The organism is Pseudomonas sp. 31-12, assembly GCF_003151075.1.
Classification (GTDB): domain Bacteria; phylum Pseudomonadota; class Gammaproteobacteria; order Pseudomonadales; family Pseudomonadaceae; genus Aquipseudomonas.
On the sequence record NZ_CP029482.1, the window covers coordinates 6,576,029 to 6,689,149 of the forward strand.

The 113,121-nt window shown below is 58.0% G+C and carries 109 protein-coding genes, 1 other RNA gene and 4 pseudogenes (1 of these 114 running past the window's edge); 61 read left to right on the forward strand and 53 right to left on the reverse strand.

Annotation, left to right across the window (positions count from 1 at the left end; translation table 11 throughout):
• Nucleotides 1–193: 193 nt before the first annotated feature.
• From DJ564_RS31170 to DJ564_RS31180, 3 genes are all read right to left on the reverse strand, one after another.
• A complete protein-coding gene (locus DJ564_RS31170; RefSeq protein WP_109635724.1) occupies nt 194–832 on the reverse strand; it encodes a peroxiredoxin in 639 nt (212 codons plus the stop codon).
• Nucleotides 833–1,126: 294 nt separating this feature from the next.
• Nucleotides 1,127–2,470 carry an OprD family porin gene (locus DJ564_RS31175; RefSeq protein ID WP_109635725.1) on the reverse strand — a complete coding sequence of 448 codons (1,344 nt, stop codon included), beginning with the start codon at nt 2,468–2,470 and terminating at the stop codon, nt 1,127–1,129.
• A gap of 388 nt (nt 2,471–2,858) precedes the next feature.
• The gene (locus tag DJ564_RS31180) at nt 2,859–4,187 is read right to left on the reverse strand and encodes an OprD family porin (RefSeq protein WP_109635727.1); all 1,329 of its coding nucleotides are present in this window, start codon (nt 4,185–4,187) and stop codon (nt 2,859–2,861) included.
• Between the two features lie 362 nt (nt 4,188–4,549).
• Between DJ564_RS31180 and DJ564_RS31185 the strand changes: the two are divergent.
• Nucleotides 4,550–5,206: pseudogene (locus tag DJ564_RS31185) on the forward strand (hypothetical protein).
• Nucleotides 5,207–5,258: 52 nt separating this feature from the next.
• On the opposite strand, the gene argA reads toward DJ564_RS31185, so the two are convergent.
• On the reverse strand, nt 5,259–6,557 hold the full coding sequence (gene argA, locus DJ564_RS31190; protein ID WP_109635728.1) for an amino-acid N-acetyltransferase: 1,299 nt from the start codon (nt 6,555–6,557) through the stop codon (nt 5,259–5,261).
• A 266-nt stretch (nt 6,558–6,823) separates the two neighbouring features.
• Nucleotides 6,824–7,993 (reverse strand): acetylornithine deacetylase, encoded by a 1,170-nt coding sequence (argE, locus tag DJ564_RS31195; protein ID WP_109635730.1) that lies wholly within the window; start codon nt 7,991–7,993, stop codon nt 6,824–6,826.
• A gap of 157 nt (nt 7,994–8,150) precedes the next feature.
• Between argE and DJ564_RS31200 the strand changes: the two genes are divergently transcribed.
• A complete protein-coding gene (locus tag DJ564_RS31200) occupies nt 8,151–9,518 on the forward strand; it encodes an inorganic triphosphatase (protein WP_109635732.1) in 1,368 nt (455 codons plus the stop codon).
• A 98-nt stretch (nt 9,519–9,616) separates the two neighbouring features.
• Here the strand turns inward: DJ564_RS31200 and DJ564_RS31205 are convergent, their stop codons facing one another.
• Nucleotides 9,617–10,081, reverse strand: a complete 465-nt coding sequence (locus tag DJ564_RS31205) for an Lrp/AsnC family transcriptional regulator (RefSeq protein WP_109635733.1) — start codon at nt 10,079–10,081, stop codon at nt 9,617–9,619.
• A gap of 125 nt (nt 10,082–10,206) precedes the next feature.
• Between DJ564_RS31205 and DJ564_RS31210 the strand changes: the two genes are divergently transcribed.
• From DJ564_RS31210 to DJ564_RS31220, 3 genes are all read left to right on the forward strand, one after another.
• A complete protein-coding gene (locus tag DJ564_RS31210) occupies nt 10,207–10,545 on the forward strand; it encodes a hypothetical protein (RefSeq protein ID WP_109635735.1) in 339 nt (112 codons plus the stop codon).
• 90 nt (nt 10,546–10,635) lie between these two features.
• Nucleotides 10,636–12,420 (forward strand): GspE/PulE family protein, encoded by a 1,785-nt coding sequence (locus DJ564_RS31215; RefSeq protein WP_109635737.1) that lies wholly within the window; start codon nt 10,636–10,638, stop codon nt 12,418–12,420.
• A 69-nt stretch (nt 12,421–12,489) separates the two neighbouring features.
• Nucleotides 12,490–12,810, forward strand: coding sequence for a DUF2388 domain-containing protein (locus tag DJ564_RS31220; RefSeq protein ID WP_169857239.1), 321 nt, complete (start codon nt 12,490–12,492; stop codon nt 12,808–12,810).
• Between the two features lie 174 nt (nt 12,811–12,984).
• Here DJ564_RS31220 and gcvP read toward each other — a convergent pair whose 3' ends face one another.
• From gcvP to DJ564_RS31270, 10 genes are all read right to left on the reverse strand, one after another.
• Entirely contained in the window at nt 12,985–15,858 is a 2,874-nt protein-coding gene (gene gcvP, locus DJ564_RS31225) for an aminomethyl-transferring glycine dehydrogenase (RefSeq protein WP_109635738.1), read from the reverse strand.
• Nucleotides 15,859–16,091: 233 nt separating this feature from the next.
• On the reverse strand, nt 16,092–16,475 hold the full coding sequence (gcvH, locus tag DJ564_RS31230) for a glycine cleavage system protein GcvH (RefSeq protein ID WP_109635740.1): 384 nt from the start codon (nt 16,473–16,475) through the stop codon (nt 16,092–16,094).
• Nucleotides 16,476–16,524: 49 nt separating this feature from the next.
• Nucleotides 16,525–17,607 carry a glycine cleavage system aminomethyltransferase GcvT gene (gene gcvT / locus DJ564_RS31235; protein ID WP_109635741.1) on the reverse strand — a complete coding sequence of 361 codons (1,083 nt, stop codon included), beginning with the start codon at nt 17,605–17,607 and terminating at the stop codon, nt 16,525–16,527.
• A gap of 155 nt (nt 17,608–17,762) precedes the next feature.
• Complete coding sequence (locus DJ564_RS31240; RefSeq protein WP_109635743.1) at nt 17,763–19,379, reverse strand: iron ABC transporter permease; 1,617 nt, start codon at nt 19,377–19,379, stop codon at nt 17,763–17,765.
• A 212-nt stretch (nt 19,380–19,591) separates the two neighbouring features.
• Nucleotides 19,592–20,596, reverse strand: a complete 1,005-nt coding sequence (locus DJ564_RS31245) for an extracellular solute-binding protein (RefSeq protein ID WP_109635745.1) — start codon at nt 20,594–20,596, stop codon at nt 19,592–19,594.
• Nucleotides 20,597–20,756: 160 nt separating this feature from the next.
• Nucleotides 20,757–21,974, reverse strand: coding sequence for a 2-octaprenyl-3-methyl-6-methoxy-1,4-benzoquinol hydroxylase (locus DJ564_RS31250; protein WP_178082365.1), 1,218 nt, complete (start codon nt 21,972–21,974; stop codon nt 20,757–20,759).
• A gap of 9 nt (nt 21,975–21,983) precedes the next feature.
• The gene (locus tag DJ564_RS31255) at nt 21,984–22,469 is read right to left on the reverse strand and encodes a DUF4442 domain-containing protein (RefSeq protein WP_109635748.1); all 486 of its coding nucleotides are present in this window, start codon (nt 22,467–22,469) and stop codon (nt 21,984–21,986) included.
• Nucleotides 22,462–23,649 carry a 2-octaprenyl-6-methoxyphenyl hydroxylase gene (ubiH, locus tag DJ564_RS31260; protein WP_109635750.1) on the reverse strand — a complete coding sequence of 396 codons (1,188 nt, stop codon included), beginning with the start codon at nt 23,647–23,649 and terminating at the stop codon, nt 22,462–22,464. Before ubiH ends, DJ564_RS31255 begins: the two co-directional genes overlap by 8 nt.
• Nucleotides 23,646–24,980: a Xaa-Pro aminopeptidase gene (gene pepP, locus DJ564_RS31265; RefSeq protein ID WP_109635752.1), complete on the reverse strand. Its 1,335-nt coding sequence runs from the start codon at nt 24,978–24,980 to the stop codon at nt 23,646–23,648. Before pepP ends, ubiH begins: the two co-directional genes overlap by 4 nt.
• Before the next feature lie 27 nt (nt 24,981–25,007).
• Complete coding sequence (locus DJ564_RS31270) at nt 25,008–25,568, reverse strand: YecA family protein (protein WP_109635753.1); 561 nt, start codon at nt 25,566–25,568, stop codon at nt 25,008–25,010.
• Nucleotides 25,569–25,692: 124 nt separating this feature from the next.
• Between DJ564_RS31270 and DJ564_RS31275 the strand changes: the two genes are divergently transcribed.
• The 4 genes from DJ564_RS31275 (at nt 25,693) to DJ564_RS31290 (ending at nt 27,117) form a co-directional block, all read left to right on the forward strand.
• Complete coding sequence (locus tag DJ564_RS31275; RefSeq protein WP_003213954.1) at nt 25,693–25,902, forward strand: TIGR02449 family protein; 210 nt, start codon at nt 25,693–25,695, stop codon at nt 25,900–25,902.
• Nucleotides 25,899–26,216 (forward strand): cell division protein ZapA, encoded by a 318-nt coding sequence (locus DJ564_RS31280; RefSeq protein WP_007942435.1) that lies wholly within the window; start codon nt 25,899–25,901, stop codon nt 26,214–26,216. Before DJ564_RS31275 ends, DJ564_RS31280 begins: the two co-directional genes overlap by 4 nt.
• 30 nt (nt 26,217–26,246) lie before the next feature.
• Nucleotides 26,247–26,425, forward strand: a non-coding RNA gene (ssrS, locus tag DJ564_RS31285) — 6S RNA.
• 86 nt (nt 26,426–26,511) lie between these two features.
• Nucleotides 26,512–27,117: a 5-formyltetrahydrofolate cyclo-ligase gene (locus tag DJ564_RS31290; protein WP_010465002.1), complete on the forward strand. Its 606-nt coding sequence runs from the start codon at nt 26,512–26,514 to the stop codon at nt 27,115–27,117.
• A 32-nt stretch (nt 27,118–27,149) separates the two neighbouring features.
• Here the strand turns inward: DJ564_RS31290 and DJ564_RS32235 are convergent, their stop codons facing one another.
• On the reverse strand, nt 27,150–27,302 hold the full coding sequence (locus tag DJ564_RS32235; protein ID WP_178082330.1) for a hypothetical protein: 153 nt from the start codon (nt 27,300–27,302) through the stop codon (nt 27,150–27,152).
• 201 nt (nt 27,303–27,503) lie between these two features.
• Between DJ564_RS32235 and DJ564_RS31295 the strand changes: the two genes are divergently transcribed.
• The 4 genes from DJ564_RS31295 to DJ564_RS31310 all read left to right on the forward strand — a co-directional run bounded on the left by DJ564_RS31295 (nt 27,504) and on the right by DJ564_RS31310 (nt 32,880).
• Nucleotides 27,504–27,953 (forward strand): EVE domain-containing protein, encoded by a 450-nt coding sequence (locus DJ564_RS31295; RefSeq protein WP_109635755.1) that lies wholly within the window; start codon nt 27,504–27,506, stop codon nt 27,951–27,953.
• A gap of 123 nt (nt 27,954–28,076) precedes the next feature.
• Complete coding sequence (locus tag DJ564_RS31300) at nt 28,077–29,042, forward strand: HlyD family secretion protein (protein WP_109635757.1); 966 nt, start codon at nt 28,077–28,079, stop codon at nt 29,040–29,042.
• Complete coding sequence (gene rbbA / locus DJ564_RS31305) at nt 29,039–31,762, forward strand: ribosome-associated ATPase/putative transporter RbbA (RefSeq protein WP_109635758.1); 2,724 nt, start codon at nt 29,039–29,041, stop codon at nt 31,760–31,762. The genes DJ564_RS31300 and rbbA overlap by 4 nt, the downstream gene beginning before the upstream one ends.
• Nucleotides 31,762–32,880, forward strand: a complete 1,119-nt coding sequence (locus tag DJ564_RS31310) for an ABC transporter permease (RefSeq protein ID WP_109635760.1) — start codon at nt 31,762–31,764, stop codon at nt 32,878–32,880. The genes rbbA and DJ564_RS31310 overlap by 1 nt, the downstream gene beginning before the upstream one ends.
• A 90-nt stretch (nt 32,881–32,970) precedes the next feature.
• Here the strand turns inward: DJ564_RS31310 and DJ564_RS31315 are convergent, their stop codons facing one another.
• Entirely contained in the window at nt 32,971–33,378 is a 408-nt protein-coding gene (locus DJ564_RS31315; RefSeq protein ID WP_109635761.1) for a flagellar basal body-associated protein FliL, read from the reverse strand.
• Nucleotides 33,379–33,528: 150 nt separating this feature from the next.
• Between DJ564_RS31315 and DJ564_RS31320 the strand changes: the two genes are divergently transcribed.
• The gene (locus DJ564_RS31320) at nt 33,529–34,506 is read left to right on the forward strand and encodes an NADPH:quinone oxidoreductase family protein (RefSeq protein ID WP_007899393.1); all 978 of its coding nucleotides are present in this window, start codon (nt 33,529–33,531) and stop codon (nt 34,504–34,506) included.
• Between the two features lie 52 nt (nt 34,507–34,558).
• On the opposite strand, the gene DJ564_RS31325 is transcribed toward DJ564_RS31320, so the two are convergent.
• Nucleotides 34,559–35,173: an energy transducer TonB gene (locus tag DJ564_RS31325; protein WP_109635763.1), complete on the reverse strand. Its 615-nt coding sequence runs from the start codon at nt 35,171–35,173 to the stop codon at nt 34,559–34,561.
• Between the two features lie 327 nt (nt 35,174–35,500).
• Here DJ564_RS31325 and glpT point away from each other — a divergent pair, with 327 nt between their 5' ends.
• On the forward strand, nt 35,501–36,850 hold the full coding sequence (gene glpT / locus DJ564_RS31330) for a glycerol-3-phosphate transporter (protein ID WP_109635765.1): 1,350 nt from the start codon (nt 35,501–35,503) through the stop codon (nt 36,848–36,850).
• Here the strand turns inward: glpT and DJ564_RS31335 are convergent.
• The 7 genes from DJ564_RS31335 to DJ564_RS31365 form a co-directional block, all read right to left on the reverse strand.
• A complete protein-coding gene (locus tag DJ564_RS31335; RefSeq protein WP_109635766.1) occupies nt 36,826–37,494 on the reverse strand; it encodes a gamma-glutamylcyclotransferase in 669 nt (222 codons plus the stop codon). The genes glpT and DJ564_RS31335 overlap by 25 nt on opposite strands.
• A 195-nt stretch (nt 37,495–37,689) precedes the next feature.
• Entirely contained in the window at nt 37,690–38,658 is a 969-nt protein-coding gene (locus tag DJ564_RS31340) for a CDP-6-deoxy-delta-3,4-glucoseen reductase (RefSeq protein WP_109635768.1), read from the reverse strand.
• Entirely contained in the window at nt 38,658–40,124 is a 1,467-nt protein-coding gene (gene ubiD, locus DJ564_RS31345) for a 4-hydroxy-3-polyprenylbenzoate decarboxylase (RefSeq protein ID WP_109635769.1), read from the reverse strand. Before ubiD ends, DJ564_RS31340 begins: the two co-directional genes overlap by 1 nt.
• A gap of 69 nt (nt 40,125–40,193) precedes the next feature.
• Nucleotides 40,194–42,194, reverse strand: coding sequence for an acyltransferase family protein (locus DJ564_RS31350; RefSeq protein ID WP_109635771.1), 2,001 nt, complete (start codon nt 42,192–42,194; stop codon nt 40,194–40,196).
• A 142-nt stretch (nt 42,195–42,336) separates the two neighbouring features.
• Nucleotides 42,337–43,596 carry a transcription termination factor Rho gene (gene rho, locus DJ564_RS31355; protein ID WP_007942421.1) on the reverse strand — a complete coding sequence of 420 codons (1,260 nt, stop codon included), beginning with the start codon at nt 43,594–43,596 and terminating at the stop codon, nt 42,337–42,339.
• A gap of 248 nt (nt 43,597–43,844) precedes the next feature.
• Complete coding sequence (gene trxA / locus DJ564_RS31360; RefSeq protein ID WP_007899382.1) at nt 43,845–44,174, reverse strand: thioredoxin TrxA; 330 nt, start codon at nt 44,172–44,174, stop codon at nt 43,845–43,847.
• Nucleotides 44,175–44,297: 123 nt separating this feature from the next.
• Nucleotides 44,298–45,005 (reverse strand): FadR/GntR family transcriptional regulator, encoded by a 708-nt coding sequence (locus tag DJ564_RS31365; RefSeq protein ID WP_109635773.1) that lies wholly within the window; start codon nt 45,003–45,005, stop codon nt 44,298–44,300.
• Between the two features lie 255 nt (nt 45,006–45,260).
• On the opposite strand from DJ564_RS31365, the gene DJ564_RS31370 reads away from it, so the two are divergent.
• The 5 genes from DJ564_RS31370 to ppx all read left to right on the forward strand — a co-directional run bounded on the left by DJ564_RS31370 (nt 45,261) and on the right by ppx (nt 49,819).
• The gene (locus DJ564_RS31370) at nt 45,261–46,046 is read left to right on the forward strand and encodes a transporter substrate-binding domain-containing protein (protein WP_109635774.1); all 786 of its coding nucleotides are present in this window, start codon (nt 45,261–45,263) and stop codon (nt 46,044–46,046) included.
• 21 nt (nt 46,047–46,067) lie between these two features.
• Complete coding sequence (locus DJ564_RS31375) at nt 46,068–46,736, forward strand: amino acid ABC transporter permease (protein ID WP_109635776.1); 669 nt, start codon at nt 46,068–46,070, stop codon at nt 46,734–46,736.
• On the forward strand, nt 46,733–47,383 hold the full coding sequence (locus DJ564_RS31380; RefSeq protein ID WP_109635777.1) for an amino acid ABC transporter permease: 651 nt from the start codon (nt 46,733–46,735) through the stop codon (nt 47,381–47,383). The genes DJ564_RS31375 and DJ564_RS31380 overlap by 4 nt, the downstream gene beginning before the upstream one ends.
• Nucleotides 47,370–48,107, forward strand: coding sequence for an amino acid ABC transporter ATP-binding protein (locus tag DJ564_RS31385; RefSeq protein WP_109635779.1), 738 nt, complete (start codon nt 47,370–47,372; stop codon nt 48,105–48,107). The genes DJ564_RS31380 and DJ564_RS31385 overlap by 14 nt, the downstream gene beginning before the upstream one ends.
• Before the next feature lie 209 nt (nt 48,108–48,316).
• Entirely contained in the window at nt 48,317–49,819 is a 1,503-nt protein-coding gene (gene ppx, locus DJ564_RS31390) for an exopolyphosphatase (protein ID WP_109636244.1), read from the forward strand.
• 193 nt (nt 49,820–50,012) lie between these two features.
• On the opposite strand, the gene ppk1 is transcribed toward ppx, so the two are convergent.
• Both ppk1 and hemB read right to left on the reverse strand, forming a co-directional pair.
• Complete coding sequence (ppk1, locus tag DJ564_RS31395; RefSeq protein WP_109635781.1) at nt 50,013–52,235, reverse strand: polyphosphate kinase 1; 2,223 nt, start codon at nt 52,233–52,235, stop codon at nt 50,013–50,015.
• An 18-nt stretch (nt 52,236–52,253) separates the two neighbouring features.
• Nucleotides 52,254–53,267, reverse strand: a complete 1,014-nt coding sequence (hemB, locus tag DJ564_RS31400) for a porphobilinogen synthase (protein ID WP_109635783.1) — start codon at nt 53,265–53,267, stop codon at nt 52,254–52,256.
• A gap of 207 nt (nt 53,268–53,474) precedes the next feature.
• Here hemB and DJ564_RS31405 point away from each other — a divergent pair, with 207 nt between their 5' ends.
• The gene (locus DJ564_RS31405) at nt 53,475–54,098 is read left to right on the forward strand and encodes a DedA family protein (RefSeq protein ID WP_109635785.1); all 624 of its coding nucleotides are present in this window, start codon (nt 53,475–53,477) and stop codon (nt 54,096–54,098) included.
• On the opposite strand, the gene DJ564_RS31410 is transcribed toward DJ564_RS31405, so the two are convergent.
• Nucleotides 54,079–55,314, reverse strand: coding sequence for a sterol desaturase family protein (locus DJ564_RS31410; protein ID WP_109635786.1), 1,236 nt, complete (start codon nt 55,312–55,314; stop codon nt 54,079–54,081). The genes DJ564_RS31405 and DJ564_RS31410 overlap by 20 nt on opposite strands.
• A 116-nt stretch (nt 55,315–55,430) precedes the next feature.
• Between DJ564_RS31410 and elbB the strand changes: the two genes are divergently transcribed.
• On the forward strand, nt 55,431–56,099 hold the full coding sequence (elbB, locus tag DJ564_RS31415; protein WP_109635787.1) for an isoprenoid biosynthesis glyoxalase ElbB: 669 nt from the start codon (nt 55,431–55,433) through the stop codon (nt 56,097–56,099).
• A gap of 117 nt (nt 56,100–56,216) precedes the next feature.
• Here elbB and DJ564_RS31420 read toward each other — a convergent pair whose 3' ends face one another.
• Nucleotides 56,217–56,672, reverse strand: a complete 456-nt coding sequence (locus tag DJ564_RS31420) for a YaiI/YqxD family protein (protein WP_109635789.1) — start codon at nt 56,670–56,672, stop codon at nt 56,217–56,219.
• 106 nt (nt 56,673–56,778) lie between these two features.
• The gene (locus DJ564_RS31425; protein ID WP_109635791.1) at nt 56,779–58,677 is read right to left on the reverse strand and encodes a cytochrome c/FTR1 family iron permease; all 1,899 of its coding nucleotides are present in this window, start codon (nt 58,675–58,677) and stop codon (nt 56,779–56,781) included.
• Nucleotides 58,678–58,843: 166 nt separating this feature from the next.
• Between DJ564_RS31425 and DJ564_RS31430 the strand changes: the two genes are divergently transcribed.
• From DJ564_RS31430 to DJ564_RS31445, 4 genes are read left to right on the forward strand one after another with little or no spacing between them, the layout of a single operon-like run.
• The gene (locus DJ564_RS31430) at nt 58,844–60,241 is read left to right on the forward strand and encodes a COG3014 family protein (RefSeq protein WP_109635793.1); all 1,398 of its coding nucleotides are present in this window, start codon (nt 58,844–58,846) and stop codon (nt 60,239–60,241) included.
• Between the two features lie 12 nt (nt 60,242–60,253).
• Nucleotides 60,254–60,628 carry a YcfL family protein gene (locus tag DJ564_RS31435; protein ID WP_109635794.1) on the forward strand — a complete coding sequence of 125 codons (375 nt, stop codon included), beginning with the start codon at nt 60,254–60,256 and terminating at the stop codon, nt 60,626–60,628.
• A gap of 23 nt (nt 60,629–60,651) precedes the next feature.
• On the forward strand, nt 60,652–61,242 hold the full coding sequence (gene lpoB, locus DJ564_RS31440; protein ID WP_109635796.1) for a penicillin-binding protein activator LpoB: 591 nt from the start codon (nt 60,652–60,654) through the stop codon (nt 61,240–61,242).
• A gap of 3 nt (nt 61,243–61,245) precedes the next feature.
• Nucleotides 61,246–61,989 carry a penicillin-binding protein activator LpoB gene (locus DJ564_RS31445; protein WP_109635797.1) on the forward strand — a complete coding sequence of 248 codons (744 nt, stop codon included), beginning with the start codon at nt 61,246–61,248 and terminating at the stop codon, nt 61,987–61,989.
• Nucleotides 61,990–62,127: 138 nt separating this feature from the next.
• Here DJ564_RS31445 and rhtB read toward each other — a convergent pair whose 3' ends face one another.
• From rhtB to DJ564_RS31460, 3 genes are all read right to left on the reverse strand, one after another.
• Nucleotides 62,128–62,760: a homoserine/homoserine lactone efflux protein gene (rhtB, locus tag DJ564_RS31450; protein ID WP_109635799.1), complete on the reverse strand. Its 633-nt coding sequence runs from the start codon at nt 62,758–62,760 to the stop codon at nt 62,128–62,130.
• 227 nt (nt 62,761–62,987) lie between these two features.
• Entirely contained in the window at nt 62,988–63,563 is a 576-nt protein-coding gene (locus DJ564_RS31455) for a mechanosensitive ion channel family protein (RefSeq protein ID WP_109635800.1), read from the reverse strand.
• The gene (locus tag DJ564_RS31460; RefSeq protein WP_109635802.1) at nt 63,563–65,473 is read right to left on the reverse strand and encodes an ATP-binding cassette domain-containing protein; all 1,911 of its coding nucleotides are present in this window, start codon (nt 65,471–65,473) and stop codon (nt 63,563–63,565) included. The genes DJ564_RS31455 and DJ564_RS31460 overlap by 1 nt, the downstream gene beginning before the upstream one ends.
• 50 nt (nt 65,474–65,523) lie before the next feature.
• Between DJ564_RS31460 and DJ564_RS31465 the strand changes: the two genes are divergently transcribed.
• The gene (locus tag DJ564_RS31465; RefSeq protein ID WP_109635804.1) at nt 65,524–65,988 is read left to right on the forward strand and encodes a TIGR02444 family protein; all 465 of its coding nucleotides are present in this window, start codon (nt 65,524–65,526) and stop codon (nt 65,986–65,988) included.
• Here DJ564_RS31465 and DJ564_RS31470 read toward each other — a convergent pair.
• Nucleotides 65,985–67,118: an AlgP family protein gene (locus DJ564_RS31470; RefSeq protein ID WP_109635805.1), complete on the reverse strand. Its 1,134-nt coding sequence runs from the start codon at nt 67,116–67,118 to the stop codon at nt 65,985–65,987. The genes DJ564_RS31465 and DJ564_RS31470 overlap by 4 nt on opposite strands.
• A gap of 192 nt (nt 67,119–67,310) precedes the next feature.
• Here DJ564_RS31470 and DJ564_RS31475 point away from each other — a divergent pair, with 192 nt between their 5' ends.
• Entirely contained in the window at nt 67,311–67,976 is a 666-nt protein-coding gene (locus tag DJ564_RS31475) for an FKBP-type peptidyl-prolyl cis-trans isomerase (protein ID WP_109635807.1), read from the forward strand.
• 59 nt (nt 67,977–68,035) lie between these two features.
• On the opposite strand, the gene rsd is transcribed toward DJ564_RS31475, so the two are convergent.
• The 8 genes and pseudogenes from rsd to DJ564_RS33015 all read right to left on the reverse strand — a co-directional run.
• Nucleotides 68,036–68,494, reverse strand: a complete 459-nt coding sequence (rsd, locus tag DJ564_RS31480) for a sigma D regulator (RefSeq protein WP_109635809.1) — start codon at nt 68,492–68,494, stop codon at nt 68,036–68,038.
• A 177-nt stretch (nt 68,495–68,671) separates the two neighbouring features.
• The gene (locus tag DJ564_RS31485; protein WP_109635810.1) at nt 68,672–69,223 is read right to left on the reverse strand and encodes a disulfide bond formation protein B; all 552 of its coding nucleotides are present in this window, start codon (nt 69,221–69,223) and stop codon (nt 68,672–68,674) included.
• A 255-nt stretch (nt 69,224–69,478) separates the two neighbouring features.
• Nucleotides 69,479–70,717 carry a heme biosynthesis protein HemY gene (locus DJ564_RS31490; RefSeq protein ID WP_109635812.1) on the reverse strand — a complete coding sequence of 413 codons (1,239 nt, stop codon included), beginning with the start codon at nt 70,715–70,717 and terminating at the stop codon, nt 69,479–69,481.
• Nucleotides 70,714–71,856 carry a uroporphyrinogen-III C-methyltransferase gene (locus tag DJ564_RS31495; RefSeq protein WP_109635813.1) on the reverse strand — a complete coding sequence of 381 codons (1,143 nt, stop codon included), beginning with the start codon at nt 71,854–71,856 and terminating at the stop codon, nt 70,714–70,716. Before DJ564_RS31495 ends, DJ564_RS31490 begins: the two co-directional genes overlap by 4 nt.
• A gap of 16 nt (nt 71,857–71,872) precedes the next feature.
• Entirely contained in the window at nt 71,873–72,640 is a 768-nt protein-coding gene (locus tag DJ564_RS31500; RefSeq protein ID WP_109635815.1) for a uroporphyrinogen-III synthase, read from the reverse strand.
• Nucleotides 72,637–73,578, reverse strand: a complete 942-nt coding sequence (gene hemC / locus DJ564_RS31505) for a hydroxymethylbilane synthase (RefSeq protein ID WP_109635816.1) — start codon at nt 73,576–73,578, stop codon at nt 72,637–72,639. Before hemC ends, DJ564_RS31500 begins: the two co-directional genes overlap by 4 nt.
• A gap of 138 nt (nt 73,579–73,716) precedes the next feature.
• Nucleotides 73,717–74,463: a LytTR family DNA-binding domain-containing protein gene (locus DJ564_RS31510; protein WP_109635818.1), complete on the reverse strand. Its 747-nt coding sequence runs from the start codon at nt 74,461–74,463 to the stop codon at nt 73,717–73,719.
• Nucleotides 74,460–74,582: pseudogene (locus DJ564_RS33015) on the reverse strand (sensor histidine kinase); the annotation flags it as partial. The pseudogene DJ564_RS33015 and the gene DJ564_RS31510, both read right to left, overlap by 4 nt.
• 342 nt (nt 74,583–74,924) lie before the next feature.
• On the opposite strand from DJ564_RS33015, the gene argH reads away from it, so the two are divergent.
• Entirely contained in the window at nt 74,925–76,319 is a 1,395-nt protein-coding gene (gene argH / locus DJ564_RS31515) for an argininosuccinate lyase (protein ID WP_109635820.1), read from the forward strand.
• 127 nt (nt 76,320–76,446) lie between these two features.
• On the opposite strand, the gene DJ564_RS31520 is transcribed toward argH, so the two are convergent.
• Nucleotides 76,447–77,106 carry a glutathione S-transferase family protein gene (locus DJ564_RS31520; RefSeq protein WP_109635821.1) on the reverse strand — a complete coding sequence of 220 codons (660 nt, stop codon included), beginning with the start codon at nt 77,104–77,106 and terminating at the stop codon, nt 76,447–76,449.
• 125 nt (nt 77,107–77,231) lie between these two features.
• Between DJ564_RS31520 and DJ564_RS31525 the strand changes: the two genes are divergently transcribed.
• The 3 genes from DJ564_RS31525 to DJ564_RS31535 all read left to right on the forward strand — a co-directional run bounded on the left by DJ564_RS31525 (nt 77,232) and on the right by DJ564_RS31535 (nt 81,161).
• On the forward strand, nt 77,232–77,516 hold the full coding sequence (locus tag DJ564_RS31525) for a hypothetical protein (protein ID WP_109635822.1): 285 nt from the start codon (nt 77,232–77,234) through the stop codon (nt 77,514–77,516).
• Nucleotides 77,517–77,879: 363 nt separating this feature from the next.
• On the forward strand, nt 77,880–78,125 hold the full coding sequence (locus tag DJ564_RS31530; RefSeq protein WP_094470036.1) for a TIGR02647 family protein: 246 nt from the start codon (nt 77,880–77,882) through the stop codon (nt 78,123–78,125).
• Between the two features lie 192 nt (nt 78,126–78,317).
• The gene (locus tag DJ564_RS31535; protein ID WP_109635823.1) at nt 78,318–81,161 is read left to right on the forward strand and encodes a class I adenylate cyclase; all 2,844 of its coding nucleotides are present in this window, start codon (nt 78,318–78,320) and stop codon (nt 81,159–81,161) included.
• Nucleotides 81,162–81,165: 4 nt separating this feature from the next.
• Here DJ564_RS31535 and rnk read toward each other — a convergent pair whose 3' ends face one another.
• The 3 genes from rnk to cyaY form a co-directional block, all read right to left on the reverse strand.
• Nucleotides 81,166–81,576 (reverse strand): nucleoside diphosphate kinase regulator, encoded by a 411-nt coding sequence (rnk, locus tag DJ564_RS31540; protein ID WP_046045088.1) that lies wholly within the window; start codon nt 81,574–81,576, stop codon nt 81,166–81,168.
• Nucleotides 81,577–81,852: 276 nt separating this feature from the next.
• The gene (locus DJ564_RS31550; protein ID WP_010465092.1) at nt 81,853–82,071 is read right to left on the reverse strand and encodes a DUF1289 domain-containing protein; all 219 of its coding nucleotides are present in this window, start codon (nt 82,069–82,071) and stop codon (nt 81,853–81,855) included.
• Nucleotides 82,072–82,075: 4 nt separating this feature from the next.
• Nucleotides 82,076–82,408, reverse strand: a complete 333-nt coding sequence (gene cyaY / locus DJ564_RS31555) for an iron donor protein CyaY (protein WP_109635825.1) — start codon at nt 82,406–82,408, stop codon at nt 82,076–82,078.
• A 330-nt stretch (nt 82,409–82,738) separates the two neighbouring features.
• On the opposite strand from cyaY, the gene DJ564_RS31565 reads away from it, so the two are divergent.
• The 6 genes from DJ564_RS31565 to DJ564_RS31590 are packed head-to-tail and all read left to right on the forward strand — an operon-like array spanning nt 82,739 to nt 87,346.
• On the forward strand, nt 82,739–82,912 hold the full coding sequence (locus DJ564_RS31565; protein ID WP_075946461.1) for a lipoprotein: 174 nt from the start codon (nt 82,739–82,741) through the stop codon (nt 82,910–82,912).
• A gap of 9 nt (nt 82,913–82,921) precedes the next feature.
• The gene (lysA, locus tag DJ564_RS31570; RefSeq protein ID WP_109635826.1) at nt 82,922–84,169 is read left to right on the forward strand and encodes a diaminopimelate decarboxylase; all 1,248 of its coding nucleotides are present in this window, start codon (nt 82,922–82,924) and stop codon (nt 84,167–84,169) included.
• Between the two features lie 4 nt (nt 84,170–84,173).
• Complete coding sequence (gene dapF / locus DJ564_RS31575; protein WP_109635827.1) at nt 84,174–85,004, forward strand: diaminopimelate epimerase; 831 nt, start codon at nt 84,174–84,176, stop codon at nt 85,002–85,004.
• Nucleotides 85,005–85,017: 13 nt separating this feature from the next.
• Nucleotides 85,018–85,743, forward strand: a complete 726-nt coding sequence (locus DJ564_RS31580) for a DUF484 family protein (RefSeq protein WP_109635829.1) — start codon at nt 85,018–85,020, stop codon at nt 85,741–85,743.
• A gap of 2 nt (nt 85,744–85,745) precedes the next feature.
• Nucleotides 85,746–86,645: a tyrosine recombinase XerC gene (gene xerC, locus DJ564_RS31585; RefSeq protein ID WP_090178141.1), complete on the forward strand. Its 900-nt coding sequence runs from the start codon at nt 85,746–85,748 to the stop codon at nt 86,643–86,645.
• The gene (locus tag DJ564_RS31590) at nt 86,642–87,346 is read left to right on the forward strand and encodes an HAD family hydrolase (RefSeq protein ID WP_109635830.1); all 705 of its coding nucleotides are present in this window, start codon (nt 86,642–86,644) and stop codon (nt 87,344–87,346) included. The genes xerC and DJ564_RS31590 overlap by 4 nt, the downstream gene beginning before the upstream one ends.
• A gap of 200 nt (nt 87,347–87,546) precedes the next feature.
• Here the strand turns inward: DJ564_RS31590 and sutA are convergent, their stop codons facing one another.
• The 4 genes from sutA to glnK form a co-directional block, all read right to left on the reverse strand.
• Nucleotides 87,547–87,870, reverse strand: coding sequence for a transcriptional regulator SutA (sutA, locus tag DJ564_RS31595; RefSeq protein ID WP_109635832.1), 324 nt, complete (start codon nt 87,868–87,870; stop codon nt 87,547–87,549).
• A 101-nt stretch (nt 87,871–87,971) separates the two neighbouring features.
• Nucleotides 87,972–88,397, reverse strand: a complete 426-nt coding sequence (locus DJ564_RS31600) for a secondary thiamine-phosphate synthase enzyme YjbQ (protein ID WP_008030499.1) — start codon at nt 88,395–88,397, stop codon at nt 87,972–87,974.
• Nucleotides 88,398–88,611: 214 nt separating this feature from the next.
• Nucleotides 88,612–89,949 (reverse strand): ammonium transporter, encoded by a 1,338-nt coding sequence (locus tag DJ564_RS31605; RefSeq protein ID WP_109635833.1) that lies wholly within the window; start codon nt 89,947–89,949, stop codon nt 88,612–88,614.
• Nucleotides 89,950–89,986: 37 nt separating this feature from the next.
• Nucleotides 89,987–90,325, reverse strand: coding sequence for a P-II family nitrogen regulator (gene glnK, locus DJ564_RS31610; RefSeq protein WP_002555808.1), 339 nt, complete (start codon nt 90,323–90,325; stop codon nt 89,987–89,989).
• A gap of 417 nt (nt 90,326–90,742) precedes the next feature.
• Here glnK and DJ564_RS31615 point away from each other — a divergent pair, with 417 nt between their 5' ends.
• Both DJ564_RS31615 and DJ564_RS31620 read left to right on the forward strand, forming a co-directional pair.
• Nucleotides 90,743–91,003 (forward strand): accessory factor UbiK family protein, encoded by a 261-nt coding sequence (locus DJ564_RS31615; protein ID WP_109635835.1) that lies wholly within the window; start codon nt 90,743–90,745, stop codon nt 91,001–91,003.
• A gap of 450 nt (nt 91,004–91,453) precedes the next feature.
• A complete protein-coding gene (locus DJ564_RS31620; RefSeq protein WP_109635837.1) occupies nt 91,454–91,975 on the forward strand; it encodes a Bro-N domain-containing protein in 522 nt (173 codons plus the stop codon).
• Here DJ564_RS31620 and DJ564_RS31625 read toward each other — a convergent pair.
• Nucleotides 91,972–92,250 (reverse strand): HigA family addiction module antitoxin, encoded by a 279-nt coding sequence (locus tag DJ564_RS31625; RefSeq protein ID WP_109635838.1) that lies wholly within the window; start codon nt 92,248–92,250, stop codon nt 91,972–91,974. The genes DJ564_RS31620 and DJ564_RS31625 overlap by 4 nt on opposite strands.
• 286 nt (nt 92,251–92,536) lie before the next feature.
• On the opposite strand from DJ564_RS31625, the pseudogene DJ564_RS31630 reads away from it, so the two are divergent.
• From DJ564_RS31630 to DJ564_RS31665, 8 genes and pseudogenes are all read left to right on the forward strand, one after another.
• Nucleotides 92,537–93,445, forward strand: a pseudogene (locus tag DJ564_RS31630) (YifB family Mg chelatase-like AAA ATPase); the annotation flags it as partial.
• A gap of 944 nt (nt 93,446–94,389) precedes the next feature.
• Entirely contained in the window at nt 94,390–96,453 is a 2,064-nt protein-coding gene (locus DJ564_RS31635) for a hypothetical protein (RefSeq protein WP_162556254.1), read from the forward strand.
• On the forward strand, nt 96,450–98,468 hold the full coding sequence (locus tag DJ564_RS32115; protein ID WP_162556255.1) for a site-specific integrase: 2,019 nt from the start codon (nt 96,450–96,452) through the stop codon (nt 98,466–98,468). The genes DJ564_RS31635 and DJ564_RS32115 overlap by 4 nt, the downstream gene beginning before the upstream one ends.
• Nucleotides 98,461–99,024 carry a hypothetical protein gene (locus tag DJ564_RS31645; protein ID WP_109635843.1) on the forward strand — a complete coding sequence of 188 codons (564 nt, stop codon included), beginning with the start codon at nt 98,461–98,463 and terminating at the stop codon, nt 99,022–99,024. Before DJ564_RS32115 ends, DJ564_RS31645 begins: the two co-directional genes overlap by 8 nt.
• Nucleotides 98,993–100,375, forward strand: coding sequence for a site-specific integrase (locus tag DJ564_RS31650; RefSeq protein ID WP_109635845.1), 1,383 nt, complete (start codon nt 98,993–98,995; stop codon nt 100,373–100,375). Before DJ564_RS31645 ends, DJ564_RS31650 begins: the two co-directional genes overlap by 32 nt.
• Nucleotides 100,376–100,432: 57 nt before the next feature.
• Nucleotides 100,433–101,492: pseudogene (locus tag DJ564_RS31655) on the forward strand (IS21 family transposase); the annotation flags it as partial.
• Nucleotides 101,493–101,805: 313 nt separating this feature from the next.
• Nucleotides 101,806–102,372 carry a tyrosine-type recombinase/integrase gene (locus DJ564_RS31660; protein ID WP_218277772.1) on the forward strand — a complete coding sequence of 189 codons (567 nt, stop codon included), beginning with the start codon at nt 101,806–101,808 and terminating at the stop codon, nt 102,370–102,372.
• Between the two features lie 81 nt (nt 102,373–102,453).
• Nucleotides 102,454–103,785 (forward strand): DNA cytosine methyltransferase, encoded by a 1,332-nt coding sequence (locus tag DJ564_RS31665; protein ID WP_218277773.1) that lies wholly within the window; start codon nt 102,454–102,456, stop codon nt 103,783–103,785.
• Between the two features lie 5 nt (nt 103,786–103,790).
• On the opposite strand, the gene DJ564_RS31670 is transcribed toward DJ564_RS31665, so the two are convergent.
• Nucleotides 103,791–104,882 carry a NotI family restriction endonuclease gene (locus DJ564_RS31670; protein ID WP_162556256.1) on the reverse strand — a complete coding sequence of 364 codons (1,092 nt, stop codon included), beginning with the start codon at nt 104,880–104,882 and terminating at the stop codon, nt 103,791–103,793.
• Between the two features lie 405 nt (nt 104,883–105,287).
• Here DJ564_RS31670 and DJ564_RS31675 point away from each other — a divergent pair, with 405 nt between their 5' ends.
• The 13 genes from DJ564_RS31675 to DJ564_RS31735 form a co-directional block, all read left to right on the forward strand.
• A complete protein-coding gene (locus tag DJ564_RS31675; protein ID WP_109635848.1) occupies nt 105,288–106,634 on the forward strand; it encodes a hypothetical protein in 1,347 nt (448 codons plus the stop codon).
• 472 nt (nt 106,635–107,106) lie between these two features.
• Complete coding sequence (locus DJ564_RS31680; protein WP_109635849.1) at nt 107,107–107,787, forward strand: site-specific integrase; 681 nt, start codon at nt 107,107–107,109, stop codon at nt 107,785–107,787.
• 94 nt (nt 107,788–107,881) lie between these two features.
• Complete coding sequence (locus DJ564_RS31685; protein WP_057402048.1) at nt 107,882–108,187, forward strand: hypothetical protein; 306 nt, start codon at nt 107,882–107,884, stop codon at nt 108,185–108,187.
• An 11-nt stretch (nt 108,188–108,198) separates the two neighbouring features.
• A complete protein-coding gene (locus DJ564_RS31690; RefSeq protein WP_109635851.1) occupies nt 108,199–108,669 on the forward strand; it encodes a hypothetical protein in 471 nt (156 codons plus the stop codon).
• A 94-nt stretch (nt 108,670–108,763) separates the two neighbouring features.
• Nucleotides 108,764–109,765: a hypothetical protein gene (locus DJ564_RS31695; RefSeq protein WP_109635852.1), complete on the forward strand. Its 1,002-nt coding sequence runs from the start codon at nt 108,764–108,766 to the stop codon at nt 109,763–109,765.
• 102 nt (nt 109,766–109,867) lie between these two features.
• Complete coding sequence (locus DJ564_RS31700; RefSeq protein WP_109635854.1) at nt 109,868–110,218, forward strand: nucleotidyltransferase family protein; 351 nt, start codon at nt 109,868–109,870, stop codon at nt 110,216–110,218.
• A gap of 16 nt (nt 110,219–110,234) precedes the next feature.
• Nucleotides 110,235–110,555 (forward strand): hypothetical protein, encoded by a 321-nt coding sequence (locus tag DJ564_RS31705; protein WP_109635856.1) that lies wholly within the window; start codon nt 110,235–110,237, stop codon nt 110,553–110,555.
• Nucleotides 110,556–110,613: 58 nt separating this feature from the next.
• A complete protein-coding gene (locus tag DJ564_RS31710; protein ID WP_109635858.1) occupies nt 110,614–110,889 on the forward strand; it encodes a hypothetical protein in 276 nt (91 codons plus the stop codon).
• A 56-nt stretch (nt 110,890–110,945) separates the two neighbouring features.
• On the forward strand, nt 110,946–111,164 hold the full coding sequence (locus DJ564_RS31715; RefSeq protein ID WP_109635860.1) for a hypothetical protein: 219 nt from the start codon (nt 110,946–110,948) through the stop codon (nt 111,162–111,164).
• Nucleotides 111,165–111,269: 105 nt separating this feature from the next.
• Entirely contained in the window at nt 111,270–111,569 is a 300-nt protein-coding gene (locus tag DJ564_RS31720) for a hypothetical protein (protein ID WP_109635861.1), read from the forward strand.
• Between the two features lie 99 nt (nt 111,570–111,668).
• Nucleotides 111,669–112,214: a hypothetical protein gene (locus DJ564_RS31725; protein ID WP_109635863.1), complete on the forward strand. Its 546-nt coding sequence runs from the start codon at nt 111,669–111,671 to the stop codon at nt 112,212–112,214.
• Nucleotides 112,215–112,286: 72 nt separating this feature from the next.
• Nucleotides 112,287–112,466, forward strand: coding sequence for a hypothetical protein (locus DJ564_RS32120; protein ID WP_162556257.1), 180 nt, complete (start codon nt 112,287–112,289; stop codon nt 112,464–112,466).
• A gap of 551 nt (nt 112,467–113,017) precedes the next feature.
• A protein-coding gene (locus DJ564_RS31735) for a hypothetical protein (protein ID WP_109635866.1) crosses the window boundary here: on the forward strand, nt 113,018–113,121 show its beginning. Its footprint extends 340 nt past the window's final position; the window shows 104 of its 444 coding nt (coding positions 1–104); the start codon lies at nt 113,018–113,020; its stop codon lies beyond the right edge, outside the window.

The following is a 113,121-nucleotide window of genomic DNA, read 5'->3' on the forward strand; positions in this document are numbered from 1 at the left end:
GGCCGTCGAAACGGCCTGAAATCCCCTGCTTTGTGGATGCGGTTCACTTTGAATTTGGCGGCGCCTGATAGTTCGTTATCGCGGGCAAGCCCGCTCCCACAGTGGATTCGAGAGGATCAAAGTTGTGTGGCAGACCCAAACCCTGTGGGAGCGGGCTTGCCCGCGATAGCTATTTCAGCCACACCGAAAACGCTTACCTGTTGGGTTGCGGCGTCAGGCGCAGGTAAGGCTTCACCGCACGATAACCCTTGGGAAAGCGTTTCTTGATTTCGTCTTCGTCCTTAAGCGACGGCACGATCACCACTTCATCACCGTCCTGCCAGTTGGCCGGGGTGGCCACTTTGTAGTTGTCGGTGAGTTGCAGCGAATCGATCACCCGCAGGATCTCGTGGAAATTACGCCCGGTACTCGCCGGGTAGGTGATGGTCAGCCGAACCTTTTTGTTCGGGTCGATCACGAACAGCGAGCGCACGGTCAGGGTGTCGTTGGCGTTGGGATGGATCAGGTCGTAGAGGTCCGAGACCTTGCGGTCCGCGTCGGCCAGGATCGGGAAATTGACGACCGTGTTCTGGGTTTCATTGATGTCTTCGATCCACCTGTGGTGCGAGTCCACCGGGTCCACGGACAGGGCGATGGCTTTCACACCGCGCCGGGCGAATTCATCCTTGAGTTTCGCAGTGAAACCCAGTTCGGTGGTGCACACCGGCGTGAAGTCCGCCGGATGGGAAAACAGCACGCCCCAGCTATCGCCCAGCCATTCGTGAAAACGGAGGGTGCCGGCGCTGGAATCCTGTTCGAAGTCGGGGGCGATATCGCCCAGTCTGAGGCTCATGGTGCTGCTCCTGATGAGTGCGTGTTGAGCTCAACTGTGCCTGCGTTCCTTATGGAATAAAAAGAATAAATATCGATTTGTTTAGAACGATAATGAATATTAAATATCTGTTCACTGGACCTGCGGGCACATCAGGACGAACATCGCCAACAAGGTTCGAGAAGGCCTTGAGTTGCTGCAAAGAGGGGCGTTTTTGAGGCGGGATTACGGGGGTGACCTCGCCTTGAAAACGCAAAAAGCCCCGCCCGGCGAGATGCCGGGCGGGGCTTTTTTACATCAGTTACGCGAGCGCTATTACAACAGCGGGATCGAGTAGCTGAGGATCAGGCGGTTTTCATCCTGGGAGCGAACGCCCGGGATGTTGGTGCGCCAGGTAGCGTTCTTCCACATGAAGCCAACGTTCTTCAACGGGCCTTCCGGTACGACGTAACCGACAGTCAGGTCGCGTTCCCACTCGGTGCTGTTGTTACCGGCTGCAGCAGTAGAGGTGCGGTTGGTGTCGATATCGTCGCCACGCAGGTAAACCATACCGGCGGTCAAGCCAGGCACGCCGACTTTGGCGAAGTCGAACGAGTAGCGAGCTTGCCAGGTACGTTCGCCGGCACGGCCGAACTTCTGGATCTGCATGTCGGTGATGGTGTAGTTCGACGAGCCGTCGCCCTGGTTCAACCAAGGGAAGTCGCTGCTGCCGTTGCTGACCTGATAGCCGCCACCGAAGGTGTGACCGGCAACGGTGTACAGGAACAGGCCGCTGTACAGGTTGTTGTCGACCTTGCCTTTACCACTGGACGTGCTGCTGTAGTTGCCGGAGCTGTAGTACAGCGGGTCGTGCCCGTTGGCACCGTCATCAGAGCTGTTGAAGTAGCGCAAGTCGGACTTCAACACGCCTGGACCGATTGCCCAGTTGTGCACCAGACCCAGGAAGTGTTGCTTGTAGAAGTCTTCCAGGTTGCCGTAGTAGTACTGCGCGGTCAGGTCTTTGGTGATTTTGTAATCACCACCGGCATAGATGAACTTATTGCTGTCGCGGCCACTCACGGTACGTGAGTTGGCACCGCCGATGCTCAGCTGTTCGTTGTTGCTGGAGTTACGCCCTTTCACGGATTCGATCTGGCCGCCGACCAGAGTCAGGTCCTTGATCTCGCCAGAAGTGATCTGGCCACCCTGCCAGGTTTGTGGCAACAGACGACCGTCGTTGGTCACGATAACCGGGTTTTTTGGCTGCAGCGTGCCCAGTTTCAGTTCGGTCTGGGAGATTTTGGCTTTTGCAGTCAGGCCCAGGCTGGAGAAGTTATCAACCGCTTCGCCGTTGGACTTGCTTGGAAAAACAGTGCCGCCATACGAGTTATTGCTCGCACCGTTAGTGCCACCGCCCGAATCCAGACGCACGCCCAGCAGGCCGATGGCATCGATACCGAAGCCGACGGTGCCTTGGGTGTAACCGGAGATGAAGCGCAGGTCGAAGCCTTGGCCCCATTCTTCGTTCTTGTTCGCGCCCGGACCATCACGGTTATCGGTGTTGATGTAGAAGTTACGCAGACCCAGAGTGGCTTTGCTGTCTTCGATGAAACCGGCGGCGCTTGCCTGCTGCGCCAAAACCCCTACGGCCACAGCCAGGGCCAAGGTGGACTTGTTCATTTGTTTCGCTCCTATCGTTTCTAATTTCTAATTTCTTATGTTTCTGGTCCTGGGTCGTTTGCCCTGGATCCTGAGATGCGCGGTTAGCGCCAGACCGCATGTGAACGTAACCATGCACGTCTACGGTCGTCGGCTACCCGCTGTGATTTGGGGCGCGCATGGTAAAACCGAAAAATATTTATTTCATTATTTTTCATGCCATTTCGCTATATAGCTTCGTGCTACTACTCGCGCCGGGACACAGGGTATCGGCGAGTAGGCGAGCCACTTTAGGCCTCCGGGTTAAAAACCAAAAAGAATAATAAATTACTATCTAAGATCTGATTGGAATATCAAAAAACGCGCAAAAAAAACCTCGCCAGCAGGCGAGGTTTTTTGGGTTTCTGGCTTACAGGAACTGGTAGGTGTAGTTGAAGATCAGACGGGTCTGATCTTGAGCAGAGATGTTGGTATCGCCACGGTAGGTACCGTGACGCAACGTCGTGCCGAAGCCTTTTAGCGCGCCCGTCTGGATCACGTAATCCACACGCAGGTCGCGTTCCCACTCGGTCTGGTCTTTACCCACGCCGTTGGTAGCTTTGATGTTATCGCCGCGCAAGTAGGCGGCCGAGGCTTTCAGGCCAGGAACACCAAGAGAGGCGAAGTCGTAGGTGTACTGACCGAAGGTGGTGTTCTCACCGGCACGGACGAAGCCGTTAACCATGGCGTCGGTGAACAGGTAGAAGCTCGTGCCCCCTGCGCCTTCGTTGCGACCGTTGCTGTCGACCACGTTGCCCTGGTTCAGATAGACGAAGCCACCGTCATCGCTGACACGCTGATGGCCGAGCAGGAAGGCGTTGGCACCCAGGGTATAGGTGAACATGGCGCTCCAGGTCTTGTTATCGACCTCGCCCGGGTTCTTGGCGAAACCACCGTTGTTATTGAACCGATAGCCCGCATCGCCGTTCTTGCCGTCGGAGCTGCTGTCGAAATAGCGCAGGTCAGTCTTGAAGGACTGGTTGGCGCTAATCGGGAAGACGTGTACCAGGCCAAGGAAGTTCTGCTTGTAGTAGTCTTCCAGGTTCGCGTAGTAGTACTGCAGGGTGAGGTCTTTGGTGACCTTCCAGTCCGCACCGGCGTAACGGAATTTGTTGCTTTCCTCGGTACCGCCCGCCACTGCCAGGCCGGTGGTGTTGGACGAGGCGCGACCCGCTGCGTGCTCGAACTGGCCCACGTTGAAGGTGAAGTTGTCGATTTCCTTCGAGGTGATGGTGCCACCTTCAAAGGTCTGTGGCAGCAGACGGCTGTCGTTCGCGACCAGAATCGGCATGTTCGGTTGCAGAGCGCCACCCAGGTGAGCCTCGGTCTTCGAGAAGCGCGCCTTGACGTTACCTGCCACGCGGCTCCACGGGTCCGATGCCGAACCATCGGAATCGCTTGGGAAGAATGTGTTGCTGTCCGGGTGATGACCGCGGCCACCGTCCAGATGGATGCCGACGAGTGCCTGGGCGTCGAAACCAAATCCAACAACACCTTGCGTGAAGCCAGACAGGAAATCGAACTTCAGGCCTTCAGCGGTTTCTCGCTGATCGTTTGCAGTCCCTTCACGGGTGTCCGCGTTGTAATACATGGTTCGGGAACTGACAGAAGCCTTGCTGTCTTCGATGAAACCCGCGGCGCCTGCCTGCTGCGCCAATACCCCTACGGCCACGGCCAGGGCCAAGGTGGACTTGTTCATTGTTTAGCTCCTCTCGTTTCTAATTCTTGTGTTCCTGGCCCTGGGTCGAATGCCCCGGATCCTAAGATTCGCGATTAGCGCCAGACCGTGACCCACAAGTCAATCGTAACTATGTGTGTCTACGACCATGGTCTAATCCCCGGTGTTGTGGTCCTTGCAGGGTCATGAGTTCGTCATAAACCCAAAAAGAATTGGTCTATTCTTTTTTCATACCTTTTAGGAATTTAGCTCACTGCCATTCGTCGTCCCGGGCCAGAGCGGTCGACTCACAAACTAATTCCTAAAAGGTATTTTTTTGCCTTTTTTTAGATCGATTAGCTTTGACGCAATTCGGAAACAATCCCCTACCGAAAGGCGATGCCATGACGACCAAACGCGCACTATCCAGACCAATTGTTACAGTTTGTGTATCGGCTTTATGTTCGCTCAGCGCGCAAGCGGCGAACCTCACGGTCGGCTATCAAACCGGCATCGATCCCAGCAAAATCCCCCAAGCCGATGGGGTCTACGAAAAGACCATAGGCAAGAAAATCGACTGGTGTCGTTTCAACAGCGGCGTGGAAGCGTGGCGACATTGATGGCGCGTTTGTCTGATCGCCGGCACTGGGGGAGATTCGCAAGACCGGCAAGACCGGCAAGACGCTGACCGACGCCGCACAAGTGGGTCAGTGGGGCGCGCCGACGTTCGAGGTGTGGGTGGCGCGTAAGGATTACGCCGAGAAGCATCCGGACGTTGTGACTCGTTCGCCGACTATGCGGCGCATAAAGACAGCTGGACGGCTGACTCGGTGCCGGTGCAGAAAATCGCAAAATTGACCGGTGCCATTGCCGACGTGCCCGAATTGCTGGCCGGTTCTGTTTTCCCGGATGCCAAGGCCCAACAGACCACCGCGCTGCTGGACGGTGGCACGGCCAAGGCGATTGGCGAGACGGCGAAGTTCTTGAAGGAGCAAGGGAAGATAGAGACGGTGCTGCCGGATTATTCGCCTTATGTCAGCGCGAAGTTCATACAGAAATAAACGCAAAATACTGTGGCGAGGGGATTTATCCCCTCGCCACAACAGCCCTCACTTACAGGGCTTTTTCGAAGATCTTCGAATTACGCTGATAGTTGTACAGCGACGCCCGCGCCGACGGCAGGCGCTCCACGCTGCTCGGCACAAACCCACGCTCGCGGAACCAGTGAGCGGTCCGGGTCGTCAGCACGAACAAGGTTTTCAGGCCCTGAGCCCGGGCGCGGGTCTCGATGCGCTCCAGCAACTCATCACCGCGACCGCCATGGCGGTATTCCGGGTTCACCGCCAGACAGGCCAGCTCGCCAGCGTCCGAATCGGCGATCTGATACAGCGCCGCACAGGCAATGATCATGCCTTCGCGTTCCACCACGCTGAACTGCTCGATCTCACGCTCCAGCACCTCGCGGGAACGACGCACCAGAATCCCCTGCTCTTCCAGCGGGCTGATCAGGTCCAGCAAACCACCGACATCTTCGATGGCCGCTTCGCGCACAATCTCGAATTGCTCCTGCGCCACCAGCGTACCGCCACCGTCGCGGGTGAACAGTTCGGTCAGCAGCGCGCCGTCTTCGGCGTAGCTGACGATATGGCTGCGCGCCACGCCGCCCCGGCACGCTTCAGCCGCCGCATCCAGCAGCTCCGCCTGATAGTTGCTGCCCAGGCGTTGCAAATGCGCCGGGACTTGTTGCGGACGCAGCTCGCGAACCAGCCGACCGTTTTCATCGATCAGGCCCAGGTCCGCGCCAAACAGCAGCAGTTTGTCCGCGCCCAGGTCAATGGCCGCGCGCGTGGCGACGTCTTCGCAGGCGAGATTGAAGATCTCACCGGTCGGCGAGTAACCCAATGGCGACAGCAGCACGATGGAGCGCTCGTCCAACAGGCGATTGATGCCCTTGCGGTCGACCCGGCGTACTTCGCCGGTGTGGTGATAGTCGACGCCTTCCAGCACGCCGATCGGCCGCGCCGTCACCAGGTTGCCGCCGGCTACCCGCAGGCGCGAGCCCTGCATCGGCGACGAGGCCATGTCCATCGACAGCCGCGCTTCAATGGCGATGCGCAGTTGGCCGACCGCATCGATCACACATTCCAGGGTCGCGGCATCGGTGATGCGCATCCCGTGGTGGTAATGCGGGGTCAGGCCACGCGCCGCGAGGCGGGTTTCGATTTGTGGGCGGGAACCATGAACCAGCACCAGCCGCACGCCGAGGCTGTGCAACAGCACCAGGTCGTGGACGATATTGCCGAAATTCGGATGCTCCACGCCGTCGCCGGGCAGCATGACGACGAAGGTGCAGTCGCGGTGGGCATTGATGTAAGGCGAAGCGTGACGAAGCCAATTAACGTATTCGGGCATGAACCTGGGCCTGTAATAAATAGCAGCCAAATAATGGGCGAAACTGAAAACGCACAGCGGGCTGATGGTTATCGTCGGAACAGGCTTGGCGACACGCGAGCTCTCCTCATGAATACGGGTTGGGACACTGGCAATTTAAACCGTTTAGTCAGTCAAGACATAGAACCTGTGGGAGCGGGCTTGCTCGCGAAAGCGGAGTGTCAGTCGCAATTGATGTGCCTGACACACTGCTTTCGCGAGCAAGCCCGCTCCCACATGAAGTTCGTTCAACCGACTGGCATGGGCGATTTGGCCGGTGTCAGGCAGTAATGTTCAATCAATTGTCGTAATAGATGCACGGTAGGCTGCAAACGTGACATTTCGAGGTATTCCCCCGGTTGGTGCGCACAGGCGATGTCGCCTGGGCCCAGCACCAGTGTTTCGCAGCCAAGACGCTGAAGATAAGGCGCTTCGGTGCCGAACGCCACTGCTTCGGCGAGATGGCCGGTCAGCTTTTCAGCCACCCGGACCAATTCCGCGTCTTCGTCTTGCTCGAACGGCGGCACTTCAGGGAACAGCGGCGCGTAGCTGATCTTCACCTGATGGCGTTCGGCAATCGGGTTGAGCCTCTGCAGAATGGCCGAACGCAGCGCTGCAGGGTCCATGCCTGGCAATGGCCGCAAGTCGAACTCCAGCGAGCATTGGCCACAGATTCGGTTGGGGTTGTCGCCGCCATGGATGCAGCCGAAATTCATGGTCGGCGTCGGCACACCAAACTGTGGATTACGGAATTCACGCTGCCACAACAGGCGCAGGCCACGTAGTTCGCCGATGGCATCGTGCATGGCTTCGAGGGCGCTGTGGCCCAGGCGCGGGTCCGAGGAATGACCGCTCTGACCGAGGATGTCGATGCGTTCCATCATGATGCCTTTGTGCATGCGGATCGGCTTCAGCCCGGTCGGCTCGCCTATTACCGCCGCACGCCCCAGCGGACGGCCGGCCTCAGCCAGGGCGCGAGCACCGGACATCGAGCTTTCTTCATCGCAGGTGGCGAGGATCAGCAGCGGCTGTTTGAACGGCTGATCGAGCAGCGGAATCACTGCTTCGATAGCCAGAGCAAAAAAGCCTTTCATGTCGCAACTGCCCAGGCCCACCCAACGGCCATCGACTTCGGTCAGCTTCAGCGGATCGGTCTGCCACAACGCGCCATCGAACGGCACCGTATCGCTATGCCCGGCGAGCACCAGGCCACCGGGGCCGGAACCGAAACTGGCGAGCAAGTTGAATTTGCCGGGGCTGACCTGCTGGATGTCGCAGGCAAAACCCAGGTCACCGAGCCACGTCGCCAGCAAGTCGATGACCGGTCGATTGGATTGATCAAGGCTGGGCTGGGTACAGCTGACCGACGGCGCGGCAATCAGCGCAGCGAACTGATCTTTCATGGACGGCAAAGGCATCGCTGACTCCCACTCGCGAATTGAAGACCATCATAGAACCATCTGGCGACAGGAATAAACCGCCGCGGCGCGCAGTGTCGGTCAGTCCTGTACACTGCACGGCCTTGGCAGCCACACATTTCCCCCGGCTGCGCTCCCGATCCTGGATTTTCCGGCCATGCAGAAAGAAACCGAAATCAAACTCCGCGTCAGCCGCGAAACCCTCGCTGCCCTGCGCGAGCACCCGCTCCTGAAAAAACGCAACAAAAGTGGCTGGGAACGCCGTGAGTTGATGAACCAGTACTTCGACACGCCTGAGCGCGACCTGGCCCGCGCCAAGGTTGCCCTGCGCTTGCGCAAGGATGGCGAAGAAGTGATTCAAACCCTCAAGACCCGCGGCCAGAGCGTCGCCGGTCTGTCAGAGCGTAACGAATACGACTGGAACCTGCCCAAAGCCAAGCTCGACGTGAAAAAACTCGACGGTGAATGCTGGCCAGAAGAATTGGCCGAGCTGGACAAGAAAACCCTGAAACCGATCTTCACCACCGATTTCGTTCGCGAACGTGCTGAAATCGCCTGGGGCCGTGGCAAGACCAAAGTGGTCATCGAAGCCGCGCTGGACCTGGGCCACGTGGTGGTCGGCAAGCAGAAAGAAGAAATCTGCGAGCTGGAACTGGAACTGCGCGAAGGCGAGCCGGCTGCCCTGCTGGAACTGGCCGCCGAACTGGCTGCGACCCTGGCCCTGATGCCGTGTGACATCAGCAAGGCCGAGCGGGGTTATCGCTTGTACGACGCCAACAGTTACTCATTGAGCCTGCCTGCGCCGCAAATCACCGCTGAAACGCCGCTGGATGATGCATTCGCCGCGCTGAGCTGGCACTTGCTGAGCAGCAGCCAGCGTCTGGCCGAACAGTATCGCTTCAACGGCCACTGGCGCCTGTTGCAGGACTGGGTCGAGAACCTCGCTGAGTTGCGCGCCTTGCTCAGCAGCCTGGGCCAGGCCGCACCGCGTCAGTCGACTCATGATCTACGCGTTGCTCTGGATGCCTTGCTTGAAGACTGGCGCCCGCTGGTTCAGGCAGGTATCGACGACGAAGACGTGCGCAAAGCCGCGCCGGAGCAGTTCCTCGAAGAACTGGAAGACCCGCGCTGGGGCCTGTTCTCCCTGAACACTTCACGTTGGTTGCTGGCCCGCACCTGGGCGGCTGATCGCAACGTCCGTGGCAATCGCCAGGGCGCTGCGCAGTTGGGTAGCTGGTTGCCGCGCTTGCTCGGTGAAGAAGCGACGTCCCTGCAATTGCAGCGTTATCAGCAACAGCCGGAAGATTTGGCCGAGCAACTGCCGCGTATCGAGCGCATCCAGGCCTGGCTGCATCACGCTCGCAATGTGTTGGACATCCCGGAAATGGATCGCCTGTACGGTGAGCTGAAGCAACTGGCGCAATTGGCTAACGAGCCGATCACCGATGAATCGCTGGATGCGCGCAAGCAGCAGGCGATTGCGGTTTATCAGAATCGTGCCTGGAAAATGTTGCTGCGCATGTAAGACCGCCATCGCCAGCAGGCTGGCTCCCACAGTTGGAATGCGTTCCCCTGTGGGAGCTAGCCTGCTAGCGATGAGGCCAGCACATTCACCGCAAAACTTCAGACCGGCAAACTCGTCGTCGACTTGATCTCCGACAACGCCACAATCGAGTTCACTTCCTGAATCCCCGGCACCATCGACAGCTTCTCAAAGAAAAACCGCTCATACGCCTCAATGTCCGCGGTGACAATGCGCAGCAAGAAATCCACCGACCCCATCAACACATAACATTCCAGCACTTCGGGAAAGCCGCGAATCGCCTCGGTGAACTCGGTGAAGTTCGAGCGCCCGTGCGCGTTGAGTTTGATCTCGGCAAATATCTGCGTGTTCAGGCCGATTTTCTTCCGGTCAAGCAACGTCACCTGCCCCCGAATGATCCCCTCCTCCTTCATCCGCTGAATCCGCCGCCAGCACGGCGACTGGGAAAGCCCCACCTGTTCGGCGATCTGCGCGCTGGAGAGCGAAGCGTCTTCCTGCAGCAACGCGAGAATCTTGCGATCGTAGCTATCCAGCTCGCTATGCATAAATAAACCCGTAATTGATAGCCAGCCGAATCAAACAATTCGAAAAATAGCCAATAGACTCAATCATAGATAAGAAATGCCCGGCAGCGAATGTAAAAATTTCTCCATTGATTTGGAGACCGACCATGCCGCACCTGGAAGCCCTGAACACCTCGCCCGCCCGCGCCGATGTCTGGAACGCCGGCAACGCGCACTGCCGCGTTCATTACCAACTGTTGGCCGAAGCCGAGCCGGACCTGCTGTGCCGGACGCTCAACCTGTTCGCCTTACAGTTACTGACGCCGCAGCAGGTCAGCGCGCAACGGATGGACGATCTGATGTCGATCGACATCGTCATGGACGGGCTGAGCTGGCATCGGGCCGAAGTGATTGCGGACAAATTACGTAACCTGATCAGCGTTTTTTCCGTAGAGCTGCAAGCCGCTGATTCGGCGTGGAATGAGCCGGCTCAGGCGGCAGGCTGACAAACCTCGACACGGCTTCGTCGGGTAGTGGCCCAACGGTCGGTGGGTCCGCGACTATCCTTTGCGAACTGTTGTTCATGAGGAGCCCGCATGTCCGTTCAACTTGCCATTCAGGACCGCTGGCTGGATCTCAATGATTTGCTGCGTGAACTGGTCGCCCAGGGCTTTATCAGCCAGGACTCGGCCGAACACGCGCTCAATGCCCGCCGCCGGCATGCCGCCAATGGCCAGATGCATCCCCTGGAATTCATCGCCAGCCAGCACCTGGACGACCTTAGTCGTCCCGGCAAACATCTGGATCTGGAAAGCCTGACCCTGTGGCTGTCGCAGCAGGCCGGCCAGCCGTACTTGCGCATCGATCCGCTGAAGATCAACGTCGCGGCCATCACGCCGCTGATGTCCTACGCCTTCGCCCAGCGCCACAAGATTCTGGCGGTGTCCATCGACCGAGACGCGGTGACCGTGGCCAGCGCCCAGCCTTACGTCAACGGCTGGGAAGCTGACCTGACCCACGTGTTGAAGCTGCCAATCAAACGCGTAGTGGCCAACCCGGTAGACATCCAGCGCTTCAGCGTCGAGTTTTTCCGGCTGGCCAAATCGGTCAGCGGGGCAACCAACAACGATCAGCAGGCCAGCAATCTGGGCAACTTCGAGCAACTGCTCAACCTCGGCGCCAGCGATCAGGAGCCAGATGCCAACGACGCGCACATCGTCAACATCGTCGACTGGTTGTTCCAGTACGCGTTTCAGCAGCGCGCCAGTGATATCCACATCGAACCCCGGCGCGAGCAAGGCACAGTGCGCTTTCGCATCGACGGTGTGCTGCACAACGTCTATCAATTCCCGCCGCAGGTGACGATGGCGATCGTCAGCCGCCTGAAAAGCCTCGGGCGGATGAACGTCGCGGAAAAGCGCAAACCCCAGGATGGTCGGGTAAAGACCAAGACCCCGGACGGCGGCGAAGTCGAGTTGCGGCTGTCGACCTTGCCGACGGCGTTCGGCGAAAAAATGGTCATGCGGATCTTCGACCCGGAGGTGCTGCTCAAGGATTTCGATCAGCTGGGCTTCTCCGCCGAAGACCTGCGGCGCTGGCAGGACATGACCCGCCAGCCCAACGGCATCATTCTGGTCACCGGGCCGACGGGTTCCGGGAAAACCACCACGCTGTACACCACGCTCAAGAAACTGGCGACGCCGGAGGTCAACCTCTGCACCATCGAAGACCCGATCGAGATGGTCGAACCGGCGTTCAACCAGATGCAGGTCCAGCACAACATCGACCTGACCTTCGCCGCTGGCGTGCGCGCGCTGATGCGGCAGGATCCAGACATCATCATGATCGGCGAGATCCGCGACCTCGAAACCGCGGAAATGGCCATTCAGGCCGCGCTCACCGGTCACTTGGTACTCTCGACCTTGCACACCAACGATGCGCCCAGCGCCATCAGCCGCCTGCTGGAACTCGGCGTGCCGCATTACCTGATCAAGGCCACGGTACTCGGTGTCATGGCCCAGCGCCTGGTCCGTACCTTGTGCCCTCACTGCAAGGCACCGCTGACGTTGAGCGAAGAAGATTGGCAAACCCTGACCAAACCCTGGCAAGCGCCGCTGCCGACCAACGCCCAACGCGCCATCGGCTGTCTGGAATGTCGCGACACCGGCTATCGCGGCCGCGCCGGGGTCTACGAAATCATGCAGCTGACCGATGGCGTAAAAGCGCTGATCAATCCCGACACTGATTTGCTGGCGGTGCGGCGTCAGGCGTTCAAGGAAGGCATGCGCAGTTTGCGATTATCGGGCGCGCAGAAAGTGGCCGCCGGGTTGACGACGATCGAGGAAGTATTGCGAGTGACGCCGCAGAGCGAACAAAAGTAGGCGCGGCCATCACGGAACTGGATTGGGGAAATGGCGATCCAACCCCGTAGTTAACCAGTGGAGTCACCCATTATGCGTCTCAAACTTGCTGTCGCTACCATCGCCTTGTTGTCCCTTCCAGTCGGTTCGGCGATGGCCGATAGCTTTTGGCGTAACGTCATTTCGTCCGGTGCCACCACCGGTTCGACTTACCTGACCTTCAAGGATCACAAGCTGATCGTTGCCGCGCAGGACGATGCCGGCAGCTTTGTCGCCAGTGACGGCGGCATTCGCGGTCCTTATCTGGAAGCCGCGATGCAGAAAGTCCGCGCCGACAACCCGGGTCTGCAGGCGACGGACATGGAACTGGCGAACGCGATCCTGGCGAAGAATGCCGTGGCTTCGGAATAAGCTTTACCTAAACAAAAATGCCGCTCTAACGAGCGGCATTTTTTTGCCCAATACAAAACCCTGTGGGAGCGAGCCTGCTCGCGATAACGGTGGATCAGTCGACATCTTCAGCGACTGTTACACCGTTATCGCGAGCAGGCTCGCTCCCACATTGGATTTGCGTAGTGCGGGAGATCAGCGGTAATCATCGACCGGTACGCACGCGCAGAACAAATTGCGGTCGCCATAGACGTTATCCACCCGATTCACCACCGGCCAGTATTTATGCGCCTTGGTGTGCGCATCCGGCGTCACCGCTTGCTCGATGCTGTAAGGCCGCTCCCAAATGCCGGTGATATCGGCCAGGGTATGCGGCGCTCGCTTCAGCGGATTGTCCTCGGCTGGCCAGTTACCGTTCTGTACCTCGGTGATTTCCGCACGAATGCTCAGCATCGCGCCGATAAACCGGTCCAGCTCGGCCTTTGACTCACTTTCGGTCGGCTCGACCATCAGCGTCCCCGGCACCGGGAATGACATGGTCGGCGCATGGAAACCGTAATCCATCAGGCGCTTGGCCACGTCCTCTTCGCTGATCCCGGTCAGCGCCTTCAGTGGTCGCAAATCCAGGATGCATTCGTGCGCCACACGCTCGTTGCGCCCGGTGTAGAGCACGGGGAACGCCCCGGACAAATGCTGCGCCAGGTAATTTGCGGCAAGGATCGCCACCTCGCTGGCATCCGCCAGTTGCGGCCCCATCATCGCGATGTACATCCAGCTGATCGGCAAAATGCTCGCGCTGCCCCAAGGCGCCGCGCTGACCGCGCCGTTCTGCGGCAGCGGCCCTTCAATCGGCACCACCGGGTGATTGGCGACGAACGGCGCCAGGTGCGCGCGCACACCAATCGGGCCCATGCCCGGCCCACCGCCGCCGTGGGGAATGCAGAAGGTCTTGTGCAGGTTCATGTGGGACACGTCGGCGCCAATGTCCGCCGGCCGCGCCAATCCCACCTGGGCGTTGAGGTTGGCGCCATCCATGTACACCTGGCCGCCGTGGCTGTGGATAACTTCACAGATTTCGCTGATGCCTTCTTCATACACGCCGTGAGTCGACGGATACGTCGCCATCAGGCAGGCAAGTTTGTCGCCAGCGTCCGCAGCCTTGCCTTTGAGGTCATCCAGATCGACGTTGCCCGCCTCGTCGCACTCGACGATCACCACGCGCATCCCGGCCATCTGCGCCGAGGCCGGGTTGGTGCCGTGGGCGGAGGACGGGATCAGGCAGATGTCTCGCGCCCCTTCATGACGGCTCTCGTGGTATTTGCGGATCGCCAGCAGCCCGGCGTACTCGCCTTGGGCGCCGGAGTTGGGTTGCATGCAGATCGCGTCGAAACCGGTGATCGCGCAGAGCCAGCGCTCCAGTTCCTCGATCATCAGCGAATAACCCACCGCCTGCTCTTTCGGCACAAACGGGTGCAGGTTGGCGAATTGCGGCCAGGTGATGGGGATCATCTCGCTGGTGGCATTGAGTTTCATGGTGCAGGAGCCCAGCGGAATCATCGACTGGTTGAGCGCCAGGTCTTTGTTTTCCAGTTGCTTGAGGTAGCGCAGCATCTCGGTTTCGCTGTGATGGGCGCTGAATACGGGATGGCGCAGATAAGGCGAGGTGCGCAGCAATCCTGCGGGAATGCCGGATGCAAGGGATTCACCGTCCAGTTCGTCGACGTTCAGCCCATGATCGGAACCGAGGAACACATCGAACAGTTTCGCCACCGTGGTTTCGTCTGAGGTTTCGTCAAGGCTCAGCCCCAGCTGCCCGCGCCCGAGAATGCGCAAATTGATCTGTGCGGCCTGGGCACTTTCGATGATTGCCGTCTGAGTGCCACCGACCTCCAGCGTCAGCGTGTCGAAAAAGTGGGTGTTGAGGCGGGTGATGCCGTGACGCTCCAGACCGGCAGCAAGGATGCAGGTCAGCCGGTGGACGCGCTGGGCAATCTGCTTCAACCCTTCCGGGCCGTGGTAAACCGCGTAGAAACTGGCGATGTTGGCCAGCAATACCTGAGCGGTGCAGATGTTCGAATTGGCCTTCTCCCGCCGAATATGTTGCTCGCGAGTTTGCAGGGCCATGCGCAACGCGGTATTGCCGCGAGCATCTTTCGAGACGCCGATGATCCGCCCGGGAATCGCTCGCTTGTACTCTTCGCGGCTGGCAAAAAATGCCGCGTGTGGTCCGCCGTACCCCATCGGTACACCGAAACGCTGGGACGAGCCGAACACCACGTCGGCGCCCAGCTCACCCGGCGGGGTCAGTAACAGCAGGCTCAGCAGATCCGTCGCCACACAGGCCAGCGCCTGCTGGGCATGCAGGTGATCGATCAATGGCCGCAGATCGCGGATCTCGCCATGGGTGTCCGGATACTGCAGCAGCGCGCCAAACACCTCGTACTGCTTCAAGTTATCCACAGCATCGATGATCAGCTCGAAACCGAAGCCTTCGGCGCGGGTTTGCACCACGGAGATGGTTTGTGGATGGCAGTTCTCATCGACGAAGAACAGATTGCTTTTGGACTTGGCGACCCGCTTGGCCAGCGCCATGGCTTCCGCCGCCGCGGTGGCTTCATCGAGCAGCGAGGCGTTGGCCAGTTCCAGGCCCGTGAGGTCGATGGTCAATTGCTGGAAGTTCAGCAGCGCTTCGAGTCGCCCTTGGGCGATCTCTGGTTGATACGGCGTGTACGCGGTGTACCAACCGGGATTTTCCAGCACGTTGCGCAGAATCACGGTGGGCGTGAGGGTGCCGTGGTAGCCCATGCCGATCAGGCTGGTCCAGACCTGGTTCTGCTCGGCGTACCCACGCAGCTTGGCCAGCGCGGCTTCTTCGTCGAGGGCGGGCGGTAAATCGAGCGCCCGATTCAGGCGGATTCCCGGCGGCACCGTTTGCTCGATCAGCTCGACCCGACTGCCGAGGCCGAGGCTGTCGAGCATCGCCTGTTGCTCGGCGGCATCGGGGCCGAGGTGGCGGCGAAGAAAAGCATTGGGGTCGCGTAACTGGCTCAAGGACGGCAATTGGGACATGACGGGCTCTCTCTTGACTGGCGCTCAACGTCGATGCAACACGGTCAAACCAGCATAGCAGCCAGTACAAACGGCGGACCTTGTGGGAGCGAGCTTGCTCGCGAAGGGCCGTGTCAGTCGATGTAGATGTCAGCTGAAAGACCGCCTTCGCGAGCAAGCCCGCTCCCACAGGGAAAATCCGTCAGGCGAAAAAAAGCCCCGACGGGTCGGGGCTTTGGGATGACGCTCAAGGCTTACTCGCCGATGGCGGCCTTGTAACCAGCTGCATCGAGCAGCTTGTCCAGCTCAGCCTTGTCGCTAGGCTTCAGTTTGAAGATCCACGCGCCGTACGGATCGGTGTTCAGCAGTTCAGGCGAACCGCTCAAGTCTTCGTTGATCGCGATCACTTCACCGGAAACCGGGGAGTAAATGTCGGAGGCGGCTTTAACCGACTCAACGACACCGGATTGATCACCGGCAGCGAAGACTTTTCCGACTTCGGTCAGCTCAACGAACACCACATCGCCCAAGGCTTCCTGAGCGTGATCGCTGATGCCCACGGTGACGGAGCCATCAGCTTCCAGGCGGGCCCATTCGTGACTTTCGGCAAAACGCAGGTCGGCAGGGATATCGCTCATGTTCTGTGTCCTCAAGAGAATTGTCAGCGGTCGTTGCCCGCCAAAAAGGTTAGATCAAGGTTTTGCCATGGCGTACGAAGGTCGGTTTGACCACTCGGACCGGGTACCACTTGCCACGGATTTCCACTTCTGCGCGGTCGGCAGTTGCCATCGGCACGCGCGCCAGTGCTATCGACTTGCTAAGCGTAGGAGAGAAACTACCACTGGTGATCTCTCCTTCGCCAACATTGGCGATACGGACCACTTGATGAGCGCGCAAAACCCCACGTTCCTCAAGGACCAGACCGACCAGTTTGTGCTGCACACCACCCGCCCGCTCGGCTTCCAGGGCGCTGCGACCGATGAACTGGCGAGTGGCCGGTTCCCAGGCAATGCTCCAGGCCATGTTCGAGGCCAGTGGTGAAACGTCCTGATGAATGTCCTGGCCGTACAGGTTCATGCCGGCTTCGACACGCAAGGTATCCCGGGCGCCCAGACCGATAGGAGAAATGCCCGCGCCCACCAGATCGTTGAAAAACCCTGGAGCCTGATTGGCCGGCAGCACGATCTCCAGACCGTCTTCACCGGTATAGCCGGTGCGCGCGATGAACCAGTCGCCATCAGGCTGGCCTTCGAAAGGCTTGAGCATCTGGATCAGGTTGCCGCGGGACTGGGTGACCAGTTCGGAGATCTTGTGCCGGGCATGGGGGCCTTGAATCGCCAGCATCGCCAGTTCGGAGCGCTCGTTGAGCTGCACGTCGAAACCATCGATGTGGGCCTGCATCCAGGCGAGGTCCTGATTGCGGGTGGAGGCATTGACCACCAGCCGATAACCGTCTTCGAGACGGTAGACGATCATGTCGTCGACGATGCCGCCGCGCTCGTTGAGCATGGTGCTGTACAAGGCACGGCCGGGGCTGTGCAGGCGCTCGACGTCATTGGCCAGCAAATGCTGGAGCCAGGCCTTGGCCTGAGGGCCGGCGACATCGATCACGGTCATGTGGGATACATCGAAAACCCCGCAATCGCGGCGCACCTGATGGTGTTCCTCGACCTGCGAGCCGTAATGCAGAGGCATATCCCAACCGCCAAAATCGACCATCTTCGCGCCGAGGGCGAGATGAAGGTCATACAGAGGCGTACGCTGTCCCATGGGTTTCTCCTTCCGGGCGTGGCGAAGGTGCGGGCAAGTGCTTAACGGGCGAAAGCCTTGAAATAGAAGGCTTTCAGCCGATATCAGCTACCGAGTCCGTAGGACGGACCGCACCGAATGCCGCGCATTGTAGCCTCAAGGTGTAGGACTGACACCTAGGCGTTTCGATGCGCCGAACGTCGAATCAATCCGATGACCGGTAACAGCCCGACCAAAACGAGAGTCAGGGCCGGCAACGAAGCCCTCGCCCACTCGCCTTCGCTGGTCATTTCAAAGATCCGTACGGCCAGCGTGTCCCAGCCAAACGGGCGCATCAGCAGGGTCGCGGGCATTTCCTTGAGCACATCGACGAACACCAGCAACGCGGCGCTCAACGTGCCGGGCAGCAATAACGGCAGATACACTTTGAAAAACAGTCGTGGCCCACTGACGCCAAGGCTACGTGCCGCTTCGGGCAAAGAAGGCCGTATTCGCGCCAGGCTGCTTTCCAGCGGCCCATAAGCCACCGCGATGAAACGCACCAGATAGGCCAGCAATAACGCCGACAGACTGCCCAGCAGCAATGGCTTGCCGGCCCCGCCGAGCCAGCCTGACAACGGGATGACCAGTTCGCGGTCCAGGTAACTGAACGCCAGCATGATCGACACCGCCAACACCGATCCCGGCAGGGCGTAGCCGAGATTGGCCAGGCTGACACCGGAACGGATCGCCCGGGTCGGCGCCAGTCTTCGGGCAAATGCCAGCACCAGCGCAACGCCGACGGTAATCAACGCTGCCATGCCGCCCAGGTACAGGGTGTGGACAATCAGCCCGGCGTAACGCTCATCCAGATCGAAACGTCCACGCTGCCAGAACCACACCACCAGTTGCAGCATTGGAATGACGAACGCACACGCGAACACCAGGCCACACCAACTCATGGCCGCCAACGCCTTGAAACCCCGCAGGTGGTACAGCGCCTTGACCCGGGGTCGCTCATTGCTCATGCGGCTGGCCCCGCGCGCACGACGTTCGCCGTACAACACAATCATCACCACCAGCAGCAACAGGCTGGCCAGTTGCGCGGCGGTGGAGAGGCTGAAGAATCCGTACCAGGTTTTGTAGATGGCCGTGGTGAACGTGTCGAAGTTGAACACCGACACCGCACCGAAGTCCGCCAGGGTTTCCATCAACGCCAACGCCACGCCGGCACCAATCGCCGGCCGCGCCATCGGCAGGGCCACACGCCAGAACGCCTGCCACGGCGATTGCCCGAGCACGCGTGCCGCTTCCATCAGGCCTTTGCCTTGGGCCAGGAACGCAGTACGCGCCAGCAGGTAAACGTAGGGGTAGAACACCAGCACCAGAACGAGGATGACGCCGCCGGTGGAGCGCACTCGCGGCAATCGCAGCCCGGTGCCGAACCATTCCCGCAGCAGGGTTTGCACGGGGCCGGCGAAATCCAGCAGGCCGACGAAGACGAAGGCCAGCACATAAGCCGGAATCGCAAACGGCAGCATCAGCGCCCAGTCCAGCCAGCGCCGGCCGGGGAATTCGCAGAGGCTGGTCAGCCAGGCGAGGCTGACGCCCAGGAGCGTGACACCGATTCCGACGCCGAGCACCAACGTCAGCGTATTGCCCAGCAGGCGCGGCATCTGGGTGTCCCAGAGGTGCGACCAGATTTGCTGATCGATGGTTTGCCAGGAGAAAAACAGCACGCTCAGGGGCAGCAGGACCAGCGCGGCGATGGCGAAGACCAGGGGATACCAACGGCGTTGGGCGGGGTGGGCCAAGGGAGTTCTCTAGAAAATATTCGTCCGACTCTAACTTGAAGCCGGCTCCATTTTGTGGCGAGGGAGCTTGCTCCCGCTCGGGTGCGAAGCAGCCGCAGGAGGTTATCAGATCATCTCGATCCTGACCTATAGACGCCAACGGGGCCGCTTCGCAGCCCAGCGGGAGCAAGCTCCCTCGCCACAGGTAGCCACACGCCACAATAACGGTGAGGTCAGTTCCAGCCCGCCCGATCCATCATCCGAATCGCTTCAGCCTGACGCTTGCCGGCAATTTCCACCGGCAGTGTATCGGCCACAAACTTGCCCCAGCTCGCTACTTCAGCAGATGGCTGAACCGCAGGGTTGGCCGGGAATTCCTGGTTCACGTCGGCGAAGATCTTTTGCGCTTCAGGGGTGGTCATCCATTCAACCAGGGCCTTGGCCGCTTCCGGGTGCGGTGCATGCTTGGTCAAGCCGATGCCCGACAGGTTCACATGAACGCCGCGATCACCCTGGTTGGGCCAGAACAGTTTTACCGGCAGGTCCGGCTTCTGCTTGTGCAGACGGCCGTAGTAGTACGTGTTAACGATGCCGACGTCGCACTGACCGGCGTTGATCGCCTCGAGCACGGCGATGTCGTCGGAGAACACGTCGGTGGACAGGTTGTTGACCCAGCCTTTGAGGATCTTCTCGGTTTTGTCGGCACCGTGCACTTCGATCATGGTGGCGGTCAGGGACTGGTTGTAGACCTTCTTCGCCGTGCGCAGGCACAGGCGACCTTCCCACTGTTTGTCAGCCAGTGCCTCGTAGGTGGTCAGCTCACCGGGTTTTACCCGATCGGTGGAGTAGGCAATGGTTCGCGCCCGCAGGCTCAGGCCGGTCCAGGCATGGGAGGACGCGCGGTACTGCAGCGGAATGTTGGCGTCGATCACCTTGGAGGTGAACGGTTGCAGGATGCCCATCTGCTCGGCCTGCCAGAGGTTGCCGGCATCGACTGTCAGCAGCAGGTCGGCGGTGGCGTTCTCGCCCTCGGCCTTGATCCGCTGCATCAACGGCGCTTCCTTGTCGGTGATGAACTTCACCTGCACGCCGGTTTTCGCGGTGTAGGCATCGAACACCGGCTTGATCAGCTCGTCGATACGCGAGGAGTAGACCACCACTTCGTCGGCGGCCTGTGCAGCAGTGCTGCCGATCAGGGTCAGGGCGAGTGCGGTCAGTAGACGCTTCGGTGCCAACATGGGAGCGGTCTCTCGATTGGAAAAGTGAGAGCAAATGATAAGGACTCACATTTAGCTTCTCAATCGAACAGTTTGCGGAGGAGTTACCAGATGTTGCATAGCCAGAGTGGCTGACCTGTGGCGAGAGGATTTATCCCCTCACCACAGGACTCTGTCCACTTCAGGCCTTGGCCAGCGCCGGCAAATCCCCGATCAGCCCCAGCGCTTCGCGCACGAACAACGCCTTGGCCTCGGGCATCTGGTCGACCATCTTCAACCCGGCATTACGCAACCAGCGAACCGGCAACGGATCGGCCTGGAACAAACGCTCGAAACCTTCCATCGCCGCCATCAACGCCAGATTGTGCGGCATGCGCCGACGCTCATAACGACTGAGCACCTTCACATCCGCCAACCGCTCACCGCGCCCCGCCGCTTGCAGCAGCACTTCGGCCAGCACGGCAGCATCGAGGAAACCCAGGTTCACGCCCTGCCCGGCCAGCGGGTGAATGGTGTGCGCCGCATCGCCGATCAGCGCCAGGCCTTCTGCTACATAACGCTTGGCATGCCGCTGACGCAGTGGCACGCACAGACGCGGATCGGCGCTGAGCACTGTGCCGAGCCGGCCTTCAAAGGCGCGCTCCAATTCGAGACAAAAACCCGCGTCGTCCAGCGCCATCAGCCGTTCGGCTTCACTGGGCGTGGTCGACCAGACGATCGAACACCAATCCTGCTGGCCGTCCCGTTCCAACGGCAAGAACGCCAGCGGACCATTGTCGGTGAAGCGCTGCCAAGCGGTCATTTGATGTGGTTTGGCGCTGCGCACGCTGGTGACGATCGCATGGTGCAGATAATCCCACTCACGCGTAGCCACGCCGGTCAGGCGGCGCACCGCCGAGTTGGCACCATCCGCCGCAATCACCAGCGGCGCGCGCAAGGTGCGGCCATCGGCCAGGGTCAGCAGCCAGTCATCGCCGGAGCGGCGCATCTGCTCCAGGCGCGCATTGGCCAGCATTCCGAGGTCGCAGTCGTGCAGACGATCGAGCAAAGCATCCTGAACCACGCGGTTCTCGACGATATGCCCCAGCACATCGGCATGCACGCTGGCGGCCGAGAAATGGATCTGCCCGGTGCCGCTGCCGTCCCAGACCTGCATTTCGGTGTAAGGGCTGCTGCGCCGATTGGCGATGCCGTCCCACACGCCGAGGCGCTCAAGAATCCGCTGGCTGGCGGCCGACAAGGCGCTCACCCGCGGTTCGAACGGCGCCTGGCCATCGAAGGGCTTGACGCTCATCGGGCTGCCGTCCAGCAGCAAAACTTCCAGCCCGCTGTCCTGCAACGCCAGCGCCAGGGCGCTGCCGACCATTCCGGCCCCGACAATCAGCAGATCTGCGCGCATTTCCATGCTTTAAGCCTGTCTCGCTTGCGGCTTGAGCCGCACGTAAAGGGTTTTCCGGACCCGCGCCACCAGGGCGCCGGCGCCGTCATGAATATCGACCTGCAATTGCGGCAGGTATTTTTCGCCATTCGCCGTCTGCCGGCGGATCTCGTCGAGCAAGGTCTCGTCGATCGTGAAACGGGCGAACACCGGGCCTTTGCCCGGCGCGATGAAATCGATGTCAGCAGCTTTGTCCCAGACGATGTATTGACGTCCGAGGTTTTCCATCAGCATCAGCATGTAGAACGGGTCGACCATCGAATACAGGCTGCCGCCAAACTGGGTGCCGACGTAATTGCGGTTGTACCAGCTCAGGCCCATGGACACCTGGATGTCCCGGAAGTCATCGCTGATGTGCCGCACCCGAACCCCGGCGCCGAAGTACGGCGGATAGAACGACATGAACCAACGCATCAACCGCGCTTTGCCGAACGAGCCAACCAGCCACTTAAGCATCAGGACGCGTACCCAGCCCCATGGCCTGGCGGGCGAACCAGCGCTTGGCCGGCGGCAGCAGGTCGAGGCCGAGCAGGCCGATGTTGCGGCCCAGCGAAACCAGTGGCTGGGTGCTGCCGAACAAACGGGTCACCTGATCGGAGAAGCCCACGGTCAGGTTCTGATCCATGCGCTGACGTTCGCGATACGCCTGCAAGGTCGCGAAATCGCCGGGCGATGTGTCACTCGCCAGCAGTGCATCGGCCAAGGCTTGAGCATCACGCAGCGACAGGTTGAAACCCTGCCCGGCAATCGGGTGAAGGCTGTGCGCGGCGTTGCCGAGGATCGCCAGATGCGGTCGCACCTGCTCTTCGGCTTCGATCAGCGTCAACGGGTAAAGATGCCGCGCGCCCACCTGCTTCAGGGTGCCAAGGCGATAACCGAACACGCCTTGCAACTCGCTGAGGAAGCTCTTTTCATCGAGGGCTGCCAGCCGTTGCGCGTCCATCCCCAATCGGGTCCAGACCAAAGCGCAGCGGTTTTCCGGTAGCGGCAACAACGCCATCGGGCCGTCATCGGTGAAGCGCTCGAAGGCCATGCCGTTGTGTGCTTCGCTCGGGGTGATGTTGGCGATCAAGGCACTCTGGTTGTACGGGCGCTTTTTGATGCCGATGCCCAATTGCTCGCGCAGGCCGGATCGGCCGCCATCAGCGAGCACCGCGAGGTCGCATTCCAGGGTGGTTTCATCGTTGAGGGTCAGGCGATAGCCATCGGTCAGCGGCTCCATGCGCGTGACTTCCGCCGGGCAACGCCACGTGACCACGTCCTTATCCAGACCTTGCCACAGGCATTGGCCAAGCCAGGCGTTTTCCACCACATAACCCAGCGCCGGAACGCCTTCTTCCATCGCTGACAATCGCGCGGTGGAGAAACGTCCACGGTCGGAGACATGAATCTGCTTGATCGGCTCGGCGCGGCGGGAGATTTCCTGCCACACGCCCAACCGTTGATAAATCTGTTTGGCCCCGTAGGACAACGCCGAAGAACGGGCGTCGTAACTCGGTTGATAGGTGTGGCCGGGGGCAAAGGGTTCAATCAGCACGATCTTCCAGCCGCGGGCCTTGGCCCCGGCCTGCAACGCCAACGCCAGGCTGGCACCGACCAGACCGCCACCGATGATTGCCAGATTGACTCGACTCATGCGGCTTGTGTCCGCGCGGCAGCCATCAAGGCCTCGATCTCGGCGACCGTTTTTGGCACGCCTTGGGTCAGGATTTCACAACCGTTTTTGGTGACCACCACGTCGTCCTCGATGCGCACGCCTATGCCGCGCCATTTCTTCGCTACGTTCTGGTTGTCCGGGGAAATGTAGATACCCGGCTCCACGGTCAGCGCCATGCCGACTTCCAGCACCCGCCATTCGCCGCCGACCTTGTACTCGCCGACATCATGCACATCCATGCCCAGCCAGTGGCCGGCGCGGTGCATGTAAAACGCTTTATAGGCTTCGCTGGCGATCAACTCGTCAACGTCGCCCTGCAACAGGCCCAACTTCACCAAACCGGCGGTAATCACCCGGACCGTGGCTTCGTGCGCCTGATTCCAGTGTTTGTTCGGGGCGATTTCGGCGAATGCAGCTTCTTGCGACGCCAGCACCAACTCGTAAATCGCTTTCTGCTCCGCTGAATACTTGCCGTTGACCGGCCAGGTGCGGGTGATGTCGCTGGCGTAGCAGTCGATCTCGCAACCGGCATCGATCAGGACCAGGTCGCCGTCCTTGAGCACTGCGTCATTCTGCTGGTAATGCAGGATGCAGCTGTTGCGCCCGGCGGCGACGATCGAACCGTAGGCCGGCATCTTCGCTCCACCCTTGCGGAACTCGTAGTCGAGCTCGGCTTCAAGGCTGAATTCGTGCAGTCCGGCCCGGCTCGCCTGCATCGCGCGGATGTGCGCCTGGGCGGAAATCCGTGCGGCTTCGCGCATCACCTTCACTTCTGCCGCCGATTTATACAGGCGCATGTCGTGCAGCAGATGATCCAGGGCAACGTATTCGTTCGGCGGCTGGGCGCCGAGGTGCGCTTTAGAGCGGATCACGTTGATCCACTCCATCAGGTGCCGGTCGAATTCCGGGTTGCTGCCCATGGCCGAATACACCCGGTCCCGACCTTCGATCAGGCCCGGCAGGATGTCGTCGATGTCGGTGATGGGAAACGCATCGTCGGCGCCGAAGTCGCGGATCGCGCCTTCCTGGCCGGCGCGCAGGCCGTCCCACAACTCGCGCTCGGCGTTGCGTTCTCGGCAGAACAGAATGTATTCGCCATGTTCGCGACCAGGCATCAGCACGATGACAGCCTGCGGCTCGGGGAAGCCGCTCAGGTACTGGAAATCGCTGTCCTGGCGGTAGACGTGCTCGACGTCGCGGTTGCGAATGGCCACCGCGGCGGCGGGCAGGATCGCGATACTGTTGGGTTCCATCTGCGCCATCAAGGCCTTGCGGCGACGGCTGTATTCCGATTTCGGGATATGAATCATGGGCAGATGGCTTTCCCTGGCAAACGATTAATGCAACGACGGCTTGGCGGCTGGCGGCACATCGGCTTTTTTGGTTTCCGAGAACAGCAGCAGCGGCGCAACGCGCAGGTATTCCATCACTTCCATGTAGTCGCTTTCGCCGTCTTCGGACTCTTCCAGGGCGTCTTGCACTTGGGAAATGGCGGCCAGATCCTGCAACACTTCAGTGGCTTCAGTGCTCAGCATGCTGCTGTCACGGCAGTTCAGGCCGAAACCGCTGAGGAAGCCCTGGCACCATTGGCCCAGTGCCGCGGCACGCTCAGCCAGCGGTTCGTCATCGGTCGGCAGCAGCAGAACGACCGTCACGTCGTCGCCGGTGAGCTCGCCCTTGACCATCTCCTGCAAGCCGATCAAGGCATTGCGGACATTATCCTGGGGCTCGGTTTCGAGCAGCTCGGCGGCATCGATCAACCACTCTTCTGCATTGAAGCCCGCACCGGCGCAGCTGCGGCCGAGCAGCAGGCCATGCAGTTCGGCAGGCGAGACGTTATGACCGCTGGAAGTCAGCAGTGTGGCGAAGGCTTGGTACGGGGAATTCTGAATGGGCATGGGCAGCTAGGCGCCAGACGGCGCTATGTCTAGAATGAAGGCCTTGTATCCTACATCGACAGACTCGCCAAGACTATTAAAGGCTGTCCGCCCGTTACCCCCATCAGACTATTCAGTGGACACAATGGAAGACACCGACCTGCAAGCGCTGATGGCCAGACTCGAACTGCTAATTAATCGGGTCGAGCAACTTAAGAGTCAAAACGGACTCCTATTAGCTCAGGAAAAAACCTGGCGCGAGGAACGCGCTCACCTCATTGAAAAGAACGAAATCGCCCGGCGTAAGGTCGAATCAATGATTTCGCGCCTCAAGGCCCTGGAGCAAGACTCATGAGTTCAAGCAATAGCGTTACCGTGCAGATCCTCGATAAAGAATATTCGATCATCTGCCCCCAGGAAGAGCGCAGCAACCTGGTGAGCGCCGCCCGTTACCTGGACGGCAAGATGCGCGAAATCCGCAGCAGCGGCAAAGTCATCGGTGCCGACCGCATCGCCGTGATGGCCGCGCTGAACATCACCCACGATCTTTTGCACAAGGAAGAGCGCCCGGATGTGCAGGCCAGCGGCTCGACGCGAGAGCAGGTTCGCGACCTGCTGGATCGCGTCGATCTGGTGCTCGCCACCGATCCGGACGTCACCAAGGGCTGAAACACGAAACCGCTTGGGGTATACTCGCAACACTCCCTGGGGTGCTTGCCAGTTGACCACGTCCCTGAGCCGATTCGCACTACCCTGGAGGCTGCACGTTGGGCTGGTGTGCATGTCCGCTAGACGGAAAGCCTTAAAGCCTACTGCATCTTCCACCTTGAACTTTCGGGTTCAAGGGCTAAGTCAGCAGCGGTTCATCCGGGGAGCCTGATTCCAGTCCGATGCCGGTTTAAATACCGGCATCGGCTTTTTTACGGGTACGCTTTATGTATCCGTCCTGTCGAAGCCTGAATCCATGACCGAACCTGCGCTGCTGCCCCGCCCGCAACTTCGACGCATGCTGCGCAAGGCCCGCCGCGCACTGACACCCAGTCAACAGCGCCAGGCTGCTCGCGGGCTGTACAAGCAATTAGCCCAGCAGCCGCTGTTTCGCCGGGCAAAACACATCTCCCTGTATCTGCCCACCGACGGTGAAATCGACCCGCGCTTGCTGCTGCGCGCTGCGCAACGTCGGGGCAAGGCGACTTATCTACCGGTGCTCAGTGCCTGGCCGCGAACCAAAATGGTGTTCCAGCGGATTCGTCCCGGTGAAAAGCTGAAGCCCAACCGCTTTCGCATTCTCGAACCCCGGCACAACCTCGCCCGTCAGCGCAAAGTCTGGGCGCTGGACCTGGTCCTATTGCCGTTGGTGGGATTTGACGACGTCGGCGGACGCCTGGGAATGGGCGGCGGTTTCTACGATCGAAGCCTCGCCTATCTGGCGCGCAGGAAAAACTGGCGCAAGCCGACACTGCTGGGGCTGGCCCATGAATGTCAGAAGGTAGAACGATTGGCTCAGGCGAGCTGGGATGTGCCGTTGCAAGGAACGGTAACCGACAAGGCGTGGTATTTCGCAGGTTAGACGCCAGGATCAGCGGCGTCCGAAAGACAGTCTCAGCGCTTGAAAGCCGACGATTGTTGTTGCTGCGCGATTTCGATCGGTGCGTCGGTCTTGTTATTCCACAGGCTTTGGGCATAGCCAGTGGTCACGACGCCGAGGCCGAACAAAATAACCAAAATCCATAGTAAATCCGGTTTGCGTTTCATCGATTGCCCCCCAAAGGCACATCAACACGATGACAGCAGCGGTTTCCGTTGTAGGTGTAGGCCGTGCAGCAGCGTCAAGCTTAGAAGGCCGGCATTTTGCGACAACGTGAACTGACACGCAAACGCTGGCGTCAACCGACCGTCGGTTTGTCATAAAATTGCCCGACAACTTGCCCACTCACCTCGCAAGGAGCAAAAACCATGGCCTATTGGCTGATGAAATCCGAGCCCGATGAACTCTCGATCAAAGATCTTGCGAAGCTTGGAAAAGCGCGCTGGGACGGGGTTCGCAACTATCAGGCGCGTAACTTTTTGCGGACGATGGCAGTGGGCGACGAGTTTTTCTTCTATCACTCCAGCTGCCCCGAGCCCGGGATTGCCGGGATCGGAAAGATTGTTGAAGCGGCGTATCCGGACCCGACGGCGCTGGAGCCGGAAAGTCATTACTACGATCCCAAGGCCACGGCAGAGAAAAACGCCTGGAGCGCGATTGATGTGGCGCATGTCGAGACGTTTGCCAAAGTGTTAAAGCTGGATTACTTGAAGCAGCAGACGGCGTTGGCGCAGATGCCGTTGGTGCAGAAAGGTTCGCGGCTTTCGGTGATGCCCGTCACCGCCGAGCAATGGGCAGCGGTGTTGGGCCTGCGCTGAAAAACGCTGCACTGCCCGCCGCTCTGATCTGGATCGATCAGGCGTGGCACCCAGTTGACAGATATCAAGTCACCCCCGCCGCTTGCCTGTCAGACTACGACGCTACAGACGCAGGATGCCGACATGTCGATTCACAGCCGCTCTTCACTCTTTTTCGCCTTTTTACTGGGCGCTTTGCTGCTGGCTGCCGGGGGGTTTGGTTATTGGAAGTCGACCCTTAACCGACTCCCCGAAGGGTTGTATGTCGGTAATGGTCGACTTGAAGCCACTGAAGTACAGATCGCCAGCAAAACACCCGGCCGGCTGGCCGAAGTCCTGGTCGATGAAGGCGACAAGGTGACCAAGGGTCAACTGCTGGCACGCATGGACACCCGGACCCTCGAAGCCCAGCGCAGGCAGGCTGAAGCCGAAGTGATACGCGCCCGGGAGAACCTCAATGCCGCCCAGGCTAATGTGCAACTGCGCCAGAGCGAGCAACGGCTTGCGCAGCAAGAGCTCAACCGCTCCCAGGAATTGTTCAAACGCGGTTTCGCCAGCGGCCAGATCATCGACCAACAGCAATCGCGCTTCGACACCGGCAACGCGGCCGTCGCCGCAGCCCGCGCTCAGGTGTCCGCTGTCGGCGCAGCCATTGGCGCGGCACAGGCACAAGTCGCTCAGTTGACCAGCGAAATTGACGACAGCAGCCTGCGGGCGCCCATTGACGGGGTGATTCAGCTGCGTATGGCCGAACCCGGTGAAGTCCTCGGTGCCGGCGGGCGGGTATTGCTGCTGATCGATCCGAATGACCAGTACATGAACCTCTATCTCGCCGCATCCGTCGTCGGACGCCTGGCGGTCGGTGATGAAGCGCGGGTCCTGCTGGACGCCCTGCCCGGCCAGCCGTTGCCGGCGAAAATCAGCTTCGTGGCGGCCAAGTCGCAGTTCACACCCAAAGAAGTCGAGACCCGCGACGAACGTCAGAAACTGGTGTTTCGGGTCAAGCTACGCCTGACCCAACCCAGCAGCGTGCCCCTAGCCAAACCGGGGATGCCCGGTAACGGCTACGTGCGCACGGCGCCCATTGCCTGGCCGGCCAATCTTCAATGACCGCCCTGGCGCTGCATGCCGCCGGCCTTCAGCACCGTTACGGCCAACAGCAAGTGCTAACCGACATCACGTTCAGCCTGCCCGCCGGTACCCGATGCGGCTTGATCGGTCCGGATGGCGCCGGAAAATCCAGTCTGTTGGGTTTGATCGCTGGCGTGAAGACGTTACAAGACGGCCAACTGGACGTGCTCAGTGGCTCGATCCAGGATCGACGGCACCGTAACAGCCTCTATTCGCGAATCGCGTTCATGCCTCAAGGCCTGGGCGGCAACCTGTATCCCGAACTGTCGATCAGCGAGAACATTCACTTCTTCGCCACCTTGTTCGGGCTGTCCGGAACCGAATGTGATCAGCGCATGCAAAGTCTGTTGCTGGCCACCGACCTGCTGCGGTTCGCCGAGCGCCCGGCGGGCAAGTTGTCGGGCGGAATGAAACAGAAGCTCGGCCTGTGCTGTGCGCTTATTCATGAGCCCGACCTGCTAATCCTCGACGAGCCGACCACCGGGGTCGATCCCTTGTCCCGGCGGCGCTTCTGGGAGTTGATTGATGACGTTCGGCGCCAGCGCCCGCAACTGACGCTGCTGGTCGCCACCGCGTACATGGAAGAGGCCGAGCAATTCGAACACTGCCTGATGCTCGATGGCGGCAAACTGATCGCCGCCGGTTTGAGCCGCGACCTCGGGGCGGTGACTCCCAGCGGCAAGCTCGATGAGGCCTTTACCCACTTTCAGGGCGACACCGGCCGTGACAACCAGCCGCTGGTGATCCCTGCCCGAACCAACGCCACCGCCGACATCGCCATCCAGGCCCATGACCTGACCCTGCGCTTCGGCGACTTCACGGCGGTGGACAAGGTCAGCTTCGCCATCGGCCGCGGCGAGATCTTCGGGTTTCTGGGCTCCAATGGCTGCGGCAAAACCACCACCATGAAAGTGCTCACCGGGCTGATCCCGGCCAGCGAAGGCAGCGCCACGCTGCTGGGCAATCCGGTGAATGCCAAGGATCTGGCGACCCGCAAACGCGTCGGCTTCATGTCCCAGAGCTTCTCGCTCTATGGCGAACTCAGCGTGCGGCAGAATCTGGATTTGCACGCCCGGTTGTTCGATTTGCCCAAGGCCGAGAGCGCGCAACGCATCGACGAGCTGATCCAGCGCTTCAATCTGGGCAGCGTCGCTCATCAACCGTCTGGAGCACTGCCCCTTGGCCTGCGCCAACGGTTATCCCTGGCGGTGGCGGTGCTGCATCGCCCGGAAGTGCTGATCCTCGATGAACCGACGTCCGGCGTCGATCCGGCTGCCCGGGATGATTTCTGGCGGTTGCTGATCGAACTGTCTCGTGAACAGGGCGTGACGATTTTCCTGTCCACGCACTTCATGAATGAAGCCCAGCGCTGCGACCGCATCTCGCTGATGCACGCCGGCAAGGTACTGGCCTGCGACACCCCGGCAGCCTTGCAACAGCAGTTCAATGGCCAGACACTGGAGGCGGCGTTCGTCACTTGCCTGGAACAGGCCCAAGGCCCGATCGCAACGTCGACGCCGCCAACGCCCGTCGACACGACGCCCGTACCAGCCACACCGATGCAAGATAGCCGCTTCAGCTTTGGACGGTTACGGGCGCTGGCGAGTCGTGAAGGCAAGGAATTGCTGCGCGATAAAGTGCGCATGGCTTTTGCACTGCTCGGGGCAATGTTCATGATGGTCATCTTCGGCTACGGCATTTCCCTGGACGTGGAAAAACTCGCCTTCGCGGTTTACGACCAGGACCAGACCCCACAAAGCCGGGCGTACCTGGAGGCTTTCCGCAGCTCCCGTTATTTCGACGAACAACCGCCCATCAGCGACGCGGCGCAATTGCATCGACGATTACAGCGCTCGGAAATCAAACTGGCCCTGGAGATCCCGTCGGGATTTGGCCGAGATCTGTTCGCTGGTCGCCAACCCGCGGTGGCAGCCTGGTTCGATGGCGGCATGCCGTTTCGCGCCGAAACCAGCCGCAATTACGTGGAAGCGGTACACCAGGCCAACCTGGTGCAATTGGCCGAGCAGTCCAGCCCCGCACTGAACCGGCAAACGGCAGCCAAACTGGAAACCCGCTTCCGTTACAACCAGGATGTCGTCAGCGTCAACGCCATCGGTCCCGGAGTGATGGCGCTGATCCTGGCGTTCATTCCGGCCATGCTGACGGCACTGGGCATCGTGCGGGAGAAAGAACTGGGCTCGATCACCAACTTCTACGCCACACCGCTGACACGACTGGAGTTCCTGTTAGGTAAACAAGCGCCGTATCTGGCCATCAGTCTGATCAACCTCGCCGTCCTGACAGCCATGAACCGCTGGCTGTTCGGCGTGCCCTTCAAGGGCAGCGCCCTGACCCTGGCCTTCGGCGGACTGCTCTACGTGCTGGCAACCACCAGCATGGGCCTGTTGATTTCGGCGTTCACCCGAACCCAGATCGCCGCCATTCTCGGCACCATGATCATTACCAGTCTGCCGACCATTCAGTTTTCCGGCTTGATCGTGCCGCGGTCGTCCCTTGATGGCGCGGCTGCTGTCATGGGGATGCTGTTTCCAGCGGGCTATTTCCTCGATATCGCCGTTGGCACATTTACCAAGGCACTGGATATCCGGCAGCTGTGGCCGCAATGCCTCGCACTGTTCGGGTTTTTTCTGGGTTTCACCGGCCTTAGCCTGGCCATGCTGAAAAAGCAGGAGGCCTGATGCACAAGCTTGCGCACATCCTGCGTCTTGGCCTCAAGGAACTCACCAGCCTGCGACACGACAGCGTGTTGCTGCTGTTCCTGTTCTATGCCTTCACCGTCGCGATCTACATGCCGGCTGCGGGCTCGGTGATCGGCGTGCACAACGCCAGCGTGGCCATCGTCGATGAAGATCACAGCCACCTGTCACGACAATTGGCGCAAGCCCTGCAACCGCCGGAATTCCAGCCTCCGGTGGCGCTGCCCTACGAACAACTGGACGAAGTACTCGACAGCGGGCGATTCACGTTCGTCATCAATGTCCCGGCCAATTTCCAGGCGGATCTGTTGGCTGGCCGCCAGCCAGCCGTGCAGGTCAACGTCGACGCCACCGCCATGAGCCAAGCGTTCATGGGCGCGGGGTACATCGGACGGATTTTCCAGCGCGAATTGCTGACCTACAGTGGCCAGGGCGATGCGGCGAGCAAAGCCCCCGTGCTGTTGACGACGAGAGCGCTGTTCAATACCAACCTGGAGGGTGGCTGGTTCCTGGCAGTGATTCAAATCGTCAACAACATAACCATTCTCGCCATCATCCTGACCGGCACAGCGCTACTGCGTGAACGCGAACACGGCACCCTCGACCATTTGCTGGTGCTGCCCCTGACGGCGCTTGAAATCATGCTGGCGAAAATCTGGAGCAACATGCTGGTGGTGGTGCTATGCACCTGGGTCTCGCTGGAGGTGATCGTCAAAGGTGCACTCGGCGTGCCTCTGGCCGGCTCCATGACCCTGTTCTTGCTGGTGACGGCCATTTATCTGTTCGCCAGCACAGCGCTGGGGATATTCCTCGCGACCCTCGCCCGCTCTACACCGCAATTCGGCCTGCTGGCCATTCCGGTGATCATCCCGATGTTGCTGCTCTCCGGGGGCAGTACGCCGCTCGACAGCATGCCGCAATGGCTGCAATGGGTGATGCAAGGCTCGCCCTCGACGCACTTCGTCAGCCTCAGTGCGGCGATACTGTTTCGCGATGCGGGCATCGGTGTGGTATGGCCGGACTTGCTGGCATTAAGCGCCATTGGCCTGCTGTTCTTCATCATTGCGCTGATGCGGTTTCGCAAAAGCCTGGCGTCCTGAATCGCGGCCAAGCCGGCGCCCACAGGGTTCTGCGCAGGTCCTGTGGGAGCGGGCTTGCTCGCGAAGAGGCCGGCCCGGGCAGCGAGAGACTTACTGAATGATGAGGTTGTTGAACAACAAATCCTCAACCACCGGCTTGCCGGTTTCGTCATTCATCACTTGCTGAGTCTGCTTCAAAGCTTCCTGACGCAGCTTTTCCTTGGCTTCAACGTTGCTCATCGCTTCGGTCGTCTGCTGCGCAAACAACGCCACCAGCTGATTGCGGATCAACGGCTCGTTGGCCTTCACCGCTTTTGTCGCCTCGTCACCGGTCACGCGCAAGGCCACATCGGCCTTGTAGACCTTGAGCTTCGGCGTACCGTCCAGCCCGTAGTTGCCCACGAACGGCGGGCTCAGGGTGATGTAATTGACCTTCGGAGCTTCACCTTCTTTGGCTTCTTCGGCCATCGCTGCCACGGGCAGAGACAGGGCCAGCAACAACATGATCCACGCTTTCACAATTCGCTCCTTATCCGGTTTGCGGCCTAGCATAACGACCCGCCGCTCAAGCACAAGCTTATGGCTGGCTATCAGGGTCGGGCATGCTCGTTGACCCATCGACTCACACACCTACACTTATCGGCCATCACTCCCAAAGGAATAGCCCTGATGAAAGCCGTGCTGTGCAAAGCCTTCGGCCCCGCCGAATCGCTGGTGCTGGAAGACGTCGCCAGTCCTGTCGCGAAGAAGAATGAAATCCTGCTGGACGTGCATGCCGCCGGGGTGAATTTCCCGGACACGCTGATCATCGAGGGCAAATACCAGTTCAAGCCGCCCTTCCCGTTTTCCCCGGGTGGCGAAGCGGCCGGAGTGGTCAGTGCGGTGGGTGAGAAGGTCAGCCACCTCAAGGTCGGTGACCGGGTCATGGCCCTGACCGGCTGGGGCAGCTTTGCCGAACAAGTCGCGGTGCCGGGCTACAACGTGCTGCCGATCCCGCCATCGATGGACTTCAACACCGCCGCCGCGTTCAGCATGACCTACGGCACATCGATGCATGCGCTCAAGCAACGGGGCAACCTGCAACCGGGTGAAACCCTGCTGGTGCTCGGCGCTTCCGGCGGTGTCGGCCTGGCCGCCGTGGAAATCGGCAAAGCCATGGGCGCCCGCGTGATCGCCGCTGCCAGCAGCGCCGAAAAACTTGCGGTGGCCAAGGCTGCCGGCGCCGATGAATTGATCAACTACAGCGAAACCAGCCTCAAGGACGAGATCAAACGCCTGACCGACGGCCAGGGTGCCGACGTGATCTACGATCCGGTCGGTGGTGACCTGTTCGACCAGGCCATCCGTGCAATCGCCTGGAACGGCCGGCTACTGGTCGTCGGATTCGCCAGCGGCCGCATTCCGGAACTGCCGGTGAACCTGGCGCTGCTCAAGGGTGCGGCGGTGGTCGGCGTGTTCTGGGGTTCGTTTGCCCAACGCCAGCCGCAGGACAACGCGGCAAACTTCCAGCAATTGTTTGGCTGGTTTGCCGAGGGCAAGTTGAAACCACTGGTGTCGCAGGTGTATCCGCTGAGCAATGCGGCGCAGGCGATCAATGATCTTGGCCAGCGCAAGGCGGTCGGGAAAGTGGTGGTTCAGGTTCGCTGAGCCTGAAAAAAAGCGGTCTGGATTATCCAGGCCGCTTTTTTATTGTCGGAGGCTAAAGCAACTTCCGGATATCTTCCGGCAGCAAGCTCATGTATTTGCGAACCGGGCTGTTCCGGCACTCCCGAACGATTTTCGGCACGCGCTTGTTCAACTTGGCAATCAATGCCAGGCGCTGCTCTTTTTCCAACTGTTCCGTATAAATCACATTCGACAGATAGGCCCGCGTGTAACCAAACAAGGCCGCATCAACCCATGCGTATTCCGGAATGTCGCCCATCGCCTCATTAACATCACGGCATCTCAACCGCTGGAGCCATTGGTTAGCGTGAATGGGCGTATCAAGATCCAGTCTGAAAACCATTGGGGCCGTCACTTCCTGCTCAGCAGGCAAGTCCCCTTCGACTGCCCACGGCTTGAAGCGCCATTGCGTGATTGCCTTCCTGGTCGCCTCTGCCAGATCGGGATGGTCGCTTTGTAAAATGCTAATTTTGTTGACCGAGCCGTCGGCATACACCGTGAATCTGACCCTGACCTCACCCGTCACACCGGCTCGGAATAGTTCTCTAGGGTAAATAGGCTTCGGATTGTTTTCAGGGAGCAAAAACACCTCCCCAGCCCAAACACCCACTGACCCAACCAACAAAAGCAAAAACACCAACCACCGCATAACCCCTCCCCTTCACCACTGAAATGCCAATCCCGGCACCAGCACAAAGGTTAAGACTCGGTGATCAGAAACAGAACGCCGCGACTTCCTGTTCAGTCGCAGGACATTTCCCAAAGCCCCGTCCTACCCCGGACCGAAATGCCTCATCAATGACCACTCGGGACGTTTCCCACAACGCCCTTCACTTATACCTGTGCGACATGTTCATAAAGGAACACGCGATCCCCCACATTTCCGCTGTTTGGTCGATGCGAACCGGTGCTATTTTCGGTAACGAAACTGTAACATTCGCATCCGCAGTCAAAACAAGAAATCTGGAGCTCTTGAATGTTTGCTTTCTTTCGTCCTGCCGCACATCAGGCTCCATTGCCTGAAGAAAAAATAGACGACACCTATAAACGCCTCCGCTGGCAGATCTTCGCCGGGATTTTCATTGGGTATGCGGGTTATTACCTGCTGCGCAAAAACTTCTCCCTGGCCATGCCCTACCTGATCGAAGAGGGCTATACCCGTGGCGAGCTGGGTCTGGCGTTGTCGGCGATTGCCATCGCCTACGGTTTGTCCAAGTTCCTGATGGGCATTGTTTCCGACCGCTCCAACCCGCGCTTCTTCCTGCCATTCGGCCTGCTGGTCTCGGCTGGCGTGATGTTCATTTTCGGATTTGCGCCTTGGGCGACGTCCAGCGTGACCATCATGTTCATCCTGCTGTTTATCAACGGCTGGGCCCAGGGCATGGGTTGGCCGCCAAGTGGGCGGACCATGGTTCACTGGTGGTCGCAAAAGGAACGCGGCGGCGTAGTGTCCCTGTGGAACGTCGCACATAACGTCGGCGGTGGCCTGATCGGCCCGCTGTTCCTGCTGGGCATGGGCTTGTTCAATGACTGGCACGCGGCGTTCTATGTGCCGGCGGCCGTTGCCATGGCGGTGGCGGTGTTTGCCTTCGTCACCATGCGCGACACACCGCAATCGGTTGGCCTGCCGCCGATCGAGAAGTACAAGAACGACTACCCGGAAGGCTATGACGCCAGTCACGAAGAAGAATTCAGCGCCAAGGAAATCTTCGTCAAATACGTGCTGCGCAACAAAATGCTCTGGTACATCGCAATGGCCAACGTCTTTGTCTACCTGCTGCGCTACGGCGTGCTGGACTGGGCACCGACCTACCTCAAAGAAGCCAAAGGCTTCAGCGTGGACAAAACGTCGTGGGCGTATTTCCTCTACGAGTGGGCAGGTATTCCCGGGACACTGTTGTGCGGCTGGATGTCGGACAAGATCTTCCGTGGCAACCGCGGCCTGACCGGCATGGTGTTCATGGCGTTGGTGACCGTGGCGACGCTGGTCTATTGGCTCAACCCGGCCGGCAACCCGACTGTCGACATGATCGCGCTGATCTCGATTGGCTTCCTGATCTACGGTCCGGTGATGCTGATCGGCCTGCAAGCGCTGGAACTGGCACCGAAAAAAGCCGCCGGTACGGCAGCGGGTTTCACGGGTCTGTTCGGGTATCTGGGTGGCTCGGTCGCAGCCAGTGCAGCGATGGGCTACACCGTGGACCACTTTGGCTGGGACGGCGGTTTTGTCCTACTGATCGGCGCGTGCCTGTTGGCGATGGCCTTCCTTGCACCGACGCTGTGGCACAAGCAAGTCGCCAGTCAGAGCCGCGAAGCGATCGCCTGATCGGCTTTTGATTTACAGCGCTTGAGCCGCGCCTCCAGATTCCGGTCTGGCATGGCGTGGCTGCGCAGGGCGTTGGCGGTCTGCTCGACATAATCGCGAGTGGTGCCGTAACGCCCGCAAGCGTTTTCGAACACGTGGCTCAGCACATGATCCGGCAAGTTGCCGGCATAGCTGGGCAAATGCCGCTCCAAGACAAATCCCAATGCCTGAACCTGGCTTCCGTCTTCGAGACGGCAGTTGAGCCAGTGTGGGCGATAGGACGGGAACGGCATTTCGCGCTGCCAAAGCGCATAAAGCGAGGCTTCCAGTTGTTCTTCGGGCAAACGATAAGCGAAGCCGCTGCAAGAACCGCCGCGATCCAGGCCAAAGACCAGACCGGGGACTTCCGGCGTACCGCGATGTTCGTGGGACCACAGGTACAAGCCGCGATGGTAGCCATGCACTCGGCCGCGCACTCGCTCCACCGCCGCGCACTCAGGGCGCCAGATCAGCGAACCATAAGCGAACAGCCAGACCGGCCCGCCCTTGTGACGCGCCATGGTCGACTGCATCGAGCTGAGCAATTGTTCGTGCGTAAGCTGCGGCCCCAGATCGAGCCGCGGAGGGTAAGCCAGATTCAAAAATGAAGATTCAATGGCGCTCATGGCGAATAGCGTTCAGCTCCCCGCGAGTGAAGAATTACTTAATAGAACGCACCGCCGTAACAATAAGGCACATATGTTTTAAGGCAATTTAAGTGCCATGGCACAATTTTTAAATAATTGCCTCGCTGAGATATAACCTACCGGCATTTATATAAATCCATAAATACCGATCGGCTATATGGGAAGTTATAACGCTTAAGACCGTGGCGCGTACGCAAACACATCCGCGCGCATCTGATGAGCATCCATCCCCGCTTCAACCAACGCATCCAGTGTGCCGTAGACCATGGCCGGTGAGCCGCTGGCATACACGTGCAAGGATTTCAGATCAGGGAAATCCTCACACACCGCCTCATGCAGCATCCCGCAACGCCCCTGCCAGCCGCATTGATCGCTGACGACTTTATGCAGAAACAGGTTCGGGAGTTTCAGCCATTCGTCCCAATGTTCGATTTCGTAAAAGTCTTCGGGACGACGCACACCCCAATACAGATGCACCGGATGTTTAAACCCCGCGGCCCGGCAATGTTCGATCAGGCTGTGGATCTGGCCCATGCCGGTGCCTGCGGCGATCAGCACCAGCGGACCGTCCGGCAATTCCGCCAGATGGGTATCGCCGAACGGCATCTCGATCCGCACCATCGGATTGCGCTGCAGTTGTTCGATCAGGTTTTGCGCACTGCTTTCGCGCGCCAGTACATGGATTTCCAGGTCTCGCCCGCCATGCGGGGCCGAGGCCAGGGAGAAGGCGGATTTCTCGCCGTTCTCACGCTCGATCATCAAATACTGGCCAGCGTGATAACGCGGCGGCTTGCCCGCCGGCGCTCGCAGATGCACGCGAAAGGTATCGCCACCCACGTCCCTGCACTCAATGACCTGACACGACAAGCTGCGCACCGGCAATTCTCCCAGCGCGAGCACGCCATCCCACAGCACGATGCAGTCTTCCAGCGGCTCTGCTATGCAAGTGTAGAACTCGCCATGGTCACGCACATCGCCGGCCTGTTCGACCCGCCCTTCCACCAGCAACGCCGCGCACACGTGGCAGTTACCGTTGCGGCAGCTTTGCGGGCATTCATAGCCCAGGCGCCGCGCGCCATCGAGAATCCGCTCGCCGGGCAGAATCTGTAGCACTGCTCCGGAGGGCTGCAAGGTTACACGCATCAATCTATTCCTAACTGATTCCAGATGGCATCGATCCGCTGGGTCACGGCGTCGTCCTTGACGATCACCCGGCCCCACTCGCGAGTGGTTTCGCCCGGCCATTTGTGCGTGGCATCGAGCCCCATCTTCGAGCCCAGGCCGGAGACCGGCGAGGCGAAGTCGAGGTAGTCGATCGGCGTGTTGTCGATCATCACCGTGTCGCGCTTGGGGTCCATGCGCGTGGTAATGGCCCAGATCACGTCGTTCCAGTCCCGCGCATTGATATCGTCGTCAGTGACGATAACGAACTTGGTGTACATGAACTGTCGCAAAAACGACCAGACACCGAGCATTACCCGCTTGGCGTGGCCCGGATACGACTTCTTCATGGTCACGATGGCCATGCGGTACGAGCAACCTTCCGGCGGCAGGTAGAAGTCGGTGATTTCCGGGAACTGCTTCTGCAGGATCGGCACGAACACTTCGTTCAGCGCTACACCGAGAATCGCCGGCTCATCCGGCGGACGGCCGGTGTAGGTGCTGTGGTAGATCGGTTTGATCCGGTGGGTGATGCGCTCGACGGTGAACACCGGGAAGCTGTCGACTTCGTTGTAGTAACCGGTGTGGTCGCCGTATGGGCCTTCGTCGGCCATTTCGCCCGGATGGATCACGCCTTCAAGGATGATTTCCGCAGTGGCCGGTACTTGCAGGTCATTGCCGCGGCATTTCACCAGTTCAGTACGGTTGCCGCGCAGCAGACCGGCGAAGGCGTATTCGGAGAGGCTGTCCGGTACCGGCGTCACGGCGCCGAGGATGGTCGCCGGATCAGCGCCCAACGCCACGGCGACCGGGAACGGCTGGCCGGGATGCTTCTCGCACCATTCGCGATAATCCAGTGCGCCGCCACGGTGGCTCAGCCAGCGCATGATGACTTTGTTGCGGCCAATGACCTGCTGACGGTAGATGCCGAGGTTCTGGCGGTCCTTGTTCGGACCTTTTGTGACGGTCAGGCCCCAAGTGATCAGCGGGCCGACATCGCCCGGCCAGCAGGTCTGCACCGGCAGCATCGCCAGGTCGACGTCGTCGCCTTCGATGACCACTTCCTGGCACACCGCATCCTTGACGACTTTCGGCGCCATCGCAATGATCTTGCGGAAGATCGGCAGCTTGGACCAGGCGTCTTTCAAGCCCTTCGGCGGCTCAGGCTCTTTGAGGAAGGCCAGCAGCTTGCCGATCTCGCGCAGTTCGCTGACCGCCTCGGCGCCCATGCCCATGGCCACCCGCTCGGGGGTGCCGAACAGGTTGCCGAGCACTGGAATGTCGTAGCCGGTCGGGTTCTCGAACAACAGCGCCGGGCCTTTTGCCCGCAGCGTGCGATCACAGACCTCGGTCATCTCCAGCACTGGAGAGACGGGGATCTGGATGCGTTTCAACTCTCCGCGCTGCTCAAGCTGCTGCACGAAATCCCGAAGATCCTTGAATTTCATTGACGATGGCACCCCTAAAATAGGCGTACATCCTACCTGCTCTGCCGTCCGCTGGCAGCTTATCGCTGATTACTTGGCCGCATTTGCGTTGCCATTGCCCAGTGTCGTCCGGGCTTGCAAGCGGTTGAACAGCGGATCAAGCACCGGCGCGATGAAGCGCGCACCGACCTCTGACAGGTGATTGTCGTCGGTATACAGCGAATGGCCGTCGAGCTCGGCGCGGCACAGACCCGCTTGATCACACAACAACGGCGCCGGATCGACCACGGTTACGCCGGGGTTGGCCGCCGCCACTTGCGCAAACAGTTGGCTGATGAACGCCTGACGCTTGAAGTGCTCGGCCACTGCCAACCCGACGTCATCGGTCGGACGGTGCAACATGGCCAGGCGGCTGAGGCGGTACGGCGGACTGAAGGGTTGCAGCGGCGCCTCCTTGATCAGCCAGACGCGGTGCCCGCCATTGCGCAATTGCCGGACGGTCGCCTGTAATCCTTCGGCGAGTCGCTGCTCGGCATGGGTCCGGTCGTAACGACCTTGGGAATCTTTCAGAGCATGCCCGAAATCGCCCTTCGCATCGCCATAGAGATACAGGCTCCAGCGCGCGACCAGCACCACGTCGCCCACCGTTTGTGGTTTCAAGGCCTGCTCGACCCGACGATTGAAACGGACGCACCGTTGATCGTGCTCAAGCCCTTCCACCGGGATGCAGCCCGGGGAACTGGTGAGAATCACGCTGATGCCATGTTTTTGCGCGCCCTCATCGAACACCGGAATCAGGGCGGTGGCGTGACTGTCGCCCCAGACCAGCACCTGTGACGACAGTGCTGGCGCCCCGTAATGACAGAAAAGCTTGTCGTCAGGGGTCTTGTCGTCGGCCAGGCAACGCATCAGTTCCGGTCGCCATTCCTTCGCCTCGGCGTACTGCAACGCTTGATCGGACAGGCGCGACGGCAAGCCATCGGTCCAGCGCAACGATTGGCCGGCCAGGCCCAACACCAGAATGCCGAAACCGGCCGCCACCAGCACCTGCCGACGCCCCGCCAACAGCCGCCGCTCGCGGAACGGCGTCTCGACGAATTTCCACGACAAGTAACCCAGCACCAGGGTGAGCAGAATCAGGCCGGCAATATCAAACGGACCGGGCTCCTCGACACTGGCGTAACTGGCAAAGACAAACACCGGCCAATGCCACAGGTACCAGGAATAGGAAATCAACCCGAGGCCGACCAGCACACGACTGGCCAGCAATTCACCGACCAGGGTCTGCCGGTGGCCGTTGGCCCAGATCAGCGCAACCACACCCAGGGTCGGCAGCAACGCTGCGGCACCGGGAAATGGCGTGCTTCTGTCGTAACCCACGACCGCCAGTAGAATCATCCCGAACCCGACCAGGCTGACCATCTGAGCGCCAGCGGTGGTCAGACGCCATTGGCTTCTGGGCGCAACAGCCAGCATCGCGCCAGCCAACAGCTCCCACGCACGCATCGGCAACAGGAAAAACGCTTTCTCGGGATGATGCGCAACGGCCCAGACACTGAGCCCGAACGACACCAGCAACACCGCGAACAGCGCCAGTCGCCAATGCTTGAGACGGCTCGACAACAGCGTCAGCAACAGCGGGAAGACGATATAGAACTGCTCTTCAACCGCCAGTGACCAGGTATGCAGCAACGGTTTGAGGTCGGAAGCGACATCAAAATAGCCGTCCTGACGCATGAACAGGATGTTGGAAACAAACATCACCTGGTAACGCACCGAGCGCCCCAGCTCTTCATAGTCCTTGGGCGCCAGCAGGAACCAACCCACCGCCAGCACGGCAATGATCATCGCAAACAACGCAGGGAGGATTCGTCGGGCACGGCGGGCCCAGAAATCGACAAAGCTGAAACGCCCGGCCTGACGCTGGTTCCAGATGATCGAGGTGATCAGGTAGCCGGATATGACAAAGAAGATGTCCACGCCGACGAATCCGCCGGTAAACCCTGGAACACCAAAGTGGAACAGCACCACAGCAATCACGGCGATTGCGCGTAAGCCGTCGATGTCCCTTCGATAAGCAAGCGTGCTCATAAACAGTAAGGCCAGTCAGTTGATTGTTTTTACGATCGTTTTTTGTTTTTTAACTGACCGGAGTTAATCACAAACCTCCCATTTTTCGCGCAAAAAAAATGGCGCCCCGAAGGACGCCATTTTTAGCGGATGTAAAACCGCCTTACTTACGCTTCATCGACAAGAAGAACTCGTCGTTGGTCTTGGTCGTTTTCAGCTTGTCGACCAGGAACTCGATGGCAGCGATTTCGTCCATCGGGTGCAGCAGCTTGCGCAGGATCCACATGCGCTGCAACTCGTCGTCGGCCGTCAGCAACTCTTCGCGGCGGGTGCCGGAACGGTTGATGTTGATGGCCGGGAAGACGCGTTTTTCAGCGATACGACGGTCCAGAGGCAGTTCCATGTTGCCGGTGCCTTTGAATTCTTCGTAGATCACTTCGTCCATCTTCGAGCCGGTTTCAACCAGCGCGGTGGCAATGATGGTCAGCGAACCGCCTTCCTCGATGTTCCGCGCGGCGCCGAAGAAACGTTTCGGTTTCTCCAGGGCGTGGGCATCGACACCACCGGTGAGCACTTTGCCGGAGCTCGGGATCACGGTGTTGTAGGCGCGAGCCAGACGGGTGATGGAGTCGAGCAGGATCACCACGTCTTTCTTGTGCTCGACCAGGCGCTTGGCCTTCTCGATCACCATTTCGGCAACCTGCACGTGGCGGGTTGGCGGCTCGTCGAACGTCGAGGCAACCACTTCGCCGCGCACGGTGCGCTGCATTTCGGTTACTTCTTCCGGACGTTCGTCGATCAGCAATACGATCAGATGAACTTCAGGGTTGTTACGCGCGATGTTGGCTGCGATGTTCTGCAGCATGATCGTTTTACCGGCTTTCGGCGGTGCAACGATCAGACCGCGCTGGCCTTTGCCGATCGGGGCGCACAGGTCGATGACACGACCGGTCAAGTCTTCGGTGGAACCGTTGCCGGCTTCCATCTTCATGCGCACAGTCGGGAACAGCGGGGTCAAGTTCTCGAAGAGAATCTTGTTTTTCGCGTTCTCGGGACGATCGTAGTTGATCGTGTCGACCTTGAGCAGCGCGAAATAACGCTCGCCTTCCTTCGGAGGGCGGATCTTGCCAACGATGGTGTCACCGGTGCGCAAGTTGAAGCGACGGATCTGGCTCGGCGAGACGTAAATGTCGTCCGGACCGGCGAGATAGGAAGCGTCAGCGGAGCGCAGGAAGCCGAAGCCGTCCTGGAGAATCTCCAGCACGCCATCACCGGAGATTTCCTCGCCGCTTTTAGCGTGCTTTTTGAGCAGGGAGAAAATCACGTCCTGCTTGCGCGAACGGGCCATATTTTCTATGCCCATCTGTTCGGCCAATTCGAGCAGTTCGGTAATCGGCTTTTGCTTGAGTTCAGTCAGATTCATATAGGAATGACGTAATCATTTATGGAGGGGGGGAAATTAAGCTTTTGGCTTAATGAGGCCGCGCCGCAGAGAAGGCGACAGGATCGCGTACTTATTCGAAAAGGAGTGCGTCGGCGACGGCTAGCAGGGGGCAGTGGAGAAACCAGTGCGGGGCCGAATGTACCACCTGAGTTTCGGAGCGTCTAGCCCTCAATAACGAAAAGGCCCCGCATTATGCGGGGCCTTTTCATGACGCTTTATAACAACGCTTAGATGTTGGCGTCGAGGAAGGCAGCCAGTTGCGACTTCGACAGTGCGCCGACCTTGGTCGCTTCAACGTTGCCGTTCTTGAACAGCATCAGAGTCGGGATACCACGCACGCCATGCTTGGCCGGGGTTTCCTGGTTCTCGTCGATGTTCAGCTTGGCAACGGTCAACTTGCCAGCGTAGGTGCCAGCGATCTCGTCCAAAACCGGGGCGATCATTTTGCAAGGGCCGCACCACTCAGCCCAGTAGTCAACAAGCACAGGGCCAGCAGCCTTCAGTACTTCTTCTTCGAAGTTAGCGTCGGTGACGTGCTTGATAAGATCGCTGCTCATGGATGTCTCCGGGTTGTAAGCAATAAAAAAACGTGGCCCATCATAGCCGCCCTTCCCCCGTTCAGGAAGGTGCAGTTGATTGAGTCTCGCTATGGTGCCGCATGACTTTGGGTATAGCTCAAGTCACGGGGTGGCGGGAGCGACGAAGGCAATTCCGGTGCGCAAGGCGGCATTGCGTACATGCTCCTGCATGGCTTTCTGCGCCGCGCCGGACGAGCGCCGGGCCAGCGCGCGGAGGATTTTGCGATGTTCCTGCCAGGTTTCCATGGCGCGTTCGGCCCGGATGAACGGTAGCTTCTGGCTCTCCAGAAAGATGTCGGCGCTGGCGGTGAGGATGCTCAGCATCGCCTGATTGCCGCTGGCCAGAAGAATGCGTCGGTGAAAATCGAAATCCAGTCGCGCCGCTGCTTCGAAGTCGCCGGCCTTCAATTCATTGCGCATGGCGGCCACGTTGTCCTCCAGCGTATCGAGCTCGTGCGTGCTCAGCGTCACCGCCGCCAAACCGGCGGCAAAACCTTCCAGGGCATAGCGCAACTGGAAAATATCCAACGGCGATGCCTGGGCCGCGAATGGCCAGCTCAGCGCCCCATCGCCCCCCGGCAAATCGACCGGCGACTGCACGAACACGCCCTTGCCCGGCTGGATACTGATCACGCCCAGCGCACTCAACGACGACAGCGCCTCACGCAGCGATGCCCGACTGACCCCCAGTTGCACCGCCAGATCCCGTTGCGAAGGCAAGGCATCGCCCGGCGCGAAACCCTGCTCGGCGATCAGTTTTCGGATGGCTTGCAGCGCCACTTCAGGTACGGCTCGGGAAATCGAATTCATGGTTTTTCAGATGAACCAGGACAATGAGCGGCTAGTTGTAAAGCTATTCGCTGCCCTCGGCAAGTCGTGCCCCATGGGGGTTCGGCACCTTTCACGGGTGCGCCATGAGGGTGCGAAACGCCCCGCCACTGTTCAGACCAGTAAGACCGAACGAGTCAGCAAAACCGTGGCCTGCGCCACCCAAAACCGCTTCTTGGCATGGCCCGTGCTCTGTCGATCCGCAGCATTCATTCCTCGCCGATCCGGAGATTCGCCATGACCCTGCGTTACAGCGCCCTTCTCACTGCCCTGTTTGCCAGCCTGATGCTGAGCCAGGCGCCCGCTCACGCCGACGGCCTGGAGGATGTGGTCAAACGCGGCGTCCTCAAAGTGGCCGTGCCTCAGGACTTTCCACCGTTCGGTTCGGTCGGCCCGGACATGAAACCTCGCGGCCTCGATATCGACACCGCCAAACTGCTGGCCGACCAACTCAAGGTCAAGCTTGAGCTAACGCCGGTCAACAGCACCAACCGCATCCCGTTCCTGACCACCGGCAAGGTCGACCTGGTGATCTCCAGCCTGGGCAAGAACCCCGAGCGCGAGAAAGTCATCGACTTCTCCAGCGCCTATGCGCCGTTCTACCTCGCCGTGTTCGGCCCGCCTGATGCTGACATCAAAGGCCTGGACGACCTCAAGGGCAAAACCGTCAGCGTCACCCGGGGCGCCATCGAAGACATCGAGCTGACCAAAGTCGCTCCAGAGGGCGTGACGATCAAGCGCTTCGAAGACAACAACTCGACCATCGCCGCGTACCTCGCCGGGCAAGTCGACTTGATCGCCAGTGGCAACGTGGTGATGGTGGCCATCAGCGAGAAAAATCCAAAACGCGTGCCTGCGCTGAAAGTGAAGCTCAAGGACTCGCCCGTCTATGTCGGCGTGAACAAGAACGAGCCGGCGCTGCTGGGCAAGGTCAATCAGATCCTCGCCACCGCCAAGACCGACGGCGCGCTGGAAAAGAACTCACAGACCTGGCTCAAAGAGCCGCTGCCGGCCGATCTCTGATCGTCGCCCGGGAGACTTGATATGGCCTATCAGTTCGACTTCCTGCCGGTGGTGCAAAACACTGACCTGCTGCTGCGCGGCGCGTTGTTCACCCTTGAGCTGACCGCCATCGGTGCGGTGCTCGGGGTGGGCCTGGGCATTGTCGGGGCGCTGGTGCGGGCGTGGAACATTCGCCCGTTCTCGGCGATCTTCGCGGTTTACGTCGAGTTGATCCGCAACACACCGTTCCTGGTGCAGCTGTTTTTCATCTTCTTCGGTTTGCCATCACTGGGCGTACAGATTTCCGAATGGCAGGCGGCGGTGCTGGCGATGGTGATCAACCTCGGCGCCTATTCGACCGAGATCATCCGCGCCGGCATCCAGGCGATCCCCCGGGGACAGCTGGAAGCCGCTGCTGCGTTGGCGATGAGCCGATTCGAAGCGTTCCGCCACGTGATCTTGCTGCCGGCACTGGGCAAGGTTTGGCCAGCGCTGAGCAGCCAGATCATCATCGTCATGCTCGGCTCGGCGGTCTGTTCACAGATCGCCACCGAGGAATTGAGCTTTGCCGCCAACTTCATTCAATCGCGCAACTTCCGCGCCTTTGAAACCTATGCCCTGACCACGCTGCTGTACCTGTGCATGGCGCTGCTGATCCGCCAGTTGTTGAACTGGATCGGCCGTCGCTACATTTCGAGGAGCAGCCAATGAGCGATTTCACTTTCTGGGACGTCGTACGCAACCTGCTCACCGGCCTGCAATGGACCCTGGCGTTGTCGATGGTGGCGTTTATCGGCGGCGGACTGATCGGCTTGCTGATCATGGTCATGCGCCTCTCGAAAAAGCCCCTGCCGCGCAACATTGCCCGCACCTACATCGAGTTGTTCCAGGGTACGCCGCTGTTGATGCAGCTGTTTCTGGTGTTTTTCGGCGTGGCGCTGGCCGGCGTGGAGATTTCGCCGTGGATGGCCGCGGCACTGGCCCTGACGCTGTTCACCAGCGCCTATCTGGCGGAGATCTGGCGCGGCTGCGTCGATTCAATTCCCAACGGCCAGTGGGAAGCCTCGTCGAGCCTGGCGCTCAATCCGCTGGAGCAACTGCGTTACGTGATCCTGCCGCAAGCGCTGCGCATCGCCGTGGCGCCAACCGTGGGCTTCTCGGTGCAAGTAGTCAAAGGCACCGCCGTGACCTCAATCATCGGCTTCACCGAACTGACCAAGACCGGCGGCATGCTCGCCAACGCGACCTTCGAACCCTTCATGGTCTATGGCCTCGTGGCCCTCGGTTACTTCCTGCTCTGCTACCCCTTGTCCCTCAGTGCGCGCTATCTGGAAAGGAGACTGCATGCCTCTGCTTAGAATTTCCGCCCTGCATAAATATTACGGCGACCACCATGTGCTCAAAGGCATCGACCTGAGCGTCGAGGAAGGCCAGGTAGTGGCGATCATCGGCCGCAGCGGTTCAGGCAAATCCACCTTGCTGCGCACCCTCAATGGCCTGGAATCGATCAACGACGGCGTAATTGAAGTCGACGGCGAATACCTCGACGCCGCCCGCGCCGACTTGCGCAGCCTGCGGCAAAAAGTCGGGATGGTGTTTCAGCAGTTCAACCTGTTCCCGCACCTGACCGTGGGTGAAAACGTGATGCTCGCACCGCAGGTGGTGCAAAAAGTGCCGAAGGCCAAAGCGGTCGAACTGGCGCGGGAGATGCTGGAACGGGTCGGGCTGGGCGAAAAGTTTGATGCCTTTCCGGATCGGCTGTCGGGCGGACAGCAGCAGCGGGTGGCGATTGCCCGGGCGTTGGCGATGTCACCCAAAGTCTTGTTGTGCGACGAGATCACCTCGGCGCTGGACCCGGAACTGGTCAATGAGGTGCTGAGCGTGGTTCGGCAGCTGGCCAAAGAAGGGATGACGCTGATCATGGTCACCCATGAAATGCGCTTTGCCCGGGAGGTTGGGGATAAGTTGGTGTTCATGCACCATGGCAAGGTGCATGAGGTGGGGGATCCGAAGATTTTGTTTGCGAATCCGCAGACGGCGGAGTTGGCGAATTTCATCGGGACGGTAGAAGCGACAGCCTGAAAGAACCTCAGCGTCTTAAATGCCCTCATCGCTAGCAGGCTAGCTCCCACAGGGGTACGCGTTCCAATGTGGGAGCTAGCCTGCTAGCGATTGACCGCGCAGCGGTCATTGTCTGGAACTGCGCTGGATCAAGGCTTTGAACGCTGCGCGTTGGCGGCAGCGTTTGATCGTGGCACGATGTCGAGGTTATCGACCGAGACCCCATGACCATGCCGCAATCCCAAGCCAAGAATCTGTCCTTGATCGCCGCAATCGACCTGGGCTCCAACAGCTTTCACATGGTCGTGGCCAAGGCCCAGAACGGCGAAATCCGTATTCTCGAACGTCTCGGGGAGAAGGTGCAGCTGGCCGCCGGCATCGACGAAGAGCGCCAGCTCAACGAAGAATCCATGCAGCGCGGGCTCGATTGCCTGAAGCGTTTTGCCCAACTGATCAACGGTATGCCATCCGGCGCCGTACGGATCGTCGGCACCAACGCCTTGCGTGAAGCCCGCAACCGCAATGAATTCATCCGTCGCGCCGAAGAAATCCTCGGTCACCCGGTGGAAGTCATCTCCGGCCGTGAAGAAGCGCGCCTGATCTACCTCGGCGTGTCCCACACCCTCGCCGACACCCCGGGCAAACGCCTGGTGGCCGACATCGGCGGCGGCAGTACCGAATTCATCATCGGCCAGCGCTTCGAACCGCTGCTGCGCGAAAGCCTGCAAATGGGCTGCGTCAGCTACACCCAGCGCTACTTCAAGGACGGCAAGATCACCCCGGCCCGCTACGCCCAGGCGTACACCGCAGCGCGGCTGGAGATCATGAGCATCGAACACGCCCTGCACCGCCTGACCTGGGATGAAGCCATCGGCTCCTCGGGCACCATCCGCGCCATCGGCCTGGCGCTGAAGGCCGGCGGTCATGGCACAGGCGAGGTCAATGCCGAAGGCCTGGCCTGGCTCAAGCGCAAACTGATGAAGCTGGGCGATGTCGAGAAAATCGACTTCGAAGGCATCAAGCCTGACCGCCGCGCAATCTTTCCTGCCGGCCTGGCGATTCTCGAAGCGATCTTCGACGCCCTCGAACTGCAACGCATGGACCACTGCGAAGGCGCCCTGCGCGAAGGTGTGCTCTATGACCTGCTGGGCCGTCATCACCATGAAGACGTCCGTGAACGCACCCTCAGCTCGCTGATGGAGCGTTATCACGTCGATCTGGAACAGGCGGCGCGGGTCGAACGCAAAGCCCTGCATGCCTTTGATCAAGTGGCCAAGGATTGGGACCTGGACGACGGCGTCTGGCGCGAACTGCTCGGCTGGGCCGCCAAGGTCCATGAAGTGGGCCTGGACATCGCCCACTATCAGTACCACAAGCACGGCGCCTACCTGATCGAGCACTCGGACCTCGCCGGGTTCTCCCGCGAAGACCAACTGATGCTCGCGCTACTGGTGCGTGGTCACCGGCGCAATATTCCCAAGGACCGGTTTGCCGATTTTGGCGATGACGGCATCAAGCTGATTCGCCTGTGCGTGCTGCTGCGCTTTGCGATTCTGTTCCATCACATCCGCGGCACCCAGGAAATGCCGCAGGTCGTCTTGCACGCCAAGCGCGACAGCCTCGATGTGCTATTTCCGGAAAACTGGCTGGACGAAAACCAACTGACCCAGGCCGATTTCGCCCTTGAAGCGGAATGGCTGACCCGGGTCAGCTTCACGCTGAACGTGCGCTAAAAACCTGCGCGAACACATTCCCTGTGGCGAGGGAGCTTGCTCCCGCTTGGGTGCGAAGCGCCCCCGTCTATCCCTGAAATGAAGGGGACTGCTACGCAGTCCAGCGGGAGCAAGCTCCCTCGCCACAGGTAGGTAGGAAACCAAAAAGGGCGACCCACATGGATCGCCCTTTTTTTGCCCAGCCGAATCTGCTTTATCGAACAGTCAGGATCGGACTACCCAACCGCTCCAGCAAGGTCGCCTGCGCACTGCGCGGGTTCTGGTTGCCGGTTGGCGTATTGCGGATGTAGCGACCGTCCGCCTGCAGGCTCCAGCTGTGAGTGTTATCGGTGAGATACAGTTCCAACTCTTTCTTGACCCGCATGATCAGCTTCTTGCCTTCCACCGGGAAGCAAGTCTCGACGCGCTTGTCGAGGTTGCGCTCCATCCAGTCGGCGCTGGACAGGAACATCTGCTCTTCGCCGCCATTGAGGAAGTAGAAGACCCGGGTGTGTTCCAGGAAGCGACCGATGATCGAGCGCACGTGAATATTGTGCGAGACCCCGGCGATGCCCGGCCGCAGGCAGCACATACCGCGCACCACCAGATCGATGCGCACGCCAGACTGGCTGGCCTTGTACAGCGCGCGGATGATCTTCGGATCGGTCAGCGAGTTGAATTTGGCGATGATGTGCGCCGGCTTGCCGTCGAGGGCGAACTGGGTTTCGCGGGCAATCATGTCGAGCATGCCCTTCTTCAACGTGAACGGCGCGTGCAGCAGCTTCTTCATGCGCAGGGTTTTACCCATGCCGATCAGTTGGCTGAACAGTTTGCCGACGTCTTCGCACAAGGCGTCGTCCGAGGTCAGCAAGCTGTAGTCGGTGTACAGGCGGGCGTTGGCCGCGTGGTAGTTGCCCGTGCCCAAATGCGCATAACGCACGATCTCGCCGGCCTCGCGACGCAGAATCAGCATCATCTTGGCGTGGGTCTTGAAGCCGACCACGCCGTAAATCACCACCGCACCGGCCGCTTGCAGACGGCTGGCCAGTTGCAGGTTGGACTCTTCATCGAACCGCGCGCGCAACTCGATTACCGCGGTAACCTCTTTGCCGTTACGCGCGGCATCGACCAGCGCATCGACGATTTCCGAGTTCGCGCCGGAGCGGTACAACGTCTGGCGGACCGCCAAGACATGCGGGTCCTTCGCGGCCTGGCGCAGCAGGTCGACGACCGGGGTAAACGACTCGAACGGGTGCAGCAGCAGGATGTCCTGCTTGCTGATCACGCTGAAGATGTTCTCGCTGTTCTGCAGCAGTTTCGGGATCTGCGGGGTGAACGGCATGTATTGCAGGGCGCGCTGACTGTCCAGGCCGGTAATGCTGAACAGGCGAGTCAGGTTGACCGGGCCGTTGACCTGATACAGCTCGGTCTCGTGCAGGTTGAACTGCTTGAGCAAGTAGTCGGACAGGTGTTTCGGGCACGTGTCGGCGACTTCCAGCCGCACCGCGTCACCGTAGCGACGGGAGAACAACTCGCCGCGCAACGCGCGGGCCAGGTCTTCCACGTCTTCGGTATCGACCGCGAGGTCGGCGTTCCGGGTCAGGCGGAACTGGTAGCAGCCCTTGACCTTCATGCCCTGGAACAAGTCATCGGCGTGCGCATGGATCATCGACGACAGGAACACATAGTTGTCGCCCGCGCCGCCCACTTCTTCCGGCAACTTGATGACGCGCGGCAAAAGGCGTGGCGCCGGGATGATCGCCAGACCGGAATCGCGACCGAAGGCGTCGATGCCTTCGAGTTCGACGATGAAGTTCAGGCTCTTGTTCACCAGCAACGGGAACGGGTGCGTCGGGTCGAGGCCGATCGGGGTGATGATCGGCGCGATCTCGTCGCGGAAATAGCGGCGCACCCAGGTTTTGATCTTGGTGGTCCAGTGACGCCGACGGATGAAGCGGACCTGATGTTTTTCCAGCTCCGGCAACAGAATGTCGTTGAGGATCGCGTACTGGCGGTCGACGTGACCGTGTACCAGTTCGCTGATGCGGGCCAGGGCCTGGTGCGGTTGCAGGCCATCGGCGCCGGCTTGTTCACGGGCGAAGGTGATCTGCTTTTTCAGGCCGGCCACGCGAATCTCGAAGAACTCGTCCAGGTTGCTGGAGAAGATCAGCAGAAACTTCAGCCGCTCCAGCAATGGATAGGACTCGTCCAGCGCCTGTTCCAGCACGCGGATGTTGAACTGCAGTTGCGATAGCTCGCGATGGATATACAGGCTGCTGTCATCCAGGCCGGGAATGGCAATCGCCGGCGCGGCGGTCACGGGTTCCGTGACCGCCGCGGGCGGAGCGGGCTCCAGCTCCGGCGGGGTCTCGGCGATTTGCTCGACCACCGGTTGAGCTTCTTTTACGGCAACTTCAGTGAGTCCTTCGGTATTCATGGAATGTTCCTGGGAGGGCTATTTCTGCTCTCGTAACAATTGAGCGGCACGCACGGCAAAGTAAGTCAGGATGCCATCAGCACCTGCACGTTTAAAAGCGGTCAGGGATTCAAGGATCACCCCTTCACTCAACCAGCCATTCTGGATGGCCGCCATGTGCATGGCGTATTCACCGCTGACCTGATACACAAAGGTCGGCACTTTAAATTCTTCTTTGACCCGGTAAAGGATGTCCAGATACGGCATGCCCGGCTTGACCATGACCATGTCCGCGCCTTCTGACAAGTCCGCCGCCACTTCGTGCAGGGCTTCGTTGCTGTTGGCCGGGTCCATCTGATAGGAGGCCTTGTTGGCCTTGCCCAGGTTCAGCGCCGAACCCACCGCATCGCGGAACGGGCCGTAATAAGCGCTGGCGTACTTGGCCGAGTAGGCCATGATCCGCACGTTGACGTGATCGGCCAGCTCGAGGGCTTCGCGGATGGCCTGGATGCGACCGTCCATCATGTCCGACGGGGCTACCACCTGAGCGCCGGCCTCTGCGTGGGACAGGGCCTGCTTGACCAGTGCGTCGACAGTAATGTCGTTCTGCACGTAGCCTTCTTCATCGAGGATGCCATCCTGACCGTGGGTGGTAAACGGGTCGAGCGCCACGTCGGTGATCACCCCCAGTTCCGGGAACTGCGCACGCAGTGCGCGGGTGGCGCGCTGGGCAATGCCGTTAGGGTTCCAGGCTTCGGCGGCGTCCAGGGACTTGAGCTCCGGTGGCGTCACCGGGAACAGCGCCAGCGCGGGAATCCCCAACTCGACCCACTTGGCCGCTTCTTCAAGCAACAGATCGATGGTCAGGCGCTCCACGCCCGGCATCGACGCCACCGCTTCGCGACGGTTTTCACCGTCCAGCACGAACACCGGCAGGATCAGGTCATCGACGGTCAGAAAGTTTTCACGGACCAGTCGACGCGAGAAATCATCACGGCGGTTGCGACGCAGGCGGGTTGCAGGAAACAAACGGTTGGCGGGGGTAAAGCTCACGGCAGACTCCTGAGCCCGCGCTGGGGGCGAGCGTGACAGTTATAAGCGGCCATTATGACCAACGTATGACAGTTATGTGCATCCCTGCGTCACGTAGCCGCATTCCATTGTCCTTGTAGGAATTGTTCACGTCGAGACACATTTGGACACTTTCATGAATGTGCACGAAGGCGTAGGCTGCGCGTTCATTTCGCCAGCATCCAGACAATGCTCCAACAATTTCTTCAGGAATTCGGCTACTTCGCCCTTTTTCTCGGCACGTTCTTCGAAGGCGAAACCATTCTGGTGCTCGCAGGCTTCCTCGCGTTCCGCGGATACATGGACATCAAGATCGTCACGATCGTGGCGTTCTGCGGCAGTTATGCCGGCGATCAGCTGTGGTATTTCCTCGGGCGCAAGCACGGCCGCAAATTGCTCGCGCGCAAACCACGCTGGCAAATGATGGGTGACCGGGCGCTGGAACATATCCGCAAACACCCGGACATCTGGGTGCTGAGTTTCCGTTTTGTCTATGGATTGCGCACGGTCATGCCGGTGGCGATCGGCCTGTCGGGCTATCCGCCGGGACGTTATTTGCTGCTGAACGGGATTGGTGCGGCGATCTGGGCGGCTGCACTGGCCGCTGCGGCGTATCACTTCGGCGCGGTGCTCGAGGGCATGCTGGGCAGCGTCAAGAAGTACGAGCTATGGGTGCTCGGCGCCCTGCTGGTACTGGGCCTGGGTCTGTGGCTGCGTCGGCGCTTCAAGAATGCTCGCCTGGCGAAGAAGATCTACGCCGACGAGCAAGCCGAGCTGGCCAAGGCTGCCGAGACTAAGACGCCAATCGAGTGAAGCGGTCCCTGCAACAGTAGAGACCGATGCCGCTGAGCAGGCTGTAGCTGAGCAGGCCGATCCAGCCCACCGCGCTGGCCGGCCACAGCCCGACCACCGGCGCCAGCCACACCAGCGGCACATTCGATGCCAGCCGCAACAGCTCCAGCTTCAATGCCTGCGGGCGATTCTCCAGGGCCATGCCCAGCGTAAACAAGCCCAATGCCACCGCGCCCCAGCCCAACACCAGTGCGGCGGTCGGCAAACGCGGCTCAAGGTTCATCAAGTAGCTGCCCAGCGCAATGTAGACGCAGAACTGCAGCGCCACATACAGCTGCTGACGCCCGTCCAGCGGCACCTCGAATTTGCGGAACTGGCTCAGGTCCGGTTTGTTCATCGGGTACTTGGCCGCCACATCCGCCGGCCGCCACCCGGTGCGCATGAACCAGATCCGCAGCTTGTCCCATTTGCTTTCCGCCCGCCGCGCGTCATCCCAGAGCTGCGCGTAAAACTGCACGTTCGCCCACAACGGATTCCAGCTCGCCAGCGGCGTGGTCACGCCGAAAATCACCGGCTCGTTGTCGTCTTCTTCCTGGAACGAGCCGAATAGACGGTCCCAAATAATGAACACCCCGCCGTAGTTGCGATCCATGTAGAGAGCGTTCTGTGCATGGTGAGCCCGATGATTGGACGGTGTGACGAAGAACCACTCGAACCAGCCGAGCTTGGGAATGTGCCGGGTATGCACCCAGAATTGATACAGCAGGTTCAGCGCGGCGACGCTGATGAACACCAGCAGCGGCACGCCGAGCACCGCCATCGGCAGGTAGAAAATCCAGCTCAACAGGAAGCCGGTACTGGTCTGACGCAGGGCCGTGGAGAGGTTGTAGTCCTCGCTCTGGTGGTGCACCGAATGCGCGGCCCAGAGGATGTTGCGCTCGTGGCCCATGCGGTGCAGCCAGTAGTAGCAGAAGTCATAGAGGACGAAAGCAAACACCCAGACCCAAACGCTGTCGGCCGACAGTTCGAACAGCGCCAGATGCTTGAGGGCAAACGCATAGGTCACCAGGCCGACGCCTTTGGTCAACAGGCCCGTGGTGGTCGACAACACACCGGTGCTGATGCTGTTGATCGCGTCCGCCACCCGATAATTGCTCACCCCGCGCCAACGGTCCGCCAGCAGCTCGACGGCAATCAGCACAAAGAAAAACGGCACCGCATACAGAATGAAGTCCATTGACGCGCCCTGATCGGAATCTTGAGGACAGATGCTAGGTGTAGCCGCGAATTAACCCTATGGCAACGAGTGACAAATTAGTGGACATTTAACGCCATGAATCTGGAGAAAAACCCATGAGCAAAAAAATTGCAGTGATCCTTTCCGGCTGTGGCGTGTACGACGGCGCCGAGATCCACGAAAGTGTGATTACCTTGCTGCGCCTGGACCAGCGCGGCGCCGAGGTGCAGTGCTTTGCCCCCAATATCTCGCAATTGCATGTGATCAATCACCTGACCGGCGACGAAATGCCCGAGTCGCGCAATGTGCTGGTGGAATCGGCGCGGATCGCCCGGGGCGACATCAAGGATATTCGTGAGGCTAGCGTCGAAGACTTCGACGCGCTGATCGTGCCCGGTGGTTTCGGCGCGGCCAAGAACTTGTCGAACTTCGCTATCGAAGGCGCTGGCTGCACCGTTCAACCGGACGTACTGGCGCTGACCGAAGCGTTTGCCGAAGCGGGCAAACCGGTGGGGTTGATCTGCATTTCGCCAGCGCTGGCGGCGAAAATCTATGGCCCGGGCGTGACCTGCACCATCGGCAACGACGCCGATACCGCTGCCGCCATGAACAAGATGGGCGCCACCCACCAGGAATGCGCGGTGAGCGATATCGTCGAAGACAAGGCGCGCAAACTGGTATGCACCCCGGCTTACATGCTGGCGCAGAGCATCAGTGAGGCCGCATCGGGTATCAACAAACTGGTCGACCGCGTGCTCGAACTGACCCACGAAAATGATGTGTAACACGAACTAATGTGGGAGCGGCCTTGCTCGCGAATGCGGTGTATCAGTCGACATCAATGCTGAATGACACACCGCATTCGCGAGCAAGCCCGCTCCCACATTTGTTTTGGGTAAGGCTCAGGCCTTGCGGGTCAGCCGCGTGAGTATCCGGTCCAGCGCATTCGCAAACGCCTGCTTCTCGCGCTCACCAAACGGCGCCGGCCCGCCGCTCATCTGGCCCTGTTCACGCAGATCGGTGAACAGGTTACGCACCGCCAGCCGATCGCCCATATTCTGCGCATCGAACTCCTCGCCCCGTGGATCCAGCGCGGCAACGCCCTTTTTCACCAGCCGGTCGGCCAGCGGCACATCGCTGCAAATCACCAGCTCACCCGGCACCGCGTGTTCCACCAGGTAATCATCGGCGGCATCCGGACCGCTGGGCACCACGATCAGCTTCACCAGGGCCAGCCCCGGTTTGATCTGCGGCTGTCCCGCCACCAGCACCACTTCGTACTGGCGCTTGAGGGCGAACTTCACCACCAGATCCTTGGCCGCCCGTGGGCAAGCGTCGGCATCGATCCAGACACGCATTGTGTTTTCCTCTGTTAAAAAGCATCGCGGGCAAACCCGCTCCCACAAGGTTAACGCTAAACCTGTGGGAGCGGGCTTGCCCGCGATATGAGCGCAGTGAATGCTCTTAAGAAACCTGCACCCGCCGCTTCTCCGCCATCCAGCTACGGCCATACAACACAATGATCGCAATGATCGCCACCGCCTGAGCACTCAGCGAATACGCATCCGCGTGAATCCCCAGCCAGTCGAAGTCAAAGAACGGCACCGGCCGTGTGCCGAAGATCCCGGCTTCCTGCAACGCCTTCACACCATGCCCGGCGAACACCACCGACAACGCGCACAGCAGACCGGCGTTGATGCTGAAGAACAACGACAGCGGCAGTTTCTGTGAGCCGCGCAGGATCACCCACGCCAGCCCGATCAGCAGCACCAGCGCCGTCGCACCACCGGCCAACACCGCGTTATGCCCCGCAGGACCTGCCTGCAGCCATAGGGTCTCGTAGAACAGAATCACTTCAAACAGCTCGCGATACACCGAGAAAAACGCCAGCGTCGCAAAGCCGAAGCGTCCCCCGCCGCCCACCAGGCTGCTCTTGATGTAATCCTGCCACGCCGCCGCATGGCGACGGTCGTGCATCCACACGCCGAGCCAAAGCACCATCACGGCGGCGAACAACGCCGTCGCGCCTTCCAGCAATTCACGTTGCGAACCGCTGACATCAATCACGTACGCAGCCAACGCCCAGGTTGCCAGACCGGCCAACAGCGCCAGCCCCCAACCGACGTTGACGCTGCGCACCGCCGACTGCTGGCCGGTGTTACGCAGGAACGCCAGGATCGCCGCCAGCACCAGAATCGCTTCCAGGCCTTCGCGCAGCAGAATCAGCAATCCGGAGATGTAACTCAAGGACCAGCTCAAGCCATCGCTGCCCAGCAGCCCGGCGGACTCCTTCAACTTGGCCTTGGCCGCGTCCAGACGCTCCTGAGCCTGGGCCACCGGCAAACCGTCCTGCAACGACTGACGGTAAGCCATCAGGGATTTTTCGGTGTCCTTGCGCACGTTGGCGTCGACGTTGTCCAGCGAGCTCTCGACCAGTTCGAAGCCTTCCAGATAGGCCGCTACCGACAAGTCATAGGCTTGATCGTGATCGCCGGCACGGTAGGCCAAGAGGCTTTTGTCCAGGGTGGCAGCGGTGTAGTCAAGCAACTGCGCCGGGCCACGCTTGACCTGCGGCGGCTGTGCACGTTGCGCACGGAACATCGCGGCGGCTTGTGGGCCGTCGGCGGCCTGCACTTCGGCCGGCGTCTGACGAGCGAGATCGGCGATGTTGTAGGTTTTTTCGGATGTGGCTGCGGCCGGGTCGGCACTGAAGCTGGCGATGTAAGTCGCCAGGTCCCAACGCTGACGATCGTCCAGCTGATCGGCGAAGGCCGGCATGTCCGTGCCTTCGACACCCAGGCCCAAGGTGCTGTAGATCGCGTAGAGGCTCAGGTGATCCACGCGCGCCATATCACGCAGATTGGCCGGCGGCGGCGTCAGACCGACACCCGCCGGGCCGTCGCCAGCTCCCGTTTCGCCATGGCAGACCGAGCAATGCTGGGCGTACAACGGCGCACCACGGGTCGGGTCCGGGGTAATGATCGGCGCCTGACTGACTTCATAAGTCACGGCCAGTTTCGCACCGAGTTGTCGAGCCTGACGGGCCACATCCGCGCCGTCCTGACGGGCATCGATTGCATTGCGCAACGTGCTGACGCCCTGCTCCAGCCCGGCTTTTTCAGGTTTGGCCGGCATCGCGGCGATCAAGCCTTGCAAGACCTTGATGAATTCCAGTTGCTCGCGGTATTCGGACTCGTCGACGACCTTGCCCGCTTGCACCGTCTGCGGGTAATCCGCACCGATGTAATCGAGCAAATGCAGGGCTTGCGGCGCGCCTTCCACGGTGGAAGCCAGCAGATTGAAACTGCACAAGGCAAACAGCGGCAACACCAGCCAGGCCAGGAAACGGGACGGGGCAGTCATGAATGAATCTCAATTGGAAATACGAAGTAACACATTGTTCACTTCCAGTGAGATTCACTCAAGCTTTGTCTGCGACGGCCGCTGGAGTACAGGAACAAAGTGCCATCATCCAAGTCTATAAATTGCCGCCTCATGGCGGCTTATTTTCAAGGAAGACACACAGCAAATGGCCACCCGCCTGCGCTTCATATTTGTACTCAGTGCCTGTTTGCTACTGAGCGGCTGTCCCACGATGCGTGACTACAACGCGGAACTGGGCGAAACACTCGAGTATTTCAAGGCCGGGCAGCTCGACGGTGCGGTTGCCGTACTCGACCGCAACAATCCCATTCCCCCGGGCGACTTGCTTTACCACTTCGAAAAAGGCGAATTGCTGCGCCTCACCGGCAATCTCACCGACAGTTATCAACAGTGGGACTACGCCGACCGACTGATCGAAGGGTGGGACAATTCGCCCCTGTTCGTCCCTTTCAAAACATTCACCGAGTTCAACAGTTACAGCGCCAACGACAAGGTGCGGTTATACGCTGGCTACGATTTCGAGAGAGTCGCCCTGACCACGCAAATGGCCCTGATGCTGCTCTCCGGTTCTGAAACGGAACTGGCGCGCGTCATGATCAAGAAAACCCACGAGCGCGAAGCAACCATTGCCGACAAGCGTGACAAGCAATACCTGGAACTGGAAAACCAGGCGAAGGAAGAAGGGGCCGCGATGAAATTCCAGGACCTTCAGGGCTACCCGGTAGCGACCCTCGACGCCCCCGAAGTGATCGCGCTGAAGAACAGCTACCAGAGTGCGTTCAGCCATTACCTCGCCGGTTTCATTTATGAATCGCTGAACGAGAAAGACCTCGCCGCACCGGGCTATCGCCAGGCCATTGAACTGCGCCCCAATACGCCGCTGCTCGAACAAGCTTTGCGCAACCTGGCCAAATCCCCACTGAAGTCGGGCGAGGTCGACGTTTTGCTGATCGTGCAAACCGGCCTGGCGCCCGCGCGCAGCTCGGTGCGCGTGCCAATTTCGGTGGATGTCGAAGGTGAAACCTACATCACCAACATGTCGCTCCCGATCCTTGTCCCCGACACCTCCACGCCACCGGTGGACTTCGTCATGGTGGACGGCAAAAAACACAAACTGACGTTGCTCAACAGCTTTGGCGATATGTCGCGGCGCACCTTGCGTGATGACATGCCGGGCATCATCCAGCGCACGCTCCATCGCGCCCGGTCCAATGTCGAGTACCTGGCCTATCTGAAAAAGCACAGACCCGAGAAACTTGAGGAAACGCTCCTGCAGCAGACGCAACGCGAAGACGCCGATACCCGCGGCTGGCGTACGTTGCCGGACAAGACGCTGATTGCCCGCCTGCGGCTCAAGAAAGGCCAGCACCAACTGACGCTGCCCAACGCACCGGACGCAGCACCGGTCAGGTTCAAGGTGGATCAGACCCACCAGGCCTTCAGCCTGCGCGCCGTGGGTGACCGCCGGTTCGCCGCCGATGTCGCCCTGCAGCTCGACACCCTTCCCGCACCGCAGGCTGCCATCAGCCCTGCCCAACCCTGAACGGAGATTTTCATGGGATTGAAATGCTTCGCCGTTGTCGCACTGGCCCTGTTGGCCGGTTGCGCCACCCCGCCACCGCCGCCGGAACCGGGCAGTGCCGCGAGCAAAGTCATGGCCACCGGACCGATCGAAAACGTGGCCATCGGCCCGATGCGCATGGCCAGGGAAAACGGTTTCCTGACGGTCAACACGCAGTTGAGCAACATCGACACCCGTAACCGAACGCTCTATTACCGCTATCTTTGGCTGGGGGCAGAAGGTTTTCCGGTGACCGAAGCCGACACCTGGAAAAGCCTGACTCTGTATGCCGAGCAAACGAGTTTTCTGCCGGCCATCGCCCCCGTGCCCCAAGCCGTGGATTTCCGCCTGGAGATCAATACACCGTGAACCGCCCACCTGAGACTTTGCCCATGTTTGTACGCGTTTCGTTCCTTGCCCTGGCCGTGCTGCTGATCGGTGGCTGCGCCGAAAACCGCTCGCCGGTATTGGGCAGCGGCAATATCAGCTATGGCGACCCGAAAGCCGTGGAATTGATCACCAACGAATTCGGCTCGACCGACCTGCAAATGATCGCGGAAAGCATGACCCGCTCCCTCGCCCAGTCCGGCGTCCTGAAAGGCCGCCCGGTGGTTCAGGTGTACGACGTGATGAACAAGACCAGCGAATACATCGATACCCGGGAGATCACCACGTCGATCAAAACCCAGCTGATGCGTTCCGGCACCGCGCGCTTTGCCAGCGACAACACGGACCTGCAGAGTCAGGTCGACCATCTGAAATTGCAAAACCAGAGCGGTCTGTACAAAAAGAGCACAGTGGCCAAAACCGGCAACATGATCGCCGCTCGCTATCGCCTGGAAGGCTCGATCAGCTCCATCGTCAAGCGCAGCAACGATTACAAGGACGTCTTCTACAAATTCAGCCTGCAGTTGGTCGATGTCGAAAGCGGGCTGGCCGAGTGGATGGACGAGAAAGAAATCCGCAAGACCACGGAGCGCTAAGCAATGCGTGCATGGATTGGCATTTTGACCCTGGCCTGCGCCGTTGGCGTACAGGCGGCCCCGAAAATCGCTGTCACCGACCTTGCCTACGCGGCCAGCGTGGATCAATACGTCCACGTGATCGCGGCCCGGGACAATCATCAGCAGGACTATTACGGCGCCAGTGGCTCGTCCAGTTATGACGAGTACACCACGCAGAACAGCTACCTGGAGCAGACCGAAATCCGCCGCTTCAGTGGTGACATCAAAGGTCAGATGCTCAAGACCGGAATGTTCCAGCTGATCCAGGGCACGCCCTACACCGCCAGCGCCAAAAGCGATGTGTACGACGTGATCAAACGCATCAAGGCTGGCCACTTCAAAGGCGCCGACTACGTGCTGTTCGGCACGCTGTCGGACATCGACTTCACCCAGGACATGAATGAGCTGGCCAATACCGACAGCTATTCGGCGGTGCTGGCACTGACCCTGGTGGCGGATTTCAGCCTGATCAACACCAGGACCTACGAGATCACCTCGGCGTTCACGGCCATGGGCGAAGCCCAGGACACCAAAGTGGTGAATGATCGGGATATCCACGTCTCGCTGAACCGGCCACGGGTGGTGCGGGACGTGTCGAGGTCGTTGGGCGAAGATGTGGCGCGTCAGTTGAGCGAACAGCTGGGGGATGGCAGTTATGTGCCGTCAGGACAACCGCAGCCGCGCAACGACCTGCCGCCGGATACTGCGCCGGTCATCCTGCGCTAAGCCTGAAGCCGATCACCCTGTGGCGAGGGAGCTTGCTCCTTTTGCTCGAGTGCGCAGCGCTCGCACTATTGGGGCCGCTGCGCAGCCCAGCGCGAGCAAGCTCGCTCGCCACAATGGATCGGGTCTCCCTTGAGAGGTTTACACCGCGGCTTTGCGCAGGGTCGCCATAAACGCAGCCGCACCAATGAACAGCCCGGCAAACGTGCGGTTCATGCGTTTTTGCTGCTTGGGCGTGCGCAACAGGCGCAGCACCTTCGACGCCAACCCGGTGTAGCCGGCCATGACGATCAGGTCGACACAGACCATGGTCACGCCAATGATCAAGTATTGGGCCAGCAGCGGCGCGTGTGGATCAATAAACTGCGGCAACACCGCCAGCATGAACACCAGCGCCTTGGGATTGCTGATGTTGACCAGGAATCCACGGAACACCAACGCCAGCGGCTTGCCAATCTGACGCACGGCCGCGTCATCGCTCATGTCGCTGGGCAGTGCGCGCCATTGCTTGATCGCGAGGTAAACCAGGTACGCCACGCCGAACCACTTGATCGCGTAGAAAGCCGTGGCCGATGCCGTGAGAATCGCGCCCACGCCGGCGCCAACAATCGCGATCTGCAATGCCAGGCCCAATTGCAGGCCCAGGGCGTTCCAGTAACCGCGCAAGAAACCGTATTGCAGTCCACTGGACATCGACGCAATGGCGCCGGCACCGGGAGACAGGCTGATTACCCAGCAGGCGGCAAAAAACGCCAGCCATGTTTGAAGCTCCATTGCACACCTCGACTCAGACTCGTGACAGACATCTAAGCTAATGCGGCTTTGGGCGGATGACTACCGATTTTTTGTCGGACAGAGCGACTGCCGACCAGCGTTTTATGACTTGAAGGCCCCTTCGCGAGCAAGCCCGCTACCACATTAAACCGAGTCTCTAAACAAAAACGCGGTCAACTGTGGGAGCGGGCTTGCTCGCGAAGGCGGACGGTCAGGCAACAGCAGGCTTACTTTTCAATCCCGCTCAACGGAAACACATCCGTGCCGCGCCAGCGCCGAACCGAGCGCTGGAAGAACAGGCTGTTGGGCACTTGCACCATGGCGCTACCCGTCCCAAGTTCTTCCGCTTCAATCAGCGTGGTGTAAAGCAGATTGATCGCCACCACCCGACCTTTGACGCCGGGCTTGTCGGTGGTGTCCACCAGTTCCACGACGTCACCGATGCGGAACGGGCCGACGGTGAAGATCAGGATCGCGCAGAGCAGGTTTGAGAGCACGCTCCACATGGCGAAGAACGCCACCGCCGCCACCGCCACAAACCCGGACAACGCGGTCCAGAGCACGGTGGCCGAGACGCCGAGGCGCTCCAGCACGAAAATCAGCGCACTGCCCATGATCAGCCAGCGCAAACCACCGCGCAGCGGCATCAGCAGCTGCGGTGGAAACGGGTAGCGTTCACCCAGGCGAGTCAGGCATTTAGCGACGAAGCGTTGGGCGATGTAACCGGCCAACAGAATCAGCAGGATTTGCGCAGCGAACCAGATCGGCTCGCCCCACCCCGCCGGCAGCTTGAAAGCTTCCATCAGGACAACGCCTCCAGCTCCGCCTGCATGCTTTCGAGCAATTCCAGAGCTTCCATCCAGGCTTCTTCGAGCTCGGCTTCACGCACCTTCAGCTTGGCCTGTTCAGCCAGCAAATCACGCAAATCGTTCTTGCGCGCCGGTTCGTAGATGTCGCTGTCGCCGAGGCTGGTATCAATCTTCGCCAGTTTCTCGTGCAGCTTGCCCAACTCGGCTTCGAGCTTGTCAGCCTCACGCTTGTGCGGTGCCAGTTGCTGACGCAACGCAGCAGCAGCCTGGCGCTGGGCCTTCTTGTCGGTCTTGTCCGGGTTGACCGGGGTGTTGCTGACCGGGGCGTTGCGCTGACGGTAGTCGACCAGCCAACGAGCATAGTCTTCGAGGTCGCCGTCGAACTCCTCGACCTTGCCGTCCGCCACCAGATAGAAATTGTCGGTGGTGCTTTTGAGCAAATGACGATCGTGGGAGACCACCAGCACTGCGCCACTGAATTCCTGCAGGGCCATGGTCAGCGCGAGGCGCATTTCCAGGTCCAGGTGGTTGGTCGGTTCGTCGAGCAACAACAGGTTCGGCCGGTCCCAGGCAATCAATGCCAGGGCCAGGCGGGCCTTTTCGCCACCGGAGAAATTCAGCACCGGCTCATCGATGCGCGCTCCACGGAAGTCGAAACCGCCAAGGAAATCACGCAGGGTCTGCTCGCGCTCGGTCGGTGCCAGGCGCTGCAAATGCAGCAACGGGCTGGCCTTGGAATCGAGAGAGTCCAGCTGATGCTGGGCGAAGTAGCCCACGACCGTGTTCTCGCCACGGGTCAGGCGACCGGCCAGCGGCGACAGTTCACCGGCGAGGTTTTTGATCAGGGTCGATTTACCGGCGCCGTTCGGGCCGAGCAAACCGATCCGTGCGCCGGGGGTCAGTTGCAGCTTGACCTTCTCCAGCACGGCTTTGTCGCCATAACCCAGGCGAGCATCCGACAGATCAATCAACGGGCTGGAGATTTTCTGCGATTCGCGGAAGACGAAGTCGAACGGCGAATCGACGTGGGCGGCGGACAGTTCCTCCATCCGCTCCAGCGCCTTGATCCGGCTCTGGGCCTGACGGGCCTTGGTGGCCTGGGCCTTGAAACGGGCGATGTAGCTTTCCATGTGCGCACGTTGCGCCTGCTGCTTCTCGTAGGCTTGCTGTTGCTGGGCCAGGCGTTCGGCACGGGCGCGTTCGAAGGCGCTATAACCACCGCGGTACAGAGTGATCTTGCGCTGGTCAACGTGGGCGACGTGATCGACCACGGCGTCGAGGAAGTCCCGGTCGTGGGAAATCAGCAGCAAGGTGCCCGGATAGCTTTTCAGCCAATCTTCGAGCCAGATGATGGCGTCGAGGTCCAAGTGGTTGGTCGGTTCGTCGAGCAGCAACAGGTCCGAGGGGCACATCAAAGCCTGCGCCAGGTTCAGACGCATCCTCCAGCCACCAGAGAAATCTCCTACCGGACGATCCATCTGCTCGTTGGTGAACCCAAGGCCGGCCAGCAGCTTGCGGGCACGAGCGTCGGCGGTGTACCCGTCGGCGCTGTCGAGTTCCGAGTGCAGGCGGGCCTGAGCCGCGCCGTCATGGGAGGCTTCAGCCGCGGCGAGGTCGCGTTGCACCTCACGCAGGCGCAGGTCACCATCGAGCACGTAGTCGACCGCCAGGCGTTCGAGGGTCTCGATTTCCTGGCGCATGTGGGCGATGCGCCAGTCAGCCGGCAGGAAGCAGTCACCCGAGTCCGGGTGCAGTTCGCCCCGGATCAAGGCGAACAGGCTCGATTTGCCGGCGCCGTTGGCACCGATGAGGCCGGCTTTGTGGCCGGCGTGCAGGGTCAGCTCAGCGTCTTCTAGCAGACGTTGAGGGCCACGCTGTAAAGTCAGGTTCTGAAGTCGAATCATAATGGCGGCGGAGTCTACCAGCTTCGCTCGCAACTGGCGCGAGTAGCACTATGTCCTCTGACCTGTGGAGCTTTTCCCTTACCACCTACGCGCGTCCCGGCGTTGAAGACGCCTGCCTGCAATTGCAGTCGGCAGGCGTGAATGTGTGCCTGCTGCTCTGTGGGTTATGGCTGGGAGACCGAGGCGTCGCCTGCAACGAGCAACGATTGCAGCTGCTTCGCGACGTGGCCGAGCCCTGGGATGCCGATGTCGTGCGACCACTGCGAGCATTGCGTATGCAATGGAAAGCCGTCGCGAAAAAGGACGCCGAGCTGAATACGTTGCGCGAACAAGTGAAGACCCTGGAGCTGGAAGCCGAGCGGCATCTGTTGTTGCGGCTGGAGCGATCGGCACAGAGTTGGCCGCAGTATGAGGTGACCGATCTAACGGTCTGGCTGGAAGGTGTGACGGCGGGCGCCGTCCACCTGGACCGCGACGCGCTGCATCAGCTGCGCGTCGCGGCAACCGGCACTTAGGAAGCGCTGGTTGGGGTGGTGCTCGACGGTGCGGCTGGCGTTGGCGCAGACGATGGGGTCGAGGTGGAGGCTGCTGGAGCAGGCGAAGCCGATGCAGCTGGCGACGGCGTTGGAGTCGCTGGTTTGGCAACGGGTGCAGTCGCTGGCTTGGCAGTAGCGGCCGGTTTTTTCACGGCGGGCTTGGCAGCAGGTTTTGCTGCTGGCTTCGCGGCAGCTGGTTTGGCAGCGGCAGGTTTGGCTGCTGGTTTCGCTGCAGCAGGTTTGGCAGCGGCAGCGGGTTTCGCGGCAGCCGTTTTGGCAGCAGGTTTCGCCGCAGCTTTTGCAGCTGGTTTAGCAGCCGGTTTTGCAGCTGGCTTGCCTGCAGTAGTTTTAGCAACGGCAGGTTTTGCTGCCGGCTTGGCAGCAGGTTTTGCAGCGGCCGTTTTAGCGGCTGGTTTTACTGCCGATTTTGCAGCTGGTTTTGCCGCTGCGGTTTTCGCCACGGCTGGTTTCGCAGCAGCGGTTTTTGCAGCAGGTTTAGCGGCAGCTGTTCTTGCAGCCACTGGCTTGGCGGCAGGCTTGGCAGCCGTCGTTTTAGCCGCCGGTTTTGCAGCGCTGGCAGCAACCGGTTTTTTCGTCGCAGGTTTTGCGGCAGCTTTCACTGGAGCCTTGGCAGCAGGCTTGGCCGGTGCTTTTGCAGCAGCCGGTTTAGCGGCGGCTTTCTTGGCAGGGGCGGCAGCAGGCTTGGCCGAACGCAGGGACAACGCCTTGCCGACAGCCTCTTGTACACGACCGACACCCTGGGCCAGTTTCAGGCTTTCTTGAGCGTCGCGCTTGAGTTGCAGAATGTAGCCGCGCGTTTCGGATTGACGATCCTTGAGGGCATCGAGCAAGTCCTCAAGTTCTTTCACTGCACCTTTTGCTTTGGTTTGTGCCTTGGCTTTACCGGCTGCGGCAGCATCCTGCAATTTGGTACGGGATTTGTGCAATTTTTCCTGCGCTTTCCCGCGCTGTTTTTCCAGTTTGGCGAGCAGTTTTTCAGCATCAGCCAAGGCTTGCGAACAAGCGTTTTCCAAATGCTCGAGCAGGCTGCCCGAGAGTTGTTGGAGTAAGTGCAACGGGGTATTTACAGGCTTCTTGGTGGCCGACATGGTTTACCTCCTGGCTGACGTGGGTGCGGCTCATACTAGACCTCTGCTGACACCGCCGCTAGGGCATGTTGACAGTATCGAAAGCGCTGCGTTGCAACAGATTGAAATTCTTCTGCGCTGGCGCAAAACCAGTTCACCTTCGAGCGCATCCACACTGGCATAATCCACCGCATCTCAGATCGGAGTGTGCCCATGTCGCGCTACTTTTTTTTATCGTTGTGTGTGTGTTTTTCCGTGGTCCAGGCCGCCGAAAAAACCACCCCAAATGAGGCTCACGATCTTGCTTACAGCCTGGGTGCAAGCCTGGGTGAGCGCTTGCGCCAAGAGGTGCCGGACCTGCAACTCCAGGCTTTGCTCGAAGGTTTGCAACAAGCCTATCAAGGCAAGCCACTGGCTCTGAAAGACGAGCAGATCGAACAGATTCTGGCCGAGCACGAAGCCCAGGTCGCCGAGCAACCCGCCCTCGAGCAAAGTGAAGTCGCGCTGGAAAAAGAGCAGCGTTTTCTCACCGAGGAAAAAGCCAAACCGGGTGTACGTGAATTGGCGGATGGGATTTTGCTGACCGAGTTGGCGCCGGGTACGGGTGTCAAGGCTGGCCCTAATGGCAAGGTCGAAGTTTTATATGTCGGACGCCTTCCCGACGGCACCGTGTTCGATCAGAACAGCAAGCCGCAGTGGTTCAGTCTGGATAGCGTGATCAGCGGCTGGCGCAGCGCATTGCAAAACATGCCGGTCGGTGCGAAATGGCGACTGGTGATTCCGTCGTCTCAAGCCTATGGCGCGGACGGTGCCGGCGACCTGATCGCTCCGTTTACGCCGCTGGTGTTCGAAGTCGAATTGCGCGGTGCCACAAGCTGAAAACCGAGAACGAAAAACGGCGCGCAAAGCGCACCGTTTTTTAGTCTTGCCAGAGGGGTTCAGGCTTGAACCGAATCCTCTTCCTTGTGAGCCGTGTGCAGCACTTCGATCAGGCAATCTTCCAGCTCGAAGCGTTCGTGTAACAGCCCGCCCAGCTCCTTGAATTTCTCCGCGACACACTTGCCTGCATCACACAGGTCGTTGAACGCCAGCAGCTTCTCGGTGATGACGTCGATGCGCGGGTAGATCGTCTCGGCCAGTTCCAGCCCGCGTTTGTCACCAAACGCCTTGGCTTCGCCGGTCAGCTGTTCGTAGATCTCGAAGTGCCCGGCAGACACGTAATCGACCAGCACGCCGCAGAATTCCTGCAAAGGTTTTCGGTTTTCGCTCAAAGCCTCTGGCTTGGCACCGAGAACATCATAGGTCCGAATCAGCTCTTCGCGCTCCTGCAACCAGCGATCGATCAGCAGATGCACTCCACCCCAACGTTCCTGAGCATTCTGACAACTTTCGAGCATGGTGATCTCTCTTCCCTTGTGGGTCATGCTGCCCTACACCTGTCGCAGACTTGAAAATCAAGAATCGGCCAGGCAGAGCGTCATCGAGCAACATAATTCCAATGACACGTGCGGGCCAGATTATGCCCGCGCGACAATGGCTTCAAGGTACGCAGGAGATAAAGTTCATACAAGTGTTTAATCACCCGTCAGCCCCCGGTGCGACGACACGCCGCTGAGCGGTCGTTCGCAGGCCAGCCAGACAACGCGAAGCAGCTGATAAACCCCCAGAATCGTCAACGCCACGAAAAGCAGCAGACTCCATTCCGGAAGGCTCAGGTCGAACAGCGTCCAGGAAATTTCGGCGCAGTCTTCGTCCCCTTTGAACATCCGGGTCACCCGGCATAACCAAGGCAGGTTCTCGTACAAAGCCTCCGGCTGGGTTAAGCAAGTCGATAGCTGATGCGCCGGGTCGCTTTGCAGCAAGACCTGCCGCCACGCCGTGACCATACCCGCGAGACTGCATGACAGACCGAGCAGCCAATAAAGAAAAGTCCCGAAGCGGCCAGGACCATACACCGAAGCCATCAGGCAGACTCCGGTAAACAACACCAGGCAGGCTCGCTGCAAAAGGCATAACCCGCATGGCTTGAGGCCGATTGCATATTCCAGGTAATAGGAAACGCCCAAGGCCAGAGCACCTGCAATAAAAGCCATGAAAAACAAGGAGCGTGAGCAGGCCAAAAACATGGCTTATCCGTAACAGTAGAGACAGGCGGTTACGGTAGAGGAAAGCGCGCCAGCCTTTCAAGGCAGGCCAGCACGGACACTTCACCAGAAGTGTAGGGAATTCCCGACAGCGTCGAGAGGACTTGATGTAGTCCGCTGTAGGATAAAGCCGATCAGGGACTACAAAGATAAACATTCAACGAAATTCGAGCGGCCGGATCGCGCCCAATAACGACTCCCGCCCCTGTAGCAGCAGGCTGCTACAGGGGGAACGCGTCAGGCGTAAACGGGCGCTGGGAGTGGTGCCGCCAGCAGACGCTCGTCCAGCAGGCCCAGACCTTCCTGGAACAACTGATTGCTACGCTCTGTGTCGCCAAGCTGCGCGAGCAACCGAGCCAATTCTGCACAGGCTTCCGGGTTGCGCTGCACCCGCAAACTGCTTTCCAGATAGTCCCGCGCCTTGCCCCACAGACTGCTTTGCAGGCACAGACGGCCCAGTGTCAGCAAAAGACTCGGGTCGGCCGGATGATCCTTGAGCCAACCCTCGGCCGTTTGCAGCTGACGAGCCGGATCACTACCGCGCACCAATCCGTAGAGACGTGCCAGATGACTGTCGTACTTGCGCTTGAGCGCCGTGCGCAGCACTTCTTCCGCTTCGACCTGTGCACCCAGTTGCCGCAACTGCTCGGCGTAGGCCAGCACCAACTGAGGCTCCTGGCGCTGAGCCGAGGTGAGTTGCTGCCAGGCGCGATTGAGCGATTGCAAACCGACCGTGCCATCCGCCTCCTGATGCGCCGCCAGGGAAAGGTTTTCACCCCACGCCCGGCGTTCCAGATCGGCCAGCTCGGCGGGCGGCAAGACTTTATCCTTGCGCAGCTCCGGCAGCAGGCGAATCACGGCCGACCAGTCGCCGCGCTGCTGATGCAGGCGTTGCAACTGGCGTAAGGTCTGGACGTTATGAGGATGGCGCTCGTGCATGGCTTGCAGCGTCACCAGAGCCCCTTCCGTGTCGCCACGGTCGTTCTGCAACTGGGCGTGACTCAAGGCAATCGCCAACTCGGCCTGGGGCTGGCGCTCGAGGGCGCGCTCCAGCAAGTTGTCGCATTCCTCGTAGTGACCTTGTTCATTCGCGGCGCGCGCAGCACCGAGGTAGTAGAGCAGCGGCTGGCGTTCGGCTTCGGCAGCGCGATGCAGATGACGTTGTGCACTGGCCCAGCGACCTTCCGCCAGGTCCAGCTGACCGTGCTCGATAGCCACTTGCACCCGCCGGCTGCGATTACGTCGTGACCATGGATTGACCACGCCACTGGAGGTCGTCACCAGCTCGACCAACGCCTTGATGCCCCAGAACACCAGCCAGAGCACCGCGACCAACGCCAGGGTGGCCCACAGGCTCGCTTCATAACGGAAGGTCTTGTAGGCGATCAGCACGTAACCGGAATGCTCGGCAATCGCCAGGCCCAGTGCGGCGGCCGCGGCGATGACCAGAAACACGATCACATAGAGGCGTTTCATGGCGTGGCCTCCTGCACAGTGTTCGCGGCCGGTTTTGCCATCGGCTTGATCGAGTCTTCGGCGTTGACGTTACGCCGCTCCAGATACCCCTGAACCGCACTCAGTGTGCCGGTCAGGTCCGGCGTGACCACCGTCACCGGCTGCTTGCTCAACTCGCCCACCTGCTCAAGCATGACCTTGCTCTGAGGGTTGTCCGGGTTGAAGTTGCCCGTCAGGACATCCCGCGCCTCCGCCAGCGCCTGGGTGTAGACCGCGGCCTGACCATTGAGCGCAGCCCATTGCGCTTGCTCCAAAGCGAGGCTCAGGGCCAGACGCACTTGGCTCAAACTCTGCCCGGCCAGCAATGGACGAACATTCTTGTCGGCGTTGAAGTCGATGCGGATGTAGCGCGAAATCTGGTCCCACCACTGCGCCCAACGGCTGGCGCCGTCACCGTCGGCCGTCAGGCCCAACAGCGATTCGCCGCGATCCTTGTACTCGGGGGCCAGCTCGGTGAGGTTGATGACCTGATCGCGCAAGGCGCCCAGTCGCAGGAACAACCCGGTGCGATCCGGCTGTTCAGTGCTACGCAGCGCCACCAGGGTTTTGGCTACTTGCTCGCGAGCGGCAAAAGAGCCTGGATCGTTCTGTTCGCGCAGAATCTCATCGGCACCCTGCACCAGGGCCTGGGCGCTGCTGATGTCCTGCAACGCAGAAAGGCGTAGGCTGGCCAGGCGCAACAAGTGCTCGGCTTCGGCCAGGCGCCAGTCCTTGCGGCTTGCGCCGAGGACGGTTTCCAGACGCTGATTCAAGCGTTGCTGATCGCCTTGCAACTGCGTCACCAAACGGCTGCGAGCGTCCAGTTCTTCTGCCGCAGGCATCTGTTCAAGGCGTGCGCTCAGGCGCTGCTCGTTAAGCTTCAGACTTTGCGCCTGATCATTCAACGCCTGGACCTGACTCAACTGCTGCTGGTTGTTGGCTTGCAGGTGACGCACCTGCCAGACACCCCAACCGCCTACGGCAACACCGGCGGCGCCCAGCAGCAGCGCGACGATTGCCAGCCCGTTACCTCTGCGCTGCACTTCAGCAGCGGGTGGAGTTTCAACTGGCGCTTCAAGCGCCGGCAGCACGTCTTCTTTTGGCAAGGCTGTTTCGCTCACGTATCCATCCTTTGCATTAGAGAACGGGTTCGGGATGCTCCCGTAACGCCGTCAGCAAAGCCGCGGCACTGGCGCCACGACAATCCACAACTGTTTGGGCCCCGGCGGCACGTGCCAGCTCGGCGACCCTGGGGCTTGGAACAAACAACGGCAACTGCGCAAGAGCAGGCCAGGCATCGCCCGCCAATTGGCGCAGGTGCTCAAAACCCTGTCCACTGCTGACCACCAGCCCGTTCAAGCGTTCCGCTTCGATCCGGTCAGGCAGCACCGTCGACGAGTAATGAGGCAGGCCGCGACGGTATAACTCCAGATACTCGACACTAGCACCAAGCTCACGCAAACGCTCAGCCAGCAACTCGCGCCCGCCCTCCCCGCGCAGGATCAGCACCCGCGGATCGGATCGGGTAACCGCCTCGCGCAACGAAGGAAGTTCAAGCAAGGCTTCGCTGTCATCACCCTCAGCGGGGAAACTCACATTCAGACCGTTATCCGAGAGGATCTGTGCAGTCGCCGCACCCACACTGAACCAGCGTGGTGACGGTAACTGTGGCCAATACTGATTGAGCAGGTCAACGCCGATTCTGGCGGCCGGTTTACTGACCACGATCACCGCACAGTAACGATCCAGTCTCTGAATCACCTCGCGCATTGTGTCAGAAACTGGAATCGGCTCGATCTCCAGAAGCGGCAAGCTGCTGCTGAAAATCCCCGCTTGCGACAAAACGCCGCTCAACGCCGCCGACTCATCCGCAGGGCGTGTCAGCAGCAGGCGCCAGCCTGTCACTCGTGACCTGCCTCGCCATAGACCGCCTTGAGAATGTCGTCGGCGCCCTGGCTCAGCAGGTCTTCAGCCACTTGCACGCCCAAGGCTTCTGCATCGCCCCGTGGCGCGCGGGCCTCGGCGCTGAGCAGCAGGCCGCCGCTCGGATCGCCTACCAGACCGCGCAACCAGATCTGCTCGCCTTCAAGCACGGCGTAGCAGGCGATCGGCACTTGGCAGCCGCCATTCAGGTGTTTATTGAGGGAACGTTCGGCGGTCACGCGGGTGGCGGTGTCCTGGTGATGCAACGGCGCCAGCAACGCGTGAATTTCGCTGTCAACGCTGCGGCATTCGATGCCGACCGCGCCTTGGCCACCGGCCGGCAGGCTGTCGTCGACACTGATTGCCGAGGTGATGCGATCTTCGAAACCCAAACGAATCAGGCCGGCGGCCGCGAGGATGATGGCGTCGTATTCGCCGGCATCAAGCTTGGCCAACCGCGTGTTGACGTTGCCGCGCAGAAAGCGGATTTCGAGGTCCGGGCGGCGGGTCAACAACTGAGCCTGACGGCGCAGGCTGGACGTGCCGACGATACTGCCTTGCGGCAACTCATCAAGACTGGTGTAAGTATTGGAAACGAACGCATCGCGCGGGTCTTCGCGCTCGCAGATGCAAAACAGACCGAGGCCTTCGGGGAAATCCATCGGCACGTCTTTCATCGAGTGCACGGCGATGTCGGCTTCGTTTTCCAGCAGCGCGGTTTCGAGTTCCTTGACGAACAGGCCCTTGCCACCGATTTTCGACAGGGGCGAGTCGAGCAGCTTGTCGCCACGACTGACCATGGGCACCAGCGTCACGAGCAGACCCGGATGGGCCTGTTCCAGACGGGTCTTGACGTATTCGGCCTGCCACAGGGCGAGAGCACTTTTGCGGGTGGCGATGCGGATTTCGCGAGAGGACATGGATCAATCCGTACTGAATAGATACGGCGGATAATAACAGCTCAGCCAAATCCACTTTGACTTGTATCAGACACTGCGTGGCCTCCCTGGCCTTGGACGTCCAGCAAACGGGTGTGAAATTCGCCTGTGATCAGCGAGTTAAAGCTGTTGCATCATTTTGCGCACGCCGGCCACGTGGCGACGGCTGACGATCAGGGCATCGCCATTGAGGCCTTTGAGGAAAAGCTGAAAATGCCCCAGCGGCGTGCGTTGCAAGCGTTCGATGCGTTCGCGAGCGACCAGAGCGTTGCGGTGGATACGCACGAAACGGTCGCCAAATTCATCTTCCAGGGCCTTGAGCGGTTCATCCAGCAGCACTTCGCCGCCTTCATGGCGCAAGGTCACGTATTTGTGGTCGGCAATGAAGTAGACCACCTGACCCAGCGGGATCAGCTCAATGCCTTTACGTGTTCGGGCACTGATGTGGCTGCGTGGGCCGCTACCGCTTTCGGCGGCGGGACGGGTCAGGGCGGCGAGCTGGACGCGATTGGGCCGCTCGGCTTTCTTCAATGCATCATGTAAATGTTCAGTTCGCACAGGCTTCACCAGATAGCCCACGGCGCTGGCCTGCAGGGCTTCCACGGCAAATTCATCGGGCCCGGTGCAAAACACCACGGCGGGCGGGGTTTCGCGTTCGCACAACCGGGCAGCCACTTGCAGGCCATCAAGGCCTGGCATGCCGATATCGAGCAACACGATATCCGGCTTGTGGCTGTCGATCAGCGCTAACGCCTCTTCGCCGTTCGTGGCGCTGGGCTCCAGGACATTGTATCCCTCGAGTTCGCCAACCATTCGGCTCAGGCGCTCGCGGGCTAGGGGTTCGTCATCAACGATCAGGACATTCATATTGCGCTGGATTCCTGCGTGAGTCTCGCACAAGGATAGCGTAGACAGGTGAAGTGACGTCCGTCACCGCGATCCACGCTAAGACTAGCGCGAGGGCCAAAAAGTGCCGCGAGACCGGCGGCTAAATTTTCATCTGCCAAATGATTGGAGGCTCTGGCCCGCGTTAGCGAGGTATCGCCGTAGGGTTTGCCGATACACAATATGAACACCCCCTCTTCTTATAGTCAGCCGCAGCGCCGAGAAGTGCGCTGATCCTACTGTCCAACTGTAGACGGTTGCAGGGACGATATTGCTCAATCGAAAAATATCGTTGCGCAATTTCCCACAAGGCATGCCCTGAGTATGGACCGCGTTCCGAAAAAAAAACCTGTCGACCAGCGTCAGCGACAGGATTGGCAACCCTGTTATTATCCGCGACAGCTTCCACCGTCATTATTTCTTCAGCCGACACGAGCGAATTCATGAGCACTGACAAGACCAATCAGTCCTGGGGCGGCCGCTTCAGTGAACCCGTCGACGCCTTCGTCGCCCGCTTCACCGCCTCCGTCACTTTCGACCAGCGCCTGTATCGCCACGACATCATGGGCTCGATCGCCCACGCCACCATGCTGGCCAAGGTCGGCGTGCTGACCGACGCCGAGCGCGACAGCATCACCGATGGCCTGAAGACCATCCAGGGTGAAATCGAGGCCGGCCAGTTCGACTGGCGCATCGACCTCGAAGACGTGCACATGAACATCGAGGCGCGCCTGACCGACCGCATCGGCGTGACCGGTAAAAAGCTCCATACCGGACGCAGCCGTAACGACCAGGTCGCCACCGACATCCGCCTGTGGCTGCGTGACGAGATCGACCTGATCCTGGGCGAAATCACCCGCCTGCAACAAGGCTTGCTGGAGCAGGCCGAGCGCGAAGCCGGCAGCATCATGCCGGGCTTCACCCACCTGCAAACCGCGCAGCCGGTAACCTTCGGGCACCACATGCTGGCCTGGTTCGAAATGCTCAGCCGCGACTACGAGCGTCTGGTCGACTGCCGCAAGCGCACCAATCGCATGCCGCTGGGCAGCGCCGCGCTGGCTGGCACCACTTACCCGATTGATCGCGAATACACCGCTCAACTGCTGGGCTTCGACGCGGTCGGCGGCAACTCGCTGGACAACGTGTCCGATCGTGATTTCGCCATCGAGTTCTGCTCGGCCGCGAGCATCGCGATGATGCACTTGTCGCGCTTCTCCGAAGAGCTGGTGCTGTGGACCAGCGCGCAGTTCCAGTTCATCGATCTGCCAGACCGCTTCTGCACCGGCAGCTCGATCATGCCGCAAAAGAAAAACCCGGACGTGCCCGAGCTGGTTCGCGGCAAGACCGGTCGCGTGTTCGGCGCGCTGATGGGCCTGCTGACCTTGATGAAAGGCCAGCCACTGGCCTACAACAAGGACAACCAGGAGGACAAGGAACCGCTGTTCGACGCGGCCGACACCTTGCGCGACTCGCTTCGGGCCTTCGCTGACATGATCCCGGCGATCAAGCCCAAGCACGCGATGATGCGCGAAGCGGCGCTGCGGGGTTTCTCCACCGCGACCGACCTGGCTGACTACCTGGTACGCCGTGGCCTGCCATTCCGTGACTGCCACGAAATCGTCGGCCATGCCGTGAAGTATGGCGTGGAAAGCGGCAAGGACCTGGCGGAAATGAGCCTGGAGGAGCTGCGCAAGTTCAGCGACCAGATCGATCAGGACGTGTTTGCCGTGCTGACCCTGGAAGGCTCGGTGAACGCCCGTGACCATATCGGCGGAACTGCGCCGGCGCAGGTCAAGAAGGCTGTGGCGCGCGGTCAGGCATTGCTCGCCAGCCGCTGAGTCAAAAGCTTCGCGAGCAAGCCCGCTCCCACATTGGGTCTTTGGGGTTCACAAAATGTGTGTTCACCGCCGATCTGATGTGGGAGCGGGCTTGCTCGCGAATGCGATCTTACAACCGCTACAAAACCTACTTCTTGGACGCGACCATCGCCATAAACGCCGGCATCGCCGCGTCCTTGTCCGCCGCAATCCGCTGCACGTTCGGGTTCTGCTCCAGACGCTTCAACAGCGCTTTGGCCGCCGGCATCTCGGCCAGCAAATCCAGATCAAACAGCTTCTGCGCCACCGCACAAGCCAGCGGCACGCTGTACAGGAAATACAAATCCGCAATGCTCAGACTGTCCCCCGCCACATAAGGGGCGAACTTGCCGTGCCTGCCCAGGGACGCAAACCCCAGCAACAGTTCAGCCTTGGTCTTGTCCTTGATCGCCTCCGGCACCTGCATGCCGAAAAATGCCTCGGCGTAGCACGCGCGCGCCGGCAACTCGATGTACAGCTCGATTTCCTTGGCCAGCGCCAGCACTTGCGCCCGCTCGAACGGATCGCTCGGCAATAGCGGCGTGCCTTTCTGGCTTTGCTCGATGTATTCGAGGATCACGGCAGTTTCGTTGATGAAACCTTGCTCGGTACGCAAGACCGGGACCTTGCCGCGCGGGCTGATGGCCACCGCCTCCGGGCTTGTGCCCGCGTAAAACGGCACTTCTTCAAACGGTACGCCCTTCTCCAGCAGCGCCAGCTTGACCATGTTGTAGTAGTTACTGACGGAAAATCCATAAAGCTTGAGCATCACATAGCCTCCAGGCCGTGCGGGGTTGGCAGTGCCTGTTTATAGAACGCCGGAGCGATTCCTGCCAGCAGCATCACAGCGCTGAATGCAGGTAAACTGGCCGCCTTAAACTTGAGGAGCCTGCCATGAGCGAGCCAACTGATATCGAGATCGACGAAGAAGAATTCACCGAAACCACCCTGATCGAAGCCATCGAAAACCAGATCGAAAGCGACAACCCGCCAGCGGCCAAGGCCACCTTCAACAAGCTGACCCTGGTGGGTTACGAGCGTGAAGAAATCCTCAACCTGATGGCCCACGTGTTGGCGGTAGAAATCGACGCGATCCTCGAAGAAGACCGCGCGTTCAATACCGAATGGTACGAAACAGCGTTGCGCGCGTTGCCAGAGCTGCCGCCGGAAAAGAAATAACCCCATTTCATGTGGCGCGGGCTTTTGTGGTGAGGGGATTTATCCCCGTTGGGTCGCGAAGCGGCCCTGAAATCCATGTTCACGGTGATTCAATTAAACCGCGCTCATAGGGTTTGCGACTGCTGCGCAGCCGAACGGGGATAAATCCCCTCGCCACAGGTAATCTCCACCCACACAATTTGTCACCCATCAATCCCGTCTTCCCCCACACCCTGACTACACTGAGTCCACCCCGCTGCCGCACCACCCGCCGGGGAACGCATCCCGTGGTGAAAAAACCCTGATGCAGGCACTGGACATGCCGCACGAGTGGGCTCACCTTAGGGGCGCTGTCGTCCAATTCCTAGAAAGTCTGGAGTCCTTATGTCGCTTACCCCTGAGTTGGTTGCCGAACTGGAAATCCTCGCACTCTTCAACCTGGACAGTTCCCAGGAAGGTTTGAAAATTCATCAGACCGCTGCCCCGAAAGCCATTGCTGCCGCTCAACGCCTGTACGAAAAAGAACTGATCGACCAGCCAGATGGCGGTTATCTGACCAGTCTGGGTCGTGACGCTGCGCAAAATGTACAAACCGTTCTGACGATTCTGAGCGTCCAGGAAACAGCCTGAGTATTAGCGCATCGCCCACGGAAACCCCTGCTACGGGATTTCCGCGGGCACACTTTGTGAGCTGCGGCCACCGCACGGTAGAAATCTGACGTCAAAAAACAAAATCAGCTTAAAAGTCCCGGGCCCGAGGCGCTAAACTGCCCCTCATCCGCAGACCCTACGTCCGTGCCTCGCGAGCCGGTTTGAGCTGACATGACCCGCACCCATGAAATTCGCCCCGATCTGGACGAGGGAATCGACCGCAAGGTTCTCAGTCAGCTGCGCGCACGTTTTCTGAAACTCAACGAAGGCCGCATGGCCCGTGCCGTGGAAGGGCTGTCGACCCGACAGCAAACAGTGCTGACACTGCTGCCGCTGTTTTTCCACGTGAATCATCCATTGTTGCCAGGCTATGTGTCGGGTAGCACGCCGGCCGGGCTGTCGAATTTCGAGCCTGACGCCAACGCCCTCGCTGAAGCGCAACGACTGACCCGATCGTTCTCCTACAAGCCGCGCCACGGCAGCAACCCGCCGCGACCGATTCACGGTCTGTTCCTGATGGGCAGCCTGGGCACCCTGGCCCAGGCCGATCAGAGCGACATGGACGTGTGGGTCTGTCATGCCCAGGACTTGAGCGAAAACGAACTGGCCGAGCTGCGCAAGAAATGCCAGCTGCTTGAAATCTGGGCCGCGAGCCAGGGCGCCGAGGCGCATTTCTTTCTGATCGACCCGGCCCGCTTCGTCCTCGGCGAGCGCGATACGCAATTGAGTTCGGAAGACTGCGGCACGACCCAGCACTATCTGCTGCTGGATGAGTTTTACCGCACCGCGATCTGGCTGGCCGGTCGCACGCCGATCTGGTGGCTGGTGCCGGTCTATGAAGAATCTGCTTATGATCGATACACCCACACGCTTCTGTCCAAGCGTTTCATTCGGGCAGACGAATCGCTGGACCTGGGGCATCTGGCCTATATCCCCCCAGGGGAATTCATCGGCGCCGGGCTCTGGCAGTTGTTCAAGGGCATCGAGTCGCCCTACAAGTCCGTGCTCAAACTGCTGCTGATCGAGGTTTACGCCAGCGAACACCCGAAGGTTCATTGCCTGAGCCTGCGCTTCAAGCAAGCGGTGTTCGCCAATCAACTGGACCTCGACGAGCTCGACCCTTACATCGTGGTCTACCGACGCATTGAGGAATACCTCACGGCGCGTGGCGAGCCGGAGCGCCTGGAGTTGGTACGCCGCGCGTTGTACCTGAAGGTCAACCGCAAGCTCACCGGCAGCAGTCGCACCCAGAGCTGGCAGCGCTCACTGCTTGAGCGACTGGCTCACGAATGGAACTGGGATCCGCGGCAACTGGCGCTGCTCGACAGCCGCAGCCAATGGAAAGTGCGCCAGGTCAGCACCGAACGCCGAGCCTTGGTCAACGAACTGAATTACAGCTACCGCTTCCTGACTCAGTTCGCCCGCGACGAGCAAACCGTCAGCCTGATCAACAAACGCGACCTCAACGTGCTGGGTCGGCGGCTGTATGCAGCCTTTGAGCGTAAAGCGGACAAAGTCGAGTTCATCAACCCCGGCATCGCTCCGGATCTGGCCGAAGACACCCTGACCCTGGTGCAGGCGCCGAACAAAAAAGAACCCGGACAAACCCAGTGGGGCTTGTACAACGGCAGCCTGACCGCCCATGAGTGGGAACATTTCGCGCCGATCAAGCGCAGCCGCCAATTGCTGGAGCTGCTGACCTGGTGCCACCGCAACGGCGTGATCGACAGCAGCACCCGCCTCGCCTTGCACCCCGGCACCAGCGACCTGAGCGAATTTGAACTGTTCAACCTGCTCGGCAGCCTGCAACAAAGCATTGCCCTGCCGTTGACGACCGTCGCCGAAGAGCCGTTGCTGCGCGCCAGCGTGCCAAGTGAAGTGCTGATTCTGGTGAACGTCGGCGTCGATCCGCTCAAGCACCATCGCGACCTGAATATACTGATGACCACCGAACGCACCGATTCCCTGAGCTACGCCGGGGTGCGGGAAAACCTGGTACTGACCCTGGACCAGGTCACGCTCAACAGCTGGAACGAAGTGCTGGTCAACCGCTACGACGGCCCTCACGCCCTGCTCGACTGCCTGCGTGACTACCTCAATAATCTGCCAAGCGGCCCTCAACAGCCCAAGCTGCGGGTTCGCTGTTTCTGCCACAACCGGGCGCAATTTATCGCCCGACGGGTCGAAGAGGTCCTCGATACTGCGCAGAACTTGCTGCTGAGCAAGCTCAATCATCGTTATCTGGTGCAGGTCCAGCAGCATTATCACGTACTGGAACTGGTGCCCGGCCACGTCAATCACGTCGCCCTCGCCACGTTGCCAGCGCTGTTCGATTACCTGGGTGAAGAACTGGCGAGCTACAGCCCGCTGCATCTGGACCCGATGGCACTGGAAGACCACGACCTGGCACTGCTCCTGCCCATGGGCCAGCCTGAATGCATCCAGGTGTTTTACCGAATCACCGATCAGCAGGCGGATCTGTACGTGCTCGATGAGTTCAATGCCCTGTGGCAACAGCGTCTGCCCTATCACGACGAGCAAAGCCTGCTGGTGCCGCTGCAACGATTCCTGCAATCGATCCAGTACCGACGCGACGCCTTGCTGCCGATGAACACCGCCCAGCCCCTGAACCTCGACACGTTGTATTACCAGCTGTTGCCGTCAGGCCCCGGCCGGGCGCGTCGGGTCGAGGCCCGGCCAGCGCCGCAAACCCCGGTCAACAAACCGTTCTACGACGTGCAGGCGATCATCGGCAAAGCCGCGCCGGGGCAGGTGCAGGTCACGTTGTATTGCAATCAGCGGGAATTTTCAGAGCTGGAGCATGGCGACCAGTTGTTCAGCGTGGTCGCCCGGGAAATCGTCGAGCAGCGCCGGGAAACCGAGCGCTATCGCTGCTACATCACCGACCTGGACTTGTCGGGCCTGCTCGGTGATGGTCAGAGTTCAAGCAATTTGTACTTGCGCTACAAGGCCGACCTGGAGCGCGCGTTGAATGAGGCGCTTGAGCAGGTCTGACGGGTTATTCCGGAAAATGACCGCCTTCGGCCGGCTGGGATTCGACTTCCAGCAGGGTCAGCTTGAGGGTTTTGCCGCCCGGTGCTGGCCAGTCGATGTGCTGGCCGACTTTCAGACCGAGCAGCGCACTGCCGACCGGCGCCAGAATGGAAATCTTGCCTTCGTCGGCGTTGGCATCCTTGGGGTAGACCAGCGTCAGGTGATAGTCCTTGCCACTGCCTTCTTCGCGGCAATGCACACGGGAATTCATGGTGACGACATCGGCGGGCACTTCATCGTGACCGACCAGGGTATCGGCGCGATCCAGTTCGGTTTGCAGCGCGATAACGCCCGGCAGCGTGTCATCCAGGCTGTCGATCAGGCGCTCCAGACGTTGCACGTCCAGACGAGTAAGGGTGATGGAAGGTGCGGTCATGATTGAGGCAGACTCCTTTCTTCTGCACAAAAAAAGCAAAACCCCGCCAGAAAAAGGCGGGGTTTTCACGAGCCTCGATGGGTTGAGGCGTTTCTGGACACTATCACAGCTCAATAAATATACAAGTCAGGGGCGACCACGCACCTGCGCTGACATTTTTGAGAGAGGCTTGCCTGTGGCGAGGGAGCTTGCTCCCGTTCGGCTGCGCAGCAGTCGTAAGCTTTTTGGGGCCGCTTCGCAGCCCAGCGGGAGCAAGCTCCCTCGCCACAAAAGCTCTTATGCCAAGGCTTTGCGCTGGACTGCCTGGGCGCAAATAACCCGGCGGCGATCATCGTCGGCCGAGCGCCATTCGCGGATGTCTTCGACATGGCGAAAACACCCGAGGCAGACTTTCTGCTCGTCCAGCCGGCACACACCGCTGCACGGCGAAGGCACCGCCGGGCTGACATTGCTGTAGAGCGGCTTGGGCGGACGAACGGGCGCAGGTTGCGTCACGATTTCACAGGCCTTCGAAATCGAGGTCGACGCCAGCCTGCTGCTTGACGATGCGCTCAAGCATTTCGCCCAACTGCTCTTCGCTCTTGTCGCACATCCAGCGTTCGCTCTCGGCGTCGTAATCGAAGTGGAAACCACCCGAGACGGCCGCGAGCCACAGCTGACGCAGCGGTTCCTGGCGGCTGAAGATCAACTGGCTGCCGTTTTCGAACTTGACGGTGAGCACACCGGCCGAGCTCTCCAGATCAATATCCAGGTCACTCTCATCGAAAATATCTTCCAGCGATTGCTGGGTGGCATCGACCAGATCGTGGAAACGGGCTTCGGTCAAACTCATTGCGGCAACCTCAAAAAGTGTCTGTTCACGCTCAAGCGCCGCAAGATACGGGCGAGCCCCGGTGATTGCAAAGGATAACGACCAAGCACCGATATAGGTACATCAAACGCTGTACCTGTGGGAGCGGGCTTGATCGCGAAAGCGGAGTATCAGTTAGCATTAATGTCGAATGACACACCGCTTTCGCAAGCAAGCCCGCTCCCACAATGGATTGTGCATAACCTACCGGCATCGGGCGCAGCCCCGCCGGACGGGAGCCCCGTCGCATAGGCAAGCTGCCGGGTGGCCGGTATACTCCGGCGCAATTAACGCATTTTCAAGGATTTCGCCATGAAGCGCCTGATCTCTTCCCTTGCCGCGCTCCTCGCGGTTGCCTGTCTTGTGTCGGCTTGTGGTCAAAAAGGCCCGTTGTACCTGCCTGACGATTCCCAGGATCCTGCCGAGCAGGCCCAGTCCTCGCAAAAGCAGCCGTCCAAAGCACACAAGCACGACGTCTACCAATAAGGGAACGCCATGGACGCTTTTAACTACCGTGACGGTGAGCTGTTCGCGGAAGGGGTTGCCCTGTCCGCCATCGCCGAGCGCTTTGGCACACCGACTTACGTCTACTCGCGCGCCCACATCGAAGCCCAATACCTGGCTTTCGCCGATGCGCTGGCCGGCATGCCGCACCTGGTGTGCTTCGCGGTCAAGGCCAACTCCAACCTGGGTGTGCTGAATGTCCTGGCGCGCTTGGGTGCCGGTTTTGACATCGTTTCCCGTGGCGAGCTGGAGCGCGTACTGGCCGCTGGCGGCAGCCCCGACAAGATTGTGTTCTCCGGTGTCGGCAAGACCCGTGATGACATGCGTCGTGCCCTGGAAGTCGGCGTCCATTGCTTCAACGTCGAATCCACCGACGAGCTGGAACGCCTGCAAGTGGTCGCCGCCGAACTGGGCGTTCGCGCTCCGATCTCGCTGCGTGTGAACCCGGACGTCGATGCCGGCACGCACCCGTACATTTCCACCGGTCTCAAAGAGAACAAGTTCGGCATCGCCATTGCCGACGCCGAGGACGTGTACATCCGCGCCGCGCAGCTGCCGAACCTGGAAGTGGTCGGCGTCGATTGCCACATCGGTTCGCAACTGACCACCCTGCCTCCGTTCATCGATGCCCTCGACCGCCTGCTGGGCCTGGTCGACCGTCTCGGCGATTGCGGCATTTACCTGCGCCACATCGATCTCGGTGGGGGTTTGGGCGTGCGTTATCGCGATGAAGAGCCACCATTGGCGGCCGACTACATCAAAGCCGTGCGCGAGCGTCTCGACGGTCGTGACCTGGCGCTGGTGTTCGAGCCGGGCCGCTTCATCGTCGCCAACGCTGGCGTGCTGCTGACCCAGGTCGAGTACCTCAAGCACACCGAACACAAAGACTTCGCCATCGTCGATGCGGCCATGAACGACTTGATCCGCCCGGCGCTGTACCAGGCCTGGATGGACGTCACCGCCGTGCGCCCGCGCACTACCGCGGCTCGCGCCTATGACATCGTCGGCCCGATCTGCGAAACCGGCGACTTCCTGGCCAAGGATCGTGAACTGGCCCTGGAAGAAGGCGACCTGCTGGCTGTGCATTCGGCCGGCGCCTATGGGTTTGTCATGAGTTCCAACTACAACACCCGCGGCCGCGCCGCTGAAGTGTTGGTGGACGGTGATCAGGCATTTGAAGTGCGTCGCCGTGAGACGGTAGCCGAGTTGTTTGCTGGCGAAAGCCTGCTGCCGGAGTAATCCCATGCTGCTGCGTTTTACCAAGATGCACGGCCTGGGCAATGACTTCATGGTCCTCGACCTGGTCAGCCAGCACGCGCATATCCTGCCCAAGCACGCCAAGCAATGGGGCGATCGGCACACCGGCATCGGTTTCGACCAGTTGCTGATCGTCGAAGCGCCGAGCAACCCGGACGTGGATTTCCGTTACCGGATCTTCAACTCCGACGGCTCCGAAGTGGAACAGTGCGGCAACGGTGCGCGCTGTTTCGCCCGCTTCGTGCTCGACAAGCGCCTGACCGCCAAGCGGCAGATCCGCGTCGAGACCAAAAGCGGCATCATCGAACTGGATATCCGCAGCGACGGCCAGATCGGTGTCAACATGGGCGCACCGCGCCTTGTGCCGGCCGAGATTCCATTCGAGGCGCCAGAACAGGCCTCTAGCTATAAGCTCGATGTCGAGGGTGCGACGGTTGAACTGGCCGCCGTGTCCATGGGCAACCCCCATGCCGTGCTGCGGGTCAGCGACATCAACAAAGCACCGGTGCATGAACTGGGGCCGAAAATCGAACATCACCCGCGCTTCCCGGCGCGGGTCAATGTCGGTTTTCTCCAGGTCATCGACCGCAACCGTGCGCAGTTGCGCGTCTGGGAACGTGGCGCCGGGGAAACCCAGGCCTGCGGCACCGGCGCGTGCGCTGCTGCAGTGGCCGCGATCAGCCAGGGGTGGATGGATTCGCCGCTATTGATCGACCTGCCCGGCGGGCGTCTGTCCATTGAATGGGCAGGCCCTGGCCAACCGGTCATGATGACCGGCCCGGCAGTACGCGTTTATGAAGGACAAGTGCGTCTTTGAGAGAGTCGAATCCATGAAAGATAAGCCCCAGGTTCCCGCCCCACAGCCCGACGAATCCCCTTCCGAAAGCCTTGAGGCGGCGGCGATTGCCGCGTACCTGGAGGCTCATCCGGATTTCTTCGTCGAGCACGAAGAATTGCTCCCGGCCTTGCGCATTCCGCACCAGCGTGGCGATACCGTTTCGCTGGTCGAACGCCAGATGAAAATTCTGCGCGACCGCAACATCGAGTTGCGTCATCGCCTCTCGCACTTGATGGACGTGGCCCGCGACAACGACCGCCTCTTCGACAAGACCCGCCGCCTGATTCTCGCGCTGATGGATGCCAACAGCCTGGAAGACGTGGTGATCAGCGTCGAAGACAGTCTGCGCCAGGACTTCCAGGTGCCTTTTGTCAGCCTGATCCTGCTGGGCGACAATCCCATGCCGGTCGGTCGCTGGGTCACCCATGCCGACGCGCAAACGGCCATCGGCGGCCTGCTCTCGGAAGACAAAAGCGTCAGCGGCAGCCTGCGTGAACACGAGCTGGACTTCCTGTTCGGCGAAGAACAGCGCAAGCAGATCGGCTCCACCGCCGTCGTCGCCATCAGCTATCAAGGCATCCACGGCGTCCTGGCCATCGCCAGCCGCGACCCACAGCACTACAAAAGCTCGGTCGGCACGTTGTTCCTCAGCTACATCGCCGAAGTCATGGGCCGCGTACTGCCTCGGGTCAACAGCTCCCTGCGCTCGGTACGCTGACCATGGAACGGCAACTGGACGCTTACTGCGAACACCTGCGCAGTGAGCGGCAGGTGTCGCCCCACACGCTGTACGCCTACCGCCGCGACCTCGACAAAGTGCTGGGCTGGTGCGTCAAACAGAACATCAGCAGCTGGGCCGCGCTGGATATCCAGCGTTTGCGCAGCCTGATCGCGCGCCTGCATTCACAGGGTCAATCGTCCCGCAGCCTGGCACGCCTGCTGTCGGCAGTCCGTGGCCTCTATCATTATCTGAACCGTGAAGGCCTGTGCGATCACGATCCGGCCAATGGCCTGGCGCCGCCCAAGGGCGAACGTCGGCTGCCAAAAACCCTCGACACCGACCGCGCGCTGCAGCTGCTGGAAGGCGCGGTGGAGGATGATTTCCTGGCGCGTCGGGATCAGGCGATTCTGGAGCTGTTTTACTCCTCGGGTTTGCGGCTGTCGGAGCTGACCGGGCTCAATCTCGATCAACTGGACCTGGCCGACGGCATGGTTCAGGTGCTTGGCAAGGGCAGCAAGACTCGGCTGCTGCCGGTGGGCAAAAAGGCCCGCGAAGCCCTGGAACTGTGGCTGCCGTTGCGCGCGATGACCAACCCGGCGGACGACGCGGTGTTTGTCAGCCAGCAAGGCCGACGCCTTGGCCCTCGGGCGATTCAGGTGCGGGTCAAAGCCGCTGGCGAACGTGAGCTGGGGCAGAACCTGCACCCGCACATGCTGCGGCATTCCTTTGCCAGCCATTTGCTGGAATCCTCGCAGGACCTGCGCGCCGTCCAGGAATTGCTCGGCCACTCGGACATCAAAACCACCCAGATCTACACCCACCTGGACTTCCAGCACCTGGCCACGGTCTACGACAGCGCCCATCCACGGGCCAAACGCATTAAGGGCGATGATTCATGACCATCCAATTGATCACCTTCGACCTAGACGACACCCTGTGGGACACCGCCCCGGTGATCGTCAGCGCCGAAGCCATACTGCGTGAATGGCTGATCGAACACGCACCGAATCTGGGCGCGGTGCCGGTAGAGCATCTGTGGGCCATTCGTGAGCGGATCCTGACCAGCGAACCGAGCCTCAAACACCGCATCAGCGCGCTGCGCCGCCGGGTGTTATTCCACGCGCTGGAAGAGTCCGGTTACGACCACGGTCAGGCTTCGGACCTGGCTGACAAGGGTTTTGAAGTGTTTCTGCATGCACGGCATCAGATCGAGGTGTTCCCTGAAGTCGAACCGACGCTGGAGACACTGGCCAAGCATTACGCCTTGGGCGTGGTCACCAATGGCAACGCCGATGTACGCCGGCTGGGGCTGGCGGATTACTTCAAGTTTGCGTTGTGCGCCGAAGACATCGGCATCGCCAAGCCCGATGCACGACTGTTTCATGAGGCGCTGCAACGTGGTGGGGCGATGGCGGAGACGGCGGTGCATATCGGCGATCATCCAGGGGATGACATTGCCGGGGCGCAGCAGGCTGGGTTGCGGGCGATCTGGTTTAACCCGGCGCGCAAGGACTGGGAAGCCGAGAAGGCACCGGATGCCGAGATTCGCAGTTTGACCGAATTGCCGGCGTTGCTGGCTCGGTGGAACGCCCAACACTGATCCTGAATTCACATACAACCCTTGTGGGAGCGAGCCTGCTCGCGAAAGCGGTGGGTCATCCGACATCTATTTTGAATGTGATGACCCCTTCGCGAGCAGGCTCGCTCCCACAGTGGATAGTGCCAAGTCCATACCTTTTCTTCGCCCATGAAAAAGCCCGCAGCGACGGCGGGCCTTTTCAGCAAGCCAATAGCAGACGCTTAGATAGGCCGGCTGCCGTACTTGTTGTCAGGCTTCTTGGGAGGATCGGCGACCACATTGGCCTCCACTTCCTGCACCTTGCCGCCCCGTGCCAGAAACTCTTCCATGGCCTTGGCCAGGGCGTCGCGTTCCTTGTTCTTGGCTTCGACGCTCGGCAGCTCGTCAACCGACACCGCAGCCTTGGCTTTGCCTTTGGCTGTCGGAACGGGCGTTTCACCACCATCGTCGTCAGCAACGTCTTCCGCTGCTGCTTCCAGACCTTCTTCAGCCTCGTCTTCGTCGCCTACTTCGAGGTCGTCGTTTTCCAGATCATCGTCGCTCATGTTCTACCTCATGACTTGCGAAAAGCAGATTAGTTATAGCCCAGCTTCACCGTCTGTCGACAGCCGCCGGAAAAATTCAATAACCGCTGGTGACCAGCGGTTCATGCCTCTTCACCGTGCACGGTGGCGAGGACTTTACGGGCACCGCCAAAATCACGGTGCTCGCCCAGATAAACGCCTTGCCAGGTCCCCAGCGCCAGTCGGCCTGCCGAAATCGGCAAACTGAGCTGACAGCCAAGCACGCTGGCCTTGAAGTGCGCCGGGAGGTCGTCCAGGCCTTCGTCGTTATGCTCATAGCCGTCTGTTCCTTGTGGGATCAGACGATTGAAAAATCGTTCGAAGTCGCGACGTACCGCCGGATCGGCGTTCTCGTTGATGGTCAACGACGCCGAGGTATGCTGCAGCCACAGATGCAACAGACCGACCCGACACGCCTTGAGTTCAGGCAGGCCGGCGAGTAACTCGTCCGTTACCAGATGAAAGCCCCGGGGCCGTGCCCGCAGGGTAATCAGAGTCTGTTGCCACATACAGTTCTCCGCACGTTCGGGGCGCATTCTAGCGCGCTCTGGGAAAAAACAAAGGCCCTAATATTCCTTCAATCATGTAAGCCATTGGCCGCAGAAAAACGCCCGTCTTAAACGCCACTAAACGTGTACGAAAAAACCTTTCAGCAGTCCCTTCACTGACAAACTCCAGACAAAAAAATGCCCGGCAAGCCGGGCAAGTTTTTTATGCGCGTGCTTACAAGTTGTAGCCGCGTTCGTTGTGGAGTGCCAGGTCGATGCCGACGGCCTCTTCTTCTTCCGTGATACGCAGACCCATGACAGCGTCCAGTACCTTGAGAATGACGTAGGTGACGATCGCGGTGTAGATCACCGTGAAGCCCACGCCTTTGCACTGAATCCAGACTTGAGCGGCGATGTCGGTGACGGTGCCAAAGCCACCCAGGGACGGTGCGGCGAACACACCGGTCAGGATCGCGCCGAGGATACCGCCGATACCGTGCACACCGAAGGCGTCCAGGGAATCGTCATAGCCAAGTTTGCGTTTCAGGGTGGTGGCGCAGAAGAAGCACACCACGCCTGCTGCCAGACCGATGACCAGCGCGCCCATCGGGCCCACGGTGCCAGCGGCCGGGGTGATGGCGACCAGACCGGCCACAACACCCGAAGCGATACCCAGTGCACTTGGTTTGCCGTGGGTGATCCACTCGGCGAACATCCAGCCCAGTGCAGCAGCGGCGGTTGCGATCTGGGTCACCAGCATCGCCATACCGGCGGTGCCGTTGGCCGCAGCGGCGGAACCGGCGTTGAAACCGAACCAACCCACCCACAGCATCGCGGCGCCCATCAGGGTGTAACCGAGGTTGTGCGGCGCCATCGGCGTGGTCGGGAAGCCTTTACGCTTGCCGAGCACGATGCACGCAACCAGACCGGCCACACCGGCGTTGATGTGCACCACGGTGCCGCCAGCGAAGTCGAGCACGCCCCAGTCCCACATCAGGCCGCCGTTGCCGGACCAGACCATGTGCGCAATCGGTGCGTAAACCAGGGTGAACCACACGCCCATGAAGATCAGCATGGCGGAGAACTTCATCCGCTCGGCGAAGGCACCGACGATCAGCGCAGGGGTGATGATGGCGAAGGTCATCTGGAAGGTGATGAACACCGCCTCAGGGAACAGCGCCGCAGGACCGGTCAGGCTCGACGGCGTGACACCGGCGAGGAATGCCTTGCCCATGCCACCGAAGAACGAGTTGAAGTTGACGACGCCCTGCTCCATGCCGGTGGTGTCGAACGCGATGCTGTAGCCATAAATGACCCACAGAATGCTGATCAGACCGGTAATGGCGAAGCACTGCATCATCACGGAAAGAATGTTTTTGGAGCGAACCATGCCGCCGTAGAACAGGGCGAGGCCGGGAATGGTCATGAACAGCACGAGGGCTGTCGAGGTCATCATCCAGGCGGTATCGCCGGAGTTGAGGACTGGGGCCGCCACTTCGTCTGCCGCCATAGCCAGGCTGGGCATTACGAGGGACAACAGGGCTCCTAGCCCTGCGAATTTACGCAGAGTCATATTGTTTTCTCCTGGGGCGTTGGGTTTGTGGCGGCGTTTAAATCGCGTCGGTATCGGTTTCGCCGGTACGGATGCGAATCGCCTGTTCCAGATTGACCACGAAGATCTTGCCGTCACCGATCTTGCCGGTGTTGGCGGCCTTGGTTATCGCCTCGATAACCCGGTCCAGATCCTTGTCGTCAATGGCGACATCGATCTTCACCTTGGGCAGAAAATCGACCACGTACTCCGCGCCGCGATACAGCTCGGTGTGACCCTTCTGCCGACCGAAGCCTTTGACTTCAGTAACGGTAATGCCCTGCACGCCGATCTCGGACAGCGACTCGCGCACGTCGTCCAGTTTGAACGGCTTGATGATGGCAGTGACTAGCTTCATGAAAACTCTCTCCCGAATTGGTGGACTTGCCCCAGGAAAACAAACCCGTCTCAAGTCTAAGCGCAGTGCCTGGCTTTGTAACGCATCGTCGACCTTACCTGCCCGTCCGACGCCAGCTAACCGCTCCTCACGAAACAACTCCCCGTTCCGCTTGGCGCACTGCATTCGTCACAGCGACTGCATCAGTGCATGGGTTACGACTGACTAAGCAGAAAGCTTGCCATCTCGCCAAAACCCACTGAATTCAATCCTTTGGCCGCTGCGGACAGCCGCTTCACACAATCAGCCCGACAGATACGCACAACAACAGTGCGCGACCGTCCATCCACATGCGCGAAAAGCGTGCATCCCTGCTGTCGGAATTGACTATAGACACTGCGTGATACACTGCCCGCCATTGTTGACAGGACATTTCCCATGCTCGCACCCAAAGACTTCCTCGACGCCCTGACCGGCACCGCCTCCCGCCTCTTCAGCGGCGAAACCCCGTTGCCGAAAAGCGAAATCGAAAGCCAGTTCAAGGCGCTGTTGCAGAGCGGCTTCAGCAAGCTGGACCTGGTGAGTCGTGAAGAGTTTGATAGCCAGATGGTTGTGCTGGCACGGACTCGGGCGCGGCTGGAAAGCCTCGAAGCGAAGGTTGCCGAGCTGGAAACGAAGCTCAACCCGCCCACCGAATAACCCAGCTGACAATGCAGTCCCCTGTGGGAGCGAGCCTGCTCGCGATTAGAGTCGCCTCGGTCTACCAGCCCTCCCACACTGGACAGACCACACCCCTGTAGGAGCTGCCGCAGGCTGCGATCTTTTGATCTTCCGCCCCGCCACCGTCTCGGCAACGTCCTACAAAGATCACCACCGCCGTCCGATAGCGCCGCGAAGCCCAGGTTCCTAAGCTCATCCCCAGCTGAATATTCAGCACTGGGTTTGGCGACCTGGAAGACCCCGACGCACCGCGACCACATTCGACTGAGGAATTTATTCCCATCACGAATTATGGCGGCTATGCGTGGGAGACCTTCGGGTCTGCCGGTTCTCGGGTGTCACCGGTTCGCCAACCCGCGCATAGCTGCCACCCTTTTCGTTTGGCGACGATCAGAAGCAGTTTTCTTCACTCGACCCCGAGAATGCACCATGAATGAAAACTATCTAATCCCTCACGTCTTCACCCGCCACAAACTCCACCTCCACGCGCTTTTAATCGAAAACCAGCCTTGGTTCAGCGCCCGAGACCTGGGCCGCCTGCTTCGCCTTTTCCTCGACGAACGCGCCGTCCGAAAACTCGATCCCGATCAACATCAATCCGCGCGAGTCGTCATCCACGGCACCCTCGAAAACACCCTGCTGATCAGCGAGTCCGGCGTCTACGCCCTGCTCGTCTACCACTACTGCCCCGAATACCGAGGACTGCGCGAATGGCTGACCCACGACGTAGTGCCAGCGCTCAGAGATGCCCAACAACCGACGTCAACCGAACGCCCGGTGCTGAGCCTGTTGAACTGGCCCGAGATGTCGCTGAGTTTGCTGCACTGGAATAACCAGCCGTGGATTCGGTTGCAGGATGTTCCGCAGATGCTGGCGGATAGTGAACGGTCGCAGACTGTGGTCAATGCATCGTGGTGGAAGCGTGCTTCGCGGAGGCTGCAGTCGCTTTAGGTGGACAAAGCGCGACCACTCTCGATTTCGGCTTTACGCAGATCGTAAGTCGATTGCAGCTTCAGCCAGAACTCGGGCGTGGTATTCAGGCAGCGAGATAACTTGCCCGCTAGATCGGCACTGACACAACGCTGGTACATGACGATTTCGTTTACCGTTTTCAACGACTCGTCCGACGAATGGGCGAACGCTGATTCTGAAATACCCAACGGCTCAAGAAACTCCTCCTTGAGGATTTCGCCGGGATGAACCGGCCGCATTCCATTTTTTTTCATTTTTCTCTCCGAAGGCAGCGATCAATTGACGATCATAAGCAGCCCTGCCTGCCAGACAGGATCGCTCACACCCTTTCGCCGGAGTCCTTCAGTAATCCAGGCAACGTCCTACAACAACCTCATCCCGCGACTGATTACGTCGAAAATCCCCACTCCCTTACGCTTCACCCATCAGAAAGACACTAGCAACATCCTGCGAAAATTTGGCACCTGCGCCATTACGCGCCCCCGACTACCCTTCAAAAAACCGCAGGAAGCGGTTCCCGTAAAAGCTCAAGGAACGACCATGTCCCTCTCCATCGTCCACAGCCGCGCCCAGATTGGCGTGGATGCGCCCGCCGTTACCGTAGAAGTCCATTTGGCCAACGGTCTGCCGTCATTGACGATGGTCGGCTTGCCCGAAGCGGCAGTAAAGGAAAGCAAGGACCGGGTGCGCAGCGCGATCATCAATTCAGGCCTGCAATTTCCGGCTCGGCGTATCACGTTGAATCTCGCGCCTGCGGACTTACCTAAGGATGGCGGACGGTTTGATCTGGCGATTGCCCTGGGGATTCTGTCGGCCAGTGTGCAGGTGCCAACGTTGACGCTGGATGACATTGAATGCCTGGGAGAGTTGGCGTTGTCTGGCGCGGTACGTGCCGTGAGAGGCGTGTTGCCGGCGGCGCTCGCCGCACGCAAGGCCGGGCGCTCGCTGATGGTGCCGCGGGCGAACGCCGAGGAGGCGTGCCTGGCGTCCGGATTGAAGGTGTTTGCCGTGGACCACCTGCTGGAAGCCGTTGCGCACTTCAATGGGCATACGCCTGTCGAGCCCTACGTTTCCAATGGCTTGCTTTACGCCAGCAAACCCTATCCGGACTTGAATGAGGTGCAGGGGCAAATCTCGGCCAAGCGCGCATTGCTGATTGCGGCGGCAGGGGCTCATAACCTGCTTTTTAGCGGACCGCCAGGAACCGGGAAAACATTGTTGGCGAGTCGTTTGCCGGGTTTGCTTCCACCGCTCGCCGAAAACGAGGCGCTGGAAGTCGCAGCCATTCAATCCGTCACCAGTTGCGTGCCCTTGAGCCACTGGCCGCAACGACCCTTCCGCCAGCCCCATCACTCGGCCTCCGGCCCGGCGTTGGTGGGTGGTGGTTCGAAGCCACAACCCGGCGAAATCACCCTCGCCCACCACGGTGTGCTGTTCCTCGATGAACTCCAGGTTTTGCTGTGATACGCATATTGTCAAACATGCATATCTAATTGATTTATATCTGTTTTTTTATGCTATTCCGCAATCGAATTATCTGACAACTATCGCTCCAACGCAGCCCTTGATAAACCAAGTCCAGCGCACCAAATGAACAGTGCTGAGCCGTGTGATACGGCACACGGAGTCACCACCAACCAAGCTCGCCGTTTCCAATTCTAAAGCGGGCCAACCAGCTGAACACCTCAATACCTCCCGATACCCCAACGGGCGCATGCTAATTGGCTGCATCCCAATCGTTACAGTATCTACGCACCACATCGAAGGTCGTGAGGTGCAGCACCTTATAGCCCCCAGAAGCAAACGGAATCTCAAGTTGAATCTCAGAAAATCACTACCTTTGAATATCCTTACTGATGTATGACACTAGCTACATCCCAGGCAGTTGCGGCGCGACCAACCCGAAAACCGAACTCAACACGACCACCAGCAAAAAAAATCTTATTGAACTTTATCATTTATTATTTACAAAACTTGTAAAGCATATAATAAACAAAAATATAAAATCTTTTAAAATACATGGAGATACAAACCTGCACAAAATTTTGATTGATACACTTTTTTCATTTAACAAAAATAAAGAACACGACACCATGAGCAATATTTTTTTTACTGTTGCAGGCTGCTGAAACTTATGTAATCTGAAAGAACCTCATCTCTATCAGATACTCTACATGCCGCATCTAATCCCATCACCGACGAGCTACTTGAGCAAGATGCCGCTTACGCGGGTGAGTCCGTGCTTCGTCGCTCATGTGATGTACATCGCTGACTCCAATAAGTACGTCTGCAAGGATGATTTATCATTAGGGAAATTTTTTAAGCTCCTAGAGTGTGTTTTGCTGATAGCCAACATAGATCTATCACGCGAAAAAATAGGTTCACCTGAGTTTATGAAAATCATGAATCTACTCATAGGAGCACTTGCATCTAAAAAATTTGCAGGCTGGACCAATCGACACCGATACTCAGTAACTGAACAATGTAAAGTTCTGATCCAGCTAATCTATGACCATCATCGCCTGGATTATAAACTACCGTACATCGGATTTCATCTTAATAGCGAAGATATAAACGCTTTAGTTAATAACTTTGAAAAATTATCAATTCGACCAGAAGTAAAACTATATCTGAATGGCTGGAAATGTAGAAACGCCAAAGGTAAAACCGTAAGCATCGAACTCTACGAGCTATACAAATCTCATGGCGCAGAGTTCACCATCGGTATTTATAATGTTTGCCAAAGTTATTTGGCCACAAGAGCTTCATGTTACATCTATGCAATTAGGCCTCTTATAAACCTCCTAACCAACGAATATAAAGACTCTACGGCACGGGAACTTAACGACCCAGATTTTACCGAAAGACTGTTTTCCGATATGCGAAAAAAGTACTTTATGGAAAATCATGACGAGAACAGTCCGACACGATTTCGTACATTATGCAAACATTGGCGCGGACCTATCTCATTCTTTCTGGAGAATAAATTATTTCCTTCAGGTCTAATAGCTAAACCACGACGTGGCTTGCCTACAAACACCCCGCCAAGACACTTGGCTGAAACACATATGGGGAAGAACGAAGACGGCAAAAATATAAGTAGCAAGCTTACTTTTGACGTTCCGCTGGAAGTCACTGACGACGAAGCCATCGAGCTTATATTCGGCCAAGTTAGCAAAGACATTACCACAATTACTAGCTGGGCGAAATATTCAATAGCTAGATACTATAAAAAATTCGACACGGCATTTAAACACAGCCAAATAGGCAGCATCACGCCAGCAGCGAACATTGTAAAGAAAGTAGACAGCATGGCAGAGTTATCGCCACAGCAGATACAATATGTAGTTCATAAATTTCGCGAGTTCGGCTACCAAACCTATCCAGACTCACTTGCTGGAACGCAACACTTCAGGGTCCCCCTCACAGCTGCGGCTGAAATCTTAGGGCTACCGAATCGAGAGATCCTGACCGCTTATGCGGCATACCTTATTGTCGTCCATCCGGAGGTGACCCCATCGTTTCTATCGACCCTGGAGCTATACGACGCACACGGTAGATACTCCGGTTATATTGAAGTGGACAATGTAGTTTATCTAAAAGGCTACAAGCGTAGAAAAGGAAAAAAGAAAGCTGAACAGATTGTATTTCTAACGCCTGAAACTAATGACGCCGTGAAAAAGCTCATTGAAATGGCTCGGCCACTTAGAGAGTTTCTACGTAGAAACGGGGATGATAACTGGAGACTTTTATTTCTTAGTCGCGGTCGACTTTTCTCATACCCTAGCCCCGTCAAATTCGAAATGGGCAACCAGTATAGATCCACCCTAGAAAAAGAACTTATTGAATCAACTAGTATTAGTTCGAATTACGCGAGAACTCTTGCAAAACGGATAACACTCACGGCGGTCAGGGCAACTTCTGCAATCAAACTTTATATAGAAGATAGAGATCTTGCTGGGGTTTCCAAGCGATTAGGGCACGATGAGTTTTCTATAAAGCTCCTTAAAAGTTACGTTCCTAGCGCACTCATTCGCTTCTTTGCGGTACGCTGGATTCGAATTGTACAACACCTAATTATATTCGAAGCGGTTAGCGATACGGATTACTTATCGCCAGCAACGGGAATGACGATTGATCAGGCTAAGCAATTCATCAAAAATCATGTCGTGAACTTCAGAAAACACTTCAATACTGAATGCGAGAATGCAGGTTCTATACAGGCTAATGACAACGATACTGAGATCATTATTTCGGTGGACATTAGCTCTTTAAGACTGCTGCTAGACTTTAGCAATCGCGATTTAAACAGAGAAAACAACGACTCGACGGACGCATATTGGATAAGAATAAGTAGGCTATTAATTGATCATATTGGAGATGAAAATTTCAACCGACCAGACATTAAGGCGATGCTCGCATCCGCACGACTGATAACACCAGTGGTGAACACATGATTGACACTCGCCGCGTAAGTAATTCAACAACCCCGTCATTAAGCTTTCTAGACGATGGCTATGAACCATCAAAAACCAACCCGTTACTGAAAGGCTTGACCTCTGATGTTGGCTCAACTGCATGGATAATCGAAGGATTAGCAACGCCAATTGATTTCAATGTGCTGCTTTCGGACGGGTCAAAATTAACCGATTACCGTAATTCAAAAATTTTGAGCAGCATTAAAACATGGCTTCTGATGCAAGGCGCGGATAGTGCTACGAATATTCCCTATAAAACCAAAGTGAGAACGCGCAGATTAACTCTAGTCTTAAAACAGGCTGACTTTATTCTTCAACACATACCTATTTCGCGCCTTCGTAGAGATGGGTTTGCAGCAATTTCAGAAAGCTTCTATAGCATGCTCGTATATAGAGTTAACAACTACAATTCAGATGATGACATTTACTACAATTGGACCGAGCGTTTCTCGACATTAGTGAAATGCAAAATTGAGGAAAATACTAAAGAGTTGGATAATGGCGGCCTATATCCTGATTGCGTAGAACAGTCCGACCTCGATCTAACATCGTATATTTGCGATCTCACCAAAAGCCAAGCTAGATCGGCTCGTATTTTTTTCCACCATGAGCGTCGACAACTTTCAAGTACAAAAAGATCCTTCCCAAACTATTCGGCAAGAGAGCTGTCGCGGTCAATATTTCTGAACTGCCTATTCAAAGGTTCGAAATTTTCTTGCCCGCCAGAAATTGACATACAACCGCTCAAAAAAAAGAAGTCTATAAATAGAGTACCAACGAGAACAAGCCGCAACACGCCCTCAACACAGACTATCTCCAGGCACCTTTCCTGCTTTAAGGATATTCTCGAACTAGGTCGCTTTGATTTACCTACGCCAATTGAAACGTTTGAAACTGATAGAGCACAACTCATCTCGGATGAATCAACAATTACAGGGAATTTCTCTAGCATTCCGTACCCTCTCGTAATAAGTGCCCTAAAGGAAGCGATCAGTTATGTCTCAAGGTACGCCGACGGCCTATTTGAAGCCTGTTTGGAATATTACCAAGAATGCGGCGATTTAACGCCGATAGATTTGACTTGCCAGCAGCGATTGCCAACCTGCATACCAGCATCTCTATCCGAATTAGGAATTACACGCTGGAAGACACCTAATTGGGAGTGCCGAGAAGCCCAGAATGCGCAGGAAAAAAGCGAGCTATATTGGCATATAAAGATTCTCTATGGATCGTTCGAACTAATTCTTGGGGCGCTTACAGCAAGACGACAAGAAGAATTAATAAGAATAACTCGCAAAGATATAGATATTTTGTCAGGGCAGATTATTTTTCAGAACGGTAAGTCTGGAGAGGGTGATATAAGACAACCTCTTCCCTGCCCAATCCCAAAGATATGCGTAGACATTTTCGCAAAGCTGATAAAATTTCATTCCGACATTGAGACGTTAGGATTTTGTTGTAATAACAGGTCATTACTATCCCCTCCATACACTAAAACACTGGGGATAAAAAAATATTTTGGCAGCGTTGTTTATAATGATGCACTAGACAAGCTTTGCCTTAAATTCAATTACACGAACAACGAAGGACAAATCTACCTTTTCCGAGAACATCAATTCAGGCGGTTCTTTACGCAGATGTTTTTTTGGGGAGGTTTTGGCGACATGGAAGCTCTTCGACAGTTCCTAGGCCATAGCAACTACCGCCATTTGTTTCACTACATCACGGATACAGTATCAGGGGACACTATTAATAGCGTAAAAGCCGAAGTACTTGCCGAGATTACACGACGCGGAGACCTAACATACCTTCCTCTCGCTAGACTTATAGAGAAAAAATTTGGCACGTCCAATATCAGGGTGATTCAAGAGGCTGAATTGCGACCATACTTAAACTACTTAATTTCCAGAAACCAGATAACAACTAACCCCGTTTTTAGCATGTCAAGTAACAATGAAAGCTTTACGATCATTACGGCGGTGAAACATGCTTGAGAGCGAGAGAATTAAGAAGACATCGACTTTAAAACTTAAACAATTACTTCTCGATACAATCGAAGGAAACTACATACATTGGGGAGGAGCAGAACCAAGCATTTATTTGACAAGCCAAAAATCGCTTTCGAGCTACGTTAATCCTGAATTTGAAATTATTCAAACTACTATAAACAGCCTCAAACGCTCAGCAGATCTCTACCTCAAAGGAGGTTACAGCTACCTCGATAAATTGCGAAAGGCAGCGCAAAAAAAAGTCAATACAACGCCTAATCAAAAACGACCACGCAAGCAGTCGAAAAGTGGCCTCGAAGTTAGGCTTAAAGAAGTCGAGAATTTAAGTGAAACGCAACGTGAAGACCTCATCGTTTTAAGCTACGCGCTAACCCTATCACTGAATAAAAGCTGGAAACTCATAACCGAGTCTGGCCGCGCTGACTTAATTGATCTTTGCAGAGAGCATCATCATGAAATTTATCAAATGCTCTCCCCTCTGAAAAACATAGAATTAGGAATTGATAAAAATGGCAAAGTTATATTTCCTGACTTCCGCTGAATTTCAGCTATTTCATTCTCTCAGCTTCGACAAAAAGCCTCAAATGGTAAACGCCCCAAATTTGGTTTCAATGCGCTGGCCCAACGGCGTTTGGTGTTACGATGCAAACCAATACTTAATTTCTAAATTTTTTAATCGTGCATCGACGCACTCTGACGGAGGCACTCTTAAACAATACGCCACGCAACTGTCACACATTATAAGGTTTTGCTTCGACAAGAACCGAAACCTAGACCAACTAGTAGATTCAGATTTTATAGAATTTATAAAACTACAAAGCGCCCCCCGCCCTAACGGGAAAATTATAACAACTAAGACTTCTGTTTCTATTCTGCGCAGAACTCTAGAGTTTCTTGACTTCGTAGGTAGATCCCGGCATCGATCAGACTATGTTGCAATTGATGGAGACATCAAGGGGTTCAAAAAGAAAATTGAACTATCAAAACAGGTCCACCATTCACATGATGCAGCGCCTAGGTGGTACTGGGATCATTCTGAGATGCCGATTGAGAGTGAGACGACAACTAGGGATTCAATTTCTGCTATTGCGATAGATAAACTGAGGACAGCAGCAGCGAACGGCGACACCAATTTTTTCCTTATGAAACGCAGGCTAGCTATGTTACTGGTATTAGAAGTTACCGGTGGACGGCGTTCAGAGGTAGCGGAATTACAGCGTAGCGCAGTTTATAAAGCGCTAGCAATGACGCAACCGGTGCTTGAAATGCGCAATTTGAAGAAAGGCGGTAATACCTATGTGACGCGGAGGATTCGTATTTCGCACAGTGACCTTCGCTTTCTTAAAGATTTTATTGAGATGAATGTGGAGCCTTTGCTTTCTATTAAAAAAACTAGTCATGACTATGTTTTTGTAAGTGAACGGACTGGTCAACCTGTAAGACCTAACACCATAACTCAAGAGATACATTATCTACGAAACCTAGCAGGAGTTCTAGGTCGTGCTCATCCACACATGTTTAGACACCGCTACGTCACCAAGCACTTGATCGCTTTAATTGAAAGTTTCAAATTTGCAAACGAATCCGACTTCCGCAACAAACTTTTAGATCTAGAGTTTTTCAAGGTCCAGGTTTTAGATTTTACGGGGCATAAATCTCCAAAATCTATAGAACCATATATAAAACTAGCATACGCAGAGCACTTAAAATTAAAAGAGACGCTAGATGCTCTAAATAAATTTAAAGAGGTTGATGCAGCAAAGCGAGCAATTATAAATTATTCGGCAGAATTACAAGCACGTGGAGGTCCAAGGCATATCGTTGACGGCCTCTTAGAACTATCCAAAAATTTTCCGTTTCTCCCACCCCCAATAGTAACGACCGATGAATGAGACATCTCAGTGTTTTTTCTAAACAAGTTATCAACCAGAGATGGATGAGTTTCACCAGTTGCATATCCCAGCCAAGGCCACGAGATGCTGGTCGATGCCCAAACCCGCTCAGTTTGTGCGTTAGGTGGGGTGCCGCGTCGCGGTATCTACGACAACATGAAGACCGCTGTCGATAAGGGGCAACAGGTGCCAGTGGCGCACGGTCATACCCGGTTTGCCGTGATGTGAGCCCACTACCTGTTCGACCCGGACTTTTGCAACGCGCCCTCGGATTAGGAAAAGGCATCGTTGTAAAGAACCTCCACGACAGCCGACGGCGCATTTGCGCTCGATGCTCAAAACTGCATGTTCCACATCTTCGAGGAACTGAATACCTGCGTAGGCCAACACCGCCGTGCTCTTCGGAGCGACCTGGTGCACCCGCAGTACAACGGGCTAACGTTGGCGGCTCTGGAGCTTGAACGAGCTGAAATGATGTCAATGCTGACCGCCTTTGATGGTTAGGTCGAATGCACGGTGAGGGCCTCCAACACCTGCTTGATCAGTGTGGGCCGAAATCGTCACTCGGTGCCTTGCGAGCAGGTCGGCCAGTGGGTCAGCAGCCGCCTGTATCCCTCTTCGGTGGTGGTCATTGCCGATGAAACGATGATTGCCAGTCACAAACGACTCAATGATCGAGACTAGGTCAGCTGCGACCGGCAGCACTACATCCCTCTTATCGAACGCAAGCCTGGAGCACTACGCAATAGCGCTACATTTGATGATCTGCCGAAGCCATTGGTGCTTTTTACGCGTCGACCTGAGACGTCACCCCAACGCTGATCGAGTCATGACGCAGGTACGGCTGCGGTTCCCATCGCCGGGGCGTGATGCCCTGCTGGTGACGGTGGAGTTGGTACTTTAATCAGGCAGCTTGAGCGCTGACCACATCCGGAATGTTCCAGCTCGGCTAACATCGACAGCAGCCCCTCCGTCCGCCGAGACCAGTCTTCAATTCAAGGTAGCGCCTGTCGCCAATACGGCGCGCTACTACCAGCTCCGGACCACCAATGAACACCACATGCTGCGCCATATCTGTACGATTCCGGCCCTTCGCAACAGGCAGCTAACTGCGTAAAGCTCCCTCTGAATCTCTGAATCATTGCTCCCGTTAATTTTTGAAGCAGCAGATGGCAATAGCAAAAACTTGAATTATACTGTATAAAAAAACAGTTAAATCATCTATTCCAACTTAATTAATCCTAGCGCAGTGGAGCCCATAGAAGTATCACTGGTGACGCCACGAGTCGCGGGAGTCAAAACGCGCCGAGGGCGGTAGAAATAGCTTGGACAACTAAGGACAAAAAGATTCATTTTGTCCAATGTGGTGTTATCCTTTTGCGGTACGGCGCGGGATTGCGCCGTTTGTTTTGCATCGAAGATTGGACAAAATGATCGAGCCCCGAAAACACCTGACGCAGATCGAAGTCGATCGATTGATTGCGGCGACCAAAGAGAGTCGCCACGAAATGCGTGATCGCTGTCTACTGCTGCTCATGTTCCGTCATGGCCTACGCGTCTCTGAAGCCTGTGGCATGACATTGGCGCAAGTTGACCTTGAGACTCGTGTTCTACACGTTTTTCGCTTGAAAAAAGGCCTTTCTACAACGCATCCGCTACGTACAGATGAACTGAAGTATATAAAAGCCTGGCTTCGGGTTAGGGCTCAAATGAAACCTGAAAATGATGCTTTTTTCATTTCAGAGAGACTGAATCCTTTGAATCGGCGTACCGCTTGGGATGCCATTCGTCGATATGGCGAGAAGGCTCATTTACCTCTGGCTACCCATCCGCACATGCTGCGCCACGCTTGCGGGTACGAACTGGCCAACCAAGGTGCAGATACACGGTTAATCCAGGACTATTTAGGGCACAAGAACATCCAGCACACCGTGCAATACACGGCAGCTAAACCAACAAGGTTTGATAGGTTGTGGCCAGCAGCGCCACGCCGCTGAGCTGAACAGAAGATAACGGTGCGACCAGGGATTGCGACCCTGGCCACACCTGACCAATGTCTACTGAAAGGAGTAGAAGCAATGGCTAATGAGTATGGTATGACAATCGAAGCAAACAGCGAAATCTACGTAGGTACAGGCGGCAGCTCCATCGACACTCCTGTGCCCAAAAAAGCTCGTGGATCGCGGAAGAAAAAAAAGCCGCTGCGCACAATCGATTTGTTTTGTGGTGCAGGTGGAATCACCGAGGGCTTTAGACAAGCTGGTTATGTCAGCCTCTATGGCAACGATGTGATGCCAGAGGCCATCGAGACGTTTAAGCTCAATCATCCAGAAGCCATTGCAGACTGCCGGACTATCGAAGAGGTGGATCCAAGAGAGGTTAGAAATCTTCTCGGCCTGGAGCCTGGTGAGCTAGACGTTCTAGTCGGAGGCCCACCCTGCCAAGGTTTCTCGATTAACGCCCCAGAGCGTTTTCTCAGTGATCCCCGGAATGCTTTGTTCAGGCACTATGAGCGTTTCCTAGAAGAGTTCCTGCCCAAGGCTTTCGTATTCGAGAACGTTCCTGGCTTGCTATCTCTAGATGACGGAAAAGTGTTCCGTCAGATCATCGATATTTTTACCAATCTTGGATACCACGTAACGGCCAAGATTCTGTTCGCAGCTCATTACGGCGTTCCGCAAGAACGCTGGCGGCTAATTCTTCTCGGCTCCCGCTTCACAGAAGTTCAGCATCCTGAACCTACACATTACGCAGTTGGCCGCGCCAATTTCCGTGGCGGTAGCACGATGACATTCCAGCTATCTGAGAGTGACCGTTCCCGCCTTAACCCATGGGTGAGCGTTAACGAAGCCATTGGCGATCTCCCACGCTTAGAGATGGGGGAAGGGGCTGAAATTGTCCAATATCAGGCAGCCGCTCACAGCGCCTACGCTCAAACAATGCGTAATGGTGCGCAAGAAACTTTTAACCACATTGCCGCCAAGCTTTCTAAGCAGAATGCTGAGCGTATGAAGCATGTAAAGCCCGGTGGATCATGGCGTGATATCCCCCACGATCTTCTGCCTAAAGGTATGCAGCGCGCCCGCAAGTCTGATCATACAAAACGTTATGGTCGACTCCATAAAGATGGTTTGTCTGGGACCATGTTGACCAAGTGCGACCCACACTGGGGAACAGTTTTTCTGCCAGATCAAGACCGAACTCTGACAGTGCGCGAAGCAGCACGTTTCCAGTCTTTTCCTGACACCTATCGTTTTGTAGGTTCTCGCGTATCACAGTACGAGCAGGTCGGAAATGCAGTACCGGTGTTGATGGCAAAAGCCATTGCTGATCAACTGGTAAATCACCTGGCTGACCAAAAAGACATGGTTATTGAAGTAGTACAGGCGCAAGAAGAAATCTGCGCCTGACGGTCTTAATCCGACTCAGGTAAAGGTGCTTCGAAATCACCAAACGCAAGCAGGTCAGATCCACTGACCTGCTCTATTGGCACAGGCCAGACAAACTTATCACTGATCCGACCTTCAAAAGTCGAAAGGGGCACCGCCTTCCCACCTGTTAAACCTTCTACTGAGCGCTCAAGGGTCGTGTATCGGACTTCGTCAGGCACAATTCGTGTACGGTTTTGGCCTTCGACTTCCTCGAATCGCACGACAAACCATGCGATATCAGCATTCGAGATGTCTTTTACGTTGTCCATTTCACCGATAGAGTCAAAGAAGGCGCGATCTACAACGACGGCCATCTTCTTCCCCCACCGCCGAAGCGTTGGAACTTTGATTTGGAGCTGAGGCATGAGACGTTTCGGCCCGCTACTTCGGTAATCTGGGCGACGACGCCCTGCTGGAAATACTACCCAATCTACCGCACTGTCGCTAAAAGCCTCGAACTCGCCTCGCATTGCGTCACCAGAGAAATATACCGCTTGAATTTCCAGCGCCGCCCACTCCATAGGCGCTCCTGGCGGTGTCTTCGTGCTAACAAGAACCATATCAATTCGGCCAACGTCTTCACCGCCTTCATTGTCGGTTGTCGCGCCGGCCTCTAAAAAACCTACCTCAGCAACAAGTTTCGGGTCAGAGTCCCCGAGGATGGTTTCACCTACCCACTTAAAAATTTCTAGGTCTTCATGGAAGCGATTTGGGCACGTAGCCCTAAGATCGCCCTGTTTACCCTCAACAGGGACACCCATGGCCCGCCCAGTTCCTGGATGCGCTGCATATGAGTAGAGACGTAATGAGCAGACGCCTCCATCTTTTGAGCAAAGAGCATCTTGCTTGCGCGCTTGAAATGGGCACAGCTGCTTGGCTCTAGCTTTCTTCGGTTTCAGTGTTTCAGCCGCGAGGAGCTGTCTTTCTGTACTCGATAGCTGGGTCAGGTTGTACCCATACCACTCTCCGATACCAAAGCGAGCTGTTTGATCTTTTAGTTTTCTAGGTAATTTGGCCATAGCGTACAAAGTTATCAGATAGACACATATCGGCCGAGAGCTTTGTAAAACGCTCAAGAACGTACGTCCAAGGCGGTACGAATCACTCCGCTTGTGAACTGAGGGAGAGGCACCTCGCTAGGGGCGCGGCGCGGGTGCATCTGTGCCTTCACCTTGTCGTCCTCTCGTAGGCGAACCAACTAGTGGTGATGGTAAGCATGCAGTGATCATCACGCACCATCGAACGCCTGGCCCAAAATTTAACCGCTGCGTCGGCATCCTCGACGGTTACTACTCCCTCATTAACGAGGAGAGTCAAGGTGGGCGGGCGACTCATGACCGGTGCGGACTCGACCGTTATGGAATTTGTGAAGCCTTGCAGCCATCAGATGGTATCGATAGGTCCCCAATATCGCCATACTCGTCAGCGCCTTGAGGGCAAGTCATACCTCATTTTGAACATAGGAAAGCAGGTCATACGGAATGAAATTCCTTGACGATATATTGCAGTCAATCTCCGGAAACACGAAAACAAAGGTCGATGATCCTTTCATTGGCGCGTTCATAGGGTCATGGATTGTCTGTAATTGGAGTCACTTGGCAATACTAATATGGGGCGACGGGACCACTACAGAAAGGATTAACGCGCTCAGTAAATACATAAAAGAAACCGACGTAGTAGCGTTCAATACAATAATTGTCATCCCTTTATTAATGACGACTCTCTTTTTGTTCGCTTTCCCTTGGGTTTCATTATTGCTGAAATCGATACAGAAATTTGCAAATGATCGACTACACCAGCAAGCAATATCAATTGAATTGAGCAAGACTAAGCAACAAGAAGCCTTGAATAGACAGAAGCTGCTTGCGGATCCAGACAAGAAATTTCTGGAGCAGAACGTCCAATTAGATATTGATCGCCGAAAAGAAATAACTGAACAGTTAAAGCTAAGAAGTGCAAAATTCAAAGAAAAAGCCGAAGCGGCAGCAGCTGTATCGGAAGCGGCGATAGCCGCAGCGACAGAAGCTAAAAGCCGAGCGAATCAAGCTCAATTAGAAGAAGAAAAAAAACAGCAGAATGCCACAATCGAAAGACAACGATTTACTGTGGCAAATGCTAGATTAAAGTCGGCACAGGCATCAAATCGTTTTCCCTCGTCGTATAGCTTCATGCTCGCTATCGAAGAAAGCCTGAAAGCAGACGGTATTCAGCTATCCCTGGCCGGACTAGGTGAGGTCGTAGCAACGATATTTGGCTATAAAGACTTCCAGTCGTTGATACTCGATGAAAATTTCAATAACGAAAAACTATCACAAGTTATATATATTTACTATGACCCTACAGATCTTGCCTCAAGCCTTGACAATATTGTACAAGCTGAAGGGTCAGACAACGAGGACTTAGGGTCCGACCTGCTATTCGACCATGTCATTTCAGCCTTCGAAAACTTAGAATATAAATTGATCACCAAGGATCAAGTAGAAGAAGTGTGCAGAGACATCTGCGAAAAGCACAAGTATGACTTACTGCAAGGTGAGGAGCTATCAGGCCCCATCACAGAATCAGATACTATATACGATGAAGTCGAGATTGGCGATTTAGACTCTATTACGTTTGATAATGGCTTAAAGGCTCTTTTTTCCGGTTCAGCAAGCGGCGATCATCGAAAGGAACACGATGTACCCGGTCGTGATATTGAGTTTAGCGTCGAAATTAAAAATACCTTGTTGCTCGGCACCAGAGCTTTGGGCGAGTTTGAGGTTGGTGAAGTGACGGGAAGCTTGGTTGACTATTATGATGAGGGTGAAGACGAAGCTGAAGCACATTAGAGAACAAGCACTGTGCTCCAGGTCGCCGAGAGCACACCGTGAGCAACCCGTATGCATGTGCAGATTGGTATTAAGCACAACCTATCCGCAAGGCGAGCAGCTATCCGTCGGAGCCCGTGGCAGTCCGCTTCTGGCCGGTTGTTGCCTGTCGCCAAGGGCAGTAAACGACCCAAAGCGGCCCATCGCATGAGGCAGAAAACGGCCAGAAGCGACGTCCAGCCCACCACATTTCTTCAGGCAGAAGCAGACATTCGACTCGGTTCTGGTTTCGCCCGATAGTGAATGCTTGCAGCATGCGACTGCATACCTAAAAGCAATTCTGGCTTATTGCCAATACCGTATATCCCCATATGCCCCCTCTCTCATTTTCCGTGAACACCACGGCACGCGGGTCTGTAAGCTATTCAGGAGGCCCGTTGCAAACTCTCTCAGGATCGTCCGCGATTCGTCATCAATCCTGACAGAGAACCCTATGACTACACCCATCCGCCGCGCAGCATCCCTTCGTCCAGGGCAATTCAAACACTTGATCCGCGTTGCATCTGTTACTGGCCGTCTGCCAGAGCGCGACGTGATGCTTTTATGGCTCACACACACCACTGGGATTCGCGTCACCGAACTGGCCTTGCTGAAGGTCGCAGACGTGCTGTACCCCAGCGGAGCTATTAAGTCCGAGGTGTATCTACGAGCAGACATCACCAAGGGCTGCCGACCCCGCAATGTATACCTGACACATGCTCGATGCCTTGCCGCCTTGGACGGCTGGATCGCGGTTCGCTTGCAACGCCGGTGGGGCCTGTCCGGCGCTGATGAATATCGGGGCCTGCGCCCAAGTTCAAAGCTGGTTACCACACACAAGGGCCAAGCGTTTGAACTTGCGTTTAAACATCGCCAATTGGACAGCGGTCCGGAGGTTTACCGTGCCTGTGATTCGCTCCAGCAGACGATCAGTCGGCTCTACCGGCAGGCCGGTATCAAGCAGGGTTCGTCACACAGTGGCAGGCGATCTCTGGCGGCAAAGGTGCTGGCTGCGACCGGCGACGTGGAGACGGTACAGACCATCCTCGGTCATGCCTGCCTCGATCACAGCAAGCCGTATCTAACTGTTGACATCGAGGTTATCCGTCGTGCTTTCGAGCTTGCACTGGCATAGTGATATCGGTAACTCTTTCCGCTAGTCAGCATTGATATTGAAATGTCCGTCCAGGGGTGAGGTTTTTGCCCCCGAGAACTTGAGGAAATCAACAATGGCTAGGCTCACACTGACCGATTTTGACGAATGGCTCGATGGCGCTGTGCAGACGGACGTAGAGGACGTATACGCCCTCCATGAAGCCGTTGACGGTGAAACAGAGTTCGCTCAATACAAAGCCGAGCGTGCACCAAATGGACAGCTCTTGGTCTCGTATGGCGACGATAGCCCTTGGTTGAGGCTGTCCACGGAGGAAGCTAAGCAGGGTTTTCTTCGTCGTCTTGGCGGTCGTTATGTTGGGGAAGGTTGTATGGACATCGGTGCGTGGTATGTCATGCACATGGGATTAGCGTCCGATTAAAGGAAATCCGCATGGAGGACGCCGATGAGGTGTACCAGATCCTTCGAGACACCAAGGTTTTGGCTCGCCGTTATTACCAACTCACTCGCAAACCGCTGGGTGTGACTGGGGAAATCGCAGAGTACGAGGCAGCTCGGCACCTCAACGTCGAGTTGGAACTGGCTAGGCAAGCTGGGTACGACGCGACAGAAGTGAGAGATGGGCTGAAAGTCAGAATTCAAATCAAGGGGCGGTATTTCACCAGCCCACGAATGCGAAGCGGTCGAGTGGGATCAATCGATTTAAGGCAACCCTTCGATACAGTTTTACTGGTTCTTCTCGATGCGGATTACAACGCTTTCCAGATTTTTGAAGCGGATCGATCTGCGGTTGAGGCGTTACTGACAAGGCCTGGGTCAAAGGCTCGAAACGAACGTGGCTCAGTCGGTATCAGTCAATTCAAAGCGATCAGCAGACTGCGCTGGGCGCGGTCTGAATTATAGGAAATGTCGCTCCACCAACAAGCCCGCCGCCGTGCGGGCGTTGTCAGGAGGAACAGGGCACTTTAGGCCCTCATGAACGAGCAGGAAAAACCTGATGGAAAACTTCATGGAGATTAACGACGCCCGGACGATACCTGTAAGCGAGTATCTCGATAGCGTCACCGACCCTTTGCGGCGCGCAGCTATAGCCTCTGTATTTGATCAAGCACGTTCAGCATTGGAACGCATGCGCGTAAGGTTTTCTGTGTACTTACCGGTTCCAGAGATTTTTGTGCTCACAACAGTTCAAATCAAGGCTGAGGCCAATCCGCTTGGCCTTATTGTGGTCAGCCAGGGCATTATTGATCACTGCCTCGATACGGCCTTAGCATCATCGAATGTCATAGAAGGGGATGAGGACCGTCAGGACGGTTTGCCAGATCTATTTCCTCAGATAGGCCTCACATGGGTGTTGGCGCACGAATACACTCATTTGTTCCGCGCACATAATGAGGTCCAAATCGAACTTGGATCCCAGGACCATGTGCTACGCGCCTTCGAGCATGATGCCGACCTATGCGCTGCGGCAGCTGTATACCGCGCAGTTCAGCAATGGCTCCCAGGCATGGAGGACATCGATATTCGTCGCTATGTCACTCATGCGCTGTTCTGGATCATTAGAACGTTTCCGAATACGAACGACGGCGCAGGAATCCATCCTTCATTCTCTGAGCGGTTCTTTCAGATCCTGCTCAAGCTGACCACCATGCAGGCCCTAGCAGGCGACGTCTTGGATCTAGATGTAAAGCTACCAGCCACTGCTAAGCGCGGGGATGCATTACGCGACGTCGCAATAGCTTGCGAGACCGCGTATCAGGCCAAGTTCCCTGGTACTCAAAATAATTTCTTCATGCAGTGGCACGAATACATCAAAAGCTATGGCCATATAGCCATTATTAACGAATGGATAATGGTGAGCCCATTTGTTGAAAAGCACTCACATACCACGGCTGATATGCAGCGCCACGTCTCGGCTGTCCCAATGACTATGAGCGACATAGCTCGCCTGGAAAAGGCCGAGCGTAAGCGTCAACGAAAAGCTCAGGCGAGATCATGAACGCAGTAGCCGTTTTGACCCTGCGAACTGCCGCGTACCCCCGGAGCGACTGTGAGGCTTGCAAGGGCACCGGCAAACGCAGATCGGTATAGGAAAAGGATCATGAACATTGAGACTATGGCTGCTACCGTCGCGAAATGGGCCAGCTCGGAGCCGCTAATTCGAAAGGCGTATCTCTTCGGCAGTCGAGTTCGTGGCGCGCATAAGCCAAGCAGCGATCTGGATGTCGCGGTCGAGATTTTCACCTTGCAGGGAGATACCAATCCATTTACTACCTGGACCTGTGAAGCGCAGCGCCTCAAGGCCTCGATAGCCGGAATTGTTCCTGTGATCGTCGATCTTGATTGGTATGGAGGTGAGGTGGAGACGCCCCGCATCCATCAGGCTTTAGGGCAGTCAAGTGTCGTGGTCTATGACGTTGGAAATTCCACCTCAACTATCCCGACCATCTGATCCAGGAAGTTCAGTCATGAAGGTGCGGCGAAGTCTGTATGCAGCATTTCTGCTCTGGCCAGTCGGAGCGGGGATGCTTTTTGCCGGCCTTGTGCCGTTTGTGTTTGGTGAAAGTGGGCCTACACGGCTGTTGTCCTTGGTTTTTATCATCATAGGGATGTCATTCAACGGGCTCTGGGCGTTCTACATCGACCGGAGTGGCATGGCGCAGCGTGTACACGATTTTTTGGGGCTTACCCAAAACCCGTTCACCGGTCGGTATGGCGCCACCCAAAAAGAGATAGAGGCGGATGCTCGGCGTGTTCGGGATTCAGCGAGTGACAAGAAACAAGAATGACCGGCTAGTAGCACGCGTTGCCGTCAACTATATCCGTCTCAGTCATAGGAAAATCACGATGAACAACGCTGAAAAATGGGTCATTCAAAACACCCATGGGCAACTGCTACAGAGTTTCGCAATTGCCCCTGAGAAGATCCGTATCGACTGGTATCGGCCAGATGCACCCGGCAAAACCAAGGCAGGCGAGAAAGGTCCGCTTAACTTTCTCGCTGAATCTAAAGCGCAAGTTCTGCTAATGGCTCTTGTGTCCCAGGTTCCGACAGAATTTGCAGGGGCAAAGGTCATGACACTGGCCCAGGCACTCAGCCCGGTCAGCACCCTCACCAGTTAACGGAAAGGATCCGCCGCTTTATCGTCTTCCCAAATCAATACAAAGGAGCAGCACAGATGAAAACCGCCATGCTTAAAACCGCGCTGATCGACCTGGCAAACAAGGAACTGAGGGAGCATCCGTGCTATCTGGAGGGCATGCAAATTGAAGATGCTCGTATGGATAAGCACCTCCTGGTCATGTCCTCAAACGCAGTACTGATGCCGGGTGTTGATTTGAATGCCCTGAACGATTTCACGATAGCGTTTTGCAACAAATACACACTGATCGGTTAACGGGAATTCCCGTCCATACACCATAAACCTCGCCGTCAAACGCGGGGTTGGATCAGTAGAAGGACGCTAATTTTCGCGTCCGGGAAAGTGAAGGAATACCTCCTCATGACATCTGTCGTCAGAAATGAAGTCGCTGCAATAGTCGAGCAGCTCCTTATCGACATCACTGCTACTGTCCGTCCAGTTTCAGCTCCTAACGCGATCATGTTGGATGGGGCTCTGGTAGAAATCGGCAAGTTGCTATTAGACCCCGCAATGCAAGCGCAAGCCGCGCCTGTGTCGCAAATGTGGCGTTTGCTGATGGGGCTCCATATTGCAGGAGCTTTGACAGAGGAAGAACTCTATGGCTTTTCTGGCGATTTTCGGGATTGCTGCCTGCGGCTGTATCCAATTAATGAAGGCTGATAGTTGACGGAAATTCCCGTAGCACCACAGCCCCGCCAGTCGGGGCTAAGCCCGTAGAAGAGGGACGATTTTCGTTCCCAGGATCGAGCAGGAAAAAATGTGGAACTGACAAACGCTGCGCGAGCGGTCACTGATATCGCCTACTCGGTCATATGCGAAATGCTCGGGCCTGGGTTGGACAATCTGACAAATGCCAAAATCGAACTGAAGCATAAGCCGAATGAAGGTAAGTCGCTAATCGAAGTGCGTTGCCAACAGGATGCGGAGAGGGAAGGGAAAACCCTCGTTCTCAGGCTCCATTTCCTTCACGACGCCAGACAGATGCAAATCCCGAATATTTTGATGCCGGAGACCATGACACATCAGCGTCTCGGGAAGAGGTTAATCGGGGCGTTGTACCGAGTTGCAGCCGCTAACGATTACCTGCTGCTGGTCGTCGATATGGTCCCATCTTTTTATGATCGTTTGTTATTGCGAGGGGCTACGCCGGTCGATGAGGAAACGGTCCTGATCACCGCGAACACGGATCTGGAAGGCGATGTCGGAAGCCCAAAAATCACTGCCGGAGAGGATGACGAACACTTCGATATCTTCGCTTGGATGAAAGGTGCAGCGAACAACACGACGGGCAACAAGGCCGAATAAGTAGGAAATTATTATTGCTAAAGGGTTGGAGTTTGCGACTAAGGAAGAAGCTGGCGGGCGGGGAGCGAGATTGTGTCTAGCCTGAAGTCTTCGCACCATGAAATGAGAAGCTTGTTCCGAGATCTAACTTTTTCTGAAGAAGATAATTTCATTGATGAGTTCATCGAAAAAGTTGAGCGACGTCTCGGTAAAAAAATTGTTGGTGGGGTTCGTGCTTTTATCGAGAAGGAAATTCGCGAACAATACGAATAGCGCCGCGTGGCTTCAAGAGCGGGCTGCGTTCGGGCCGAAACTGCCCGTTTTCGTGCAACAGCTCCAAAGTAAAAGAAAAATCGGCTACCGCGCTTATAGCTTGGTGGCTGCTGTTAACAAGGGCGACAAGTCACCTTGGCCACCACCAGCTCTATGTACAGCGGAAAAACGTACCAGGTACATCCAAGCCCCGGCCTAGAAACTGGGCCGAAGACGTAAAGGGCCCCCCACTTTTGCGTCAGCAAACGAAGGATAAACGCATGTCTAAATGGAAGTCATTTCTGCCCTTGGTGATCATTTTTCTGGTCGGAGTAGGTTCGTATAATGTCGCTGACTCGCTAAGAAGGGAGTTCCGACCAGATAGCATGGCCGTAGGCTGCGCGATCCTTGCTGCGGTTTTCTTCATCTACAAAGTATGGTCTGGGCGTCCGACTGCCAAGCAGTCCGAAGGTTGAGGAAACTTCCCGTCAAGGAACACTACAGCCCCTTGATTGGGGCTAAGCCCGTAAGAGGCACCGGGAAGGCCGGTGGACATGAAGGAAAATGAAAGCATGAAAGCTCGTACCATTATCGCCACCTCCGCGTTCGCCATGCTGATGACAGCGCCGGTGTTTGCGGCTTCGCCAAGCAACGTTTTTCTCTCCGGTACGGTGTT

Excerpts from the sequence above, each read along its gene's own strand:
- DJ564_RS31605 (WP_109635833.1), bottom strand. The coding sequence starts at position 89,949 with ATGACTCTGCGTAAATTCGCAGGGCTAGGAGCCCTGTTGTCCCTCGTA.
- lpoB (WP_109635796.1), top strand. The coding sequence starts at position 60,652 with ATGTTTGTACGCGTTTCGTTCCTTGCCCTGGCCGTGCTGCTGATCGGT.
- DJ564_RS31385 (WP_109635779.1), top strand. The coding sequence starts at position 47,370 with ATGCCTCTGCTTAGAATTTCCGCCCTGCATAAATATTACGGCGACCAC.
- DJ564_RS31290 (WP_010465002.1), top strand. The coding sequence starts at position 26,512 with ATGACCGAACCTGCGCTGCTGCCCCGCCCGCAACTTCGACGCATGCTG.
- DJ564_RS31205 (WP_109635733.1), bottom strand. The coding sequence starts at position 10,081 with ATGCATAGCGAGCTGGATAGCTACGATCGCAAGATTCTCGCGTTGCTG.
- DJ564_RS31270 (WP_109635753.1), bottom strand. The coding sequence starts at position 25,568 with ATGCCCATTCAGAATTCCCCGTACCAAGCCTTCGCCACACTGCTGACT.
- pepP (WP_109635752.1), bottom strand. The coding sequence starts at position 24,980 with ATGATTCATATCCCGAAATCGGAATACAGCCGTCGCCGCAAGGCCTTG.
- DJ564_RS31600 (WP_008030499.1), bottom strand. The coding sequence starts at position 88,397 with ATGTGGCAACAGACTCTGATTACCCTGCGGGCACGGCCCCGGGGCTTT.
- DJ564_RS31310 (WP_109635760.1), top strand. The coding sequence starts at position 31,762 with ATGCACAAGCTTGCGCACATCCTGCGTCTTGGCCTCAAGGAACTCACC.
- ubiD (WP_109635769.1), bottom strand. The coding sequence starts at position 40,124 with ATGAAATTCAAGGATCTTCGGGATTTCGTGCAGCAGCTTGAGCAGCGC.
- ubiH (WP_109635750.1), bottom strand. The coding sequence starts at position 23,649 with ATGAGTCGAGTCAATCTGGCAATCATCGGTGGCGGTCTGGTCGGTGCC.
- rbbA (WP_109635758.1), top strand. The coding sequence starts at position 29,039 with ATGACCGCCCTGGCGCTGCATGCCGCCGGCCTTCAGCACCGTTACGGC.
- DJ564_RS31180 (WP_109635727.1), bottom strand. The coding sequence starts at position 4,187 with ATGAACAAGTCCACCTTGGCCCTGGCCGTGGCCGTAGGGGTATTGGCG.
- DJ564_RS31510 (WP_109635818.1), bottom strand. The coding sequence starts at position 74,463 with ATGAATGTCCTGATCGTTGATGACGAACCCCTAGCCCGCGAGCGCCTG.
- DJ564_RS31580 (WP_109635829.1), top strand. The coding sequence starts at position 85,018 with ATGAAAGATAAGCCCCAGGTTCCCGCCCCACAGCCCGACGAATCCCCT.
- DJ564_RS31250 (WP_178082365.1), bottom strand. The coding sequence starts at position 21,974 with ATGCGCGCAGATCTGCTGATTGTCGGGGCCGGAATGGTCGGCAGCGCC.
- hemC (WP_109635816.1), bottom strand. The coding sequence starts at position 73,578 with ATGTCCTCTCGCGAAATCCGCATCGCCACCCGCAAAAGTGCTCTCGCC.
- cyaY (WP_109635825.1), bottom strand. The coding sequence starts at position 82,408 with ATGAGTTTGACCGAAGCCCGTTTCCACGATCTGGTCGATGCCACCCAG.
- DJ564_RS32235 (WP_178082330.1), bottom strand. The coding sequence starts at position 27,302 with ATGAAACGCAAACCGGATTTACTATGGATTTTGGTTATTTTGTTCGGC.
- DJ564_RS31445 (WP_109635797.1), top strand. The coding sequence starts at position 61,246 with ATGCGTGCATGGATTGGCATTTTGACCCTGGCCTGCGCCGTTGGCGTA.
- DJ564_RS31340 (WP_109635768.1), bottom strand. The coding sequence starts at position 38,658 with ATGCGTGTAACCTTGCAGCCCTCCGGAGCAGTGCTACAGATTCTGCCC.
- DJ564_RS31170 (WP_109635724.1), bottom strand. The coding sequence starts at position 832 with ATGAGCCTCAGACTGGGCGATATCGCCCCCGACTTCGAACAGGATTCC.
- DJ564_RS31700 (WP_109635854.1), top strand. The coding sequence starts at position 109,868 with ATGAACATTGAGACTATGGCTGCTACCGTCGCGAAATGGGCCAGCTCG.
- DJ564_RS31705 (WP_109635856.1), top strand. The coding sequence starts at position 110,235 with ATGAAGGTGCGGCGAAGTCTGTATGCAGCATTTCTGCTCTGGCCAGTC.
- DJ564_RS31420 (WP_109635789.1), bottom strand. The coding sequence starts at position 56,672 with ATGCGTGTCTGGATCGATGCCGACGCTTGCCCACGGGCGGCCAAGGAT.
- DJ564_RS31300 (WP_109635757.1), top strand. The coding sequence starts at position 28,077 with ATGTCGATTCACAGCCGCTCTTCACTCTTTTTCGCCTTTTTACTGGGC.
- DJ564_RS31280 (WP_007942435.1), top strand. The coding sequence starts at position 25,899 with ATGAGTTCAAGCAATAGCGTTACCGTGCAGATCCTCGATAAAGAATAT.
- DJ564_RS31325 (WP_109635763.1), bottom strand. The coding sequence starts at position 35,173 with ATGCGGTGGTTGGTGTTTTTGCTTTTGTTGGTTGGGTCAGTGGGTGTT.
- argA (WP_109635728.1), bottom strand. The coding sequence starts at position 6,557 with ATGCCCGAATACGTTAATTGGCTTCGTCACGCTTCGCCTTACATCAAT.
- DJ564_RS31475 (WP_109635807.1), top strand. The coding sequence starts at position 67,311 with ATGTCGCGCTACTTTTTTTTATCGTTGTGTGTGTGTTTTTCCGTGGTC.
- gcvP (WP_109635738.1), bottom strand. The coding sequence starts at position 15,858 with ATGTCCCAATTGCCGTCCTTGAGCCAGTTACGCGACCCCAATGCTTTT.
- DJ564_RS31665 (WP_218277773.1), top strand. The coding sequence starts at position 102,454 with ATGGCTAATGAGTATGGTATGACAATCGAAGCAAACAGCGAAATCTAC.
- DJ564_RS31335 (WP_109635766.1), bottom strand. The coding sequence starts at position 37,494 with ATGAGCGCCATTGAATCTTCATTTTTGAATCTGGCTTACCCTCCGCGG.
- dapF (WP_109635827.1), top strand. The coding sequence starts at position 84,174 with ATGCTGCTGCGTTTTACCAAGATGCACGGCCTGGGCAATGACTTCATG.
- argH (WP_109635820.1), top strand. The coding sequence starts at position 74,925 with ATGAGCACTGACAAGACCAATCAGTCCTGGGGCGGCCGCTTCAGTGAA.
- DJ564_RS31410 (WP_109635786.1), bottom strand. The coding sequence starts at position 55,314 with ATGGACTTCATTCTGTATGCGGTGCCGTTTTTCTTTGTGCTGATTGCC.
- DJ564_RS31660 (WP_218277772.1), top strand. The coding sequence starts at position 101,806 with ATGATCGAGCCCCGAAAACACCTGACGCAGATCGAAGTCGATCGATTG.
- DJ564_RS31435 (WP_109635794.1), top strand. The coding sequence starts at position 60,254 with ATGGGATTGAAATGCTTCGCCGTTGTCGCACTGGCCCTGTTGGCCGGT.
- lysA (WP_109635826.1), top strand. The coding sequence starts at position 82,922 with ATGGACGCTTTTAACTACCGTGACGGTGAGCTGTTCGCGGAAGGGGTT.
- gcvT (WP_109635741.1), bottom strand. The coding sequence starts at position 17,607 with ATGGGACAGCGTACGCCTCTGTATGACCTTCATCTCGCCCTCGGCGCG.
- DJ564_RS31695 (WP_109635852.1), top strand. The coding sequence starts at position 108,764 with ATGGAAAACTTCATGGAGATTAACGACGCCCGGACGATACCTGTAAGC.
- DJ564_RS31635 (WP_162556254.1), top strand. The coding sequence starts at position 94,390 with ATGAAAATCATGAATCTACTCATAGGAGCACTTGCATCTAAAAAATTT.
- DJ564_RS31350 (WP_109635771.1), bottom strand. The coding sequence starts at position 42,194 with ATGAGCACGCTTGCTTATCGAAGGGACATCGACGGCTTACGCGCAATC.
- DJ564_RS31535 (WP_109635823.1), top strand. The coding sequence starts at position 78,318 with ATGACCCGCACCCATGAAATTCGCCCCGATCTGGACGAGGGAATCGAC.
- DJ564_RS31590 (WP_109635830.1), top strand. The coding sequence starts at position 86,642 with ATGACCATCCAATTGATCACCTTCGACCTAGACGACACCCTGTGGGAC.
- DJ564_RS31680 (WP_109635849.1), top strand. The coding sequence starts at position 107,107 with ATGACTACACCCATCCGCCGCGCAGCATCCCTTCGTCCAGGGCAATTC.
- DJ564_RS31650 (WP_109635845.1), top strand. The coding sequence starts at position 98,993 with ATGGCAAAGTTATATTTCCTGACTTCCGCTGAATTTCAGCTATTTCAT.
- glpT (WP_109635765.1), top strand. The coding sequence starts at position 35,501 with ATGTTTGCTTTCTTTCGTCCTGCCGCACATCAGGCTCCATTGCCTGAA.
- sutA (WP_109635832.1), bottom strand. The coding sequence starts at position 87,870 with ATGAGCGACGATGATCTGGAAAACGACGACCTCGAAGTAGGCGACGAA.
- gcvH (WP_109635740.1), bottom strand. The coding sequence starts at position 16,475 with ATGAGCGATATCCCTGCCGACCTGCGTTTTGCCGAAAGTCACGAATGG.
- rsd (WP_109635809.1), bottom strand. The coding sequence starts at position 68,494 with ATGCTCGAAAGTTGTCAGAATGCTCAGGAACGTTGGGGTGGAGTGCAT.
- ppx (WP_109636244.1), top strand. The coding sequence starts at position 48,317 with ATGCCGCAATCCCAAGCCAAGAATCTGTCCTTGATCGCCGCAATCGAC.
- DJ564_RS31690 (WP_109635851.1), top strand. The coding sequence starts at position 108,199 with ATGGAGGACGCCGATGAGGTGTACCAGATCCTTCGAGACACCAAGGTT.
- DJ564_RS31465 (WP_109635804.1), top strand. The coding sequence starts at position 65,524 with ATGTCCTCTGACCTGTGGAGCTTTTCCCTTACCACCTACGCGCGTCCC.
- ppk1 (WP_109635781.1), bottom strand. The coding sequence starts at position 52,235 with ATGAATACCGAAGGACTCACTGAAGTTGCCGTAAAAGAAGCTCAACCG.
- xerC (WP_090178141.1), top strand. The coding sequence starts at position 85,746 with ATGGAACGGCAACTGGACGCTTACTGCGAACACCTGCGCAGTGAGCGG.
- DJ564_RS31255 (WP_109635748.1), bottom strand. The coding sequence starts at position 22,469 with ATGCTTAAGTGGCTGGTTGGCTCGTTCGGCAAAGCGCGGTTGATGCGT.
- rhtB (WP_109635799.1), bottom strand. The coding sequence starts at position 62,760 with ATGGAGCTTCAAACATGGCTGGCGTTTTTTGCCGCCTGCTGGGTAATC.
- DJ564_RS31365 (WP_109635773.1), bottom strand. The coding sequence starts at position 45,005 with ATGAATTCGATTTCCCGAGCCGTACCTGAAGTGGCGCTGCAAGCCATC.
- glnK (WP_002555808.1), bottom strand. The coding sequence starts at position 90,325 with ATGAAGCTAGTCACTGCCATCATCAAGCCGTTCAAACTGGACGACGTG.
- DJ564_RS32115 (WP_162556255.1), top strand. The coding sequence starts at position 96,450 with ATGATTGACACTCGCCGCGTAAGTAATTCAACAACCCCGTCATTAAGC.
- trxA (WP_007899382.1), bottom strand. The coding sequence starts at position 44,174 with ATGAGCAGCGATCTTATCAAGCACGTCACCGACGCTAACTTCGAAGAA.
- DJ564_RS31425 (WP_109635791.1), bottom strand. The coding sequence starts at position 58,677 with ATGACTGCCCCGTCCCGTTTCCTGGCCTGGCTGGTGTTGCCGCTGTTT.
- DJ564_RS31530 (WP_094470036.1), top strand. The coding sequence starts at position 77,880 with ATGTCGCTTACCCCTGAGTTGGTTGCCGAACTGGAAATCCTCGCACTC.
- DJ564_RS31710 (WP_109635858.1), top strand. The coding sequence starts at position 110,614 with ATGAACAACGCTGAAAAATGGGTCATTCAAAACACCCATGGGCAACTG.
- DJ564_RS31490 (WP_109635812.1), bottom strand. The coding sequence starts at position 70,717 with ATGAAACGCCTCTATGTGATCGTGTTTCTGGTCATCGCCGCGGCCGCC.
- DJ564_RS31625 (WP_109635838.1), bottom strand. The coding sequence starts at position 92,250 with ATGAAAAAAAATGGAATGCGGCCGGTTCATCCCGGCGAAATCCTCAAG.
- DJ564_RS31485 (WP_109635810.1), bottom strand. The coding sequence starts at position 69,223 with ATGTTTTTGGCCTGCTCACGCTCCTTGTTTTTCATGGCTTTTATTGCA.
- DJ564_RS31715 (WP_109635860.1), top strand. The coding sequence starts at position 110,946 with ATGAAAACCGCCATGCTTAAAACCGCGCTGATCGACCTGGCAAACAAG.
- DJ564_RS31380 (WP_109635777.1), top strand. The coding sequence starts at position 46,733 with ATGAGCGATTTCACTTTCTGGGACGTCGTACGCAACCTGCTCACCGGC.
- DJ564_RS31565 (WP_075946461.1), top strand. The coding sequence starts at position 82,739 with ATGAAGCGCCTGATCTCTTCCCTTGCCGCGCTCCTCGCGGTTGCCTGT.
- elbB (WP_109635787.1), top strand. The coding sequence starts at position 55,431 with ATGAGCAAAAAAATTGCAGTGATCCTTTCCGGCTGTGGCGTGTACGAC.
- DJ564_RS31615 (WP_109635835.1), top strand. The coding sequence starts at position 90,743 with ATGCTCGCACCCAAAGACTTCCTCGACGCCCTGACCGGCACCGCCTCC.
- DJ564_RS31275 (WP_003213954.1), top strand. The coding sequence starts at position 25,693 with ATGGAAGACACCGACCTGCAAGCGCTGATGGCCAGACTCGAACTGCTA.
- DJ564_RS31215 (WP_109635737.1), top strand. The coding sequence starts at position 10,636 with ATGTCCGTTCAACTTGCCATTCAGGACCGCTGGCTGGATCTCAATGAT.
- rnk (WP_046045088.1), bottom strand. The coding sequence starts at position 81,576 with ATGACCGCACCTTCCATCACCCTTACTCGTCTGGACGTGCAACGTCTG.
- DJ564_RS31720 (WP_109635861.1), top strand. The coding sequence starts at position 111,270 with ATGACATCTGTCGTCAGAAATGAAGTCGCTGCAATAGTCGAGCAGCTC.
- DJ564_RS31295 (WP_109635755.1), top strand. The coding sequence starts at position 27,504 with ATGGCCTATTGGCTGATGAAATCCGAGCCCGATGAACTCTCGATCAAA.
- DJ564_RS31430 (WP_109635793.1), top strand. The coding sequence starts at position 58,844 with ATGGCCACCCGCCTGCGCTTCATATTTGTACTCAGTGCCTGTTTGCTA.
- DJ564_RS31245 (WP_109635745.1), bottom strand. The coding sequence starts at position 20,596 with ATGTTGGCACCGAAGCGTCTACTGACCGCACTCGCCCTGACCCTGATC.
- rho (WP_007942421.1), bottom strand. The coding sequence starts at position 43,596 with ATGAATCTGACTGAACTCAAGCAAAAGCCGATTACCGAACTGCTCGAA.
- DJ564_RS31370 (WP_109635774.1), top strand. The coding sequence starts at position 45,261 with ATGACCCTGCGTTACAGCGCCCTTCTCACTGCCCTGTTTGCCAGCCTG.
- DJ564_RS31455 (WP_109635800.1), bottom strand. The coding sequence starts at position 63,563 with ATGGAAGCTTTCAAGCTGCCGGCGGGGTGGGGCGAGCCGATCTGGTTC.
- DJ564_RS31645 (WP_109635843.1), top strand. The coding sequence starts at position 98,461 with ATGCTTGAGAGCGAGAGAATTAAGAAGACATCGACTTTAAAACTTAAA.
- DJ564_RS31375 (WP_109635776.1), top strand. The coding sequence starts at position 46,068 with ATGGCCTATCAGTTCGACTTCCTGCCGGTGGTGCAAAACACTGACCTG.
- DJ564_RS31525 (WP_109635822.1), top strand. The coding sequence starts at position 77,232 with ATGAGCGAGCCAACTGATATCGAGATCGACGAAGAAGAATTCACCGAA.
- DJ564_RS31460 (WP_109635802.1), bottom strand. The coding sequence starts at position 65,473 with ATGATTCGACTTCAGAACCTGACTTTACAGCGTGGCCCTCAACGTCTG.
- DJ564_RS31685 (WP_057402048.1), top strand. The coding sequence starts at position 107,882 with ATGGCTAGGCTCACACTGACCGATTTTGACGAATGGCTCGATGGCGCT.
- DJ564_RS31470 (WP_109635805.1), bottom strand. The coding sequence starts at position 67,118 with ATGTCGGCCACCAAGAAGCCTGTAAATACCCCGTTGCACTTACTCCAA.
- DJ564_RS31210 (WP_109635735.1), top strand. The coding sequence starts at position 10,207 with ATGCCGCACCTGGAAGCCCTGAACACCTCGCCCGCCCGCGCCGATGTC.
- DJ564_RS31200 (WP_109635732.1), top strand. The coding sequence starts at position 8,151 with ATGCAGAAAGAAACCGAAATCAAACTCCGCGTCAGCCGCGAAACCCTC.
- argE (WP_109635730.1), bottom strand. The coding sequence starts at position 7,993 with ATGCCTTTGCCGTCCATGAAAGATCAGTTCGCTGCGCTGATTGCCGCG.
- DJ564_RS31175 (WP_109635725.1), bottom strand. The coding sequence starts at position 2,470 with ATGAACAAGTCCACCTTGGCCCTGGCTGTGGCCGTAGGGGTTTTGGCG.
- DJ564_RS31405 (WP_109635785.1), top strand. The coding sequence starts at position 53,475 with ATGCTCCAACAATTTCTTCAGGAATTCGGCTACTTCGCCCTTTTTCTC.
- DJ564_RS31320 (WP_007899393.1), top strand. The coding sequence starts at position 33,529 with ATGAAAGCCGTGCTGTGCAAAGCCTTCGGCCCCGCCGAATCGCTGGTG.
- DJ564_RS31620 (WP_109635837.1), top strand. The coding sequence starts at position 91,454 with ATGAATGAAAACTATCTAATCCCTCACGTCTTCACCCGCCACAAACTC.
- DJ564_RS31675 (WP_109635848.1), top strand. The coding sequence starts at position 105,288 with ATGAAATTCCTTGACGATATATTGCAGTCAATCTCCGGAAACACGAAA.
- DJ564_RS31520 (WP_109635821.1), bottom strand. The coding sequence starts at position 77,106 with ATGCTCAAGCTTTATGGATTTTCCGTCAGTAACTACTACAACATGGTC.